At 69.5% G+C, this 100,861-nt stretch carries 87 protein-coding genes, 3 tRNA genes and 5 pseudogenes (1 of these 95 running past the window's edge); 58 read left to right on the forward strand and 37 right to left on the reverse strand.

Annotation, left to right across the window (positions count from 1 at the left end):
• The 3 genes from D3230_RS12375 to D3230_RS12385 form a co-directional block, all read left to right on the forward strand.
• Nucleotides 1–1,949, forward strand: partial view of a DEAD/DEAH box helicase gene (locus D3230_RS12375; protein WP_202345351.1) — the 3' portion only. Its footprint begins 658 nt before the window's first position; only the last 1,949 of its 2,607 coding nucleotides appear in the window; the start codon falls outside the window, past its left edge; its stop codon occupies nt 1,947–1,949.
• A 226-nt stretch (nt 1,950–2,175) separates the two neighbouring features.
• Nucleotides 2,176–2,907 (forward strand): deoxyribose-phosphate aldolase, encoded by a 732-nt coding sequence (gene deoC, locus D3230_RS12380; RefSeq protein WP_202345352.1) that lies wholly within the window; start codon nt 2,176–2,178, stop codon nt 2,905–2,907.
• An 18-nt stretch (nt 2,908–2,925) separates the two neighbouring features.
• Entirely contained in the window at nt 2,926–3,927 is a 1,002-nt protein-coding gene (locus D3230_RS12385) for a Ppx/GppA phosphatase family protein (protein WP_202345353.1), read from the forward strand.
• Here D3230_RS12385 and D3230_RS12390 read toward each other — a convergent pair.
• Nucleotides 3,924–4,844: a LysR substrate-binding domain-containing protein gene (locus D3230_RS12390; RefSeq protein WP_202345354.1), complete on the reverse strand. Its 921-nt coding sequence runs from the start codon at nt 4,842–4,844 to the stop codon at nt 3,924–3,926. The two genes, D3230_RS12385 and D3230_RS12390, sit on opposite strands and share 4 nt — an antisense overlap.
• Nucleotides 4,845–4,964: 120 nt before the next feature.
• Between D3230_RS12390 and D3230_RS12395 the strand changes: the two genes are divergently transcribed.
• From D3230_RS12395 to D3230_RS12415, 5 genes are all read left to right on the forward strand, one after another.
• Nucleotides 4,965–6,602, forward strand: coding sequence for an aminotransferase class I/II-fold pyridoxal phosphate-dependent enzyme (locus D3230_RS12395; protein ID WP_202345355.1), 1,638 nt, complete (start codon nt 4,965–4,967; stop codon nt 6,600–6,602).
• Nucleotides 6,603–6,777: 175 nt separating this feature from the next.
• Entirely contained in the window at nt 6,778–8,298 is a 1,521-nt protein-coding gene (locus D3230_RS12400; RefSeq protein ID WP_237467486.1) for an amino acid permease, read from the forward strand.
• Complete coding sequence (locus D3230_RS12405) at nt 8,295–9,245, forward strand: universal stress protein (RefSeq protein ID WP_202345356.1); 951 nt, start codon at nt 8,295–8,297, stop codon at nt 9,243–9,245. The genes D3230_RS12400 and D3230_RS12405 overlap by 4 nt, the downstream gene beginning before the upstream one ends.
• A gap of 129 nt (nt 9,246–9,374) precedes the next feature.
• Nucleotides 9,375–9,446, forward strand: a tRNA-Gln gene (locus D3230_RS12410).
• Between the two features lie 80 nt (nt 9,447–9,526).
• The gene (locus tag D3230_RS12415; protein WP_202345357.1) at nt 9,527–9,961 is read left to right on the forward strand and encodes a VOC family protein; all 435 of its coding nucleotides are present in this window, start codon (nt 9,527–9,529) and stop codon (nt 9,959–9,961) included.
• 155 nt (nt 9,962–10,116) lie between these two features.
• Here the strand turns inward: D3230_RS12415 and D3230_RS12420 are convergent, their stop codons facing one another.
• Nucleotides 10,117–10,662, reverse strand: a complete 546-nt coding sequence (locus D3230_RS12420; protein WP_202345358.1) for a ClbS/DfsB family four-helix bundle protein — start codon at nt 10,660–10,662, stop codon at nt 10,117–10,119.
• Between the two features lie 151 nt (nt 10,663–10,813).
• Here D3230_RS12420 and D3230_RS12425 point away from each other — a divergent pair, with 151 nt between their 5' ends.
• Both D3230_RS12425 and D3230_RS12430 read left to right on the forward strand, forming a co-directional pair.
• The gene (locus D3230_RS12425; RefSeq protein WP_202345359.1) at nt 10,814–11,908 is read left to right on the forward strand and encodes an Abi family protein; all 1,095 of its coding nucleotides are present in this window, start codon (nt 10,814–10,816) and stop codon (nt 11,906–11,908) included.
• A gap of 188 nt (nt 11,909–12,096) precedes the next feature.
• Entirely contained in the window at nt 12,097–13,050 is a 954-nt protein-coding gene (locus D3230_RS12430) for an alpha/beta fold hydrolase (RefSeq protein WP_202345360.1), read from the forward strand.
• Here D3230_RS12430 and chrA read toward each other — a convergent pair.
• Complete coding sequence (gene chrA, locus D3230_RS12435; RefSeq protein ID WP_202345361.1) at nt 13,047–14,282, reverse strand: chromate efflux transporter; 1,236 nt, start codon at nt 14,280–14,282, stop codon at nt 13,047–13,049. The two genes, D3230_RS12430 and chrA, sit on opposite strands and share 4 nt — an antisense overlap.
• A gap of 181 nt (nt 14,283–14,463) precedes the next feature.
• Here chrA and D3230_RS12440 point away from each other — a divergent pair, with 181 nt between their 5' ends.
• Nucleotides 14,464–15,621, forward strand: coding sequence for a GTPase (locus tag D3230_RS12440; protein WP_420029038.1), 1,158 nt, complete (start codon nt 14,464–14,466; stop codon nt 15,619–15,621).
• A 38-nt stretch (nt 15,622–15,659) separates the two neighbouring features.
• On the opposite strand, the gene D3230_RS12445 is transcribed toward D3230_RS12440, so the two are convergent.
• From D3230_RS12445 to D3230_RS16515, 3 genes and pseudogenes are all read right to left on the reverse strand, one after another.
• Nucleotides 15,660–16,661 (reverse strand): diacylglycerol/lipid kinase family protein, encoded by a 1,002-nt coding sequence (locus tag D3230_RS12445; protein WP_202345363.1) that lies wholly within the window; start codon nt 16,659–16,661, stop codon nt 15,660–15,662.
• Between the two features lie 98 nt (nt 16,662–16,759).
• Nucleotides 16,760–18,403, reverse strand: coding sequence for a glycerol-3-phosphate dehydrogenase/oxidase (locus tag D3230_RS12450; RefSeq protein WP_202345364.1), 1,644 nt, complete (start codon nt 18,401–18,403; stop codon nt 16,760–16,762).
• 1,011 nt (nt 18,404–19,414) lie between these two features.
• Nucleotides 19,415–19,933, reverse strand: a pseudogene (locus D3230_RS16515) (hypothetical protein); the annotation flags it as partial.
• On the opposite strand from D3230_RS16515, the gene D3230_RS12460 reads away from it, so the two are divergent.
• The 3 genes from D3230_RS12460 to D3230_RS12470 all read left to right on the forward strand — a co-directional run bounded on the left by D3230_RS12460 (nt 19,826) and on the right by D3230_RS12470 (nt 23,621).
• Nucleotides 19,826–21,556 carry an FAD-binding oxidoreductase gene (locus tag D3230_RS12460; RefSeq protein WP_420029039.1) on the forward strand — a complete coding sequence of 577 codons (1,731 nt, stop codon included), beginning with the start codon at nt 19,826–19,828 and terminating at the stop codon, nt 21,554–21,556. The pseudogene D3230_RS16515 and the gene D3230_RS12460 sit on opposite strands and share 108 nt — an antisense overlap.
• Before the next feature lie 115 nt (nt 21,557–21,671).
• A complete protein-coding gene (locus D3230_RS12465) occupies nt 21,672–22,511 on the forward strand; it encodes an SDR family NAD(P)-dependent oxidoreductase (protein WP_202345367.1) in 840 nt (279 codons plus the stop codon).
• A gap of 150 nt (nt 22,512–22,661) precedes the next feature.
• Nucleotides 22,662–23,621 carry a diacylglycerol/lipid kinase family protein gene (locus D3230_RS12470; protein ID WP_202345368.1) on the forward strand — a complete coding sequence of 320 codons (960 nt, stop codon included), beginning with the start codon at nt 22,662–22,664 and terminating at the stop codon, nt 23,619–23,621.
• A gap of 14 nt (nt 23,622–23,635) precedes the next feature.
• On the opposite strand, the gene D3230_RS16075 is transcribed toward D3230_RS12470, so the two are convergent.
• From D3230_RS16075 to D3230_RS16080, 5 genes and pseudogenes are all read right to left on the reverse strand, one after another.
• The gene (locus D3230_RS16075) at nt 23,636–23,932 is read right to left on the reverse strand and encodes a rhodanese-like domain-containing protein (RefSeq protein ID WP_237467532.1); all 297 of its coding nucleotides are present in this window, start codon (nt 23,930–23,932) and stop codon (nt 23,636–23,638) included.
• A gap of 144 nt (nt 23,933–24,076) precedes the next feature.
• Nucleotides 24,077–25,498 (reverse strand): annotated as a pseudogene (locus tag D3230_RS12475) (MBL fold metallo-hydrolase); the annotation flags it as partial.
• A 125-nt stretch (nt 25,499–25,623) separates the two neighbouring features.
• Nucleotides 25,624–25,746 carry a hypothetical protein gene (locus D3230_RS16240; RefSeq protein WP_272929046.1) on the reverse strand — a complete coding sequence of 41 codons (123 nt, stop codon included), beginning with the start codon at nt 25,744–25,746 and terminating at the stop codon, nt 25,624–25,626.
• Between the two features lie 80 nt (nt 25,747–25,826).
• The gene (gene trxA / locus D3230_RS12480) at nt 25,827–26,192 is read right to left on the reverse strand and encodes a thioredoxin (protein WP_202345370.1); all 366 of its coding nucleotides are present in this window, start codon (nt 26,190–26,192) and stop codon (nt 25,827–25,829) included.
• 85 nt (nt 26,193–26,277) lie between these two features.
• The gene (locus D3230_RS16080) at nt 26,278–26,466 is read right to left on the reverse strand and encodes a hypothetical protein (protein WP_237467491.1); all 189 of its coding nucleotides are present in this window, start codon (nt 26,464–26,466) and stop codon (nt 26,278–26,280) included.
• A 168-nt stretch (nt 26,467–26,634) separates the two neighbouring features.
• Between D3230_RS16080 and D3230_RS12485 the strand changes: the two genes are divergently transcribed.
• Nucleotides 26,635–26,964 (forward strand): metal-sensitive transcriptional regulator, encoded by a 330-nt coding sequence (locus tag D3230_RS12485; RefSeq protein WP_202345371.1) that lies wholly within the window; start codon nt 26,635–26,637, stop codon nt 26,962–26,964.
• 478 nt (nt 26,965–27,442) lie between these two features.
• Here the strand turns inward: D3230_RS12485 and D3230_RS12490 are convergent, their stop codons facing one another.
• Nucleotides 27,443–29,293 carry an HNH endonuclease signature motif containing protein gene (locus D3230_RS12490; RefSeq protein ID WP_337249178.1) on the reverse strand — a complete coding sequence of 617 codons (1,851 nt, stop codon included), beginning with the start codon at nt 29,291–29,293 and terminating at the stop codon, nt 27,443–27,445.
• 66 nt (nt 29,294–29,359) lie between these two features.
• Here D3230_RS12490 and D3230_RS12495 point away from each other — a divergent pair, with 66 nt between their 5' ends.
• Both D3230_RS12495 and D3230_RS12500 read left to right on the forward strand, forming a co-directional pair.
• The gene (locus tag D3230_RS12495; RefSeq protein ID WP_202345373.1) at nt 29,360–29,596 is read left to right on the forward strand and encodes a hypothetical protein; all 237 of its coding nucleotides are present in this window, start codon (nt 29,360–29,362) and stop codon (nt 29,594–29,596) included.
• A gap of 595 nt (nt 29,597–30,191) precedes the next feature.
• A complete protein-coding gene (locus tag D3230_RS12500; protein WP_202345374.1) occupies nt 30,192–31,082 on the forward strand; it encodes a hypothetical protein in 891 nt (296 codons plus the stop codon).
• Nucleotides 31,083–31,196: 114 nt separating this feature from the next.
• On the opposite strand, the gene msrB is transcribed toward D3230_RS12500, so the two are convergent.
• Nucleotides 31,197–31,598, reverse strand: coding sequence for a peptide-methionine (R)-S-oxide reductase MsrB (gene msrB / locus D3230_RS12505; RefSeq protein WP_202345375.1), 402 nt, complete (start codon nt 31,596–31,598; stop codon nt 31,197–31,199).
• A 120-nt stretch (nt 31,599–31,718) separates the two neighbouring features.
• Between msrB and D3230_RS12510 the strand changes: the two genes are divergently transcribed.
• A complete protein-coding gene (locus D3230_RS12510) occupies nt 31,719–32,243 on the forward strand; it encodes a 2-phosphosulfolactate phosphatase (RefSeq protein WP_202345376.1) in 525 nt (174 codons plus the stop codon).
• 364 nt (nt 32,244–32,607) lie between these two features.
• Here D3230_RS12510 and D3230_RS12515 read toward each other — a convergent pair.
• From D3230_RS12515 to acs, 3 genes and pseudogenes are all read right to left on the reverse strand, one after another.
• A pseudogene (locus D3230_RS12515) lies at nt 32,608–33,150 on the reverse strand (CoA-binding protein); the annotation flags it as partial.
• The gene (locus D3230_RS12520) at nt 33,147–34,481 is read right to left on the reverse strand and encodes an O-acetylhomoserine aminocarboxypropyltransferase/cysteine synthase family protein (protein WP_202345378.1); all 1,335 of its coding nucleotides are present in this window, start codon (nt 34,479–34,481) and stop codon (nt 33,147–33,149) included. The gene D3230_RS12520 and the pseudogene D3230_RS12515, both read right to left, overlap by 4 nt.
• Nucleotides 34,478–36,478 carry an acetate--CoA ligase gene (gene acs / locus D3230_RS12525; protein ID WP_202345442.1) on the reverse strand — a complete coding sequence of 667 codons (2,001 nt, stop codon included), beginning with the start codon at nt 36,476–36,478 and terminating at the stop codon, nt 34,478–34,480. Before acs ends, D3230_RS12520 begins: the two co-directional genes overlap by 4 nt.
• On the opposite strand from acs, the gene D3230_RS16520 reads away from it, so the two are divergent.
• A complete protein-coding gene (locus tag D3230_RS16520; protein ID WP_202345443.1) occupies nt 36,390–36,575 on the forward strand; it encodes a pentapeptide repeat-containing protein in 186 nt (61 codons plus the stop codon). The two genes, acs and D3230_RS16520, sit on opposite strands and share 89 nt — an antisense overlap.
• On the opposite strand, the gene D3230_RS12535 is transcribed toward D3230_RS16520, so the two are convergent.
• The 7 genes from D3230_RS12535 to D3230_RS12565 all read right to left on the reverse strand — a co-directional run bounded on the left by D3230_RS12535 (nt 36,520) and on the right by D3230_RS12565 (nt 42,329).
• Nucleotides 36,520–37,368 carry an ABC transporter permease gene (locus D3230_RS12535; protein ID WP_337249171.1) on the reverse strand — a complete coding sequence of 283 codons (849 nt, stop codon included), beginning with the start codon at nt 37,366–37,368 and terminating at the stop codon, nt 36,520–36,522. The genes D3230_RS16520 and D3230_RS12535 overlap by 56 nt on opposite strands.
• Nucleotides 37,365–38,399 carry an aliphatic sulfonate ABC transporter substrate-binding protein gene (locus D3230_RS12540; protein WP_202345379.1) on the reverse strand — a complete coding sequence of 345 codons (1,035 nt, stop codon included), beginning with the start codon at nt 38,397–38,399 and terminating at the stop codon, nt 37,365–37,367. The genes D3230_RS12535 and D3230_RS12540 overlap by 4 nt, the downstream gene beginning before the upstream one ends.
• Nucleotides 38,396–39,343 (reverse strand): ABC transporter ATP-binding protein, encoded by a 948-nt coding sequence (locus tag D3230_RS12545; RefSeq protein WP_202345380.1) that lies wholly within the window; start codon nt 39,341–39,343, stop codon nt 38,396–38,398. The genes D3230_RS12540 and D3230_RS12545 overlap by 4 nt, the downstream gene beginning before the upstream one ends.
• An 80-nt stretch (nt 39,344–39,423) precedes the next feature.
• A complete protein-coding gene (locus D3230_RS12550; RefSeq protein ID WP_202345381.1) occupies nt 39,424–39,804 on the reverse strand; it encodes a hypothetical protein in 381 nt (126 codons plus the stop codon).
• 98 nt (nt 39,805–39,902) lie between these two features.
• Nucleotides 39,903–40,601: an MFS transporter gene (locus D3230_RS12555; protein ID WP_202345382.1), complete on the reverse strand. Its 699-nt coding sequence runs from the start codon at nt 40,599–40,601 to the stop codon at nt 39,903–39,905.
• The gene (locus D3230_RS12560) at nt 40,529–41,269 is read right to left on the reverse strand and encodes an MFS transporter (RefSeq protein WP_202345383.1); all 741 of its coding nucleotides are present in this window, start codon (nt 41,267–41,269) and stop codon (nt 40,529–40,531) included. Before D3230_RS12560 ends, D3230_RS12555 begins: the two co-directional genes overlap by 73 nt.
• 46 nt (nt 41,270–41,315) lie before the next feature.
• Entirely contained in the window at nt 41,316–42,329 is a 1,014-nt protein-coding gene (locus D3230_RS12565; RefSeq protein WP_202345384.1) for an MDR family NADP-dependent oxidoreductase, read from the reverse strand.
• A gap of 94 nt (nt 42,330–42,423) precedes the next feature.
• Here D3230_RS12565 and D3230_RS12570 point away from each other — a divergent pair, with 94 nt between their 5' ends.
• On the forward strand, nt 42,424–43,437 hold the full coding sequence (locus D3230_RS12570) for a helix-turn-helix transcriptional regulator (RefSeq protein WP_202345385.1): 1,014 nt from the start codon (nt 42,424–42,426) through the stop codon (nt 43,435–43,437).
• An 82-nt stretch (nt 43,438–43,519) separates the two neighbouring features.
• Here the strand turns inward: D3230_RS12570 and D3230_RS12575 are convergent, their stop codons facing one another.
• Nucleotides 43,520–44,173 (reverse strand): MarR family transcriptional regulator, encoded by a 654-nt coding sequence (locus D3230_RS12575; protein ID WP_202345386.1) that lies wholly within the window; start codon nt 44,171–44,173, stop codon nt 43,520–43,522.
• Nucleotides 44,170–44,709: an IclR family transcriptional regulator domain-containing protein gene (locus D3230_RS12580; protein WP_202345387.1), complete on the reverse strand. Its 540-nt coding sequence runs from the start codon at nt 44,707–44,709 to the stop codon at nt 44,170–44,172. Before D3230_RS12580 ends, D3230_RS12575 begins: the two co-directional genes overlap by 4 nt.
• A 348-nt stretch (nt 44,710–45,057) precedes the next feature.
• Between D3230_RS12580 and D3230_RS12585 the strand changes: the two genes are divergently transcribed.
• The 8 genes and pseudogenes from D3230_RS12585 to D3230_RS12620 all read left to right on the forward strand — a co-directional run bounded on the left by D3230_RS12585 (nt 45,058) and on the right by D3230_RS12620 (nt 53,050).
• The gene (locus D3230_RS12585; RefSeq protein ID WP_202345388.1) at nt 45,058–45,669 is read left to right on the forward strand and encodes a VOC family protein; all 612 of its coding nucleotides are present in this window, start codon (nt 45,058–45,060) and stop codon (nt 45,667–45,669) included.
• Nucleotides 45,670–46,024: 355 nt separating this feature from the next.
• Nucleotides 46,025–46,618 (forward strand): annotated as a pseudogene (locus D3230_RS12590) (fumarylacetoacetate hydrolase family protein); the annotation flags it as partial.
• Nucleotides 46,611–47,087 (forward strand): carboxymuconolactone decarboxylase family protein, encoded by a 477-nt coding sequence (locus D3230_RS12595; RefSeq protein WP_202345389.1) that lies wholly within the window; start codon nt 46,611–46,613, stop codon nt 47,085–47,087. The pseudogene D3230_RS12590 and the gene D3230_RS12595, both read left to right, overlap by 8 nt.
• Nucleotides 47,084–48,322 (forward strand): acyl-CoA dehydrogenase family protein, encoded by a 1,239-nt coding sequence (locus D3230_RS12600; RefSeq protein ID WP_202345390.1) that lies wholly within the window; start codon nt 47,084–47,086, stop codon nt 48,320–48,322. Before D3230_RS12595 ends, D3230_RS12600 begins: the two co-directional genes overlap by 4 nt.
• Nucleotides 48,323–48,437: 115 nt before the next feature.
• A complete protein-coding gene (locus D3230_RS12605) occupies nt 48,438–49,214 on the forward strand; it encodes an alpha/beta fold hydrolase (RefSeq protein ID WP_202345391.1) in 777 nt (258 codons plus the stop codon).
• A gap of 68 nt (nt 49,215–49,282) precedes the next feature.
• Nucleotides 49,283–50,407, forward strand: coding sequence for a flavin reductase (locus tag D3230_RS12610; RefSeq protein ID WP_237467537.1), 1,125 nt, complete (start codon nt 49,283–49,285; stop codon nt 50,405–50,407).
• A 1,009-nt stretch (nt 50,408–51,416) separates the two neighbouring features.
• A pseudogene (locus D3230_RS12615) lies at nt 51,417–52,572 on the forward strand (IS3 family transposase).
• Nucleotides 52,573–52,645: 73 nt separating this feature from the next.
• Nucleotides 52,646–53,050: a CPBP family intramembrane glutamic endopeptidase gene (locus D3230_RS12620; protein ID WP_337249172.1), complete on the forward strand. Its 405-nt coding sequence runs from the start codon at nt 52,646–52,648 to the stop codon at nt 53,048–53,050.
• A gap of 97 nt (nt 53,051–53,147) precedes the next feature.
• Here the strand turns inward: D3230_RS12620 and D3230_RS12625 are convergent, their stop codons facing one another.
• Together D3230_RS12625 and D3230_RS12630 are read right to left on the reverse strand one after the other, a co-directional pair.
• Complete coding sequence (locus D3230_RS12625) at nt 53,148–53,417, reverse strand: GlsB/YeaQ/YmgE family stress response membrane protein (RefSeq protein ID WP_087014730.1); 270 nt, start codon at nt 53,415–53,417, stop codon at nt 53,148–53,150.
• Nucleotides 53,418–53,613: 196 nt separating this feature from the next.
• A complete protein-coding gene (locus D3230_RS12630) occupies nt 53,614–54,411 on the reverse strand; it encodes a YggS family pyridoxal phosphate-dependent enzyme (protein WP_202345393.1) in 798 nt (265 codons plus the stop codon).
• Between the two features lie 135 nt (nt 54,412–54,546).
• On the opposite strand from D3230_RS12630, the gene D3230_RS12635 reads away from it, so the two are divergent.
• Nucleotides 54,547–54,616 (forward strand) — tRNA-Cys (locus D3230_RS12635).
• Between the two features lie 135 nt (nt 54,617–54,751).
• On the forward strand, nt 54,752–55,108 hold the full coding sequence (locus D3230_RS12640) for an META domain-containing protein (RefSeq protein ID WP_202345394.1): 357 nt from the start codon (nt 54,752–54,754) through the stop codon (nt 55,106–55,108).
• 299 nt (nt 55,109–55,407) lie between these two features.
• On the opposite strand, the gene D3230_RS12645 is transcribed toward D3230_RS12640, so the two are convergent.
• Complete coding sequence (locus D3230_RS12645) at nt 55,408–57,228, reverse strand: 2-isopropylmalate synthase (protein ID WP_202345395.1); 1,821 nt, start codon at nt 57,226–57,228, stop codon at nt 55,408–55,410.
• Nucleotides 57,229–57,419: 191 nt separating this feature from the next.
• Between D3230_RS12645 and D3230_RS12650 the strand changes: the two genes are divergently transcribed.
• Together D3230_RS12650 and D3230_RS12655 are read left to right on the forward strand one after the other, a co-directional pair.
• Nucleotides 57,420–58,088: a FadR/GntR family transcriptional regulator gene (locus tag D3230_RS12650; RefSeq protein ID WP_202345396.1), complete on the forward strand. Its 669-nt coding sequence runs from the start codon at nt 57,420–57,422 to the stop codon at nt 58,086–58,088.
• Nucleotides 58,085–58,933: an ABC transporter ATP-binding protein gene (locus D3230_RS12655; protein ID WP_202345397.1), complete on the forward strand. Its 849-nt coding sequence runs from the start codon at nt 58,085–58,087 to the stop codon at nt 58,931–58,933. Before D3230_RS12650 ends, D3230_RS12655 begins: the two co-directional genes overlap by 4 nt.
• Nucleotides 58,934–58,995: 62 nt before the next feature.
• Here the strand turns inward: D3230_RS12655 and D3230_RS12660 are convergent, their stop codons facing one another.
• The 3 genes from D3230_RS12660 to D3230_RS12670 all read right to left on the reverse strand — a co-directional run bounded on the left by D3230_RS12660 (nt 58,996) and on the right by D3230_RS12670 (nt 62,021).
• Nucleotides 58,996–60,036 (reverse strand): hemolysin family protein, encoded by a 1,041-nt coding sequence (locus D3230_RS12660; RefSeq protein WP_202345398.1) that lies wholly within the window; start codon nt 60,034–60,036, stop codon nt 58,996–58,998.
• Nucleotides 60,033–61,400 (reverse strand): hemolysin family protein, encoded by a 1,368-nt coding sequence (locus tag D3230_RS12665; protein ID WP_202345399.1) that lies wholly within the window; start codon nt 61,398–61,400, stop codon nt 60,033–60,035. Before D3230_RS12665 ends, D3230_RS12660 begins: the two co-directional genes overlap by 4 nt.
• A 183-nt stretch (nt 61,401–61,583) precedes the next feature.
• The gene (locus D3230_RS12670) at nt 61,584–62,021 is read right to left on the reverse strand and encodes a YdeI/OmpD-associated family protein (RefSeq protein ID WP_202345400.1); all 438 of its coding nucleotides are present in this window, start codon (nt 62,019–62,021) and stop codon (nt 61,584–61,586) included.
• Between the two features lie 228 nt (nt 62,022–62,249).
• Here D3230_RS12670 and D3230_RS12675 point away from each other — a divergent pair, with 228 nt between their 5' ends.
• Both D3230_RS12675 and D3230_RS12680 read left to right on the forward strand, forming a co-directional pair.
• A complete protein-coding gene (locus D3230_RS12675) occupies nt 62,250–62,882 on the forward strand; it encodes an SOS response-associated peptidase family protein (protein WP_202345401.1) in 633 nt (210 codons plus the stop codon).
• A 222-nt stretch (nt 62,883–63,104) separates the two neighbouring features.
• Nucleotides 63,105–64,511, forward strand: a complete 1,407-nt coding sequence (locus D3230_RS12680; RefSeq protein WP_202345402.1) for a dipeptidase — start codon at nt 63,105–63,107, stop codon at nt 64,509–64,511.
• A 73-nt stretch (nt 64,512–64,584) separates the two neighbouring features.
• Here D3230_RS12680 and mscL read toward each other — a convergent pair whose 3' ends face one another.
• Entirely contained in the window at nt 64,585–65,049 is a 465-nt protein-coding gene (gene mscL, locus D3230_RS12685; RefSeq protein ID WP_202345403.1) for a large conductance mechanosensitive channel protein MscL, read from the reverse strand.
• A 79-nt stretch (nt 65,050–65,128) separates the two neighbouring features.
• Nucleotides 65,129–65,887 (reverse strand): GntR family transcriptional regulator, encoded by a 759-nt coding sequence (locus D3230_RS12690; protein WP_337249173.1) that lies wholly within the window; start codon nt 65,885–65,887, stop codon nt 65,129–65,131.
• A 154-nt stretch (nt 65,888–66,041) separates the two neighbouring features.
• Between D3230_RS12690 and D3230_RS12695 the strand changes: the two genes are divergently transcribed.
• The 4 genes from D3230_RS12695 to phnE all read left to right on the forward strand — a co-directional run bounded on the left by D3230_RS12695 (nt 66,042) and on the right by phnE (nt 70,526).
• Nucleotides 66,042–66,803, forward strand: a complete 762-nt coding sequence (locus D3230_RS12695; RefSeq protein ID WP_202345405.1) for an HAD-IA family hydrolase — start codon at nt 66,042–66,044, stop codon at nt 66,801–66,803.
• Nucleotides 66,804–66,855: 52 nt separating this feature from the next.
• Nucleotides 66,856–67,809 (forward strand): phosphate/phosphite/phosphonate ABC transporter substrate-binding protein, encoded by a 954-nt coding sequence (locus tag D3230_RS12700; protein ID WP_202345406.1) that lies wholly within the window; start codon nt 66,856–66,858, stop codon nt 67,807–67,809.
• 138 nt (nt 67,810–67,947) lie between these two features.
• A complete protein-coding gene (gene phnC, locus D3230_RS12705) occupies nt 67,948–68,814 on the forward strand; it encodes a phosphonate ABC transporter ATP-binding protein (protein ID WP_202345407.1) in 867 nt (288 codons plus the stop codon).
• Nucleotides 68,811–70,526, forward strand: a complete 1,716-nt coding sequence (gene phnE, locus D3230_RS16455) for a phosphonate ABC transporter, permease protein PhnE (protein ID WP_337249174.1) — start codon at nt 68,811–68,813, stop codon at nt 70,524–70,526. The genes phnC and phnE overlap by 4 nt, the downstream gene beginning before the upstream one ends.
• 347 nt (nt 70,527–70,873) lie before the next feature.
• On the opposite strand, the gene D3230_RS12715 is transcribed toward phnE, so the two are convergent.
• Both D3230_RS12715 and D3230_RS12720 read right to left on the reverse strand, forming a co-directional pair.
• Complete coding sequence (locus D3230_RS12715; protein WP_202345408.1) at nt 70,874–73,378, reverse strand: DUF4073 domain-containing protein; 2,505 nt, start codon at nt 73,376–73,378, stop codon at nt 70,874–70,876.
• A 245-nt stretch (nt 73,379–73,623) separates the two neighbouring features.
• Complete coding sequence (locus tag D3230_RS12720; protein WP_202345409.1) at nt 73,624–74,535, reverse strand: DUF4190 domain-containing protein; 912 nt, start codon at nt 74,533–74,535, stop codon at nt 73,624–73,626.
• A 159-nt stretch (nt 74,536–74,694) separates the two neighbouring features.
• Between D3230_RS12720 and guaB1 the strand changes: the two genes are divergently transcribed.
• The 15 genes from guaB1 (at nt 74,695) to rlmN (ending at nt 91,850) form a co-directional block, all read left to right on the forward strand.
• Entirely contained in the window at nt 74,695–76,209 is a 1,515-nt protein-coding gene (gene guaB1 / locus D3230_RS12725) for a GMP reductase (protein WP_202345410.1), read from the forward strand.
• A gap of 107 nt (nt 76,210–76,316) precedes the next feature.
• Complete coding sequence (gene thrC, locus D3230_RS12730; protein WP_202345411.1) at nt 76,317–77,747, forward strand: threonine synthase; 1,431 nt, start codon at nt 76,317–76,319, stop codon at nt 77,745–77,747.
• Nucleotides 77,748–77,895: 148 nt separating this feature from the next.
• Nucleotides 77,896–78,981, forward strand: a complete 1,086-nt coding sequence (locus D3230_RS12735) for an AI-2E family transporter (RefSeq protein ID WP_202345448.1) — start codon at nt 77,896–77,898, stop codon at nt 78,979–78,981.
• Between the two features lie 123 nt (nt 78,982–79,104).
• Complete coding sequence (locus D3230_RS12740; protein WP_202345412.1) at nt 79,105–79,512, forward strand: phage holin family protein; 408 nt, start codon at nt 79,105–79,107, stop codon at nt 79,510–79,512.
• Nucleotides 79,513–79,541: 29 nt separating this feature from the next.
• Nucleotides 79,542–80,207: an ABC transporter ATP-binding protein gene (locus D3230_RS12745; protein WP_202345413.1), complete on the forward strand. Its 666-nt coding sequence runs from the start codon at nt 79,542–79,544 to the stop codon at nt 80,205–80,207.
• Nucleotides 80,204–81,913 (forward strand): hypothetical protein, encoded by a 1,710-nt coding sequence (locus D3230_RS12750; RefSeq protein WP_202345414.1) that lies wholly within the window; start codon nt 80,204–80,206, stop codon nt 81,911–81,913. The genes D3230_RS12745 and D3230_RS12750 overlap by 4 nt, the downstream gene beginning before the upstream one ends.
• Before the next feature lie 473 nt (nt 81,914–82,386).
• Nucleotides 82,387–82,459 (forward strand) — tRNA-Glu (locus tag D3230_RS12755).
• Between the two features lie 137 nt (nt 82,460–82,596).
• Entirely contained in the window at nt 82,597–83,655 is a 1,059-nt protein-coding gene (locus tag D3230_RS12760) for a 3-isopropylmalate dehydrogenase (RefSeq protein WP_202345415.1), read from the forward strand.
• A gap of 55 nt (nt 83,656–83,710) precedes the next feature.
• Nucleotides 83,711–84,814, forward strand: a complete 1,104-nt coding sequence (locus D3230_RS12765; protein WP_202345416.1) for a branched-chain amino acid aminotransferase — start codon at nt 83,711–83,713, stop codon at nt 84,812–84,814.
• Nucleotides 84,811–85,611 (forward strand): fumarylacetoacetate hydrolase family protein, encoded by an 801-nt coding sequence (locus tag D3230_RS12770; protein ID WP_202345417.1) that lies wholly within the window; start codon nt 84,811–84,813, stop codon nt 85,609–85,611. The genes D3230_RS12765 and D3230_RS12770 overlap by 4 nt, the downstream gene beginning before the upstream one ends.
• A gap of 136 nt (nt 85,612–85,747) precedes the next feature.
• On the forward strand, nt 85,748–87,214 hold the full coding sequence (locus tag D3230_RS12775) for a GAF domain-containing protein (protein WP_202345418.1): 1,467 nt from the start codon (nt 85,748–85,750) through the stop codon (nt 87,212–87,214).
• Nucleotides 87,215–87,395: 181 nt separating this feature from the next.
• The gene (gene exaC / locus D3230_RS12780; protein WP_202345419.1) at nt 87,396–88,919 is read left to right on the forward strand and encodes an acetaldehyde dehydrogenase ExaC; all 1,524 of its coding nucleotides are present in this window, start codon (nt 87,396–87,398) and stop codon (nt 88,917–88,919) included.
• Nucleotides 88,920–89,000: 81 nt separating this feature from the next.
• On the forward strand, nt 89,001–90,020 hold the full coding sequence (adhP, locus tag D3230_RS12785; RefSeq protein WP_202345449.1) for an alcohol dehydrogenase AdhP: 1,020 nt from the start codon (nt 89,001–89,003) through the stop codon (nt 90,018–90,020).
• A gap of 74 nt (nt 90,021–90,094) precedes the next feature.
• Nucleotides 90,095–90,496 (forward strand): DUF779 domain-containing protein, encoded by a 402-nt coding sequence (locus D3230_RS12790; protein WP_202345420.1) that lies wholly within the window; start codon nt 90,095–90,097, stop codon nt 90,494–90,496.
• A 46-nt stretch (nt 90,497–90,542) separates the two neighbouring features.
• Nucleotides 90,543–91,850, forward strand: a complete 1,308-nt coding sequence (gene rlmN / locus D3230_RS12795) for a dual-specificity RNA methyltransferase RlmN (protein WP_202345421.1) — start codon at nt 90,543–90,545, stop codon at nt 91,848–91,850.
• A 15-nt stretch (nt 91,851–91,865) separates the two neighbouring features.
• On the opposite strand, the gene D3230_RS12800 is transcribed toward rlmN, so the two are convergent.
• A complete protein-coding gene (locus tag D3230_RS12800; RefSeq protein WP_202345422.1) occupies nt 91,866–92,948 on the reverse strand; it encodes an aminotransferase class V-fold PLP-dependent enzyme in 1,083 nt (360 codons plus the stop codon).
• A 91-nt stretch (nt 92,949–93,039) separates the two neighbouring features.
• On the opposite strand from D3230_RS12800, the gene D3230_RS12805 reads away from it, so the two are divergent.
• The 5 genes from D3230_RS12805 to D3230_RS12825 all read left to right on the forward strand — a co-directional run bounded on the left by D3230_RS12805 (nt 93,040) and on the right by D3230_RS12825 (nt 98,750).
• Nucleotides 93,040–93,999: a LysR family transcriptional regulator gene (locus D3230_RS12805; protein ID WP_202345423.1), complete on the forward strand. Its 960-nt coding sequence runs from the start codon at nt 93,040–93,042 to the stop codon at nt 93,997–93,999.
• Complete coding sequence (locus tag D3230_RS12810) at nt 93,996–95,372, forward strand: MFS transporter (RefSeq protein ID WP_202345424.1); 1,377 nt, start codon at nt 93,996–93,998, stop codon at nt 95,370–95,372. Before D3230_RS12805 ends, D3230_RS12810 begins: the two co-directional genes overlap by 4 nt.
• 10 nt (nt 95,373–95,382) lie before the next feature.
• Entirely contained in the window at nt 95,383–96,918 is a 1,536-nt protein-coding gene (gltX, locus tag D3230_RS12815) for a glutamate--tRNA ligase (RefSeq protein WP_202345425.1), read from the forward strand.
• Nucleotides 96,919–97,048: 130 nt separating this feature from the next.
• On the forward strand, nt 97,049–98,014 hold the full coding sequence (locus D3230_RS12820) for an NAD(P)/FAD-dependent oxidoreductase (protein ID WP_420029040.1): 966 nt from the start codon (nt 97,049–97,051) through the stop codon (nt 98,012–98,014).
• Nucleotides 98,007–98,750, forward strand: coding sequence for a queuosine precursor transporter (locus tag D3230_RS12825; RefSeq protein WP_202345427.1), 744 nt, complete (start codon nt 98,007–98,009; stop codon nt 98,748–98,750). The genes D3230_RS12820 and D3230_RS12825 overlap by 8 nt, the downstream gene beginning before the upstream one ends.
• Nucleotides 98,751–98,967: 217 nt before the next feature.
• Here the strand turns inward: D3230_RS12825 and tgt are convergent, their stop codons facing one another.
• On the reverse strand, nt 98,968–100,290 hold the full coding sequence (gene tgt / locus D3230_RS12830; RefSeq protein ID WP_202345428.1) for a tRNA guanosine(34) transglycosylase Tgt: 1,323 nt from the start codon (nt 100,288–100,290) through the stop codon (nt 98,968–98,970).
• Between the last annotated feature and the right edge of the window lie 571 nt (nt 100,291–100,861).

The following is a 100,861-nucleotide window of genomic DNA, read 5'->3' on the forward strand; positions in this document are numbered from 1 at the left end:
GCTACGAGGTGGCTCCCGCGCACGAGGTCGTCGAGCAACTCATCGCCGACCGGGAGACGCCCGCCTACCTAGTCCACTTCAACCAGTCCCACGCCGTTGAGCAGGCGCAGGCGCTCGCCTCGATCAAGATCGTGGACCGCGCTGGACGTGACGAGATCGCCGCGGCGATCGGGGACTTCCGCTTTGCGACCGGCTTCGGGGCGACGCTGTCCCGGCTCGTGCGGGCCGGGATCGGCGTGCACCACGCGGGCATGCTGCCGCGCTACCGCCGTCTCGTCGAACAGCTGGCCCAGCGGGGCCTGCTGCGCGTGATCTGCGGCACCGACACGCTCGGTGTCGGGATCAACGTGCCCATTCGCACCGTCGTGATCACCGCGCTCACCAAGTTCGACGGCGAAAAGATGCGGCGGCTTTCCGCGCGCGAGTTCCACCAGATCGCGGGTCGTGCGGGCCGGGCGGGCTACGACACCGAGGGCGATGTGGTGGCACTCGCCCCCGAGCACGAGATCGAGAACGCGAAGGCCGTGGCCAAGGCCGCCGCGAAGGCGGCCGACGGCAAGGGCGGCAAGAAGGCGAAGCCGGTCAAGAAGAAGTCCGCCCCGCAAGGCTTCGTCGCGTGGAGCGAGCAGACTCTCGAGAAGCTTGTCGCGTCGCAGCCGGAACCGCTCGTGAGCCGCATGCGGGTCACCCACTCGATGGTGCTCGGCGTGATCGGTCGGGGCGAGGAGTGGGAGGGCGAAGCGCTCAACACGATGCAGATGTTGATCTTTGACAGCCACGAGCCGCGCGCGCGGCAGTTCGACCACGCGCGCACCGCGCTCGCGATCTACCGCACGCTGCGCAACGGGGGCATCGTGGAGGTGCACGAGGACGAGCGCGGGCAGCGCCTGCTCCGGTTGACGGTCGAACTCCAGGCGAACTTCGCACTGAACCAGCCGCTGTCACCGTTCGCGCTCGCTGCGATCGAGCTCCTCGATCCCGAATCCGAGAGCTATGCGCTCGATGTGATTTCGATCATCGAGGCGACGCTCGAGGACCCGCGCGCGATCGTGCGCGCCCAGGAACACAAGGCCCGCGGCGAGGCCGTCGCCGCGATGAAAGCCGAGGGGATCGAATACGACGAGCGGATGGAGCTGCTCGAGGCCGTCACGCACCCCCAGCCGCTCAAGGAACTCCTCGACGAGGCATTCGCCGAGTACGTGAAGGACGTGCCCTGGGCCCGCGACTACGAACTGAAGCCCAAGTCGATCGTGCGCGACATGATCGAGCGGGCCTTCGGCTTCCGGGATCTCGTCTCGTTCTACCAGCTCGGGCGGGCCGAGGGGGGCGTGCTGCGCTACCTGAGCGACGCGTTCCGTGCCATCGAGCGCACCGTGCCCGAGCAGGCGAAGAGCCCCGAACTCGAGGATCTCATCGAGTGGCTCGGCGAGCTCGTGCGGCAGGTCGACTCCAGCCTGATCGACGAGTGGGAGGAACTCGCGAACCCGGAGGCCGTGGCCGCGCACGCGAGCCAGGCGGCCGCTGCGGCTGCGATCGACCTGGCACCGCCCGCGCGATCCGTGCTCGCGAACGAGCGCGCCTTCGGCGTCATGCTGCGGAACGCGCTGTTCCGCCGCGTGCAGGCCGCGGCATTCGAACGCTTCGGCGAACTTGCGGAACTCGATGGCCCGCACGGCTTCGGGGAGCAGCGGTGGCGCGACGCGCTGGCCGGGTACTTCACCGAGTACGACGAGATCCGTACCGACGCTGACGCCCGCGCCGCGGCGCTCCTGGAACTCGACCGCGGCCCCGAGGCGCGCGCCGAGGGCGTCTGGCGGTTCCGGCAGGTGCTGCTCGACCCCGCGGGCGACCGCGACTGGGCGATCGAGGGCGTCATCGACCTCGCCGCGTCGGAGGCGGACGGCGAGCCGGCGGTGCGGGTGCAGCGCGTCGGTCCACTCACTTCCTAGCGCCGCGGCAGACAGAGGCTCGGGATCTCCGTCGTGCCGGTGCTGATGCGACTCCTCCCGTCGCACCTGTATCTTGTGTACTGCTGGCTCATCTGCCCGGTTGCGTACCGGGTGCTCCTGCGGCAGCTCTTCGGGCGCACGAGCTGGGCCACGACGAAATGCGAGGCGATCGCGCCTGCGGCGGAAGGCCGGCGCGGACGCGTGACCCCAGGAACGGAGACTCCCCATGACGACCCCCGCACCCCACGCTCCGGTCGAGCTCACCCGCGACGCCTTCCTCGAGCGCGCCGATCACACCCTCCTCGCCCCGGGCACGACGCCCGCGGAACTCGAGCAGTTCTTGATCGCGGCCCGGGCGCTCGGCGTGGGGCAGGTGTGCATCAGCCCGACCCTGCTGGAGGACGCGATCGGACCGCTGCGGAGCAGCCCCGTGCGGATCGTCACCGTGGTGGGGTTCCCGAGTGGGGCGCACACGGCGGAGACGAAGGCCGCAGAGGCCGCGCAGGCGGTCGCCGACGGTGCCGCGGAGATCGACATGGTGGTGAACCGGGGCCTGGTGAACGCCGCGGACTGGCGCGGCGTCGAGGCCGAGATCCGGGCGGTCCGGGACGCGACGCCCGAGCGGGTGCTCAAGGTGATCCTCGAGACGGCGGCGCTCAGCGACGCGCAGATCGTGTCGTGCTGCCGCGCGGCGGAGGCCGCGGGAGCAGACTTCGTGAAGACGTCGACGGGCTTCGACCCGGCCGGGGGAGCGACCGCGCACGCGGTGCGGGTCATGGCCGAGACGGTTGGCGGGCGGCTCGGGGTGAAAGCCTCGGGCGGGATCCGGACGGCGGCAGCGGTCCGGGAACTGTGGGCCGCGGGTGCCACCCGATTCGGAGTTTCGGGGACCGCCGGGATCCTGGAGACCTGGGTCTCCGGCGCGGCGACGCGAGCCGGTTCAGACGCGGCGTACTGACCGCCCTAGAATGATCCCATGCGCCTCGGAGTGATCGACGTCGGATCCAACACCGTCCACCTGCTGGTGGTCGATGCCCACCCCGGCGCGAGCCCGAACCCGTATCACTCGCAGCGTTCGGTCCTGCGACTGATGCGCTACCTCGACGCCGACGGCGCGATCGTTGAGGAGGGGGTGCGCCTGATCACCGCCGCGATCGCGGAGTCGGTCCGGATCGCGCATGAGATCGGCGTCGACGATCTGATCTGCACGGCGACGAGCGCGATTCGCGAGGCGGCGAACGGTGAGGCGGTGCTCGCACGCATCGCCCGGGAGACCGGGGTGTCGCTGCACGTGCTGTCCGGGGAGGACGAGGCGCGCATCACGATGCTCGCGGTGCGACGGTGGCTGGGCTGGTCGGCGGGCGAGATCCTGCTCTTCGATATCGGCGGCGGGTCCTTCGAGATCGCCCAGGGCGCCGACGAGTACCCGGACGTGCAGGTCTCGCTGCCGCTCGGCGCCGGCCGCACCACCATCAACTACCTCGCCGAGGATCCGCCGCCGCGGGAGGCCGTGTCCGCGCTCCGCGCGCACGCCCGCGCGGAGTTCACCCGGGTCCGGGAGGACCTGTTTCTCGATCGGCCGCGGCCGAAGCGCGTGGTCGGAACCTCGAAGACGATCCGATCGCTCGCCCGGCTCATCGGCGGGCCGCCGGACCCCGAGAACGGCGATCTCGCGCCGCTGCACTATGCCGGCCTGCGCGAGTGGGAGCCCACGCTGCGCGATATGCCCTCGAACGTGCGCGAGTACCTGCCGGGAATCACCCCCGAGCGCGGCTACCAGATCATCGCCGGCGCGATCGTGCTCCGGACCGCGATGAAGGTGTTCGACGTGTCGACGCTCACGATCTCGCCCTGGGCGTTGCGCGAGGGGATCGTGCTCCGCTACATCGACGCGTTGGACGGCCGCGGGGCCGAGCCGGTGAGCGCCGACGACTTTCGCACGGCGTTGACGGCCACCGGGGGCGCGGCGCAGCGCTAGTCGAGGGCGGCGACGGCGTGCCGGATCGCGACGGCGAGTTGTCGGACCGCGGGTGAGGGCTGCCGGGCGCCACCCTCGCTCGGTGCCGCGAGGAGGACCGAACGGGCGAAGCTCGGATCGTCGATCGGGCGGAGGACCACGCCGGGGTGGCCCGAGCCGACCGCGAGCTTCGCGACGAGCCCGATCACCATGCGGGCGGCGATCATCCCGAGCATCGCCTGGAAGTCGTCGCTGCGGATCGCGACCTCGATCTGGTGCCCGGCCGCGGCGAACGCATCGACCACCACCGCGTCCATGGGGTCGTGGTGCGAGGTCCCGAGCAGCCAGCGCTCGGTGTGGAGCGAGAGGAACGTCTCGCGGCTGATCGACGCGTGCGCGGTCAGGGGGTGGCCTTCGGGGAGCGCGAGCAGGAGCGGATCTCGGAGCACTTCGGTGGTGACGATGTCCGGGCGGAAGGTGAGCTCGTGGCCCGGCACGGAGTAGAGGAGCGCGGCGTCGAGCTCACGCTGGTTGACGTGCGCGATGAGGGGGCCGACCTCTTCGAGTACCGCGTCGAGTTCGATGCTGAGGTCGCCGAGTTGCTGCGCGATCGCGGGGAGCAGCCGCGCGGCGGCCGTGGGGAAGGTGCCGAAGCGGAGGCGGGTCTGACCCATCTCGGTGAACTCGCGCGCGTCGCGGAGCGCCCGGTCCGTGAGCGTCAGAATCTCGTGCGCGCGGTCGAGGACGAGGTGCCCAACGGGGGTCAGGGTGCTGCCTCGCGAGCTGCGCTCGAGGAGCGGGCCGCCGACGAGCGCATCGAGGTTGCGCAGGTGGTAGTCCACCGTCGGCTGACTCCACCCGAGGCTACGTGCGGCCTGCGTGACGGAGCCCATGCTGTGCACCGCGCGGAGCGCTTGCAACTGTCGAAGGTCGATCACAGCTCACCTATCCCATATCTTGTGCGCGGCCGGTCAGGACCATCCTGCCACATACCCCATATGTGAGTGCCGAGGCAGAACGGGATTCTCCTCGCGCGTGCGCTGCGCCAGCATGGAGACATGTTCATCGCCGATTCCGCGCGCCGCGACGCTGCACCCGCGGCTGCAGATCCCCAGACCACCGCCGCCGGTGTCCCCGCGCCGGGTGAGACCGCGCCGGGTGAGACCACCGCGGGCGCCGCCGCGCAGCGCGCCGAGCGGCTGCGTCGCCACGCCGTCACCCCGTATGCGGACGCGCTCGACCGCTACATCGCCCGCAACCCGACCCAGCTGATGGTGCCGGGCCACGGCGGCAGCGACCTCGGATTGAGCGCCCGCCTGTCCGAGTACCTGGGCGAGCGCGCGCTGCAGCTCGACGTTCCGATGCTCCTCGAGGGCATCGATCTCGAGGCCCACTCCGCCCTCGACGACGCGCTGGAGCTTGCGGCCGACGCGTGGGGCGCCAAGCGCACCTGGTTCCTCACCAACGGCGCCTCGCAGGCCAACCGCACGGCGGCGATCGCCGCGCGCGGCCTCGGCGAGCACCTGCTCGCGCAGCGCAGCGCCCACTCCAGCTTCAGCGACGGCGTGCTGCTTGCCGGCATCACCCCCTCGTATGTGTTCCCGGCCGTCGACACGGCGAACGGCATGGCCCACGGCGTCTCGCCCGAGGCCCTCGACGCGGCCCTCACGCTCGCGGAGCAGGAGGGGCGCGCGGCCGCCGCGGTCTACATCATCTCCCCGAGCTACTTTGGATCCGTCTCCGACGTTCGCGGCCTCGCCGACGTGGCCCACGCGCACGGCGCGCCGCTGATCGTCGACGGCGCGTGGGGCCCGCACTTCGGCTTCCACCCTGAGCTGCCGGAGTCGCCCGCGCGTCTCGGCGTTGACCTCGTGATCTCGAGCACCCACAAGCTCGCGGGATCGCTCACGCAGACGGCCATGCTGCATCTCGGTCACGGCCCCTTCGCCGACCGGCTCGAGGCGCTCGTGGAGCGCGCTTTCGGGATGACCGCGTCGACCTCGACCAGCGCGATCATGCGCGCCTCGCTCGACATCGCCCGGTCCGCGCTCGTGACTGGCGAAGCCGCGATCGGCCGCTCCGTTGAAACCGCGCAGCGCCTGCGCGAGGTGCTTCGCGCCGACCCGCGCTTCGACATCGTGAGCGACCACTTCGATGCGTTCCCCGACATCGTCGACACGGATCTGCTGCGCGTGCCCATCGACGTCTCCGCGACGGGGCTCAGCGGGCACTGGGTGCGCAACCAGCTCATCACCGATCACGCCCTGTACTTCGAGATGTCCACGGCCACCTCGATCGTCGCCGTGATCGGCGCGGGGAAGACTCCCGACGCCGCCGAGATCCACCGCGCCCTCGGGGCCGTGGTCTCGTCGCCCGCGGCCGACGCGGAGCGCGCAGCGACCGCGGGGTCCGTGGAATTCCCGCCCATGCCGGCACCCGGTGCCCGGCGGCTCAGCCCGCGTGAGGGGTTCTTCGGCGAGACCGAGATCGTCCCCGCGGCCGAGGCGATCGGGCGCGTGTCCGCGGACACCCTCGCGGCGTACCCGCCCGGGATCCCGAACGTGATGCCGGGCGAGGAGATCACCGCGGCAGCCGTCGAGTTCTTGCAGGCGGTGGCGGCCTCCCCGACGGGCTACGTCCGCGGCGCGCTCGACCCGCGCGTGGCGAGCTTCCGCGTGATCCGCGTGGAGGAGTAGCCCCAGTATTCGCCCCGGCGCACCCGCGCCGGGGCGATTGGCGTGTGTGGTCGGGGGGACCGGGCGCGCCGCGGTCCGATTCGTTCGGATCACCTCCCTGCCGGGCCCCGGCCGGGAACCCCGAGAACCGGGCCCCCGCGGCCCATGTGACAAGGAAGTCTGGAGTAAGACTGACATGCCGAGTACCCTGCGTCAGCAGCTGTTCCGAGTAAAGCCCGTACCGCGAGACGGGGGTGAATCCGGCTCGCAGCTCAAGCGCAGCATCGGGCTCTTCCCGCTCACCATGATTGGTGTGGGCGGCACCATCGGCACGGGCATCTTCTTTATCCTGGCCGAGGCCGTGCCGATCGCGGGGCCCGCCGTACTGTGGTCCTTCGTGATCGCGGGCCTCGTCGCCGGCCTGTCGGTGCTCTGCTACGCGGAGCTCGCGAGTAGCGTGCCGGTATCCGGCTCCTCCTATTCGTATGCGTACAGCACCCTGGGCGAGCTGCCGGCGATGGGCGTTGCGGCGTGTCTGCTCCTGGAATACGGGGTGTCCACGGCGGCGGTCGCGGTGGGCTGGTCGCAGTACGTGAACCAGCTCGTCACGAACCTCTTCGGCTGGGAGCTGCCACACGCGCTGCTCTACGCGCCGGAGGAGGGCGGGATCATCAACCTGCCCGCCGTGATCCTGATCGGCCTCTGCTGCCTGCTGCTGATCCGCGGCACCTCCGAGTCGGTCGTCGCGAACACCATCATGGTGCTCATCAAGATCGCCGTGCTGCTGTTCTTCGTGGCCGTCGGCATCACCGGCTGGAACGCCGACCACTTCGCAAACTTCGCGCCCTTCGGCTTCGCCGGGGTGATGACCGGCGCCGGCATCATCTTCTTCTCGTTTGTGGGTCTCGACGCCGTCGCGACCGCCGGTGACGAGGCGAAGAACCCGCGCCGCAACCTCCCGATCGCGCTCATCAGCGCGCTCATCATCGTCACCGCCGTGTACGTGCTCGTCGCGGTCACCGCGCTCGGCGCGCAGGATCAGAGCGAATTCGCCGGCCAGAGCGCGGGCCTCTCCGCGATCCTGCAGAACATCGTCGGCGCGACGTGGCCCGGCACCGTGGTCGCCGCCGGGGCCGTGATCTCGATCTTCAGCGTGACGCTCGTGGTGCTCTACGGCCAGACCCGGATCCTGTTCGCGATGTCGCGCGACGGCATGGCCCCGAAGATCTTCCAGAAGGTCAACCCGCGCACGATGACCCCGGTCGCGAACACCATCATCGTGTCCGTGATCGTGGCGATCCTCGCCGGCGTCCTGCCGATCAACTTCCTCGCCGAGATGACCTCGATCGGCACGCTCGCCGCGTTCCTCGTCGTCTCGATCGCCGTCATGGTGCTGCGCCGCCGCGAGCCCGACCTCGAGCGCAAGTTCCGGGTCCCGCTGTACCCGGTCATCCCGATCCTCTCGATCATCGGCTGCCTCTGGATCATCAAGGACCTGCGCCCGATCACGATCATCGTGTTCGCGATCTGGACCGCCCTCGTGCTGGTCTGGTACTACTTCACCGGACGGAAGAACTCCGTGCTCGGCGAGCAGATCAAGACCGGAATGATCGTGCTGACCGGTCCCGGCCGCTACCGCTACGCGAGCGACGAGGACGATACGGACTCGGTCGACGTCGTGGCGGACCGCGCCAACGACCCCGGTCCCGGCCGATGAGTATCGTCGTCGGAGTGGCCCCGAGCCACTGCTCGCGCGCCGCGATCGAGCTCGGGGTTCTGCTCGCGCGGACGTACGCGCAGGATCTCGTGCTCGCCTCGGTCACCTCGGCCGGATGGCCGGGCGGTCCCGGTGGAGTCGACGGCGAGTACCAGCGCTTCCTGCTCGCGGGTGCGGAAGCCTCCCTCGCCGAGGCGCGGACGCGCGTGCCGGGAGACCTCGCGGTGCGCACGGTGGTGCGCACCGCGTCCAGCGCGCGGCGCGGACTCCTCGACGTATGCGCGGAGACGGCCGCGATCCGGCTGGTGGTGGGGTCCGCCGGCGACGAGGACGACGCCCGGGGGCAGGAGGCTGCCGCCGGGATCGAGCTCGGGTCCGTCAGCCTCGGGCTCCTGCAGAGCGCCGAGCTCCCCGTGGCGATCGCCCCGCACGGCTTCACGGCTGCGCCAGGTGCGCGGCTGGAACGCCTGACCGCAGCGTTTAGTGGCTCCGACACCTCGGCCGAGCTGGTCCTCGGGGCGGCGGCGGTCGCGGCCGACTCGGGGGCTGCCTTCCGGGTAGCGGCGTTCCACACGCGCCCCCGCGGCCTGCTGGGCGCGGCGATCGGTTTCCGGGCCGAGGACGCGGTGGTCGCCGAGTGGGAAGCCGTGATCCGCGATCGAGCGGAGATCCTGCGTGCGGAGATCGCGGCCTTCAGCCGCCCGCCGGAGCGCGTCGAGCTCGCCCTCGGTGCCGGGGCGGACTGGCCCGCGGCGCTCCGGGCGATCCCGTGGGGTGCCGCCGAGGTGCTGCTCGTGGGATCCAGCAGCCTCGGCGCGTTGGCGCGGATCTCGCTCGGCTCGCACGCCACGAAGATCCTCCGCCACGCGCCGGTTCCGGTCGTGATGGTGCCGCGTCGCGCCACCGAGCGCTACGCGGATCAGGCCGCCGAGCAGCTGGGGGAGTAGCAGCGATGGGATCCCGGGTGCAGGGCGCGCCCGGGATCCCATCGCCGCGGGCCCGGTTTTGTGTTCCGGGCCGGAACGGGTAAAGTTAATTCCTGGTGCGGGGCTCCGAAAAGGGCCAAGTTCCAGCCATGGGATATGGTGTAATTGGCAACACAACGGTTTCTGGTACCGTCATTCTAGGTTCGAGTCCTGGTATCCCAGCGAGTAACTCCCCCGGTTCTTCGGAACCGGGGGAGTTCGTGTTTTCGGGGTCGGGTGTGCGGCTCTGTCATGATGGGGCCATGCCTCTCGTTGATCACCTCGGAGTGACCGTCGCCGATCTTGATGTCGCCGTCGCGCAGTGGAATCCGGTCCTGACGGCGCTCGGGCTTGTCACGGACGGCCGCGAGTTCGAGGGCGGCGTTGCCTGGAACGCCCCGGGCGAGACGGAGATCATCCTGTATCGTGCGCCGGTTGCGCCGCGGCAGCCGTTCCGCACCGGCCAGTTGGGGTGGCAGCACCTGGCCTTCGCCGTGGAGTCTCGCGCCGAGGTCGAGCGACTGCACGCCGTCGCCGTACAGTCGGGGTGGACGTCGGTGCGCGCCCCGAAGGGGTTTCCCCGGTTCTCGGAACAGTATTACGCGTCGTTTGTGGAGGACGCGAGCGGTATTCGGCTGGAGTTCATGCACAATCCGCCGCGCGACACCACGAGCGCGGGTGGTAGCGGGTCAGTGTGAGCCGGTCTGCGTGAACGGGGCGGAGTGAGCGGGCCTGTGCGAGCGGGCCTGGGGGGAACGGCGTGGCGCGAGCGTGCCGCAGCGCAGTATCACGGCCGCGTTCGATCGGACGCTGCGTGACCTCACCGTCCGATCGAGCCCCGAATCCGCTCGCGTCAGGCGGCTGTCCGAGCGGCCCGAAGGTGTCGCCGGAGCTTCTGGATCGCCCAGTCGTAGTGGCTGGAGGTCGCGGAGACGGCGTACGAACCGAGGGAGGTTGTTCCCGTCCACGGGAAGTGCTGCTTCGTGAAAAGCTCCGTGTTGCTGAACTCGGAGATGAGTGCCACGACGCGGTGATGGCTCTTATCGAGCATGTCGAGCGCTGCGTCGAGACTCGTGTGTTGATGTTGTTCCCAGAACTCGACGTTCAGCGCCGCGGTGGTGCGCCAGGTGTACGGCGCGGGCAGAAAAGGCTGCTCCGTCCCGGAGCGGTTGGCCGTGGCCCACTCGGTGAAGAGCCGGTGCCACTCGACGAGGTGGACGAGCACATCGCGGAGGTTTCGATCTCGAGCCCAGTGCGCCTCAGGCCGCGCGAAGTCTGGGCCGTACCCGAGCGGCGCCTCCCGCTCGGTCGCACTCATGCCCGCAATCAGCGCACTCAACTTCGCATACTGCGCCGCCGCGGCATCGAGCAATGCTGCACGGGTGGTCGGTCTGGCCATGACGCTCACGCTACCAGGCGGCGAATCGGCTTGGAGTGACACGCTTCTCGCCGGTGCGCTGACGCGAGCGAACCAAAAACAACATAGCCCCGGTCCGCATGCTTGAGCAGAGGCGGGGCCGGGGCGTTGCTGCCCATAGTACCATCGCCGTATGGATGCAGACGGAGTTGACGCGATTTTCTCCACGCTATCTGAGCAACGGCTCGCCCCATATTTGGTGCACGCGGGGGAGGATCGTGAGCACGCTCTCGAACTCTACGCATGGAGCACGCAAATGTCCGCGGCGCTCTTTGAGCTGATCTCCCATCTGGAGGTCGCATTGCGAAACGCGGTTGACCGTACCCTCAGCGCACATTTTGCGGATGAGCGTGTGGGGATCCCGTGGTTCCTGCGCCGCCCCCCGATGACCGGCGGCGCGCTCGATCAGATCGAGTTGATCCGCGACCGTCTTCGGGGAAGCGGCAGAGACAACCGCCATCAAATCATCGCGAATCTGAGCTTCGGATTCTGGTCGGGGATGTTTGGGAAAGATTACGACGAGCTGTGGCGGGAATGCTTGCATCAGGCTTTCCCTCATGCAGATGGCAAACGGAAAACCGTTGGGCCCGCGTTGGAGGCAATGCGAAAGCTGCGAAACCGAGTGGCTCACCACGACTCGGTGCTCGGCGTGGACGTGCCGTTCGAGCAAGCGCGCATCATGGAATTGAGCGGGTACATTTCTCCTCATCTGCGGCGGTGGCTCGAGCGAATTGAGCGCTGCACGAGAACCTACGAAGCGCGGCCTCACTCGGCAATAGATTCCGTCGTCGTCCCTGCGACTCACGCATGGGAACTGTACCGAGATTGCGCCGCATACGTGTGCCAGCCCGGGCGGAGCTTCCGGGCGGTCAAACGAATGGCGTTCTACGTGGACCAGCAGATTCAGCCCGAGTTCCCCCTGATCGTAGGCCGCCGAGACAACGTTGAATGGTCGGAAACGAATGCAAGGCGGCTGGTGGCCTCCGAGGACCGGGAAGATCGAAAGATCGCCCACATTATTCGTCGTTCCAAAGAGCTCGGCTGGGCGGGAGGGCGTTATCAGGTCTTCTTGCTCACCGCCGAGGGGCACCCGGATCACCGTTCGCGGGCGGAGCCGATGCCCCATTCGCGGCGTGGGAGAGGGACGGCGTTCGTTCGAAGTCAGAGATACGTGTCCTTGCATAGCCTGCAGACTCACCCGACGACGGAGGATTATTACCGGGTATAGATCGGGGTCTTATGAGGCAGGATCGTGACCTGGCAGCCGTGTCCGCATGACGTGCCACGTTGGCTCACTCGGCCCGCCTGTCATCGGGTACGAGCTTGTATCCAGGTGAGTTCCCAGCCCTGCCATCCACTGGCCTGACACGATGGAGGCACCCACCGCTCCCACTCGACGAACAGGTCACACATCGCGTGAAGAAGCCCCTGAAGATCACCCTCGTTGCGTTCGGCACGGTCGCCGGCCTCCTGATCGCAACGCTTGCCACCACCACCATCGTGAACGCCGTGCAGACCCCGCGTGAGGTTGCGGCGCTGGAGCCCTACGGCGAACTGGTTCCGGTGGCGGGCAAGCACATGAACGTCGCGGAGTTCGGTGACGGCGAGAACACGATCGTGCTGACCCCCGGGGCGGGAACGGCGTCGCCCGTGGCGGATTTTGCGCCGGTGATCCGCGGGCTCGAGGAAGACTACCGGATTCTCGCGGTTGAGCCGTTCGGGACGGGGCTCAGCGACCAGGCGGACACCCCGCGTACCACCGAGAACATTGTGCGCGAGATTCACGAGGCCGTCGCAAGCTTTGGCGTGGACGAGTACGTCCTGATGGGGCACTCGATCACCGGGATCTACGGGCTCGCCTACGCGAACACGTACCCGGAAGAGGTCACCGCGTTTGTGGGGATCGACACCTCCGTCCCGGAACAGCCCGGCATGGACGACGTCCCGGGGATCATTTCCGTGGCTCCTGCGCTGCGGGGCCTGGGGCTGTTGCGCGCGGTGACCGCGATCTCGGGCAACCCGCTCGAGGGGAACCCCGCCTACACGGATGAGGATCGGGAACGCATGGACGTGCTGGCACTGCGGAACAGTATGGCCCCCACGTACCTCGATGAGGTGCACCATCTCGGGGAGAACTTCGCGAGCGCACAGGGTACGACCTTCCCGAAAGAGTTGCCGCTGTTGTTGATGTACCAGGCGGAGAACCCCGCATTCCCGACGTGGGTCGAGATGCATGAAGCGCAAGCGGCGACCGTCGACGTTGCCGTGACGCGCGAGATCGATGCCGACCACTATCTGCATCACACGCGGAGCGATGAGGTTGTGGCGGCAACGCGGGAGTTCCTGGCCAGCCTCCCCGCCCGCGGCTAAGCCAGTCCGGTGAGGGCCGCGGCGAGGCCGCCCGCCGCCCCCACGCACACGACGACCCACGCAGGGAGCTTCGCCCAGGTGAGCAGCGCGACGCAGCCGAGCGCGAGGACCAGCTGCCAGGGTCCGACGAGTGTCGTGGTGATCGCTGGCGTAATGAGGGCCGCGGTGAGGATGCCGACCACACCCGCGTTGGCCCCGTGCAGGAGTGCGGCGGCCCAGCCGCGAGCGCGCAGCCGCTCCCAGAACGGCAGCACCCCGAGGAGCAGCAGGAACCCGGGCAGGAAGATCCCGCACAGGGCGAGGGCCGCGCCCGCGAGGCCGCCCGGGCCGAGCCCGGAGAGCGCCCCGAGGTAGGCGGCGACCGTGAAGAGCGGACCGGGCACGGCTTGCGCCGCGCCGTATCCGGCGAAGAACGCGTCGGCGCTGAGATCGCCCGTCGCGACGAGGCCGGATTCCAAGAGCGGCAGCACAACGTGCCCGCCACCGAACACGAGCGATCCGGCGCGGAACATGACGTCGAAGAGTGCGACCCCCGATCCCGGCAGCGCCAGCGCGAGGATCGGACCACCCAGCAGGAGCGCGGCGAACATGACCAGGCACATGACCCCGATACTCCGGGAGACGGCGAACCGCAGCGGCGACCCCGGGGCGGCGGGGATGCGGCGACACCACAGCGCGCCGGCGGCAGCACCGAGCGCGATCCCCGCGACCGGTCCGAGCATGCCCCCGACGAGCAGCGCCGTGCCGCCCGCGGCGATCGCGATCAGCGCCCGGCGCACGTCGGGCGTGAGGGTGCGTGCCATTCCCCACACGGCGTGGGCGATCACGGCGACCGCGACCACCTGCAACCCTGCAAGCAGGCCCGCACCGAGCGGGCCGGTGAGCCGGTGAGCGCCGAGCGCAAACGCGAACATGAGCGCGGCGGAGGGGAGCGTAAACGCGACGAAGGCCGCGAGCGCCCCGCGAATTCCCGCGCGGTGCAGACCGATCCCAAACCCGACCTGACTTGACGCGGGCCCGGGAAGGAACTGGCAGAGCGCGATGAGGTCAGCGAGTTGCGCGTCAGTGAGCCAGCGCCGGCGCTCGGTAATCTCGGTGCGGAAGTACCCCAGGTGGGCGATCGGGCCGCCGAAGGAGGTGAGGCCGAGCTTGCCGAAGACCCTGAACACTTCCCACGCCGCGGCCCAGGTGGGGCGGGCGGGCGCGGAATCCGGAACATCCGAGGGCGGCATGGACCTACCGTAGCGGGGCTCAGGAAACAGTGGGTGAACGCGGAAGGCGCGGCGGGTTGGGGGTATCTCGGTGCGTTCGCGCGCCGGCCCCGCTGAGCTACGCTGACACCAGGCACGCACCGGACCGCGGTGCGGGACGACAGATGGGGTGCGCATGTCGCGGAGCGGTGATCGTAAGAATGTGCGTGGCGACGCTGGAGGTCCTGAGTCGGGGACACCCGGGTACGCCGAGGCATTCCTTCAGGGGAGCGCGTCCGCGCGGGACGCATACGGGCGATTCAATCTGGGAATCGTCGGAAATACGGGAGTGGGGAAGTCCTCACTCGTCAACGCGGTCTTCGGCCGCGATCACGCGAAAGTCGGCAAAGGCCTGCCGGTCACGCGCGGCGTCCACTATTACCACGATGCGTCGCTCGGGATCTGGGATTTCGAGGGCTTCGAGATTGGTTCCGCGCAGAGTCCCCGCGACATGCTGCGGGAGAATCTTGCGACCATCGCCCGGCGACCCGCGGAGGAACAGATCGCGGTGGTGTGGTACTGCGTGAGTGCCCAAGCAGACCGCCTCACGGAGCACGATCTCACGATGATCCGCGAGCTCGATGCGTCAGGGCTCCCCGTCATTCTGGTGCTCACCAAAGTTGCGTGGACCCGAAACCCCGTGACGGGAAAGCATCGCGCCCCGCGAGACGTTGAAGAGTTCCGGGACTGGTGCGAGAACCCCGTCGATGCGGATGGCGTCCCGGTTGATCTCCCGGTACAGCGGGTGCTGTTGACCGCGGCACAGGGCAAGGACGGAAAGGGCGTGGGCTTCGGGCTCAGTGAACTCGTGGCGGAGACGCTGAGCCTCGCGCCGGACAACGAGAAGGATGCCTTTCGGGTGGCGCAGCGACTGAGTCTTCCCATGAAGCGACAGATGGCCCGTCCCGTGATTCTGACCGCCTCAGCGGCGTCCGCGACGGCGGCCGCGGCGCCGATACCGTTTGCGGACGCGGCGGTGCTCGCCCCGATCCAGATGACGATGATGGGTCGCATCTCGGTGATCTACGACCTCGAACTCGCGACCATGTTGTCGGCGTCGACGCTCGCCCAGTTGGGGACACAGATCACCGGGCGGGCGCTGGCGCGCAGCTTTATTAAGCTCATTCCGGCGGCGGGGAATGTGATCAACGGGTCGATCGCCTTCGCACTGACCGCAGCCACGGGCGAAGCCTGGGTCAGGCTGTGCGAGGCGCTGCACACGGGGAAGATCGATCAGTCTGAACTGGGGCAGGTGTGGCGGGATTTCAGCCCGACCGTGGTGAACGTCGTCGCAAACCTGGTGAAGGAGCGCGGGCGCTAGCCCACCGACACCTCCCCCGCAATCCAGCCGAGTCGGCCTCAGCCGGGGGTCACCGCCGGAGCGTTCGGGCCGGTGAGCACGCGGAGCGCCGCGGGGCGTACGGAGACGGTGGCGGGGAGGGCACCCACACGCTCGCCGTCCACGTAGATCCCGAGCGGGTGATCCGCCGCGAGCCGGAATTCCCGGCCCGAGTCGACCGCGACCCCGCGGATGCTGAGGTGCGCCCCGCGGTAGGCGGCGAGGAGGACCGCGGCGACGCGGGCGACGGACCCGCCCCACAGGCCCACCACGTCGAGGCGTCCGTCGTCGATGCGGGAGTTCGGGCTGACGCGGATCCCGCCGCCGTACTGGCCGTGGTTCGCGATCGCGACGAACCAGCCGCGGCCGGATCGTTCACGGCCGTCGACGGAGAGCGTGTAATGCGCGCCACGGAACTGAAACAGCGCGCGCACGCCGCCCACGAGGTACGTGAACGGCCCAAGCTTCCACCGCACCGCGTTCCCCAGCTCGTTTGCGACACCGTCGAAACCGGTCGCGCAGACGCCCAGGTAGCCGAGCCCGCGTGCGGCGGGTCCGTCTTCCGTCGTGATCCATGCCAGATCGCTGTGTCCTTCCCGGAGTTCGGGGAGGCGGCGCACGGTAGCTGCGGGATCGAGGCCGAGCCCGAAACGGCGCACCGTGTCGTTGCCGCGCCCGCCCGCGAGGGGGAGCAGCAGTGCGCCGGTTTCGGCGGCGGCCCCTGCGGCGGCACCAATGAGTCCGTCGCCGCCGAGCGCGAGCACCAGCGCGTCGGGACCGGCCGCCCGGACTTGGGCCCTGGCGTCGGCGAGGCTCTCGCTGCGGTGCACGTGCGCGCGAATCCCGTGCGCCGCGAGCTCGGTGACCACCGCGCCAAGGGCGCGCTCTCCGCGGCCGCCGCCGGAGACGGGGCTGACGAGGAGGAGCACGCGGCGCGACGTCCACTCGGGGAGTGCGGCGCGCGTGGGGTCTGGCGCCGGCACCCCCGAGGGCGCGGCGTGTGCGGGAACTGACTCGGTCATGTGAGCGTCGGTGCTCCTTCGCGGGTCGGTGAGTGGGACGGTGGGGCGGACAGCGGCTGCTGCGCTTGGCTGTTCGCAGCGTAGCGTGTGCTGGGCGATCAGGGGAAACCCGCGCCGCCGGCGCGAGTCACGAGCGCGGTGACCGCCGGGAGCGCGGCGCGGGCCAGCGCGGGATCGAGCGCGAGGCGCGTGCGGCGTTCCAGTACGTCCGCGGGCGTACGCGCCCCCTCCGCCCGCACCGCGAAGACGACCTCTGCCCGGGTGATCCCGCTTCCCGGCGTGAGCTCCTCCGCAAGGGCAGGATCGGCCGTCGCGAGCGCGGCGATGCGGGCCCGTTCCGCCCCGTAGCGCGCGGTGAGTCGTGCCATGACCGCCCCGCCGGGATCCGGGACGGGCCACGGGACGTCCCCGAATTCCCCCGAACCGGGAGCGCCGAGCAGCGGGACCCGCGTCGTGACCGCTCGTGCGGCGCGCTGTCCGGCCCCGACGCCGAGTCGGCGCGCGGCCGCGTCCACCGCATCCTCCGCCATGCGCCGGTACACGGTGAGCTTGCCGCCGGTGATGGCAATCGGTTCGCCCGGTTCGTCGCGCACCAGGTGCCGGCGCGAGGCGGCAGCGGGATCGTCGCCCGCGCCGAGGAGGGGGCGGAGCCCCGCGAAACTGCTGAGGACGTCGGCGCGGGTGAGCGGGGCGTTGAGCGCGGCGCTCGCGGTGCGGAGCAGGAAATCGACGTCAGCGTCGGGAACCGCCGGCGCGTAACCATCGGCACCGGGCGCGGGATCGTCGGTGAGGCCCAGGTAGCAGAGCCCGTTCGGCTGGGGCAGCACAAAGACGTAGCGGCCGAAGTGACCGGGCACGGGGGCGGTGAGGACGGCGCGCGGATCCCCGAACACCGCCGACCGGAAGACGAGGTGGGTGCCGCGGCTCGGCGTGAGCGGGAGTCCCGGAGCGAAGCTGCCGGCCCACACCCCGGCCGCGTTGATCACCACGCGTGCGCGCAGCCGGAGCTCCCCGCCGGATCCCGGATCGAGCAGCGCTTCCCGGTCGGTGGCGTGGAGCACCCGGCAGCCGGTGACGATGTGTGCACCGTGCCGGGCCGCCGTCCGGGCGATGTCGATCACGAGCCGGGCGTCGTCGTCCACGGCCCCGTCCCAGTACACGAGCCCGCCGCGGAGCCCGTCCTCCCGGAGCGTGGGCGCGAGCAGCCGCGCGCCGCGCGCGTCGACGCGGCGCGGACGGGGCAGGACGTGCGCCGAGAGCCCGCTCGCCGCGCGCAGCGTGTCGGCCAGGCGCACGCCGATCTCGGTGAGGGTGTCCGCACTGCGTCCGGTGGCGCGTCCGGCAGCGCGTCCGGTAGCGCGTCCGGCGGCGCGTCCGGTAGCGCGTCCGGCGGCGGGGAAGCGGGGCACGAGAAAGGCGCGCGGGCGCACGAGATGGGGTGCGATCCACCGCATCAGGGCGGCCCGCTCCACCGCGGATTCCCAGGCCAGCGGCAGATCGCCGTGGGCGAGGTAACGGAGGCCGCCGTGCACGAGCTTGGAGCTGAAGCCGCTCGTGCCGCTCGCCAGATCCCGCGCCTCGCACAGCGCGACGCTGAGCCCCCGCGTCGCGGCGTCGAGGGCCACGCCGGCACCGGTCACGCCACCCCCAATGACGAGCACGTCGACCTCGTGCTCGGCAAGGTGGGCGAGCGCGGCAGCCCGCGTCCGCTCGTTCAGGTCGCCGGGACGTTCGGAGAACATCGTGCTCCCGTCTCGGGCCGCCGTCGGTGCCGGCCCGTCGTGGTGGGGTGGTTTAGGGGTGGGTCGTGCGGAACTGCTGTCGGGGCGCGTGTGGATGCCCCGGTGCAGAGCTCGGAACGGCGGGGTCCATTTCAGTCGAGTCGGTGCTGGTGCCGGCCGTGTTCGTGCCGGTCGTGTCAGTGTCGGCCGTGTCAGTCTCGGTCGTGTCGGTGCTGGTCATGCTGGTGCCGGCTGTGCGGAGCCCCGCCGTGCTGGTGCTCGTGCTCGTGCTCGTGCTCGTGCTCGTGCTCGTGTTGGTGCTGGTGCCGGCCGTGTTCGTGCCGGTCGTGTCAGTGCCGGTCGTGTCAGTGTCGGCCGTGTAAGTCTCGGTCGTGTCGGTGTCGGTGTCGGTGTCGGTGTCGGTCGTGCTGGTGTTCGTACTCGTACTCGTACTCGTACTCGTACTCGTGTTGGTGCTGGTGCCGGCCGTGTCAGTCTCGGTCGTCTCGGTGCCGGCTGTGCGGAGCCCGGCGGTGCCGAGCCCGGCTGTGCGGAGCCCGGCCGTGCCGGTTCCGGCGGTGCCGAGCCCGGCCGTGAGTAGTTCGCCGAACTCGGTGCTCGCGCGGTCGAAGGCGTCGCCGGCGCGGAGCAGCGGTGCGCCCAGGGCGATCCCGCGGAGCAGGAACAACAGCGTGAGCGCGCTCGCCGCCGTCGGTGCGATGGATCCGTCGGCGATTCCTTCGGCGCGCAGGTCCTCGATCGCGGCGAGTACCACCTCCTGGCTACGTCCCAGGCGGCCGCTGAGATAGGGCTCAAGCAGTTCAGGCTGGTGCGTGCGCACCGAGGTGACGAGTTCGGAGGCGGCAAACGCGCGGGCCCCCGCGTCCAGGAACTGGGCGAGCCGGGTCGCGCCGGGGACGCTCGGGCCCGGGGCCGGCAGCGCGGCTCGCACGCGCGCAACGGCCTGCGTGAACTCGCGGGTGAGGGCGAGGAGGATCGCGTTGTCCATGCTGCCCATGGCGCGGTAGACGGTCATGCGAGAGATCCCGGCGGCCTCGGCCACGTCCTGTGCGGTGAGCTTGCGCGGACCGTAGCGCCGGAGGCCATCGGCGACGGCGTCGAGGATCGCCGCATCGCGGGACGACAGGGCGGGGTGCGGCTCGGCGCTGGCACCGCCGTGCCCCGCGTGGGTGTCGCCGCGCGTCTCGGACGTCTCGGCACGCGCGGAGGTGTGACATTGTGCGTCCATGTGTCACACTGTAACGCATGGCCGCCGATGTGACCGAGACCGTTCCGGAAGCTCCCTGGTGGGGCTGGGCCCCCCAGCGCCCCGATGGTGGAGTGCCGGAGGGGATCCGGCGGGTGCTGCGCGAACGCTTCGGGGCCGAACTGCCCGCGGGTACCCCGCCGGTTGCGGCGGCCGATGCCGTCCTCCCGGAGCCCGTGCTGAGCGCCGCGGCTCGTGCGGCGCTCGCCGCCGCGGTCGGTGCCCCGGAGCCGAGCGTCCCGGAGCCGGGTGCCCCGGAGCCGGGTGCCCCGGAGCCGAGCGGCCTGGAGCCGAGCGGCCTGGAGCCGAGCGGCCTGGAGCCGAGCGGCCTGGAGCCGAGCGGACCGGGATCGAGCGTCCCGGAGTCGAGCAAGCCCGCGGGTGCGTCCGCGCCGCCTGCGGGGGCCGGCAACGCGCCCGCGCCGCGCGGCTCGGTGTCGCAACGGCACGAGGATCGGCTCCGGCACGCCGCGGGAAAGCACACCCCGGACCTGATCCGGCAGCGCGCGGGTCGGCCGATCGGGGCGCCGGACGCGGTGGTGCGGCCGGCCTCGACCGCGGCGATCCCCGCCGTGCTCGCGGCTTGTGTGCAACACCGCGTGGCGGTGGTCCCCTTCGGCGGGGGCACCAGTGTGGTGGGCGGGGTCGCCCCGCTCCGGGGCGCGCAGCACGCAGTCATCGCGCTCGATCTGACGGGCCTCACCGCGCTGCGATCGCTGGACGAGACCGACCGTACCGCGACGTTCGAGGCGGGGATCCGAGGCCCCGCGCTCGAGGCTGCGCTCGCGGCGCGCGGCTTCACCCTCGGGCACCTGCCGCAATCCCACCAGCAGGCGACGCTGGGTGGCTACGCCGCGACCCGCTCGGCCGGTCAGGCCTCCACCGGATACGGGGCCATCGCGGACCTCATCACCGGGATCCGGATCGAGACGCCCAGTGGACCGCTGGAACTCGGCGGTCGCGGCCCGGCCTCGGCCGCGGGGCCAGACCTCCGGCAGCTCGTGATCGGGAGCGAGGGCACGCTCGGCGTGATCACGGAGGTGACCGTCGCGATCCGGCCACGGCCCACGCAGAAAGCGTACGGTTCATGGGCCTTCCCGTCGTTCGCCGCCGGTGCCGAGGCGGTGCGCGCGCTTGCACAGCACGGCTCGCCCGGCGATCTCCCCGAGGTGTGTCGCCTGAGCGACGAGGAAGAAACCGCGCTCACTCTGGCGCAGTCCGCGGGCACCGGGACGGCGCTCCTGCGGCGCTGGCTCGGCGTGCGCGGGATCCACACCCCGGCCCTGTTGCTCGGCGTGTGGGAGGGCACCGATGCTCGGGTGCGCGGCAGACGCGGCCGTGCCGCGAAGATCCTGCGCCGTCACGGCGGAGTGCCGACCACGGGCATCCCCGCCGCCGCGTGGGACACCGGCCGGTTCGGCGCCCCGCGGCTGCGGGACGAACTCCTCACCCTCGGAGTCTTCGTCGACACGCTCGAAACCGCGGCCCCGTGGTCACGACTTGACGCCACGCATCGCGCGATCGCCGAAGCGATCCGGGGAGCCCTCCTGGCGGAAGACCCGGGTGCCGCGCCGCACCCGGCGACGAGCGCGCCCCGCGCCACGGCTGTCCAGGGCCATGTCTCGCACGTGTACCGCGACGGCGCATCGCTCTACTTCACGTTCATCGCTCCGGCCGAGGCCGACCCCATCGCCCAGTACGAGCGCGTGAAGCGCGCGGCCAACGCGGCGATCCTCGCGCAGGGGGCCACGATCACGCACCACCACGCCGTCGGCACGGAACACGCGGCGATGTTGGGCGACGAAATTGGACCGCTCGGAGTGCGCGTGCTCCGCGCGGTCCGCGCGGAGGTGGATCCCACCGGAATCATGAACCCGGGCAAGCTGCTCGGAGACGGGAACGCGTGACACGATGGCACGGAAACGGACACTGCAGCCGGACTCGGCACCCCGCTCGGCAACGCGCTCGGCACCCCGCCCGCCAACGCGCTCCGCACCGCACTCGACAGGCCCCGGTCACGTGATGCGCGGGGCCACCGTCCTGATCACCGGCGCCGCACGCGGCATGGGGGAACTGTATGCCCGGCGTGCCGCGCGGGAGGGTGCGGCCGCGATCGCGCTGTGGGACGTCGACACCGCGCGGGCCGACGCGCTTGCCGCGGAGCTTGCAAGCACGCCGGCGACGGTGCGCGGCGGATCCGCGCCTCGGGTGCGGGTGTTCACCGTCGACGTCTCGGATCGGGAGGCGATCCGGCGTGGCGTTGCCGACACCCGCGCCGAGCTCGGGGATCCCGATGTGCTCATCAATAATGCGGGGATCGTGCGCGGCGCGCTGTTCTGGGAGCACGATCCGGAGCAGGACATCGAGCGGACGATGCGGATTAACACCCTCGGCCCGATGTGGCTCACGCGCGAGGTGCTCCCCGCCATGATCGCGGACACGTCGCGGCCCAAGCGGATCCTGAATATCGCCTCGGCCGCGGGCACGCTCGCAAACCCACGGATGAGCGTCTACGCCTCCTCGAAATGGGCGATGATCGGGTGGGCGGAGTCCGTGCGGCTCGAACTCGCGGGGGAGGGGCATCGGCACGTCGCGGTCACCACCTTCTGTCCGAGCTTCATCTCGACCGGGATGTTTGCGGGGGCCCGCGGACCACTCCTCACCCCGATCATGACCCCGCAGCGGGCCGTGCGGGATGCATGGAACGGGATGCTCGCGGGCACGCCGATGGTGCTCCGGCCCTGGACGGTAAAGCTCGCGATGGCGTTCCGTGGCGTGCTGCCCACGCGAGCCTGGGACGTGGTGGCGGGGCGGGTGTTCCGCGTGTACTCCTCGATGGACCGGTTCACCGGCCGAGCGTGACGAGTGCCGCGGGGGTCGGAACGTGTACGGTGCGGAAACTCCCGGTGAACGCGCGGGCACCGCGCGGGGCTCCGCCGGCGCGGCGGGAATAGGATACCGGGCACGGAGCTTCGCGGCACCGCGGGTTCCGACGCAGAGGGAGGCATCGCAATGAGCGCAGCGCACGTGGGGATCGTGTGGAACCCATCGAAGACCGAGCGGCAGGTGCTGGAAACCGCATTCACGGAGGCGCTGTCCACGGTGGAGACCCCGCCCAGCGTCTCCTGGCACGAGACCAGCGTCGACGATCCCGGTCGGGCAGCCGCACAGTCAGCACTCGAGTCCGGAGCCGACCTTGTGTGCGCCGCCGGCGGCGACGGCACCGTGCGAGCGGTTGCCGAGTATTTCGCCGAGCTCAGTGACGATTCCCGCGCCGTCGAGCTCGGCGTCATCCCACTGGGGACGGGCAACCTGCTCGCCAGGAATCTCGACGTGCCGCTGGGAAATCCCGCGGCCGCCTTCGCGCGTGCGCTGAGCGGCACCGCGCGCCTGCTCGATATCGGCTGGGCCGATGTGGAACTTGCGGCCGGAGGCAGCGAGCGGCACGCGTTCGCGGTGATGGCGGGCTTCGGCATCGACGCGCACATGATCACCGAGACGAATGATGAACTCAAGGACCGCGCCGGATGGCTGGCCTACGTCGAGTCCCTCGGGCGCGCGGTGTCTGCAAGCGAGGTGATTGGCCTCCGTGTCGCACGCGACGGCGGCGAGGCCGTGTCGGAGGAGGCGCACACGCTCATCGTGGGGAACTGCGGGACCCTGCAGGGCGGGATCACGCTGCTCCCTGACGCGGATCCTTCCGATGGGGAGCTTGACCTCTTGCTGCTCCGAGCCGCGGGAGTCGCGGGGTGGGCAGATACGCTCCGTAACATGATGTGGGACAACGGCGTGAAGCGGTTCCTCACGCGGAGCGAGACTGCCGAGAGCAGTGCACACACCGCACACGCGCGGTTCACGGAACTCACGATCGAGCTGGATGAACCACGCGTGTGCGAGGTCGACGGCGACGAGTTGGGCGAGGTATCGCGCATCGCGATCACCGTGCAGCCCGGGGCCTTTCGGGTACGGTAGCTCCCCGCGTCGGATCAGGAGACGACGGGCAAGCCCGTCGCGGTTGCGGCGTCCGCGAGTGAGCCCAGGTTGGTCACGTTCGTGAATCCCGCCGCCCGCATCAGCTCCCGGGCCTGGCCCGAGCGGTTTCCGGAGCGGCAGTAGAGCAGAATCTCCGCGTGGGGATCGAGGTGCGGGATCGCGACCTCAATCTCCCCGGCGGTGACATCGATCAGGCGGGAGCCGGCGATGTGGCCACTCGCATACTCTTCTGGGGTACGCGCATCGATCAGGATTGTGGTGGGGGCAGCGTGCGTGGATGACGCGGACATCGACTCCAACACGGATCCCGGCACCGAGTCCGGCACTGACTCCGGCACGGATCCCGGCACTGACTCCGGCACCGAGTCCGACTCGGTTTCCTGTTCGGTTTCCGGCTCGGCCTCCGGCGCGCGGTGTCGGGTCGGACCGTGCTCGGGCGTGTGGCCAGGCACCGCGGACCACCCCTGGTAGCTTCCCTCGAGCTCGACAATGTCGTAGCCTGCCCGGCGTAGGGCGCTCGCCGCAACGCTGTTGCGCACGCCGCTCTGGCAGTACGTCACGATCGCGCCCGCGCTCGGATCCGGCAGCGCTGCGAGGTGCCAGAGAACGCGTCCACCGGACAGCTGGGTGGCACCCGGGATGTGGCCGTCGGCGTACTCGCTTGCGTTGCGCACGTCGAGCACGAGCGCCGGGGGGAGGCCGGCGAAGTGGGCCGAGTCGAGCTCGGCCGGCGCGATCGTGCGGGGCCGCACCAGGTTGATCCCGGCGAGGGACGTGACGAAGCCGTGGACCGAGTCGATCCCGACGCGCACGAGGTGGTCTCGATACTCCTCGGCCTCGGCGAGCGAAGCGGCGAGCAGGATGAGCGGGCGCGACTCCGTGTCGGGGTCGACGACCCACGCGCCGTAACTTGCGGCCTTGGCGACCCCCGGGATGTTGAGGGAGCGCGCCACCGTGCCCGCGTGGACCTCGGTGTGATGGCGGGTGTCGATCAGGATCGCCGAGTCCGCATCGAGTGCCTCGGAGAGCTCTGAGCCGGAGTACTCCCGAAGGGGCGAGAGGCTGCCGAGCAGCTCCGGCCCCTCCCGGTTCTGCGTTTTCATCCGGCCAAAGTACGCGTGTGCATCGGGCTGCCCACTGAGCAGCTCGGCAACGAAGCCCTGCGGATCGTCGGCGTGCAGATACTTCCCCCACCAGGAGAAGTGACGCTCGTAACCGACGGTCGTCGAGGGGACTGAGCCGAGCGCTTTGCCGCACGCGGATCCGGAGCCGTGCGCGGGGAGGACCTGCACGTAATCGGGGAGTGTGAGGAAGTGATCCCGGAGACTCGCGAAGAGATCCTCGGCCCCGGCGAATCGGGTATCGATGCCGCCCGCGGCTTCGTCGAGCAGATCGGGCCTGCCCACGTCCCCGACGAACACGAAGTCGCCGGTCAGGAGGTAGCCGGGTTCGCTCGACTGCGCGCCGTCCGTGACGAGGAACGAAAGGTGTTCCGGGGTGTGGCCCGGGGTGTGCACTGCCTCGATGGTGATGTTGCCGAGTTTGATCCGATGGCCGTGCCCCATGCGGATGGCCGTCTCGAAGCCATCGCCGTACTGCCACTCCGGCCCGCCCTCGCCGGACACGTACATTGTCGCCCCGGTGCGCGCCGCGAGCTCGCGAGTGCCCGAAAGATAGTCGGCGTGGATGTGGGTCTCCGTGACCGCCGCAATGCGCATGTGGTGCTTCGCCGCGAGTTCACGGTAGACGTCGATGTCGCGGCGCGGGTCCACGACGATCGCCTCGCCGCGGGCCTGGCACCCAATGAGGTAGCTCGCCTGTGCGAGGTCTTCGTCGTAAATGCGTTCGAGCAGCATCGGGGCTCCTAACGGTAGTGCGTGCAGCGCGGAAGTGGAGGTGGACGGCGGGGAGAGGGCGTGGAAGTGGGGGCGGAACTGGGGGTGTGAGGGCGTCGGATTCGGGACCGAGGGTCGCTCGGGTGTTAGCGCTCGCAGCTGCAGCGGTCGGCGACGGGGACGCCGGCGAGCGCCTCATCAATGTGCTGGCCGCAGCCAGCCCAGGTGGGCTTGCCGCAGGTATCGCAGGAGATTCGTGCACACATCATGTGCTCCTTTCGGGTGGTGAGCAGGTGCTCAGCTTTCGGGTGGCGAGCCGGTGCTCAGTTGGGAGAGTGGATGGGGTCGGCTACTGCGTCTGTTGCGCGGCGAGCTGCGCGCGGACCTCCTCCATGTCAAGATCGCGTGCCCCCTGCACCAGCTGTTCGAGCTGCGGAGCGCCGAGTGCGCCCGGCTGGGCATAGACGAGGATGCCGTCGCGGAACACCATGAGCGTGGGGATGGACGTGATCTGGAACTGCGCGGCGAGCTGCTGCTCGGCTTCCGTGTCGACCTTGCCGAAGGTGATGTCGGGATGCTGCTCCGAGGCCTGTTCAAAGACGGGTGCAAAGGAACGGCACGGTCCGCACCATGCGGCCCAGAAGTCGACGAGAGTGATGCCGTCGGAGCCGACGGCAGATGGGAACGTGTCGAGGGTGAGGTCGGTGGTGGCCATAGGGGGCCTCCTTTCGTGACGGGTGGGTGCGTGGTTGCGGGCGCTGTCAGGCATCCCGCGGGGGCAGTGGGCGCCTGGGGGACGACTAGCGTCCAAAGAGTCGTGCAAAGAATCCGGGGCCCCGGGATTCCTTCGCGGCAGCAATTTCGGCTTGGCTATGTGATCCGTTGCACCACTCGGAGGCGGGCACGGACATTTTCACCATTGCGACGTGCTGGCCGCAGCCCGCCCAGGTCGTCTTCGAGCAGGTGCGGCACGTAGTGGGACGGCACATGGAACGGGCTCCTCTGGTGGATCTCGGTGTAGGTGATCCGGTGTTGGTGGGGCGGATGGTAATCATTCGCGCACGGTGAATACCCCAGGGGGTATATTTGTGCGTTGTGCACGACTATACCCCAGGGGGTATTATGAAAGTCAAGCTTGTCCTGAAGAAAGGTTCGCTATGTCCCTCTCGCACCCCTCTCTCGCCACCGATTCCGGTGATCACGCTGCTGCTGCTGTGCCGGGGTTGGGGGCGACCCCGGAAGCCAAGCGGAAGATCGCGAACCGCCTGCGCCGGGCGCACGGGCAGTTGGCCGCGGTCATCGAAGCCGTCGAAGGTGAGGCGCACTGCCGCGACGTGGTGCAGCAGCTTTCGGCCGTCTCAAAAGCCATTGATCGTGCGGGCTTCCTCGTGATCTCGACCGCGCTCCAGGAGTGCATCTCGGATCCAGACGCGGACGGGGCGACCAAGCCCGAGGAGCTCGAGAAGCTGTTCCTCTCGCTGGCGTAGGAGCCCGGGTCGCAGTTCAGACGTCTGTGGGGATGCTGGTCCTGGAGTAGGCTCGACCGCTCGGCGCGGCCGAAGATCACCGACGGACACCGCAGCCGGGGGAGCTGGGAGACCTCAGGAATGCTGTCGGAGCTTCCGCTTGAAATGCGGACGGTGTTCCCGACCGGAGGGGCATTCCCGTGGTGAGCGATGTGACGGGGGTAACCCGAGCATCCGTCGGAGTCCCTGCCGGCATGCGCTGAGCGAGTTCCGAGAAAGGGTGGAAGTCGGGTTTTCTCCATGATCTGAGGCGGCATGCCCCGTTGGGTGAAGGCTTGCGAGTTACTGTGCTCGCCCCGGGGTGCGTTCCTGGTCGCCGCTGCGCTCCTGCGCTCCTGCGCTGCTGCGCTCCTGCGGCTCCCGAGAAGCTCGCGTGCCGGTCGGGTGTTCCAGCGCAAAGCTGCGCGGGGCGCTCGTTCGGGTGATTCTCGGCATGCGGTCAGAAGGGCTGATTGTCAGGGGCGTCGGCATTGGATCCGGGAGCAGGCTCGCGGCTGCTCGCGGGCGTCGGGTTGCTGGCTTCGGTGTTGCCTGGTTCGGATTTGCCTGGTGGGATCTTGCCTGGTTCGGCTTTGCCTGGTGGGATCTTGCCTGGTTCGGCTTTGCCTGATGCGGGCTTACCCGGCGTTGACTCGTTGGGTGGTTCGATGACGGGTACGAACCTGACCCGGCTTGGTGGCCGGTCCTGGTATGTGCGTCCGGTCGGGTCTTTCCAGGACATATCCCCGGCGTCGTGTTGGGTGAGGGTCCACCCGGTGTGGTGTTTCATGACGTGATGATTACGGCACAGGTGTGCGAGGTTATCGATCCGGGTAGGGCCGCCGTGTGCGGCGTCGATGGTGTGATCGATATCGCAGCGGTGTGCTGGGACGCGGCACCCAGGGGTGCGGCAGTGCTGATCCCGTGCGGCAAGATACCGGCGTTGTGCCTGTGTGGGACTGTACGTGTTCGTGGATATGACTTGCCCGTCGAGGGTGACGCGGATTTCTTCCCACCGGATCGCTTCTCCGGCGATCCGGGCGGCGGTATCGAGATCGATGGGTCCGTAGCCGATAAGTTCCGCGACCGGGGCCGCGGTGACGGTTCCCTTCATGGGGGTGGTGTCTGGGAGTGGGATGCCGGGGATTCCGAGGAGGGAGCCCGGGGTGATGGTTTGGATGCGGCCGTGGATGCCGGTGTAGTCGTCGTGGTGTTTTCCGGTGAGGAGGTCGGTGAGGATATCCGCGCGGAGTTCGTCACGCGACCGCGCATCCGAGGTGGCGTCTGAGGGGGTGCCTGGGGTGTGGGTGCCGGTGTCCTCGGTGTCGAGGTCCGCCGCGGTGGAATCTATGCCCTCAGCATCCGAGTTGGTGTTGGTGGCCGTGTCGCCCAGAGTGTTCTCGCCGTTCTCGGTGTTCTCGCTGTTCTCGCCGTTCTCGATCTTCTCGGTGGAGGTTCCGGGACGGGGCAGGACCTCAACGTGCTTAGCGTCGACATCCACGGCGGTAACATCCATAGCGTCAGAGTCCGCGCCTCCAGCGTCGGTGCCGGTGGTAGTGATGTTGCCCGTGGTGTTCTTCCCTATCTTGGTGCTCTCGGTGCCCTGGACGCTCTTGGTGCCCGCAGTAATCCCGGCGTCCACAGTGCTTGCGGGGACACCCGTGTTCACCGTGTCGTCCCCACCGGTTTCCCCAGTCCTTGTGCCGGGTCCGGTGTGGTTTGTGGAGCGCTCGGCGGCGTGTTCTGTGGGGCGGTCGTGGACATGCTTCGCGAGCCGCGTAAGCCGGTCATAGATCTCGTACGCTTCTTCCGCGGGTAACACCGCCCGAAGTTCCGCCATCCCATCATCAAGCTCCACCACCCGCACATGCCGGCGCTTGAGCGCCTCCCGATGCCGCTCGGCAAGGGTTTTCTGGGCGTACATCGCGGCGAGCCTGCGCGCGATCGGACGAAACCGGTTCGGGGTTTCCTTCTCCGCGTACCGGATCGCGTCCTGCTCGTACAGGGTGCGCCGCCTCACAATATCCACGAGCTGTTCCTCCACCGTGAGCGCATCAGGGGTATCGGGGTTTGGGGTGGTGAGGGTGTGAAAGATCGCGCCTTCATCGACCACGATGCGTGCATGTGGCAGCGCGATCGTCCCCGCACGTAACGCGTCATGCGTTGCGGGGAGCGTGTGTCGGGTTTCGTGGGCGAGGTTCAGGTCGCGGGCGGCGACGTGTTCGCTGGTGTGGCAGGCCATCGCGACCATCGCCCGGAGGGAACGGAACGCGAGCTCACTGTTCTTCCCCTGGAACGCGGGCGATACCACCAACGCGTGAGCAGGCCCCGTGCAAGGGATGGGGGCTCTGGGCTCGTCGGGTGTCGAGCCTGCTGGGTGAGTATCGGGGAGGTTCGCGTCGTCGGGAGTGCCCTCCGTAGTGGTTTTGGCACCGGCACCGGCACCGGCACTGGCCGCGGCTTCGGTATCGGCCGGGGCGTCAACGTCGAGACTGGCACCGGGATCAACGCTGGCGCCGGTATCAATGTCAGTACTGCCATCGGCATCGGCATCGGCATCGGCATCTGCGCCTGCACCTGCACCTACACCTGTGCCAATGCCAGCAGCACTTGAACCCGTGCCAACAGCACCAGAACCCGTGCCCTCGCCGGTATCCGACTCCGCGCCAGCGTCTGCACCCAGGGCTGCCTCGTGAAGATCCGCGAGAATACTCAACCGCTCCGCGTCACGACGCCGCTGCTCCCGCTCCCACGCCTCAAGCGACGTCAACAGTGCGTCAACGCGCACGATCCGGGGTAGGACCATCGACCCAAAACTCGCACCCGAACCACCCTCTGGAAGGGGTTCGGGATGCTGCGTGTCTCCGGTGAACGTCATGCGCCCATTCCAGCACACACCACCGACAACGAACCCCGAGAAACCGTTGAAAACACGCGGAAGTTGACCCACTCGGGGACGCGTGCAGGAGGAAGTCCTGATGGGTGTAGTACGTTTCCGGGACGGACACGGAGAGGTAACGATTCGAAACTCTGTTCGAATGACGTGCTCGTTTCCGACTCGAGATCTATGCACTCAAAATCTCGCCTGACGACACCGCGACCACGGAGAATCGCATAGGATCGGTCCCGCCCGTTTCTGCCCGCACTGCGTCCCAACCGTGACCATCACCTGGGAACGTTCGCGTACGACTTCCTGCAGAAGGGCCGCAATGACTTCAGGTCTCCCGTACTCCGGCGGTGTGCCCAACGGCCTACCTCGGCGCGCAGCGTGGTATCCGGATCCGGCATCCCTACGGACCACGGGGGCTCGAGACCGGGCCCGCCGCATCCACGACGCGATGTGGCGGCTGCACCCGGTACTCATCGACATTCTGAAGGGCTTGCGGCGAACGCGTCTCGCGCTTCAGCTGCACGACCGCGTGGAGCAGCTCGTGACCGCGATCCTGGAGGGAGGCCTGGTCGACCGTGCCGGGGCGCTCGCGCCACACCGCCGCTTGCTTTCTCTGGCGGAGGGAGAAGGGCTGCCGCTCACCGCCGCGGGCAATCTGAAACCCGTCACGGTGAAGGAACTTGCGCCGGTCCTCCCGACAATCGAGGAGTGGCCGTTCGGGGTGGGGACCGAGCTCAACACGGATCCGGTGCATCGGTTTCGGGTATACGTCGTGCAGCTCAAGCTCTTGCGGCAGTATCGGGGGCACCTGCAGCTCACGCGCGTTGGACGAATCGCCCACGCGCACCCGGTATTCCTCTGGCAGTACCTCGCGAAAACCCTGGCGCTCACCAGCACTCGCTATCACGCTGAGGCCTCGATCGTGACGCTCATCCACATGGGTACGAGCGAGGGCGAGGTGGACATCGACGCCGTGATCCGAACGCTCGCGGCACTCGGCTGGACCGTGCAAAACGGTGCACCCATCACAGAACAACATCTCTCCGGCGTGGTGAACGATCACTGGACCGCGCTCGGAAATATTCGCCCTGAAGCGCATGACCCCAACACACCGCTCCCGAGTCCGTTGCGGAATCGTCCCGCCAGTAAAGTCGCCAAGCTCCTCGTTGCTGATGCGCTGCTCCATAGGGTGGTGCCGCGCACAAGATAGCGGTCTACGGCGCGCTTGGCCGGGCTTTGCCGCGCCTACCCGTGCTTGGCCGGGCTTTGCCGCGCTGCGCTTGGCCGCGCCGGCAGATCGCACCAACCCGGCCCCGGTGCCGGATCAGCTTTCGGGCGTGAAGTTGAGCGAGAGGGAGTTCATGCAGTAGCGATTGCCCGTGGGGGTTCCGAATCCGTCGGGGAAGACGTGACCCAGGTGCCCGCCGCAACGCGCGCAGCGTACCTCGGTGCGCTCCATGCCCAAGGACGTGTCGGGCAAGAGCTCGACGGCGTCCGGGTTGATCGAGTCGTAAAAGCTGGGCCATCCGCAGTTTGAGTCGAACTTCGTGCCGCTCCGGAAGAGTTCATTGCCGCAGCCCGCGCAGGTGTACAGGCCCGCGCGCTCTTCGTCGAGCAGCTCGCCCGTCCAGGCGCGCTCGGTGCCCGCGTTGCGCAGCACCTCGTACTGTTCGGGGGTCAGCGCCTCGCGCCATTCATCGTCGGACTTGGAGACGTCATGTGCCATGCCGCAAGTCTAGGCGGGGACGCATCGCGCGGGACGCCAATCGCGTCAAAAGCGGGCCAGTGTGACACTGTATGACGACGGTGCCCGGCGGCTCCTGAGCGCAACCCTAGGCTGAGCGTCATGACGGAAACACGTGCACAATCGACCTACCAGGTGCGACTCGGCTGGGGCCAGACCGGCCTCACTCACCTGGCGGCCGCGGAGGTCGTGGTCGTCGTCGACGCACTCGGAACATCGACGGATCTCATCGACGGGGCACTCGCATTGCCACACGCGCCCACGGTGTTCGTGGCATCTCTACGGAATGCTGCGGCGACGGCGGCGGCGATCCACGCAGAGCAGCTCGCACGCGGCGGCCGGACCGCGATCAACCTCGTCCTGGCCGGTGACGGCGGGGCGTTCGCGGTGGAGGACTACCTGGTGGCGGGCGCGATCGGCGATGAACTTACGTCACGCGGGATCGATCACACCGCGCCGGATCTAGCCGTGGCTATTGAGGGGTTTCGCCCGCTGACACGAGCCGTCAAACACCTGATCTCAGCGAGCGCAGCGGGGCTGGCCGCTCGCGCCGAGGGCAACGCGGAGGCCGTTCGCGCGGCGGGGGAGCTGAACGCGGAGTCCGAGGCCCAGCGCATCGAGCGGTAGCGCCGGGCACTCCGGCAGCCACGCGGGCGACTTCGAGCACGCGCTGCGCCCCCATGCGCTGCCGCGGGCACGAGCTGCCGCGGGCACGAGCTGCAGCGACCACGGGCGTTGCGCTGCCACGCCCGCGTTCCGGTGCCCGCGTTCCGGTGCCCGCGTTCCGGTGCCCGCGCTCCGCGGCGCGCCCCGGCAGACGGCAACCCGGAACACGCCGGTGGGGGCGCGCCAACCATCGTCGGGCGCACCCCCACCTGCTCGCCGGAGTCTAGGCGGTGCCAGCGCCGGTACTGGCACCAGCGCCAGCAACTGCGTCAGCACCGGCACCAGCACCAGCACCAGCACCAGCACCGGCACCAGCACCAGGCCGAGCGACCACCTGACGCTTCGAGGAGATCACGCCGGTATCGAAGCCCGCGAGATGCAGCCCGCCGTGGAACCGAGCGTGCTCGATCTTCAGGCACCGATCCATCACCACGTTGAGCCCTGCGTCCTCGGCGATCTGCGCGGCTTCCTCGTTCCACGACCCGAGCTGCAACCACAGCGTCTTCGCGCCGACGGCGACCGCCTCACGGGCGACCCCGGGAAGGTCATCGTGGCGGCGGAACACGTCAACGATGTCGGGGACGACGGGCAGATCCGCGAGTGACGCGTACGAGGGGCGGCCGAGGATCGTGTCCGCGCGCGGGTTCACGAAGTACACGTCGTACGGGGCGCTCGAGAGCAGGTACGTCGCCACAAAGTAGCTGGCGCGCGACGGATTGTCGGAGGCGCCGACGATCGCGACCGAGGTCGCGCGGCGCAGGATCCCGAGGCGCGCGCTCGCGCTCGGTCCTTGCCAGCTGCGGGCCGGGGCGGATGCGGGATCCGCCCCGGGGGTCGCGTCGGGGACGGAAGAAGAGGTATCGGTCATCGCTGGACTCCTGTCACGCGGGTGAGGGCCTGGTCGAGATCCCAGATGATGTCTTCGGGATCCTCGATCCCGACGGAGATCCGGATCAGGTCGGCGGGCACGCCCGCGGTGACGAGCTGTTCCGGGGTGAGCTGCTGGTGCACGGTGGAGGCCGGGTGGATCACGAGCGTGCGCGCGTCGCCGATGTTCGCGAGGTGGCTCGCGAGCTGCAGCGATTCGATCAGCTGTTCACCGGTGGCGCGCGCCGCGGCCAACCGTTCGCTCTCGGAGCTGAAGCTGCCCGTGGGTCGTACCCCGAACGCGAAGACGGATCCGGGTCCCAGCGGGAAGTACTTCTGCGCGCGCTCGTAGTGCGGGTGGCCGTCGAGTCCGGACCAGGTCACGAATGAGATCCGCGGATCGCTGGCGAGCCACTCGGAGACGACGCGCGCGTTTGCGACGTGGGCGTCGATCCGCTGGGGCAACGTTTCGACGCCCTGCAGCAGGTTGAACGCCGACTGCGGGCTGAGCGACGGACCAATGTCGCGGAGCTGCTCGCTGCGGAGCTTCGTGAGGAAGCCGTACTCGCCGAAGTTGTCCCACCAGCTGACCCCACCGTAGGACTCGACGGGCTCGGTCATGGCGGGGAACTTCCCGTTACCCCAGTTGAAGGTCCCGGCCTCGACGACCACGCCGCCGAGCGTGGTGCCGTGCCCGCCGATGAACTTCGTCGCCGAGTGGATCACGATGTCGGCACCGTGTTCGATGGGGCGCAGCAGGTACGGCGTCGCCAGGGTGGCGTCCACGACGAGGGGGATCCCCGCCTCGTGGGCGATCTCGGACAGTCGCGCGAGATCCGCGATCTCGCCGCCGGGGTTGCTGATCGCCTCGACGTAGAGCACCTTTGTGTTCGCGCGGATCGCGGCGCGGTAGTCTTCCGGATCGGAGCTCGCGACGAACGTCGTGTCGACGCCGAAGCGACGCAGGGTCACGTCGAGCTGGGTGACCGTGCCGCCGTAGAGCTGGGCCGCGGCGACGATGTGGTCGCCGTGGCCGACGAGGGCCGCGAAGGTGATGAATTCGGCGGACATCCCGCTCGCCGTCGCCACGGCTCCGATGCCGCCCTCGAGCGACGCGATGCGCTCCTCGAACGCCGCGACCGTGGGGTTGCCGATCCGGGAGTAAATGTTGCCGTACTTCTGAAGCGCGAACAGGTTGGCGGCGTCCTTCGCGTTATCGAACACGAACGACGTGGTCTGGTAGATCGGCACGGCGCGGGCGCCGGTCGCCGCGTCGGGGGTGCCCCCGGCGTGGAGGGCTCGGGTTCGGAACCCGAATGTGTGCTCACTCATGTGGTCTCCTTCTCGCGGGCCCGGCGCACGGCTTCGCGCACGCCGTCGACGGCCCAGGGGTTCTGCAGGCTGGTGGTGTCGCCGAGCGGCTCGCCCTGCCAGAGCTGGGCGAGCAGGCGGCGCAGGATCTTGCCGGAGCGCGTCTTGGGCAGCTCGGGCACGCGCACGACGAATTTCGGCTTCGCGATCGGGCCGATGTCCGTGGCGACCTGCGCGCGCAGCGCCGCGTGGTCCGCGATGCCCGCGGCACCGTCCACGACAAAGGCGGCGACGGCCTGCCCGGTGACGGGGTCGAGCACGCCGGTGACGCCGGCCTCGCCCACGGTGGGGTGCGCCACGAGGGACGATTCGATCTCGATGGTGGAGAGGCGGTGCCCGGACACGTTCACGACGTCGTCCAGGCGTCCAAGGATCCAGAAGTTTCCGTCGGCGTCCACCGTCGCGCCGTCGCCGGCCACGTAGTAGCCGCCGTACGCGCCGTGCCCCGCGTACGGTGCCCAGTACGAGTCGCGGTAGCGTTCGGGGTTGCCCCACACGGTGCGGGCCATGCCCGGCCAGGGGCGGCGCGCCACGAGAGTGCCGGATCGGCCCGGCGGCACGGGTGCGCCGTGTTCGTCGACCACCGCCATGTCGATGCCGGGCAGGGCGACCGTGGCGGATCCGGGTTTCAGCGTGGTGACCCCGGGGAGCGGCGCGATCATCGCGGCCCCGGTCTCGGACTGCCACCAGGTGTCGACCACGGGCACCTCGTCGCGGCCGAAGTTGCGGCGGAACCACACCCAGGCCTCCGGATTGATCGCCTCGCCCACGGTGCCGAGCAGGCGGATGGAGGAGAGGTCGTGCGTCGCGGGCAGCGCATCGCCGAACCAGGTCATGAGCGTGCGGATAAGCGTCGGGGCAGTGTAGTAGACGGTGACCCCGTAGCGTTCGATGATCTCCAGGTGACGCTCGCGGTGCGGAGCGTCCGGCGTGCCCTCGTAGATCACCTGGGTGAGCCCGTTCGACAGCGGCCCGTAGATTTCGTAGCTGTGCGCGGTCACCCACGCGAGATCCGCCGTGCACCAGTGCACGTCGTCGGCCTTCGCGTCGAAGTGGGCCCAGTGCGCCCAGCTCGTGTGCGTGAGATAGCCGCCCGCGGTGTGCACGAGGCCCTTCGGCGTGCCGGTGGTGCCGGAGGTGTAGATGATGAAGAGCGGGTGTTCCGCGGGGAACGGCGCGGGATCGTGGGTGTCCGCCTGCGTCTCGACCTGCTCGTGCCACCACACGTCGCGGCCCGCGGTCCACGGCACCGTTTGGCCGGTGCGGCGCACCACGAGCACGTGTTCGAGTGTGGGGACGTCGGCGGCGGCGAGGTCCGCGGTGGACTTCACCTCGACGGCTGCGCCCCGCCGGTACTGGCCGTCGCTCGTCACGAGCAGCTTCGCCCCGGTGTCGGTGAGCCGGAACCGGACGGCCTCCGCGGAGAAGCCGCCGAACACGAGCGAGTGCACGGCTCCGATTCGGGCGCAGGCAAGCGCGATCACGACGGTCTCGATGAGCACCGGCAGGTACACGACCACCCGGTCGCCCGGGACGATGCCGAGGGCGAGCAGGCCGTTCGCCGCCTGGGCGACGCGGCGCTGTAGCTCCGCGTAGCTCACCGACTCGCGGTCGCCAGGCTCGCCCTCGAAGTGCAGGGCGATCTTGTCGCCGCGGCCCGCGCGCACGTGGCGGTCCACGCAGTTCGCGGCAACGTTCAACGTGCCACCGTCGAACCAGCGCGCCTCCGGGATGCTCAGCCCCTCGGGGCCGGGGACGGGCGGCGACCAGGCGAGCGCCGTGTGCCAGGGCTCGCTCCACTCGAGGCGGGCCGCGGCGCGCTCCCAGAACGCGATCGGATCGGCCTCGGCCTCCGCGTAGCTTGCGGCGGTGACGTTTGCCTGCGCGGCGAAGGCGGCGGGGGCGGGGAAGCTCCGCGCTTCGCTCAGACGCGCTTCGCTCAGACGCGCTTCGCTCAGACGCGCTTCGCTCGGTCGTGCCTCACTCAGTCGTGGCTCGCTCACATCCACCTCCGCAGCACGGCGCGTTCGAAGAGCACGAGGATCGCGTTGGTGATGGTGCCCAGCAGGGCGAGCAGCACGATGGCGAGCAGGATCCGGTCCACGCGGCCGGTCTGCTGGGAATCGTTGAGGAGCCAGCCGAGACCCATTGACGCGCCGAGCAGCTCGGCGGCGACGAGGAACAGCCACGCCTGCGCGAGGGCGAGGCGCAGCCCGGACACGACCGCGGGAACAACCGCGGGAAGCTGGACGGTGCGAAACAGCGGCCAGCCGCGCAGCCCGAAGGTGCGGCCCGCCTCGACGAGCTGCGGATCGACCTGGCGGAGGGCGTCGGCAACGGTGGTGTACACCGGGAAGAACGCGCCGATCGCGATGAGCGTGACCTTCGATTCCTCGCCGACCTGGAGCCACAGGATCAGTAGCGGCACCCACGCGAGCGACGGGACCGCGCGGATCGCGACGAGCAGCGGCGCGAACAGGATGTTGCCGACGCGGGACAGACCCACGATCGCCGCGAACGCGAGCGCGATGCCGGATCCCACGACGAAGCCGATGAAGACGCGCTGCACGGAGATCGCGATGTTCAGCCAGAGCTCGCCGCGCTGGATCAGCTCCGTGCCCGCCTCGACCACCGCCCAGGGCCCGGGCAACCGGTACGGCGGCACGATCCCGCTGGCCGTGACGAACTGCCAGGCCAGCACGATGATGACGGGGACGACGAAGCCGCCCGCGATGCTCACCCAGGCGCGATCCCGCAGCGGGGTGGATGGGGCCGCCGACCCGGCACGCGCCGGTGCCCCGGGTGCCGATGCGATCGGACCCGGGGCGGCAATCGTGCCTTCGGTCACTTCGTGGCCTGCTGCGCGAAGTCGGCGTGCACGATCGACGCGATCGCCTCGTCGAGCTTGGCCTGGCCGCCCGAGACGTCGCCCGACTCGGCGATGATGGGGGAAATCTGCTCCAGGACGCGAACCTGATCGTCGCCCGGCACGCCGGAAACGTCGAGGTTGGAGCGCTCCGCGATCACGGTCTGCGCGACGGCGAGATCGATCGAGGCGGCGTCCGCGAGGAGCTGCGCGGTCTCCTCGGGGTGCGCGAGCGCCCAGGCGCGTGCCTCCTCGTAGGCGTCCACGACGACCTGCGCGACGTCCGGGTGGTCACCGATGAACTCTTCCGTCGCGTTGAGGAAGCCGTAGGTGTTGAAATCGACGTTGCGGTAGATGAGCTTCGCACCCGACTCCACCTCGGCGGCGGCCATGATCGGATCGAGTCCGCTCCACGCGGCCACGGACCCGCCCTCGAGCAGGGCACGGCCGTCGGCGTGCTGCACGTTCTGAATCTCGACGTCCGCGCTCGAGAGCCCGGCCTCCTCGAGCGCCTGCAGCAGGAAGAAGTAGGGATCGGTCCCCTTGGTCGCCGCAACGGACTGGCCAGCGAGGTCCGCAACCTTCGTGACCGAGCTGTCCCCGGGGACCACGATCGCCGACCACTCCGGCTGGGAGAACACGTCGATGACCTTGATGGGGGAGCCGTTCGCCCGAGCGAACAGCGCGGCCGATCCGGCGGTTGATCCGACGTCGATGGATCCGGAGCGCAGCAGCTCATTCGCCTTGTTGCTGCCAGCCGACTGGAGCCACTCGACCTCGACCGAGTCGCCGAGGGCATCCTCGATGAGCCGCTGATCCTTCACGACGAGGCTCAGCGGATTGTAGGTGGCCCAGTCGATCGAGAGGGAATCGGTCGACCACTCGCCGGAGCTGGATTCGGTGCCCCCCGAGGCGTTGCTGCTGCCCTCGCCCTGCACGCAGCCCGTGAGGGCGAGCGCGAGGGCACCGGCAGCGGCGACGGCGGGGATGATGCGGCGTGCGATGGTGCTCATGCGTACTCCTGTGTGGTGTGTTTGTGGACGCCCAGTCCGTCGAGGAGGGCGCTCCGGAGATCAGTGAACGTGCGCGCGCCGCGGTCGCGGGGGCGCGTGCCCGGCACGGGAACGAGCCGGGCGATGGAACCTGGGGCGGTCGGCAGTGCGGTGCTGGGTGCCGCCGCCGGAACCGTGAGCTCCGCCACTCGCGCGGATCCGAGGGCCCCCAAGCCGGAGGTGGATCCCAGCGCCACGATCTGCGCGCGCGGCCGTTCCGGCTCGGCCTCGGCGTCCATCAGATTGCGCAGCATCAGCACGTTGTCGGCGAGGTACAGCGCCTCTTCCACGTCGTGGGTGACGAGCACGACCGTGGTCGGCTGCGCGCGGTGGATGTCGAGGAGCAGATCGTGCATCTTCAGCCGGGTCAGCGCATCGAGCGCTCCGAACGGCTCATCGAGGAGGAGCACGCGGGGGCTCCGGGCGAGGGCGCGCGCCAGTGAGGCCCGCTGGGCCATGCCGCCCGAGACCTCCCGGGGACGCTGATCCGCCGCGTGGCTGAGCCCCACGAGATCCAGCAGTTCCGCGACGCGTGCCTTCGCTGCGCGCCCGCGGGTGCCGCGCGGCAGCCCGATCGCAACGTTCTGCGCGATCGTCCGCCACGGGAACAGGCGAGGCTCCTGGAACGCGATCGCCGTGGAATCATCGTGCGCGCGGACCTCTTCGCCGTCGAGTGAGATCGCCCCCGCGGTGGGGGAGTCGAGGCCACCGATCAGGCGCAGCAGCGTGGACTTGCCGCACCCGGATGGCCCGACGATCGTGAGGATGTCCCCGGCCGGCACCTCCAGCGTGACGTCGCGCAGCACGGTGCGGGCACCGTCGCGCGTCGGAAAGGTGCGCTCGACGCGGTCGAGGCGCACTCGCCCCGCAGGGGACGCGCTCGGTGGAGCTGGGATCTCGGACATAGTTGATAAGCGTGCCGGATGGCCCCGAAATGTGAAAAGTCGCCCGTAACATGCTGACGCATTTCTCGGTCAGGCACCGACTACTCCTCATCGCAGGCGGCGAACGCTTGGCTCCGCAGCGGTCCCACGCTCCCGACCGCAATGACTTCGAGTCGGGGCAAGGTGCGCTCCGCGAGCTGATCGAGCGCGTAGCCCGTGCCGTCCGGGGTCGTGATGCCGAGGACGGGATCCCCGTCGTTGTTGAGTTCGCACGCGACGTCGCTGCTGTCGACCTCGAGCGGCCCGGCGTCGCCGAACTCTTCCCGGGTCACGTTCCCGGCGGTCGGGGAGGCTGTGCGCTCGGGCCCATCGGCGGGGAATGCCCCCGGGTCGAGGAGCCCGCAGCCGGTGAGAGATCCGGCGGTCGTGATCAGGCCGAGGCCGAGCCACAGTGTGCGGAAGGGACACCGGGAGTGAGTCATCGCTGTGTCTCCTGGGCGTTCTGCGCGTATTTGGGACCCATCCCCGCCTTCGTGCACGGCAGCACGGGCGGGTGAGGAGGATCACGGGATGGGGCCGCCTACTGGGAGGCCGCGGAGGGATCGGTGCTGTCCACACGGGGAACCAGAAAGGTGCCCGCGAACGCGGCCAGGCAGGCACCGGCGGCACCGATCAGCCCCACCACGTAGTGCGGCGGTCCGGGTCCAGCGGGTGCCGCGGTGGCTGACAGCCAGACGCAGCAGGCCAGCACAATCACGGCACCGAAGTGCTGGCTGGTCGCGATCATGCCCGAGGCAAATCCGGCGTCCTTCTCGGCAAGGTGTGCGGTGGCGAGGTGCGCGGATCCCGCGAGAATGAACGCGATTCCGCCACCGAAGAGCGCCGCGGCACCCGCCGCGACACCCGGGAGTCGCAGTGCGAACAATACCGCGGTCGCGGCGAGGCCGAGCGCTGACAGGGCGGTGCCGAGGCGCACTGCCCCGGCACCGCCAAGCCGCCGCTGCACGGTTGAGCTCAGCACCCCGGCAAGGAGCGTCGCCACCGAGAGCGGGAGGAACAGCACTCCCGTCTGCAGGGGAGAACGCTCCTCGACGCGCTGCAACTGCAACGTCATGAAATAGAACGCCGACGACATGGCCCCGCCGCTCGCGAACATGACCACCGATGCGGCGAGCACGGCGCGATGGGTGAAGAGCCGGAGCGGGATCAGCGGTCGCGTGGCACGGTGCTCAACACCAATGAACCAGCCGAGTGCGCCGAGGCAGGCGAGCGCGAACACGATGCCGGCAAGGGCGCCCCGGCGGTGAGGGCCACCGTGCCCTGCACGGCCAGAACGAGCGTGATCGCAAGAAGACAGCCGCCCGCGACATCGACCGCCCCCGCACCCCCGTGCCTGTCGGTGCCACTGCGACGCATCGGCCACAGCAGCAGCAGGATCACGACCGGCACATTGATGAGGAGCGCGAGCCGCCAGCTCGCTGCTTCGACCATGATGCCGCCGAGGAGTGCCCCCAGTGCGCCGCCTGATCCGCCGGCCGCGCCCCAGATCCCGAGCGCCCGGAGTCGATGGGACTGCTCAGGGAAACACTCGACGAGAAGAGCCAGATTTGCGCCCAGCACGGCCGCCGCGGCCAGTCCCTGGAGGAACCGTGCGCCTAGCAACACGAGAGCGGTGGGTGCGAGGGCCCCGATCAGGGAGGCCAGGCCTAACGCCGCGAGCCCCCACGCAAGGATCCGCCTCCGGCCCAGGCTGTCCGCGAGCCGTCCCGAGAGCAGGAGAGCTGCCGCGAGTGCCGTGGTGTAGCTGTGGGAGATGTACGGGAGCGAGAGCTCGGTCATGCCCAATTCGGTGCCGATGTGGGGCGTCGCCACGCTGAGCACGGTCGTATCGAGAATGATCAGCACCTGGGACACCGCGCAGACGGCGAGCACGTGCGGCGGCGACATCGTACGCCTCGCCCCAGCGGACTTGGCGCGCAGCTGCGGAGTCCGGCTACGCCGCATCATGGTTCAAACGCACGACCACGTTGCCCCGAAACCCGCCGGCCCCCAGCTGCGCGAGCGCTGCAGGTGCTGCCTTGAGCCCGCCGGGTACCAGGGAGTGGGGGAACACGATTTCGCCGGTGGCCAGCCCGTCAGTGTAGTGCTTCAGCCACTGGGCGATCTGCTCGGGAGTGTGGAACGTGCTGAACGGCAGGATCCTGAGTTGCTTGCGAATCGCGGTCGCCAGGTCGAGTCGGGGACCAGCCGGGATCCCCGGTCCCGCGAACTGCTGCGCTAGGGTGCCGCACAACGCGATTCGGGCACCCGGACCGGCAGCCTCGATCGCGTGCTCGAACTGACGACCGCCCACTGTGTCGAAGCACACCGAGTACCCGGTGGGCGCCGCATCACGCAGACGGTCGATGAAGTCGGGGTCCCGGTAGTTGCAGGCCGTGTCGAAGCCCAGTTCCTCGACGAGCCACCGGCATTTATCGTCGGTTCCGGCGCTCCCCACGACGCGCGCCGCGCCGAGCCGGCGAGCGATCTGCCCGGCCAGGGAGCCGACTCCGCCGGCCGCTCCGGAGACGAACACTGTGTCGCCCGCGTGGACCTGAGCTATGTCGGCAATGCCGTGGTAGGCGGTTGGCCCTTGGCAGAGCAGTACCTCCGGTCGTCCCCGCAGCTCGCTGGGGACCGGGGTGAGTTCCTCCGCAGGCGCGACGAAGGCACTGCGCCAGCCGCGCATCGATTGCACGGGGTCACCGGCGGCGAACTCAGCGGACCGGCTCTCGAGCACCACACCCACGGCTGGCCCCCAGAGCGGTTCCGCGAGTGGGTAGGGCGGCATCGGGAGATCCGCGCCCCGCATCAGTTCGACCATGACCGCGGTGAGCTGCATCGCGGTGTTGCGGACACTGACTTCCCCCTCGCGGAGCGGTGGCAGGGGAGCCACGTTGCGCGCAAAGTCGTCGCTCCGGGGCAGGGACACGGGGCGACGGGCCAGGACAAACTGCTCGGCGATCATTGTGGGGTCCTCTCGGCGTAGTGGCAGAAATCGCCAGTACAGTACCGAGAGACGACGACATTGACTGTCGGGATTCGTTTTTAGGGTGAACTGCATGGCTGCACATCTCGGGCGGGCGCTGGAAATCCTCGACGCGCTCCAACGCGCACGCGAGCATCTCCCAGCAGTGGTGCTTGCCGACCGGATCCGGAGCACCACCCGCACGGTGGAGCGCATCGTGAGGGAACTGCGTGACCTCGGATTCGGTATCGAATCCATGCCCGGGCCCCACGGGGGCTATCGGCTGGGCCCGGGAACACGCGTCTCACCGTTGCTCCCCAGTGAGAACGAGATCATCGCGCTGCTCGCGGCGCTGCGCTCGGCAGCCTTTCTCGGCCTCGAAGAAACGGACATCGATCACTCCGAGCTCGCAGAGAAACTCCTGCGAATGCTTCCGGAACGGCACCGCACAGCCGCCGGGGACCTGAGCCAGTACGTGGCGGCCTATCGTTCGCCGGCCCCGAAAACCTCCGCCCGGGTGCTGCGGGAACTCGGGAAATGCTGTCGGCTCAGAACCGTCGTCGCTATCGACCCCGACGGAGACCAGCTAGAATCCTCGCGAGCGACCCACACTCCGACACGAACGCTCGAACCCCACCGGATCGTGCAGAACGAGTACCTCTGGTATCTCATCGCGTGGGATCGGGACGCCCGGGCCTGGGTGAGACTGCGCGTTGACCGGATCCGAGGACTCCGCCCACTGTCGCACCGCTTCGTGCAGCGGGAGATCCCCGATGACGACGTTGCCGCGTTCACGGTCAACGCCATCGCGACGGTGCCCTACGCATGCCGCGTCGAAGCGGTGTTCGCCGCTTCCGCCGAGGAACTCGCGGGGCGTTTCCCGCCGGACGCGGTGCACATTGAGCCGATCAATGCGGAACGCTGTGTGGTCCACACGGGTGCGGAGACCGTTGAGGCGGTTGCGGTGTACCTGCTGGCTCCTGGGGTACCGTTCACCATTCGCTCCCCGGTCGCGCTCCGGCATTGGCTGCGCGAGGTCGCTCGGCGACTCGACGCGGCGGGCCGCGACTGCCCGCCAGGGGGAGACCCGGGAGTGGGGGGCGGGTGACCGGCGTCTGGCGTCTGGGGGCAAAAGTCTATTCGTAGCCGTGTATCGAATACCGGTGGTTGCATCTACGTTGCTTGGGATATCAGCGTGTGCCCAGCGCAAGTTCCACGCTGTGGGCTGCGTCGCCGAGCGACCTGAGGTGCTCGCGGAGCTCTGCCCTGCGGACGGCAGGGGCCAGCAAGGCGACGCAAGCTCCGCTGTCGGCTCCGGTGCGAATCGGTGCAGCTGCCTCGCATACGCCGCCGTTCAGGTCGGACACTACTCCCGGGGTATCGTCTCCAGTGAGCGCAAGTTCCTTCCCCAGCGCCATGAGTATTGCCGTCCCGGACGGACACACCGAAAGCTCTCGGCGAGTTCCGACTTCCAGGCGTGCGCGAAGCTCCAGCCCCGTGCCCGGGCTGCGTTCCTCGAGCACTACCACTGTGTCGCCATCGAGCACCTGCAGCAGCACGGTAGCCCCGGTCTCGGAAGCGAGTCGGTCGAGTGGACCCTGTGCCGCCTGGCGAAGTGCCGGGAAGACTGACTCTGACAGGCGTCGTACGCGCGCGGCCACCGCGTAGCTGTGCTCGGTGCGGGTGACGAAGCCCCGCGCCGCTAGTGCTCCGACAACTCGGTGCGTGACTGTACGGTTCAAGCGGGTACGCTCTGCCAAACGCTGCAGCGTTGCCGGGCCGCTCCGGGCGAGATCGGCGAGCACGAGCAATGCCTTGTCAGCGGTCTTCGAGATATCATTCACCGAGCGTACTCCTCTGCGGCGCGGCTCGTCTCGCGGAGTGCACGGTAGGCATTGCGAATGAGGTCAGCGGTGGACCGCAGGAGTTCGGTGTGCGCGGTCAAACGCAGGGCTCGCGACTCGGGCGCGATGACGGCGAGCGAGCCGGCGACTCGCGCGGTTTCTTGGTACAGCGGAGCCGCGATACCGAACATGCCGATTCGAATCTGGCCCTTGGATAGCGCGTAACCGCGAGCCCGGATCGCGAAGAGTTCCTCAGCAGTGATACCGGATCGCGCGACGCGTTCATCGTCTTCCGGGAGATGCGCGAGAATGGCGAGACTGCTCGCTCCGCGGGAAAGCGGCTGACGGAAACCTATCTCGTGCTCCACACGCAGTGGGCTCGTCGCCCCGAGACTTTGGGTGACGATCACTGAGTGGTCGCCCTCAAGAATGGCGAGCACGACGGTCTCTCCGAGGCGCTCCGCGAGGTCCGCAACGTGTGGATCCGCCGCGATGGCGAGCTCACTGGGGATGTCTGCGGCAAGAGCGATGAGCATTGGCCCCAACTGAAACCGGTGTGTCGAATCCCGAACTACGAAGCCTCGGCCGTGCAGGGTGTCAAGGATACGCCGAGATGCGTTCTGACTGAGCCTGAGGTCCGCCGCAACCTCCGCGGCAGTACATGGGCCACGTCGCTCAAGGAGGAGGAGTGTCAGGAGCGCGGAATCGGCTAGTTGCGAGGTTTCCACGCGGCTCCTTTCTGCTGCCTGCAGCGCGCTTATGTCTCGAACTGTACTGCAATTTTTGAGCGAGTACTTGACCGGTCACTCACAGGAACGTATGTTTTAGCGAACATATTAGTTCGATAATTGGGATGGGGCTGCTTCAATGGAGAGGACAGCAACATGGCAGTCACTGGTACTGTTGCCCGACTCGGGCACGTGGGTATCGCGGTGGCGGATCTCGACCGATCGGTGTGCTTTTACACCGAGGTGCTCGGGATGCGGCTCACCGAGATCTTTGACTATGGCGAGGGGCGGGCGGGACACGGCGTAGCCGTTCTCGCGGGCGCTTTCGTGCGCGGCGCGGAGGACACGATTCACCACCGCCTCTCGATTTTCACACTCCGAGACCCCGACGCCCCGGTGCCTGGGGCTCGCACACTGGGGCTGCACCACATCGCCTTTGAACTCGACACGCAGGAGGACCTCGTGTTGATGTACCGCCGCTTCCGCGCCGATGGAATTCCGATCGTGAACGCGCGTATCGGTGGTCCTGGCAACCATGCTCGCTTCTATGGGCTCGACCCTGACGGCAACGTATTGGAGTTCTATTGGCACATCGATCATGTGGGGTGGAACGGTGTCCCGCACGCCTATCCTCCGATCCAGGAGGTGGAGCTCGACGACTTTGATTTCGCGGAGTACGAGCGGCTCCGCACCTCGCTCGACGACGAGCGGTGGCGGAGCTTCGACGCATCGACGCTTCGAGCCTCGGCTTCTGGAGGCAAGGCATGACCCGCGTGGCTCGGTTTCGGTTCGGGGGAACCGATCGGCTCGGCGTCGTGCGCGGCCATTACTACGTCGATCCGACGCGTGCGATGGCCGCCCTGTTGCGGGACCATGGTGTCTGGAATGCCGGGGCGCGTGCTGCCGCGCAGCTGCCCAACGACCTGATCGGAATCCTCGCCGGAGGAGCTGCGGCGATCCAGGATATCGAGCAGGCCGTGGCGTATGCGGAGGGAATGTCCGTTGATCTGGCGAGACAGTCCGGTGTGGTCGTCCCGGTCGCGGCGACGACCACGCTCGTCCCGATCCCCAACCCTCCAAAGATAATCTGCGTTGCCCGGAACTACAGTAGCACGCGAAAGAAGCAGGCCTTCCCATCCCCGAAATCCCGATCCTGTTCCCGCGGTTCGCGAACACTCAGATCGCCGACGGGGAGTCGATCATCGTGCCCACAGTTTCGGAGCAAGTGGACTGGGAGGGGGAGCTCGCGCTCGTGATCGGCACGGGGGGTCGACACATCGCCGCCAGTGATGCGATGACCCACGTTGCTGGTCTCACGATCTTCAACGACGTCTCGGTACGCGATTTCCAGTTCCGCGTGACTCAGTACACAGCAGGAAAGAACTTCCAAGCGAGCGGGCCGGTCGGCCCTACGGTGTCTCTCGTCGACGAAGGGCTCGACCCCCACGCCCTGGAGATCACGACGACCGTGAACGGGGTCGTGAAACAGCGGGGAAACACAGGGGAAATGATCTTCGATATCCCCACGCTCATCGCCCACATCTCTGAGTTCGTGGAGCTCGAACCCGGGGACATCATTCCGACGGGGACCCCCGCAGGTGTTGGGTTCAAACGTACCCCAGCGGAGTTCCTGAGGCCTGGCGATCTTGTCGAGGTAGAAATCGACGGCCTTGGAGTACTGCAGAACCCTGTCGTCGCGGAGGTACCTCATGACTGAGCGCGTTCGGAGCGACGGTGCCTGTGGCGTCGAGGAGACGGCTGAAAGCCCCATGCAGCGAGGCCTCCGGATCCGGAAAGCGGTCGTGGGGGAGGAGTATGTGGCCCGGGCCTACGACCGCGCAGGAGATTTCGGACGTGAGTTTCAAGATCTCGTCAGCGAGTATTGCTGGGGCGCGTCCTGGGGGCGTACCGCACTCAGCCGACGCGATAAGAGCCTGCTGAACCTCGCCATCATCGGCACCCTAGGTCGCAGCGACGAGTTCCGGCTGCATGTCGCCGGGGCACTCCGCAACGGGGTCAGCGACGAGGAATTGCAGGACACCCTGATCCATCTCGCGGTCTACGCCGGGATCCCAGCCGGGGTTGAGGCGTTCCGCATTGCGGGGGAGGTTCGCGCCCTGCACCGGCAAGAGTCCGACACCGAATCACCAACATCATCCACTGAGAGCACAGGAGACCACTCATGAATGCAGCAACAGGATCCGACCCCGCATTGCCACCCGCACACGACAGGATCGACCAGTATGCCCTTCGGACCGAGCTTGTGGCGCGGGCTGCCGGGCTTGTCGAGCAATTGCGGGCTGCCGGTGCCGAATCCGACGCGCGCCGCACTGTGTCGGAGGAACTCATTGCCGAGGTGACCGAGGCTGGCCTTTTCCGAGTGTGCGCGCCAGCCGAGTTCGGGGGATATGAGGGAAACCTCCGAACCTACATGGACGTGGTTGCAGAACTCGGGCGCGGCGACGGTTCTATGGCCTGGATCGCGTTCCTTGGGAACAACAACGCGTCGATCATTGCGCAGTTCCCGCGCGAGGCGCAGCTCGAGGTGTTCAGCGGGAACCCCGATGCCCGGGCCATTGCGGTCCTTGCGCCTACAGCCACCACGACAAAAGTGGAGGGCGGATTCCGGGTGTCGGCGACGTGGGGCTTCGCCTCGGGAAGTCTGTATGCGGACTGGGCGCTCAACGCCGCACCCCTAGATGACGGTGCCGGAGGCACCGAGTCCGGTCTCGTCTTGATCCCGATGTCTGAGCTACGCGTTGAGGACACATGGTACGCCGCCGGGATGCGCGGCAGTGGGAGCAACACCGTAATTGCCGAAGACGTGTTCGTGCCGGATCATCGGGCGATGCCGCTGACCGAATTGCTCCGTTTTAACGGCTTGGGAAACCAAGACGCCAATCCGAGTTTCCGGCAGGCGTTTGCCGTGCAGGTGCTCATCGTCGTGGCCGCTCCGCTGCTCGGCTTGGCGCAAGCTGCGCTCGAGCTGACCTTGGAGCGCATCACGAAAGGGAACAAGCGAATTTCATATAGCAGTTACACGGATCTGCGCGACTCGCCAGCCATGCAGATGCGGGTCTCCCGCGCCTCGAGCCTGATCTCTACAGGGCGGATGACGGTGATTGGGTGGACCGATCGAATTGTTGCCGCCGCAGAAGCGCGGGAGGAGCTCAGCGTCGCCGAGCGCGCCCAGTTGCGCGTCGACCTCGGAACCGCGCTCGGCCTCCTGAACGAGGGGGTCAACCAGCTGATGTTCGTGCAGGGGGCGAGCGGATTCATGGAGAGCAATCCGTTCCAACGAGTCTGGCGGGACTTCGCGGTCGGTCTACGGCACGGGCTGGTGTCGCCGGAGGTGCCCGCAGACGTCCACGCTCAGCTTCTGCTTGACCGTGACCATGCGGGGTTGACCCCGTTTATCTAGAGATGGAGTGGGCGGTGACCGCCCGGCTATCTGAGGCACGAGGATCCGGACCGCCCGAGGTCCGGATCCTCCGATCCCGCGCGCAATGGAGCGTGCGGAGAACACGGAGAGAACGATGCAAGACATTTACGTGCGGCGGTACGGCCACGGACCGCGGAAGATCGTCGGCATCCACGGGTGGTTCGGGGACGAGCGCTCGTATGATCGATTGGAGGAGGCACTGGATCCTGGGCGGGTGGAGTGTGCCTGGCCAGCGCTTCGCGGGATTGGGCCCTCGCGTGGGGTCGTCGGAGACTACTCGATCGCGGAAATGGCGTCCGATGCGCTCGACGTAGGGTGGAACCTGGGTTGGAGCAGCTTCAGCCTCGTGGGGCATTCGATGGGAGGAAAGGCTGCGCTCCTCGCAGCCGCGACAGCTCCGGCCACGGTCGAGCGAGTCTTGGCACTGGCACCGGTGCCTCTCGGAGCAGAGGTGTTTCCGCCGGAGGTGTGGCGTACTTTTGACAGGGCCGCAAACGACTCAGCGAGCAGGCGCGCGGTGATCTCCGCTTCACTTGGTGAGCAGGGACCGGAGCACTGGGTTGAACGACTTGCGGCGGAGGCGGGGGAGCGTGCTAAGGCTGAGGTGATGCGCTCCTATCTGCGGTCCTGGGTGGGGGATGATCATCGAGAGGTCGTGGCAGGTTGCGGTGTCCCGACGCTTGCTGTGGTCGGGACACGCGACCCCTCTATCACGGAGCAATCGGTCACAGCAGAATTCGGTGATCTTCTGACCGACTGGCGTGTAGCCTCGATTGCCGGAGCCGGGCACTACGTGCTCGATGAAGCTCCGTTACAGGTGGGTGCCATTGCGCAGGAGTTCTTCCTTCGAGATAGCGCGGATCACTGGTGAGGTTGGCAGCGGGTGTCCCTGCAGCCACAGCTCTCGGCACCGCAATGAACGCTTCTCTGCGCCAAGTGATGGCGCAGTTCCCCACGGGTGTTACCGTCATCGCGAGCCGGGATCCTGCGGGTGTGCCGCGTGGGCATGTGGTGGGTACCTTTCTCCGTGTGTCAGATGAGCCGGAACTGGTGGGATTCCTCGCCATGCACTCGTCCCGCACTTGGCAAACGACGAAACCCACCTTGACGCGGTTCTGCGTCAACATCGTGAGCGACCATCAGGAAGCGCTGTGTCGCGCGCTGACGTCGGGCGGCGCACCAGGACTCCACGGCATTCCTCACTCAGAGAGCCACAATGGGAGCCCCGCGATCCATGGCGCGATCGCGCACATTGACTGTACTGTTGAGCAGATCCTTCCGATCGGCGACCATGACTTTGTGGTAGGGCGGGTCACGCACGCGCAACAGGTGAGCGCCGCCCACCCGCTCGTGTTCTTCCGCGGCAGTTTCGGCCGATTCGCGTCTGCATCCCGCACCGCGAGGGATCACGACTTCCGTGCGCGTCTGGCCGAGGTCGACCTACTCCGACCAGAAATGGACGCGCTCGCCGCAGCGACGGGCTGCGAGGTCACGATCAACGCGCTCGACGGGGATGAGACCGTGGTCGTGGCCTCGGCAGTTCAGGCCGGCCCCAACGCGCTGCGCGTCCGGGTGGGACAGCGGCTCCCGTTTGCCGCGCCGTTTGGCTCGCTCGAGGCAGCCTTTGGTTCGGATGCGTTGCGCCACCGCTGGCTCGATGCGGACATCACCACTGGAAACACCCGGGAGCAAAATGCCGCTGTGCTCGACGCGGTGCGCGCCCGCGGCTACGTAATCTCCTACGGGCATGACGCGCACGCGCAGATCGTGACCGCGGCGCAGCAACTCGCAAAGCGTGACCCCGTTCGTCGAGCCGAGCACCTGCTTGAGCTGCGCGACTTCGACGACGCCTACAACCCGGTGGGAAGCGCGGAAGGTCGCCTTGGGGCCGACGCCATCGAACTGCGCTCTATAGCTGTGCCGGTCTACGGTCTTGATGGTGGCCTTGCCTATGGGCTCACACTTTGGGGGCCCGCCCGCCCGGTCACACGAGCTGAGCGGAGTGCGTTTGTCGCAGCCGTGCTCAGGTGCGCCGGTGCTTGTTCGGCGATGTTGGGCGGGTGAGGGACCTCAAACGAGGGCGTGAGGTCAGCGACACGTCGGGGTTGTCGTCGTCATCCGCGGCAGTGACCTAGTGTGAGACCTGTGAAAAACCAATGGCAACAGATTTGGGAATGGCTGAATGACTACAGCGGAGCGCTCACTCTTGTTTTGGCGAGTGTTGCTGCACTATGGGCCATCAAACAACTGAGAACCACCCAGAAAATTCGGAAGCATGAGTTTGAAGACATCTACGTCCAGAGATACTGGGCCGTTTTCGACGGGCTTACTTCAGGGCAGAAACTCGCTCTCTGGAATCCGGAAGCGAATCAAGAGGTTCTTCGCGCTCCAGAAGTGCAGACTGTCCTGTGGAAATACATGGAGCTCTGTGAGGACCAAGCGGACCTGCGTGCGGTGGGACTGATCACGAAGCAGACCTGGAAGCAATGGGAGTCAGGTGTACGAAGTGCTGCTTGCGCACCGCCGTACGTCGACATGCTCGATGCCCTTCTTAGCGACCTACAGAACTCCCGGCCCGGCTGCCCGCCGCCCTTCATAAGGCTCCGTGAAGCGAGGACGGCTCAGAAGAGATACGATCCGCGGTCCCGTTATTTGCGACAGACCCCGCTCCGGCTCCTGCGAGGGTGGAAGAGGTGAACAGCTGAGCCTGCAGCGCACCCGAGGGGAAGCGGCGAAGATCAGTCCTCTTATGCGGCTCTGCCTCACTCAAGAGTCAGAGGAACAGTGAGTCCTCTCACGGAAAGAACACAGCGGCTCGGCCATCATTCGGAAAAAGGTCCCGAACCTCCCGTTGCGCTGCCTGTGCTGAGCTCGACGGGTATGTGTGTCGCTTGGATCGTGTCAGAAACCTCGATAGTTTGGCAGGTGATGGCCTGTGGAAAGGACCCCCTGCACTATGACGTAGAACTCATTGGCGGGTCTGATGCACGTTTAGGTGACATTCTGACCTGACCTACAGTTTGGTTTCCACTCGGGGGAGCTAGTCGATGGCCTTCATGAAAGGCTCACCAGCATGCCACGCCCGTATCCACCAGAGTTCCGTGCACGCGCAAACGCGCTCGTCCGCGAGGGCCGACAGGTCACGCAAACCGCTGCAGACCTTGGCATCCACGAGGTCACGCTGCATTCCTGGCTCCGTCAAGACGATATAGATTGTGGCCGCAGACCTGGTAGATCTAGCAGCGGAGACGCTGAGTTGCGAGCAGCACGACGCCGAATCAGACAGCTCGAGCAGGAGCTTGAGATCGTGAAACTGGCATCGAAATGGCTCTCCGAGGAGGAACGCGTTGACCCAAAGGGCGCACCCGGTGATCGATCGTCTCGTCGACACCGGGGCACCCGTGGAGACCTGCTGCCGACTCTTGGGTGTCTCCAGGCAGGGCTATTACAGATACCGGAAACGTCCCACGAGCGCCACGCAATTGCGGAGGCAGTAGCTCACGGGTCTGATTCGTGAAATTCACACGGCCTCCCGCGGAACGTACGGCTACCGGCGCATTCATGCTGAGCTCACCATTGGGATGGAGATCCCGTGTTCGAGTCGACTGATCTCAGTACTGATGACTCGGGGCGCGATGTACGGGCTTCCGGGCCCGACTCGGGTGAAGCGACTGAAAGTGGTGGCTACTGCTGATGATCTCGTGCATCGCAAGTTCCACCGGCTGTCGCCGGACGAGCTCTGGGTGACGGATATCACGGAGCATCCCACACGGGAAGGAAAAGTGTTTTGCGCGGCCGTACTTGACGCGTGTAGCCGGAAGATGGTGGGATGGGCGATCGATTCCAAGCAAGATTCAACGCTCGTGGTGAATGCCCTCGACATGGCGCTTCGCGCGCGAGAACCTGCCCCTGGTGGCATCGTCCACGCTGACCATGGAGTCCAGTTCACCTCGTGGGCGTTCACCCAGAAGGTCCGCTCTGCAGGGCTTCTGCCGTCGTTCGGAACCGTCGGTGATGCCCTTGATAACGCGATGATGGAATCGTTCTGGTCATCGATGCAGATTGAGTTGCTGAACCGGAAGAAATGGAGAACGCGGATTGAGCTCGCGAATGCGATATTCGAGTACATCGAGGTGTTCACCAATCGCAGACGAAGGCATTCGTCGTTGGGTTATCGAACGCCCACGGACTTCGATCTCGCTCTCTCAAAGCAGTTGACATCCGCCTGAAGCTAGCGACCGGGACTGGAAACCAAACTGTAGGTCAGGTCAAACTGTCACCTAAACGTGCATCAGACCCGAAGTGTTGACGCGTGGATTCGTGGTTCAGCTGCTCCGTCGTGCCGGCTACCGCGAAATCGCGGTAGCCACGGTGTCCGCCGCGATCTTCTCAGCGTTGCACGCGGGCAACCTGCTGAACGGCCAGGGAGTGCTCACTACCGTCATCCAACTGGTCTACACCTTCGCGTTCGGGATCCTGATGTACCTGACGCTGCGCGTCACTGGAAACCTGGTGTGGCCGATCCTGCTGCACGCTGCGACCGATCCGTCGACGGCGCTGATGGCCAGCTTCCCGCGGGACGGCGGGCTTGAGATCGTCGCCGGTCTGGGAAACTTCTTCGTGATCGGCACAGGGTTGATCCTGCTCTGCTTCATTCGGGGTCATGTGGAACCGGAGCTCCCGATCGGCGAGCGCCGCGCTGCCTAAGATCGGGCCCCGTCCGTGCGGTCTCCAGGACGCAGACAGCAGAGCGGGGGCCACCCCCATGGGCTGGCCCCCGCTCTGGACTGCGCTGTGCTGTGCGCTAGTTCGCCCGCTTCTTACCGCCCGTGATCAGGCCGTAGAGCAGGAGGACGATGATCGAACCGCCGATGGCCAGCAGCCACGACGACAGCGACCAGAACGAGCCGAGGTCGGCGTTGAAGAGCATGCCGCCGAGCCAGCCGCCGAGCATCGCGCCGACGACGCCGAGCAGCATCGTGACGAACCAGCCGCCGCCGTGCTCGCCGGGGAGGATCGCTTTCGCGATTGCACCCGCGATCAGTCCGAGAATCAGAAATGCGAAGAAACCCATGGTCCAGCCCCTTTCTTCCGTCCGAGCGAAATCCACCCGGTGTGGTGACGAGATTAGTCCTGATCACGACACCTCGCTAGGGCTTGCGCCGAGTGGTGCCGATTCGATATGGAGCGGCGACCTGAAAGATACCCGTCGGATCGTGGGATCGTGGGATCGTCGGATTGTCGGCGCATCGCTCGGATCCGGTGCCGCGCTACGCGTGATCCTCGGTTGCCATCTCCGGCCAGTACTCGGAGTCGGGCGTCTGCCGTTTCCCGAAGATCGCCTGGCCCACGCGCACGCAGGTCGCGCCCTCCTCGATGGCGACCTCGTAGTCGCCGGACATGCCCATGGAGAGCCCCGCGTCGCCGAGGAGATCAGGATCGGTCTCGCGGAGGCGATCGCGGAGGGTGCGTAGCCGCACGAAGCACTCGCGGACGCGAGGCACATCGCTGCTGAAGATTGCGAGCGTCATCAGGCCGCGGACGCGCAGGGAGGAGAATTGGGGCAGCTCGCGCAAGAACGCCTCGGTGTCTTCGGGCGCGAGGCCGTACTTCTGGGGTTCAGCCGAGGTATTGACCTGCACAAACACGTCCAGGGATCGGCCGGCGGCCTGCAGTCTCCGGTCGAGGGCGGCAGCGGCGCGCAGGTTATCGAGTGCCTGGAACTCGGAAGCGAACGCGGCCACGTCGCGGGCCTTATTGGTCTGAAGGTGGCCGATCACGGACCAGGCCACGCCGAGATCCGCGAGGTTCGTGGACTTCCGCTTCGCCTCCTGGACCTTGTTTTCGCCGAGCTCGCGGCAGCCTGCCTGCACGGCGAGGCGCACGCGATCCTCGGGCACGGTCTTACTCACGGGCAGCAAGCGAACCTCATGGGGGTTGCGCCCCACCCGCTCGGCGGCCGCGGCGATGCGGCCGCGCACCTCGGCGATGTTCTGCACGAACTCGGTCACGGAGGTCGCGGTCGGGAAGTCGTGCACCGGAAGCTCGGCGTCAAGCTCGTTTGTCATAGGTCAAACACTATCAGTGTCTGGCCAGGGGCGCCAGATCCCGCCACGGACGGCCGCGGTCGGGTTTGACCCGGGCCCTCGGACTGGCCTAGCCTGGCGACGAAGCCTTCGCGCTTCGGGCTGCTCGGCAGCCACGGTGGGGTGACCGAATGGCAGGTTGCGGCCCGCAAGGCCGTGTATGCAGGTTCGACTCCTGCACCCACCTCTGGATACTGCAATTTCGGTGCGGTGACGCGCAGCTCGCGAGCGATCCGGTGGTGTGCGTTCGCGCGCATGCCCGCGCTCGCTACACTGCAAGAACTGCCGGATCGGCAGGATCATGCAGAGAGATGGGGCTCCCATGCGTCGTACGAAGATCATCACCGCCACCCTTGCCGCGGCCGCGCTGTTCGCCCTCACGGGGTGCGCCTCGAGCGCCAGTTTTGTCGGCACCTGGACCGGCTCCGGCAGCGAGGCACCCCAGCTGGAGATCGCCGAGGACGGCGAGTTCTCGGGAACCGACGGCTGCAATCGCCTCATGGGCAAGGCCGAGATCGCCGATGACACCCTCGAGTTCGGGCAGTTCGCGAGCACGCGCAAGTTCTGCGAGGACGTGGACACCTGGCTGTCCACCGCGGGGAGCGCAACCGTGTCGGGCGACACCCTGACCGTCCTCGACGCCGACGGGAAAGAAGTCGGGACGCTCACCCGGCAATAGCTCGAATCGGCGCGTACCCCGCTGCCGCGCCGCCGTGCTGCCGCGCTGCCGCGCAGGGCGGCAGTGCGGCAGGGCGGCAGGGCACCGCGGCGTCGCGCCCGGCTGCCGCGGTCACGAACCCACAGGAGATCCTGCGCGCTTGCGCCGGATCGGGCGAAAATCTCCGAGGTTTTCGTGAATCTCCGAGGCTTTCGTGGATCTCCGAGGCGTTGGTGGGTGCGAAACGCGCCGCGGGCGGCGGGCATGGGCGCGGCCGGGCGGGGTGCGTGGACAACACGTTCGCACACCCCACCGGGGGTCTACGCCGCGTGTGCTGCGCGGATCACCGCCGCGAGGCTCGCCCCGAGCACCGAGGGGGACGTTCCCGCGGCCCAACCGGTCCCGCCCGCGGTGCGGTACTCGATCAGCGTCAGTGCCGCACTCTCCGCGCCCGCGCCCACGCTGGTCTGGTGGAGGCCGAGCACCTCGAGCGCGATCCCGCGGTCCCCGAGCGCCGCCACGAGGGCCGCGACCGGGCCGTCCGCGTGCGTCTCGTGCGTGCTCGCCACCCCGTCGACGGAGAGCGTGACGCGCGTGTGGGCGCCCGTGGCGGAGTCGCCGGACTCGTGGGCGTCGAGCATGACCCGCGACCCGGTGGTGCCGGTCGCCAGGAACTCCCGCTCAAAGATTTCCCACAGCGCGGCCGCGTCCACCTCGGTGCCGTGCGCGTCGGTGTGCGCCTGCACGCGCCGGGCCAGCTCGATCTGGAAGCGGCGCGGCAGCTCGATCCCGTACGCGGTTTCGAGCAGGTACGCGATGCCACCCTTCCCGGACTGCGAGTTCACGCGGATCACGGCGTCGTAGTTGCGGCCCAGGTCTGCCGGGTCGATCGGCAGGTAGGGGACCCGCCACTCGAGCGCGTCCTCGGCAACCCCGGTGGCCGCCGCGCGTTCGCGATGTTCGGCGAAGCCCTTCTTGATCGCGTCCTGGTGCGTCCCGCTGAACGCCGTGTGCACGAGGTCCCCGACGTAGGGGTGGCGGGGGTGGATCTCGATCCGGTTCGCGTGTTCCACGGTGCGCCGGATCTCGTCGATATCCGAGAAGTCGATCATCGGGTCGATGCCCTGCGCGTGCAGGTTCAAGGCGAGCGTCGCGATGTCGACGTTGCCCGTGCGCTCCCCGTTGCCGAAGATGCACCCTTCCACGCGCTGCGCTCCCGCGAGGACGGCGAGTTCCGCGCACGCGATTCCCGTGCCGCGGTCATTGTGCGGGTGCACGGACAGGATCACGCTGTCCCGCCGCGCGAGATTGCGGTGCATGTACTCGATTTGGTCGGCGTACACGTTGGGGGTGGCGATCTCGACGGTGGCGGGAAGGTTCAGGATCACGGGGCGATCCGGCGTCGCGTCCCAGAGCGAGGTCATCGCGTCGCACACCTCGAGTGCGTAGTCGGGCTCGGTGAGGTTGAACACCTCGGGGGAGAACTCGAAGCGAACGTTCGGCAGATCGCCGGCGTAGTGGAGCACGTCGCGCCCGCCGGAGAGGATGAGCTCGGTGAGCGCGGCGCGATCCTTCCCGAGCACCGTGTCGCGCCACGTGGGCGCGGTCGCGGTGTACATGTGGATCACCACGGGGTTCCGGATCCCGCGGATCGACTCCACGGTGCGCTCGATGAGGTCGCGGCGCGCGGGCGTGAACACGACGATGGTGACGTGCTCGGGTGCGATGTCGGTGTCGGCGATGAGTCGCACAAAGTCGTAGTCGGTCTGCGACGCGGAGGGGTAGCCGACCTCGATCTCGGTGTAGCCCATGGCGACCATCAGTTCGAAGAAGCGGCGCTTGCGCGCGGGATCCATCGGTTCGGCGAGGGCCTGATTGCCGTCGCGGAGATCCACGGGAACCCAGAGCGGCGCCTCGCTCAGCCTGGCGCTCGGCCAGGCGCGCTCGGTGAGTGGGATCTCGACGCGGGAGTACGCGTCGCGGTAGCGGTGTGACGGCATGGCCGAGTGGCGCTGCCGGTTCCAGTGCGGCGCGTGCGGCGGGACGGGGCCGGCCGGCGTGCGGATGCTGGGGAACGGGGTGCTGGCGGCGCTGGCTCCTGTGGTGCCGGATCGGGTGGCGAGAGGTGTGGGGTGCGTCATGCGGGTGCTCCTTCGTGCGGGTGGGGACCGGCACGTCAGACTCCACGACGGGGAGCCGGTCGGTCAGGCCCCGTCGTGGCGGAGAAGGAGGAGGGTGCGCAGTGGCATGTGAGCTACGGTAGCACAACTCCTCAGACAAGTTGAGGAGTGGTAGAGTGTGGTCTGAATATCTGCCCACCGAAGGAGTCGCCATGACGCAGCTGCGCCGAGCCCCCCTTGCGGATCAAGCCGCCGAACTGCTGCTCGAACGCGTGCGCGCGGGGGAGTGGCAGCTCGGCGAAAAGCTCCCGGGGGAGACCACGCTCGCCCCGCAACTCGGCGTGGGGCGCTCCACGGTTCGCGAGGCGATACGGCAACTTGCCGGGCGCGGGGTGCTCGCCTCGCGCCAGGGAGCCGGCGTGTTCGTGACCGCGCTCGACGCGCGCGAGGACTGGGACGCCGTGCTGCTCCGCGCGGACATCGTGTCGGTGATCGAGGCGCGTGCCGCCATCGAAACGGAGGCCGCCGCGCTCGCCGCGGAACGTCGCACGCCCGCCGATCTGCGCACGATCCGGCGCGCCCTCGCACACCGCGCCGTGCACCGCAGCGACCTGGGCGACCACGTCGACGCCGACACCGCGTTCCACCGCAGCATCGTCGCGGCCGCGCACAACCCGATCCTGCTCGAACTCTTCGACGGGTTCACGCCGCGCGTGCGCCAGGCCATGATCGAGATGCTTCGCATCCGTGTGACCTTCGGGAGCGACGCCGACCACGATGCCCACGTCGATCTGGCCGACGCCGTCGCCGCGCGCGACACCGGGCGCGCGGCCGCCCTGAGCCGCGACCACCTCCGATCCCTGAAAGAGAACCTCGCATGACCCAGCTCGCCCCCGTCCCGACGGACGCCCGCACCCTCCCCGCCCCGGTGATCGAGCTCGAGGACGTGGTGTTCCGCCGCAACGGGACCGACATTCTGAGCGGCGTGAGCCTCACGGTGCGCGCGGGGGAGCGCTGGGCCCTGCTGGGCCCCAACGGCGCGGGCAAGAGCACGATTCTGGGGTTCTGCGGGGCGCAGACCCACCCGAGCTCGGGCACCGTGCGCGTGCTGGGCCAGCGGCTCGGCCGGGTTGATCTGCAGGCCCTGCGACACGAGATCGGGCACGTGAATCCGCGCCACCCGCTGTCCTCCCCACTGACGGTCCTGGAGGTCGTGCTGACGGGTCTCACCGCGACGATCGAGCTCCCCATGCGCTGGGCCCCGACCCCCGACGACATCGCGCGGGCGGACGCCGTGATCGAGACCGTCGGCCTCGCGCACCGCCGAGACGCGCGCTGGCCGACCATGTCGCAGGGGGAGCGCGGCCGGGCGTTGATCGCACGCGCCCTCGTCTCCGAGCCGCGTCTGCTGCTCCTTGACGAACCCACGACGGGCCTCGACGTTGCCTCACGCGAGCAGTTCCTCGAGACCGTCGACGCACTCGCGGTGCGTCAGCCCGAGCTCACCACGATCCTCGTGACGCACCACCTCGAAGAACTCCCCGAAACCACGACCCACGCGATCGCGATCTCGCACGGGGCGGTCGTCGCGGCCGGGGCCGTGGACGACGTGGTGACCACCGAGGTCATCACCCGCGCCTTCGAGCACCCGATCCGGGTCACGAAGGCGGACGGACGCTGGGCCGCCCGCGCCGAGCGCACCCCCAGCCCGGCCCTCGCCGGGTAGGGGGCCCGCGCCGGGCGCGGCCCTGCTCTGTCCCCGCTCCGCGCTACCGGCCCCGCTCCGCGTTACCGGCGCGTCGCGTCCTCGACCTCGCCGATGAGTTCCTCGACGATGTCTTCCAGGAAGAGCACGCCGCTCGTGTCCCCCTGCGCGTCGGTCACGCGCGCGAGGTGGCTGCCGTGCGCGCGGAGCTCGGCGAGCGCGTCCTCGAGTTCCGCGTGCTGGGCGACGACACCGAGCGGCCGCAGCAGCTCAGCCGGGATCGGGCGGTCCCGGTCCGCGGCCGTGTTCAGCCCCAGCACATCCTTGAGATGCACATAGCGGGTGGGCGTGCCCGCCGCGTCCGCGACCACGAAGCGGGAAAAGCCGTGCCCCGCGACCGCGCGCTGCACGTCCCGCGGCGTGGCACCGTGGGGGAGCAGCACGAGGGAGGCGAGCGGCAGCTCGACATCCGCGACGGTCTTCTCGGTGAACTCGAACGCGGCGGACACCGTGCCCGAGTCGTCCACGAGCGTGCCCTCGCTCGTGGACTGCGCCACAATGTTCGCGACCTCGTCCAGGGTGAACGCGCTCGTGGCCTCGTTCTTCGGCTGCACCCGGAAGAGGCGCAGGATCCCATTCGCCGCCCAGTTCAGGGAGCGGATCAGGGGGCTCACGATGCGCGACACGAACACGAGGGGCGGGGCCAGGAGCAGGGCGGCCCGATCCGGCACCGAGAACGCCATGTTCTTCGGGATCATCTCGCCGAACACGACGTGCAGGAACGTCACGAGGATCAGAGCGATCGTGAACGCCACGCCCGTGACCATGCCGGGGGTGAGCCCCGTCCAGGCAAGCGGCACCTCAAGGAGGTGTTTGATCGAGGGCTCCGACACGTTCAGGATGAGCAGCGAGCACACCGTGATGCCGAGCTGGCTGGTCGCGAGCATGAGGGTCGCGTGCTCCATCGCCCAGAGGGTGGTTTTCGCGGCGCGACTCCCCGCCGCGGCGCGCGGCTCAATCTGAGAGCGGCGCGCGGAGATCACCGCGAACTCGGCCCCCACGAAAAAGGCGTTCACCGCGAGCAGCACGAACAGCCAGACCAGGCCGGGAATGTACTCGCTCATCGGGTGTGCTCCTGGGCATCGGTGGTGCTGGTCGTCGTGGTGTCGAGTGCGGCGGGGTCCGGGGGATCCGGCAGGTAGCGGAGCTGCTCGATCCGGGCACCGTCCAGGCGCTCGATCCGGAGCCGACCGTGATCTACGGGGACCTCTTCGCCGAGTTCGGGGACGCGTCCGAGGGAGTGCAGCACGAAGCCGGCCACGGTCTCGTACTCGGGACTCTCGGGGACCCGAACCTCGGCGCGGGCCAGGAGTTCGTCGGGTCGGAGCGCGGCGCTGAACAACACGGAATCCGCGGCCACGACGACGTCAGTGGCGTACTCCGCGGGATCGTCGTGCTCGTCGAGGAGCTCGCCGAGAAGCTCCTCCACAAGGTCCTCCAGGGTGACGATGCCGGCGGTGCCCCCGTGCTCATCGACGACGACTGCGATCTGGTAGCCGCGCCCGCGGAGCGTGCCGAGCAGGCCGCCCACGCCCGCCGTCTCCGGGACGCGGAGCGGGGCCGTGGTGAGCGAGGTGACCGGGGTGTCGGCGCGCCGCTCGGCGTCGATCCCGTAGGCGGTCTTCAGGTGCGCGATGCCGATGACATCGTCGATTCCGCTCCCGAGTACGGGGAAGCGTGAGTGCCCCGTGCGCTGGGCGGCCGCGATCACGTCGTCCGCGGTGGCGGTTCCGGGAAGGGTGACGACGTCGACGCGTGGCGTCATCACGGCGTCCGCGGTGTGGGTCGAGAACCGCAGCGTGCGCTCGAGCATGCTCGCGTCGTCGAGGTCGAGCGAGCCCTCGGTCGCGGAGCGCCGGATCAGGTAGCCGAGCTCCTCCGCGCTGCGGGCAGCGGACAGCTCCTCCTTCGGCTCGATGCCGAAGGAGCGGATCACGCGGTTCGCGGTGCCGTTGAAGAAGAGGATCACCGGCTTGAACACGAAGGTGAAGGCCAGCTGGAAGGGCACCACGAACTTCGCGGTCGCGAGCGGCACGGCGAGCGCGAAGTTCTTGGGCATGAGCTCGCCGATGATCATGGAGAACAGGGTGGCGAGCACGATGGCGACGATCGTTCCGACCCCGGGCACGAGCGCCGCGGGAAGTCCGAGGTTCTCGAGCGGTGCGCGCAACAGTGCGCTGATCGCGGGCTCGAAGGTGAATCCCGCGAGCAGCGTGGTCAGCGTGATGCCGAGCTGCGCGCTCGACAGGTGGGTGGACGTGACCCGCAGCGCGGAGATCGTGGGGCCGAGGCCCTTTTCGCCGCGGGAGCGTCGCCGCTCCAGCTCGGATCGGTCAAGGTTGACGAGGGCGAACTCCGACGCGACGAAGAAGCCGGTTCCCACCGTCAGGATGATGCCCGCGAGGATGCCCCACAGTTCGGAACTCAATGCTCACCCCGCAGTCGAACCGAAGCCGTCGGTCGTGTCGAGGTGAGCCGGGGTCTATGACCAGAAGAATCGTCCATGCTTCGATTCTAGAAAAACGCGCGGCCCGCAGAACTGTGATTTCGCCGGGAGTGCGGCGCTGTGACCGCGGGATCCGCGTGGAGCGGCGGCATCCCACCGCCCGCGTCAGGCGAGTTCGGCCACGGCCGCCGCGATCCGGCGCTCCCGGGTCTCCGGGCGCTTCGCGTCCGCGACGCCGCGCGCAAGCTCCTTGCGTCGGGTGACCGAGAGCGCATCGAACGCGGCTCGCGCGCCCGGCGCGGCGTCGAGCGCCGCGGCGAGTTCTGGCGGCACCTCCACGGCGCGTTCGGCGGTGTCGAGCACAACCTCCGCGTCGACCGTGTCGCCGATCTCGACGCCCAGCTCAGCGCGGGCCGCTTTCGAGATGCCGATCAGATTGCGTCCGCCCATGCGCGCGAGTCGGAGTCGGGCCGTGCGCCCCGCGACCGTCACGCGCACCGCCGCGCGAGCCCCGCCGCCGAGCTCGGACACCTGGGCGTCGCTGAGTTCCAGGGCGGTGGCGGGACCGACCGGCGCAAGCGTGGCGTGAATGTGCAGGGTCATGTGGGGAGCGTAGCAGCCACACCGCGGCGCGTGCGCGCGCCTGGCCTCCCCGGTGCCGCGGCGCCGGCAGGCCTCACGAACGCCGAGGAGATTCACGAACTCGCAGGAGATTTTTCGGGGATCGCCTCATGTTCCCGTGAATCTCCTGCGGTTTCGTGAGCCCGGGTCCTCGCCGCGGGCGCGAGTGCCGCGCCCGCGCACGCGCCGCCCGAGGGGTACAGTGTGGTCATGTGCGCAAGTTATGGGCTGGGCGGCGGCCCGCATGACCTCGAACTCACCTTCGACCTGCCGCCGATGCACGAGCCCGAGAGCCGTGCCCTGCTTGCCGAGTGGGCGCGCCAGCACCGCAGCACCGCGCGGATCACGGGCCGCAACGCTCGGAACATGAACCCCCTGATCCATTCGGGATTCGGGGTGCCGAGGGTGGACCTCGCGTGGTGGTGGCTGCACGTCGGCGGGGCACCCGCGAAGTTCTCCGCGTTCAACGCGCGGGAGGACACCCTGGCGACGAAGTGGCGGGACCCACTGCAGCGCCGGGCGATCATCCCCGCGAACTGGTACATCGAAAAGGGGCACACCTTCGCCCTGCCCGGCGACGAGCTGTTCGGGATCGCCGCGATTGTCACCCCGTTCACCCAGGCCGACGGGAGCACGCTGCTGAGCTACGCGATGGTCACGCGTGCCGCGGAGGCGGAAGCCGCGACCGTGCACCCGCGCATGCCGCTGATCCTGGCCCGCGAATCGCACGCCGCGTGGCTCGACCCGCAGCGCCCCGGAGATCGGGCCCTCGTGGCGGAGATGGTCGCCGCGTCGGAGCCCCTCGCCGAGGCCGCGCTGGTGATCGCCGAGCCGGCCGCCTGAGCCTGAGCCTGAGCTGGCCGCCTGAGCCGGAGCCGGCCGCCTGAGCCTGATCCGCCCGGCCGTTCCCGGAGCCGCCCGGCTGTTCCCGGAGCCGCCCGGCTGTTCCCGGAGCCGCCCGGTCGTTCCCGGAGCTCCCCGCCTGCCCGCACCGCACCTCACGGCGATAGTCTGAATCGACAGGTTTTGTGGGGCGCCGCCCGCGCCCGGGGAAGGACAGTACACATGGAGCAGGATCAGACAGCGCTCGAGGCGGGCATCCGCGCGACCGTCGCGGAGCAGTTCCCGCGCACGATGGCAGATCTCGCCGATCTCGTGCGGATTCCGTCGGTGTCGTGGCCCGCGTTCGACGCCGCACACGTGGCGCAGAGCGCCGAGGCGATCGCCGCGCTGGTGCGCGAATCCGGCGTGTTCGACGTGGTGGATGTGCGCCGCGCGCCGATCGGCGACACCGATGAGCTGGGGCAGCCCGCCGTGGTGGCCCGCCGCGAAGCGAAGAATGGCCGGCCGACGGTGCTGCTCTACGCGCACCACGACGTGCAGCCGCCCGGGAAGGACGAGGACTGGGACTCGCCCGCGTTCGAGCCGACGGAGCGTCACGGCCGGCTGTACGGCCGCGGCGCGGCGGATGACAAGGCCGGCGTGATGTCCCACCTGGGCGCGATCCGCGCGTTTGCGGCGGCGGCCGAGTCGGCGAACACCGACCTGGACCTCGGGATCGCGCTCTTCATTGAGGGCGAGGAGGAGTGGGCCTCGCAGTCCTTCGGAAACTTCCTGCGCGAGAACCGTGAGCTGCTCGCCGCGGACGCGATCATTGTCGCGGACTCGAGCAACTGGGACACCGAGACTCCCGCGCTGACGGTCGCCCTGCGCGGGGCGGTCGCGTTCAACCTGCGGGTGGCCACACTGGATCACGCCTCGCACTCCGGCATGTTCGGCGGGGCGGTGCCGGACGGCATGCTGGCCGCGGTCCGGACGCTGAACTCCCTGTGGGATGCCGATGGCGCGGTCGCAGTGCCGGGCCTCGTCACGGCGGATCTCGATCTGCCCGAGTACGGGGAAGACCGGCTGCGTGAGGAGGCGGGCCTCCTGGACGGCGTGACCTCGATCGGGCGCGGCGAGATCCTCTCGCGGCAGTGGGCGCAGCCCGCGATCACGATCACCGGGATCGACGCGCCGGACGTCGCGAACGCCTCGAACACCCTGATCCCCGGGGTGCGCGTGCGGGTGAGCGCGCGGATCGCGCCGGGGCAGGATCCCGCGACGGCCTACGCCGCGATCCAGGAACACCTGCGCGCGAACGCGCCGTTCGGGGCGCAGCTGAGCTTCGAGGACCCCGACTTTGGTCAGGCGTTCCTCGTGGACACGAGCGGCTGGGCCGTGTCGGAGGTGCGCGGCGCGATGGCGGACGCGTGGGAGAAGGATCCCGTGGACATCGGCGTGGGCGGCTCGATCCCGTTCATCGCTGAGCTCGTCGAGGAGTTCCCGGGTGCCCAGATCCTGGTGACCGGCGTGGAGGATCCGGACGGCCGCGCGCACAGCCCGAACGAGTCGTTGCACATCGAGTCGTTCCGCAAGTCGGTGCTCACCGAGGCCCTGTTCCTGGCACGGCTGAACACGCGGCAGCTCTAGGACCCGCGATCGCCGCAACGCACACGGCCCCCGAACCGGTGAGGTTCGGGGGCCGTGTGCGTGGGGCGGCGGGCTACTCGCGGTGCGCGCCGGGTCCCTCGGAGGAGGCCGGTGCGGCGGGGGCAGCGGGCGCGTGCGGCGCGCGTGCGGCGGCCTGCTCCCGGAGCAGATCGCGGATCTCGACGAGCAGTTCCTGCTCGGTTTCCACCGCGGGTGCTTCGGGATCTGCAGACTTGGTGGTGGCGTCGCGGAGTTTGTTCATGGGCATCACGAACACGAAGTAGACGACGGCGGCGACGATCAGGAAGTTCAGGATCGCGCCGATCAGCGCGCCGAAGGCGAGCGAGCCGCCACCGGGCAGGCCGACGACGAGCGCGCCGTCCAGCGAGTCCGCCTTGAACACCATGCCGATGATCGGGTTGATCAGTGCGTCAACCACCTTCTGGACCACGGCGTTGAACGCCGCGCCAATGACGACCGCGACGGCCAGATCGACAACGTTGCCGCGGAGCAAAAACTCCTTGAATCCCTTGAACATACGTACTCCCTCCCTGAAGTGTCTGTGCACTACGTTAGTGGCCGCCGCTGCCGGAGCGCGAGCACGGCGCGCGCGCCGGCTATCCCGCGCTGAACTCGCCGCGGGTGAGGGTGTTGCCCACGCTGGAGGCCTGCACCTGGAACGTGACCGTATCCGGGAGATACCGATCCTCGCCGAATTCGATCGGACGCCCGCCGCTCGTGAAACTCGTGCGCCGCACGCGCAGGAGCGGGCTGGATCGGCGGACGCCGAGCAGCGCGGCATCGGCGCTCGAGGCGGGCACCGCGTCGATCGCGTGGTCAGCGTGCGCGGTCGTGATCCCGAACTCGCGCTGCATGACGTCCACGACGGAGGACTCGTCGGCCGGGATCGCGCTGATGTGGGGCATCATCCACTCCGGGTACGCGGTGCGCTCCAGCATCACAATGCGCCCGTCCAGGGTGCGGGTCCGGGTCACGCGGAGCACCGGACTGCGCGCGGCCACCCGGAGCTTGCGGGCCTCCAGCGCGCTCGCCGGCCCCGGCTCCGAGGTGTGGACGAGGCCGCCCGGCGTCATCCCCTTGCTCCGCGCCCACTGCGCGAAGGAGCGCAGCTCGACGAAGCTCTGCGTGTGCAGCGTGGACTGCACGATCCAGCCTGCACCCTGCACCGGCGTCACCATGCCCCGATCCTCGAGGCCGGAAAGCGCGTTACGGACGGTTCCGCGGGCGACGCCGTAGCGTTCGGCGAGTTTGGTTTCGGAGGGCAACGCGGTGCCGGCGGCGAACTCGCCGTCCACGATCCGGGCGAGGAGGTCGCGCAGCACCTGCCGGTGCGAGGTTGCGGGTGAAGTCGTCACCCCGCCAGCGTACGGGGCCGGACGGCCGCGCGCGGGCGGGCGGTGGACAGCCGTTCGCAGTTGTCCGCCGCCTGCGGGCAGCCGCCCCACAGGGTTCACCCGGTGTTCACCGATTCGTTCGGTGCTGCTCACCCGGGACCGCCGTAATGAACGGGTGAACATCGCTCCCGCCCCGCTCATCGCGGTTCCCCCCGCCCACCCTGAACCCCCGCTCGATCCCTCGCGCCTCGCCGTGCTGTGCGACATGGACGGCACGCTGCTCGACACTGAGGCGACCTGGCTCGACACGGTCCGCGCGGTCTTCGCCGACTTTGGGATCGCCGCCACCGAGGAGACGATCGCGCGCCTCGAGGGGGCCACCACCGAACAGGCGAGCGCCCGGATCGTGGCGGCGGTAGCTGAGGCCGCCGCAGACACCCCCGCGTCGGCCCCGGCGGATCCCGCCGCGGTCGCGGCACAGCTCGAGGCCCACTCGCTCACGGCAATGGAGGGCAATATCCGGTGGTGCCCGGGCGCGGAGGAACTGCTGCGATCCCTGCATGCCGCGGGCGTGCCGCTCGTGCTGGTCACAAGCTCCACGCGCCGCTGGGTCGAGGCCGCCGCCCGCCACGTCGACTTCTCCCTGTTCGCGCACACCATCAGCGCCGACGACGTGGGCCACACGAAGCCCCACCCCGAGCCGTACCTCCGCGCGGCCGGACTGCTCGGCCGTGCGCCGTCGGAGTGTGTCGTGTTCGAAGACTCCGAGGTGGGCCTGCGTGCCGCCCTCGCGGCGGGCTGCACGAGCGTTCTCGTCCGTGCCGACGGCGCGAGCTGGGCCACTCACGCCCACGAGCTGGTGCCGGATCTGCGCGGCGCCGACGCCGCGTGGGTGCGCACGCTCGCCGAGCGCCACGCACACCCCGCCACCCGCTAACCATCACCTGCATCGCCGTATTGTTCCGCACCACCCACTGAAAGGTACCCCCGTGAATTCATCACTCCGCCGCGGCCTCGCGCTCGTCGCAGGTCTGTCCCTCGTCGGCACGCTCGCAGCCTGCTCCCCGGCCGCGGAGTCCGCCGATGCTGGCGCGGACAGCACCAGCTCCGCCGCGGGCTTCGCGAAGGACGAGAACACGCTGGTCATGGGCATGGTCCCGGACCAGCAGTCGGTCGAGAGCAACTTTCAGCCGCTCGTCGACTACATCGCCGCGAAGACGGGCAAGGAGGTCGAGCTCGTGCAGTCGACCGACTACGCCGCGCTCGTCGAGGCCTCGATCGCGGGCCGGATCGATATCGGCAACTTCTCCGGCTTCACCTACGTCGCCGCGACGAACGGTGGCGCCCCGCTCACCCCGATCGGCGTGACCGTGACGAGCGAGGGCGCGGAGCCCGGCTACGAGTCGCTCACCGTGGTGCCCGCCGGATCCGACATCACGAAGATTGAGGATCTCAAGGGCAAGAAGGTCTGCTTCGTGGATCCCGGCTCGACCTCCGGCTACCTGTACCCGAGCGCGGAATTGCTGAGCGCCGGACTCGACCCGGAGACCGACGTCACGCCGGTCTTCGCGGGCGGCCACGACGCCTCCGCGCAGAAGACCGCGCAGGGCGTGGAGTGCGACGCGGGCTTCGCGGAGGACGCGGTCGTCGAGACGACCGGGATCGCCGACGGGCTGTTCGCCGAGGGCGACCTCGAAGTCATCAACCGGGTGACCGTGCCGGGTGCGCCGCTCGTGATGTCCACGAACCTGCCGGAGGACGTCCAGCAGTCCCTCAAGGACTCGCTCCAGAACATCACGATCGATCAGATCGCCGCCGAGGGGATCGAGGTGACGGACGCCTTCACGGCCTTCTTCACGGAGCTCGTCCCCGTCGAAGACTCCTACTACGACAGCGTGCGCAAGGTCTGCGAAGAGACCGGCGCCGCGCAGTGCCAGCCGTAACCCGCGCCTGAGCACCCCGGGGGCCCGACACCGCGCGACGGTGCGGGCCCCCGGACCCGCCCACGGGACGGCCCCGAGCTCAGCCCCCACCCGACCAGCCCCACCCGACCAGCCCCCGATCTGAGGAGCCGCGATCCCATGTCTGACACCCCCGCCATTCAGCTCACCGACGTCTCGAAGCAGTACGGACCCACCACGGCCCTTGACGGCGTCTCGCTCAGCGTGGCCGCCGGGGAGATCGTGGTGCTTCTGGGGCTCTCCGGATCCGGCAAATCCACGCTGCTGCGGCACCTGAACGGCTTGGAGACCGCGAGCGCCGGCGAGGTGCGGGTCTTCGGTTCGCCCCTCGCGGGCGCACGCGGCCGGCAGCTGCGGGGGATCCGCCGCCGGATCGGCTTCATCTTCCAGCAGTTCGAACTCGTGGGCCCGAGCTCCGTGCTCGAGAACGTGCTGACGGGCGCGCTCGCCACGCTCCGCGGCCCGCGTCTCGGGCTGCTCAGTTACCCGCGCCGGCTCCGGATCCGCGCGCTCGAGCTGCTGGCTGAGGTGGGGCTCGAGCACGTCGCGTTCCAGCGCGCGGACACGCTGTCGGGCGGTCAGCAACAGCGGGTCGCGATCGCGCGGGCTCTGATGCAGGATCCGGAGATTCTGCTCGCCGACGAACCGGTCGCCTCACTCGATCCCGAGTCCGCACAGCAGGTGATGGCCCTGATCCGCGAGATCGCGGAGCGACGCGGCCTCACCGTCGTGTGCAGTCTGCACCAGGTGGAGCTCGCCCTCGCCTGGGCCGACCGCATCGTCGGGCTGCGGCACGGCGAGGTCGTGCTCGATCTCCCCGCGGTCGCGCTCGACGCGGACACCGTGATGCAGGTGTACCGGCAGGTCGCGGTCGACGCGGAGACGATGTCACCCGCGTCGCTGGATCCGCGCGACGTGCTCACCCGCGAGCGCGCCCGAAACGGCGTGGACCACGCCGCGCGCGAGCTGAGCGGCGCGCACGCGTGACCGGCGCGACGGCCGCGCGGCCCGCACCGCACGCCACGCTCCCCAGGCCGAGCCGCAACGCCGTGGTCGCAACCACGCTGCTGCTCGCCCTGCTCGCCGCCGGGCTGTGGTCGTTCCGCGGGGTTGGGCTCTCCGGTGAGCAGCTCGTGCGGGGCACCGAGTACGCCGGGCAGTTTCTCGCCCGCACCGTGCCGTTCGTGTGGCCCACCGTCGGGGAGACCCTGTGGTTGAGCGCGCTGACGCTCGCCATCGTATTCTGCGGCACCGCCCTCGCGGCGGCGATCTCGATTCCGGTCGCGTATCTCGCTGCACGCACCACGACCCCGGGCCGCGGCAGCGGAGCCCTCGGACGGTTCCTCGGCGTCACCACGCGGGCCGCGCCCGACGCGATCATGGCCATGATCTTCGCCCTCGTGATCGGTCAGGGCGCGCTCGCCGGGGTGCTCGCGCTCGGCATCCACTCGATCGGCATGATCAGCAAGCTCACGGCAGACGCGATTGAGCAGATCGACGAGGGACCCGTCCGGGCGCTGCGTGCCGCCGGGGCGAGCCGCGCGCAGCAATTCTGGGGCGGGGTCTGGCCGCAGGTGCTGCCCGCCTACATCGCGATCGTGCTGCACCGCGCCGACATCAACCTCCGCGTCTCCGTGATCCTCGGCTTCGTCGGCGTGGCCGGGCTCGGCCAGCAGCTCAGCCACGCGATGCAGACGCTGAACTACCGCGAGGCGATGCCCTACGCGATCATCATCTTCGTGCTCTGCGTCGCCTTCGAGGTCGTCTCCGCGTTGATCCGCCGCTCCCTGCTCGGGGCGCAGCCGGCGGGCCGCAGCATCGCGCATCGCCTCGTGCGGCGGGTCACCTCGGATCCGGCGGACGCATCGAACGTCGCCCGCGCCGCAGCGAGCCGCGAGGCCCGCGTGCGCCAGGGCCGCGCGGGCCGCATCCCCTGGACGCCGGATCGGCGGCGCCAGGCGGGCCTGATCTGGGGCACCACGCTCGTGCTCGCTGTCTCCGTGGTGATCGCCGCGACGCAGGGCAGCAGTTTCGCCTACTTCTGGAAGAATCTCGGGATCGCGGCCGCGCGGCTGTGGCCCCCGTCGCTCGCGCAGGAGAAGTGGGGCGAGGTGGCCCTCGCGCTCCTGGAGACGGTTCAGATCGCGTTCGCGGCGACCCTGTTTGCGGTGGTGTTCTCCGTGTTGATCGGTGCCTGTGCGGCGCGCAACGTGGCCCCGAACCCGGGTGTGCGAGCCGGGGCGCGGCTCACGCTGATCGTGATCCGCGGGCTGCCCGAGCTGCTCCTCGCCCTGTTCTTCATCATCCTGACCGGGCTCGGCCCCGGTGCCGCGGTGCTCGCGCTCGGGATCGGGGGAATCGGGCTGCTCGGCAAGCTCGTCGCCGATTCGCTCGAGGAGGTCAGCCCAGGCCCCGAGCGCGCGCTCACCGCCGTGGGGGCGAGCCGCACGCAGGTGTTCGCGGGGGCGACGTTCCCGCAGGCGGTGCCGGCGTTCGTGGGCCACACGCTGTACCTGCTCGACACCAACATACGTTCGGCCACGGTGCTCGGCATCGTCGGCGGTGGCGGAATCGGCTACATGCTCTCGAGCGCGGCACGCATCAACCAGCACGAGCTGCTCTTCCTGCTGCTGTGCGTCCTGGTCATCGTGTTCCTCGTCGAGGGGCTCTCCTCCTGGCTGCGCCGCCTCCTCGCGTAGGGCGGGTCCCGTCCCGCGCACGGCGCGAGCTTCGACGACGGTTGTTCCTCTGCGGAGGGGCAACCGTCGTCGCGTTCTGCTGGAGGGCGGCTCGCACGGGCGCGGGGACGGGTCGCGCCGCGCGTGGGGGAGAAGCGGCCGAGCGATCTGGCTCCGAGCTGCGCATCCGAGTCCTCGAGGTGTCGAGCGCAGCATCGTCGGGGCCGGGGAACGGAAGCCCGGAGGCCGAGGCGGTCGGCGGTGCGGTGCCTGGCGCACGCCAAAACTCCCCGTGCTGGGGCCGGAGCCCGAGCGCGGGGAGTCTGCGGGGTGGGGTCCTGGGCGGCGGGCCCGGGACGTCCCGCGGGTTAGTCGGTGGTGTGTCGCCGTGCCCCGCGCCCGCGGCGCGTGAGCACGAGCGCCGCGCCCGCGGAGAGCAGTGCGAGCGCCCCGGCCCAGAGCCCCGCAGCGCCGGCCGATCCGGTCGCTGCGAGTGCGGCCGCGCCGGCGCCGGAGCTCGTCCCCGCCGGGGTCACGGCGCCAGGAGCGGGCTTCGCGGTGCCGGTGCCCGGCTCGGTCGTCCCGGGTCCGTCAGTCCCCGGCTCCGTGGTCCCCGGATCGGTGCCCGGCTCCGTGGTGCCCGGCTCGGTGCCCGGCTCCGTCGTGAGCGGCACGAGTCCGGCGACGGCGGCGACGATGGCGTCGGCCATCGCGGTGACCTCGGCTTGCCGGTCGGCGGTGAGGTCGCGCACCACCGCGTCCACGGCCGTGGTGACGGCGGCGGCCGACTCGGGAGTGTACGCCGTGAGCGAGGCGGGCACCGTGGCGAGGGCGGCATCCACGGCCGCGTAGTCGGCGTCACGCTCGGCCTCCGGGGCGAGCTCCGCGGCGAACGGGACGAGCGGATTCGGGATCGTGACCTGGCGCAGCTGGGTGTCCGCGGCGAAGTCGTGCGCCGTGATCACGATGCGGTCGCCGTAGGAGTCGAGCGTCAGCCCGCGGTTGACATCGCGCGTCGTGACCTCGGTGGCACCCCGCGTATTCTCGCCGCGCGCGTCCCATTCGATGTGCATGGCGAGCGTATTCACGGCCCAGAAGCCGTCGGCGTGGCCGTCCGCCGTGCGGCGCTGCATCGCCCAGTCGCCGAGCTCCGCGGGGTAGTGCGTGTGCCCGCTCAACACGACCGCGTTCGGGTAGTTCCCGAGGATGCTGGTGAGCCGCTGGTTGTGCTGGTGGTGGCCGCTGTACCACGGCAACCACGAGGCGGAGACGGTGTTGCCGAGGGGGAAGTGGCTCATCACCACGACCTGCCGGTCCTGCGCGGTCCAGTGCGCCAGGCGCTCCTCGAGGAACTCGACCTGCGCATCCGTCATGGGAACATCCGAGGGGCCCGCCATTTCCTGACCGAGCACGATCACGGGGAGGTCCCCGGCGGGGCCCTCCAACACGTACTCGCCCCAAGCCTGATCCCGCTCCGCGAACGTGAGGAAGCGCTGGAAGTTCGCGTCGAACCCGCCGTTCGCGTAGCGCTCATGATTGCCCATGCCCGCCACCGTCTTCGGCGGGCGCACGTCCGCGGAGGCGTCCATCACGTCCGTGACCTCGCGCCACTCGCCGACGGTGCCCGAGGCGACGATGTCGCCCACCATCAGCAGGCCGTCCGCCTTGGGGGCGAGCTTCGCGAAGTCTTCGATGCCGTGCGCGAGGTCCGCGGGGTGCCCCTGAATATCGGAGACGACCCAGGCCTGGGTGGGCTCGGCCGCCGTGGCCGCCTGAGCCTGGTGCACCGTAACGGAATCGATGCCCCAGTAGTGCGCGGTGTCGTCGCCCGTGAACTCCCAGGAGAACACCACGGACTGCGCGCGGGCCGGTGTGTCGACGGTGAGATCCTGCGCCGCGTTCATCTGCATGCCGTCGTAGCCATCCGTGACGGTCGTGGAATCGAGCCGCAGCACCTCCACGGGCGCTGCTCCGTCGAAGCTGGCCCGAACCACGCCGCTCTGCCCGGCGGCGCCGCGGTAGTGGCTGTCGAAGGTGAGTCGCACGGAGTCGAGCGCGGCCACGTCGATGGGCGCGCTCGTGAGGGTCGTGCGGATCGGGCCCGCCCCGAACTGCGCGGCGTCGGCCACCAGGAAGCCGCGGTCGGTGCGGCCGAAGCGGTCGCGCATCTGGTCGACCGAGGCGGACCAGTCCGCACGGGTCGTCGGCTTCCAGCCGGCGTAGCGGTCGTCGCCCGCGCCGGAGGTTTCGACGGTCATCTCCCAGCCCTCGGGGAGCGCGCCATCCGGAAAGCCGGCGCGCAGCAGGACTCCGTCGGTCGAGACGTCCGTGCGCACCGGGTCGATCTCGACCGGCGCATCGGGGTTTCCGGGTTCGAGCGGGGCGGGGGCCGCCGGATCCGCGGTGACGGTGAGCGGGTGCATGTCTGCGAGCGGGGTGTATCCGCCCTGCGCGAGGAACCACACGTGGTAGCTGCCGGGCGCGAGGTCGAGGGTGAACACGGCGTCGCCGCTCGTCTCAGGGGTGTACTGCCAGATCACCGAGGGAGCATCGCCGGGCGTCACCGACTCCCGGTAGATGCCGATCCAGTTCTGGGAGTCGGGCTGATCCGTCTCGTAGGCGACGGTGAGGGTGGAGCCGGTGATCGCGCTGCCGCTCGACAGCGCGATGGTGGAGCCGCTCGCGGGTGCCGTGTCTGCCGCTTCGGCGGCCGCGCCGCCGGGGGTTTCGGCCGCCGGAATAGCCTGGGCGGGGCTCGCTTCCGGGGCGGTCGCCGATGCCGCCGTGGCTGGGGGCAGCACGAGTGCGGCGGAGAGCAGCGCGCCGGCGACGGCGCAGTGCCGGCGCGAGAACGCGGACGAGGACGAGGTCATGGAGATCCTTTCTGAGGGGCCCGTAAGAATCGGGCCGCTCAGCAGCCTCCTGGGCGCAGGCAAACGGACGCTGGAACGCCGGTGAACGCTCGGTGACGTCCCCGTCCCAACCCGGCCGCACCCGCGAACAGCTGTGCAAACCTGTCCAGCACTCGTCGTGCGGTGCCGCCCACGCACGCGAACGCCCGAGGCCCGCACGGTGGTGTTCCGTGCGGGCCTCGGGCGTTCAGGCGTCGGACTGCGGCTTAGGCGCAGGCGAAGCTGTCCTCGAAGAGGACCGAGGAGAAGTCTCCGAGCACCGCGGTGAAGTCGGCGTCGCTCGTGAGGATCGCGGGATCCTTCGTGAACTCGGCGAACTTCTGGTACACGTCCTGGTGCGGGCTATCGACCTTGGCGAGCGCCTCGTAGGCGGCGATCTCCTCGGGGGAGAACTCGATCTCGTTCGGGTTGCTCTCGGTCTCAAGCGCCGCGGTGAGCGCCGCGCAGAACTCGGGGGAGCGCTCGATATCGGCGGTGGCCGAGTCGGGCTCGACCGAGAGATCGCTCGTGTCAGGCAACGAGGACTCGAGCTCGGCGGTGGCGTCCTCAAGCTGGCTGAGGGAGCTCGACACCGTGGTACTGGCGGTCTGGGCGGCGACGCCGATAAACACGAACATGACGATCATGCTGATGATCGAGATCGCGAGGCTGACGTAGCCGATGATCGTGCCCGCGAGCGCGAGGCCGCGGCCGCGTTCACCGGTGCGCTTGATCTGGCCGAGCGCGATGTGGCCGCAGATGATGCCGACGATGTTGAACAGGATGCCGCCGACGAGGGCGATGATCGCGAGCGTGTTCATGGGAGGCTGCTGCGGCTGGCCGCTCGGGTACGGGGTGCCCGCGTAGGGGGCGCCGGCGGGCGGACCGTCCAGCGGCGGGGCCGGGGGAGCCGCCGCATACGCCGGCGGAGCCGCCGGGTAGGCCGGGGGCGCTGCGGTGTACGCCGGGGGCGCGACGGGGGCCTCGGGCGCGGCGGGCGGCGCCGCCGGCACGTCGGGGGTGGTCGGCGTCGCGTCGGCGACGGGGAGATCGGCTCCGGGCAGATCGGTGGCGGGCGGAAGCGGCGACGGAGGAGTCGGCTGCGACGACTCGGGACCGGGGAGGTTCGGGTCGGACATGAAGAATAGGCTCCTTGGCAAGGATTGAGACGGGCAGGATCCGGCCGAAGGACGACGTTGCAGGTGGATCCGGGCGCGCACCGATCGCGGGTGGCACCCGCCCATTGTAGTAACGGCAGCCAGATGACCTAAAGCCCGGAATGGCCTAGCGTGGCAGCTATGGAGTTTCTTGGCAGCCAACCCACGGTCGATCTCACCTACGCAGACGTGTTCCTCGTGCCGCGGCGTTCGGCGGTGACGAGCCGGCTCGATGTGCAGCTGCGGCCCGAGGACGGGACCCCGGCGACGCTGCCGCTCGTCGCGGCCAACATGAACTCGGTGACGGGCCCGCGCCTCGCCGCGGTGCTCGCGCGTCGCGGTGGGCTCGCGGTGCTGCCGCAGGACCTCGCGCTCGCCGACACCGAGGCGGCGATCCGCTGGGTGAAAGCCCAGCCGGTCGCGGTGGATTCCCCGATGGTGCTGCCGCCCGAGGCGACGGCCGCGGATGCGCTGCGACTGATCCCGCGCGCACCGGGCCAGACGGTGGTGGTGGCGGACCGCGGGGCCGATGCGAGCGCGTCGGATCGGGTGCCCGTGGCTGCGCTGCGCGGGATCCTGTCGGCGGAACGCCTGGCGTCGGTCCCGGCGGACGCGCGGCTCGGCGACCTGCTGCACGGTGCCCCCGCGCTGCTCGAGCTTGCCGAGCTGGAGGACGCTCGGCTCGCGTTCGACCGGGTCGTGGCGGCGACCGCGGCGGGGGACGGCGCGAGCGGCAGCGACGGCCCGACCGCGGCGGACGCCGTGGGCGTGATCTCGGGCGAGATGCTCGTGGGGACCCTGTCCCGCCGCTCGGCGCTCCGCCGCACGATCTACGCGCCCGCGCTCGACCGCGACGGCCGATTGGCGGTCGCCGTCGCGGTCGGCATCAACGGGGACGTCGCGGGGAAGGCCCGCGCCCTGGCCGCCGCGGGCGCCGACGTGCTCGTGGTCGACACCGCGCACGGGCATCAGGAGAGCATGTTGCGCGCGCTCCGCACCATCGGCGGTCTGGACCTCGGGCTTCCCATCGTTGCGGGCAACATTGTGACCGCGGACGGCGTGCACGATCTCGTGGACGCGGGTGCCACAATCTTGAAGGTGGGGGTCGGCCCCGGCGCGATGTGCACCACCCGCATGATGACGGCCGTGGGCCGGCCGCAGTTCTCCGCGGTCCTCGAAACGGCATCGGCGGCGCGGGATCTGGGTGCGCACGTGTGGGCCGACGGGGGTGTGCGCTACCCGCGCGACGTGGCCCTCGCGTTGGCGGCTGGCGCGGCCTCGGTGATGATCGGTTCCTGGTTTGCGGGGACCGCCGAGTCGCCGGGAGAGCTCCTCACGGACGCGGACGGGCGGCAGTACAAGGAGTCTTGGGGGATGGCCTCCACGAAGGCCGTGCAGGGGCGGTTCGGGGGCCTCGACGCGTACGAGCTCGCGCGCAAGGAGCTGTTTGCGGAGGGCATCTCCTCGTCGAAGATCCTGCTCGATCCGGCGCGGCCCGGCGTCGAGGACCTGCTCGACATGATCACCTCCGGCGTGCGCTCCTCCTTCACCTATGCGGGGGCGAGCTCGCTCGCCGAGTTCCACGCCCGGGCGCGTGTCGGGCTGCAGTCCGCGGCGGGCTACGAAGAGGGCAAAGCGTTGCCGGTCAGCTGGTAGCCCAGGGGGCCACGCCGCCCGCGAGATCCGGCACGGCCACGCCCCCGCGCGGATTCCGCATACGCGCCCGAATAGACTGGGTGCGGCACCAACGACGAGGAGCAAAGTTGAAGTTTATCTCGACCCGCGGCGGCATGGCCCCGGCACCGTACAGCGCGATCCTGCTGGAAGGGCTCGCCACCGACGGCGGCCTGGTCGTCCCAGAGACCGTTCCGCAGCTGAGCGCCGCGGACATTGAGGCGCTGCGCGGCCTCAGCTATCCCGAGCTGGCGACGGAGATCCTGAGCCACTACGCCACCGACATCCCGCGCGAAGACCTCGCGGCCATGTGCGCCGCCGCGTACAGCGCCGAGAAGTTTGTTGCCGAGGAGGTCGTCCCGCTCACCGCGATCGACGATCAGATCACGCTTGTCGGCCTGTCCGAGGGGCCGACGCTGGCCTTCAAGGACATGGCCATGCAGTTCCTGGGCCAGGCCCTCGAGTACGTGCTCGCCCGCACCGACCGCAGCCTGAACATCATCGGCGCGACCTCGGGCGACACCGGCTCCGCCGCCGAGTACGCGCTGCGCGGCAAGGACGGCATCGCGGTGTTCATGCTCTCGCCGCAGGGGCGCATGAGCGACTTCCAGCGCGCGCAGATGTACTCCCTCACCGACGACAACATCCACAACATCGCCGTCGAGGGCGTATTCGACGACTGCCAGAACCTCGTGAAGGAGCTCTCTGGCGACCTGGACTTCAAGCGGGCGAACTCGCTCGGCACGGTGAACTCGATCAACCTGGGCCGGATCAGCGCCCAGATGGTGTACTACTTCTGGGCGTGGCTGCGGGCCACCGACGGGGTCGCCGAGGCGGATCGCGCGGGCTTCGAGGTCTCGGTCACGGTGCCGTCGGGCAACTTCGGCAACATCCTCTCGGGACACCTTGCGAAGGTCATGGGGCTGCCGATCCGGCACCTGGTGCTCGCCGCGAACGAGAACAACGTGCTCGATGAGTTCTTCCGCACGGGGATCTACGCGCCTCGCGGCTCGGCCGAGACCTACCTGACGTCGAGCCCCTCGATGGACATTTCGAAGGCGTCCAACATTGAGCGTTTCATCTTCGACCTGCTGGGGCGCGACCCCGAGCGGCTGTCCGCCGCGTGGGCGGAACTCGACGCGACGGGGCGGATCGACCTCACCGCCGAGCTGCCCCGCCTCCAGAGCGAGTTCGGGTTCCAGAGCGGCACGAGCACGCACGCCGACCGCGTCGCCACGATCCGCGACGTGCACGCGGCACGCGGCATCATCATCGACCCGCACACCTCCGACGGCGTCAAGGTGGCGCGCGAACACGTCGAGCCGGGTGTGCCCATGCTGGTCCTCGAGACCGCGAAGCCCGAGAAATTCCCGGAGATCGTGCTCGAGGCCACCGGTCAGCAGCTCGGCATTCCGGAGCACCTCGCGGGCCTCCTGGAGCTGCCGCAGCACGTCACCGAGATGGCCGACGATGCGGCGCAGCTGCGCGAGTTCATCGCCGCGCGGGCCGTGCGGGCGTAGACTCCAACGCATCACCACGCACTCGACCACCGGGGGAGGCCACGTGTTCGGACGACGCAGCTCGCGCGAATTGGAATACCGGATCGCCATACTTGAGCGGCACACGGGTGCCGCTGAGCCGGGGCGGCCGGACACCCCGCCGGCCGCGATGCGGGGAGGCCGCCGGGGCCTGTGGGCGGACGGTTTCGGCAAGATGGCGACCCGTTCGCTGCAGGTCATCATCGTGCTCGCGCTCACCGCCGTCGTGGTGCTGGGGCTGCGCAGCCTCAGCACCGTGGTCATCCCCATCCTGCTCGCGCTGATCCTCGCCTCGACGTTCTCGCCGGTGATGCGGTGGCTGCGGGGTCGGGGCGTGCCGTCGGTCCTCGCGACGGTGATGGTGTTGCTCGCGGTCGTGCTGCTGTTCACCGGCGTCGGCTGGCTGATCGTGTGGGCGGTGCGTGACGAGTGGGACGAACTCGCCACGCAGGCCCACGACGGCTTCACGCAGGTGCTCGACTGGGTGCAAACCCTGCCGTTCGCGCCGAGTGCGGATCAGATCTCCGAGTGGCAGGACACCGTCGTCGACTTCCTCACGAGCTCGCAGTTCGGCTCCGGTGCGCTCGCCGGCGTGGGAGCGGTGACGGGCTTCGTGACGGGGCTCGTGCTCATGGTCGTGGTGCTGTTCTTCTTCTTGAAGGACGGCCCCCAGATCTGGCGATTCCTGCTCCGCCCCTTCTCGGGCGAGGGGCTCGCCCGCGCCGAGCGCGCCGGCGACAAGACGGTGGCGACACTTGGGTCCTATGTGCGCGGGACCGCCGCGGTGGCCGCGGTCGACGCGATCGGCATCTGGATCGGACTCATGATCCTGCAGGTGCCGCTCGCGCTCCCGCTGTCCGTGCTGGTGTTCGTGCTGGCGTTCATCCCGATCGTCGGCGCGACGCTCGCGGGGATCCTCGCCGCCCTGGTCGCGCTCGTGGCAAACGGGCCGCTCAGTGCGATCCTTGTCGTCGGCGTGGTGGTGCTCGTCAACCAGCTCGAGGGGAACTTCCTGCAGCCCGTGCTGATGGGCCGCGCGCTGAAACTGCACTCGCTCGTGATCCTGCTTGCGTTGACCATTGGCACCGTGCTCAGCGGCGTCCTGGGCGCCGTGCTCGCGGTGCCGATCGCGGCGGTCGCCTGGGGCATCATCCAGGTGTGGGACGGCCCGGACCTTCCCGCCAAGTGGTTCCGCCCGCGCGAGGAGCGCGCATAGCCGCGCCGCACCGGTGACCGCCGCCGCGGTGCCCGCCGCTGTGGTGCCCGCGCCGAGAACCCCGAGGTGCGCTACTCTGGCAGCGAGCGCGGCGGCGGGTGCCGTGACCGACGAAGGAGTGTCATGCGGTTCCTGTTCCAGATCCTCACGCAGATCGTGCTGGGGGCGATCGCGCTCATCGTGATCCATTTCGCGCTCCCCGGAGTCACCCTGCACCTGGCCGGCTTTTTCGTGGCGCTCGGCGTGTTCACGCTCGCGCACGCGCTGTTCGGCCCGTTCGTGCTGAACATTGCGCAGCGTTATGCCGCGCCGCTCGCGGGCGGTGTGGGGCTCGTCGCCACCGTGCTCGCGTTGTGGGTCGCGACGCTGTTCCCGAACGGCATCCAGATTCAGGGGCTCGATTCCTGGGTGCTCGCGCCCATCATCGTGTGGGTGATCACCGCGCTCGGCGGCTGGATCATCATGGCCTTCGTGGTGGACAAACGGCTCAAGCGCCGGGCGGCCGCGAAACTCGTGGGGGCACAGCGCTGACTTCTCGCCCCGATCACACATCCGCCCCGATGCTCACCGCTGACGCGGTGGGGGTGGAGCTCAGCGGTGCCGTGCTCCTGCCGGACACGAGCCTCGCCCTGCGCCCCGGGAGCTGCGCCGCGGTGCGCGGCCCGAACGGTGCGGGGAAGACGACGCTGCTGCGGGTGCTGGCCGGTCGGCTCCGCCCCACGCGCGGCCGCGCCACCCTGTTCGACCGGCCACTTGACGAGCGCGCCCGCGCCGTGCGTCAGCACATCGCGGCGCTCATCGAGCCGCCCGTGCTCTACCCGGATCTCACGCTCCGCGATCAGATCGCCTTGATCGTGGGGGCGTGGGCGGGTGCGGCTGCGCGGCCCCGCGCCCGGGCCGACGCACCGGCCGTAGCCTGGCCGGGGTGGGGCGTGGACGCGATCGACCGCTTCGAGATTCGGCACCTGGAGACCCGCTTCCCGCACGAACTGTCGAGCGGGCAGCGCCAGCTCGTCTCGCTCGCCGCGACCTTTGCGCGGCCGGGCAGCGTGCTGCTCCTCGACGAGCCCGAGCAGCGGCTGGACCCCCACCGGCGGGGGCTCCTCGGCGACGCGATCCTCGCGGCCCGCGGTGCGGGTGTCGCGGTCGCCTTCGCCTCGCACGACGCGGACCTTGTGGCGCGTGTGGCCGACACCTCCCTCCACGTCGGGGGTGCGACGGCGTGACACGCGGGGTGCCTGCCGCGCCGCCCGGCCCGGTGCCCGGCGCGTCGCCCCGTGCGCCCCTCACGGGCCTCCGGGCCGTCCGCGCCATCCGGCGCGCCCGCGGCGAGCAGCTCTCCGCGGGGGACGTGAGTTACCGGGTGTACCTCGCCGTGATGCTCGGGATCACGGTCGTGGCGCCATTCGTGCGGACCCTCGTCCTGGGGCTGGCCCCCGGGTTGCCGGGCACGGCCACGACGCACACGTCGACGCTCGCCGTGGCGCTGACGCTCCTCACCGCAGGGGCCGTGCTCCTGGGCGGTCATCTGGGCCCCGCCCGCGCCGGTCTGCCGCAGCTGGACCTCCTGTTCACGTCACCGATTCCACGCACCCGGCTGCTCGCGGGGTCGCTCCTGCGCTGGGGCACTGGCGGCGTCCTCCTCGGCGCGCTCGCCGGGGGCATCGTCGCCGTGGCGCTGCTCCTGTCCGGCCCGCTGGGGTGGGGGATGGGGCTGGCCGTCGTGGCGGGCGGCGCGTGCCTCGGCGCGATCCTCGTGGGCGCACAACTGCTCGGCCAGCGCGGACCGTCTCCCCGTGCGGGCCTCGCGGGCGGCCTGCTGCTTCTCGCGGGAGCGCAGGCGCTGCTCGGGGGCGGTGGGGCCGATGCGCAGCGGGGGGTCGCCCCGCTCCCGGATCCCTGGTCGGCGGCCGCCCGCGTCCTCGCAGCCGCGGCCCGAGCGGTGCACGCGGACGCGCTCCCGCAGGACGCGGCCGCGTGGTCCGGGAGCGGGGTGCCCGGCGATCTGATCCTGCTCGGGGCCGTGGCCCTGGCGCTCGGTGCCGCGGCGCTTCCCCTGGCGAGCCGGCTCCCGCGCGAACTGCTGCGCGCGCAGGCGGCGACCTGGGACAGCGCGAGCACGCTGGCGCTGAGCGGCGATCCGAGCGCCGCCGTCGCCCGGTTCGGGGTTCCGGTCCGGTGGGGACGCCGCCTGCGACTCACTCCGCGGGCTCGCGCGGGGCGCGCCCCGCACCCGCTCTCGCTTGTGGTGCGCCGCGATCTCCTCGGGCTGCTCCGTGCGCCGGGGCGGAGCCTCGCCGCGCTGTGCGGCGTTGCCGCAGCGGGGGCGCTGTGGGCGGCCGCGGTGTGCGTGCCGCGCGGGATCGGGGGCGCCGCACTGCTCGGCGCGCTCGCCCTCGTCTGCGCGCTCTGGTCGCTGGGTCCGTGGTGCCGCGGGATCGCGGCGGCCGCGGGCGGGGCCGGGGCACCGCCGCTGCTGCCGTTCTCGCCGGCCGGGTTGATCCTGCGCCACGCGGTCGTGGCACTCGGGCTCGCGCTCCTCGTCACGCTGATCGCCGGGGTGGCGTTCGTGCTCGTGGGCACCGCGTCGGCCGCCCCCGACGTCCTGGCGGTCCTCGGGACCGCGCCCGTGTTCGCGCTCGCCACCGTGCTCCTCCGGGTGGCCGGGGCCCTGAAGGGCACGATCCCGCTCCGGCTCTTGGCCCCGGTGCCCACCGCGGCGGGCGATCTCGCCGCGGTGAACGTGTTCCTCTGGTCGATCGACGGTCCCGTGGTCGCCGCGCTCGTCGGGGCGGCGCTGGGCGCGATGTGGGCGGCCGCGTCCGGGGCCGGCCTGCTGCTCGCCCTGCTCGGCTCGCTCGTGCTGCTCGCCGGGCTCGGCGCCTGGGCCCGGTCCCGCCTCACCTCGGGCACCGAGGCCGCGGCGCACTAGCCTGGCGCGCCCCGCACGCGCGTCCCGCACGCGCGTCCCGCACGCGCGTCCCGCACGCGCGCCCCGCACGCGCGCCCCGCACGCGTGCCCGCGTGCCCGCGTGCGCCCCGCCTGCCCGCGTGCCCGCGTGCGCCCCGCCTGCCTGCGTGCGCGCCCCGCGCGCCCGCGTCATCCATGGGTGAGTTTCCGGGCCTTCACGAACGCCAAGTCCCCGAAACTCACCCATGGATCCGCTCCGCGCGCTCCGGATGGGCGCAGTGGATGCCGGCTCGGCCCTCGAGATCGCGCCGAGTCGCCTCGGTGCCACGTGTCCGGGGCACCGAGGAGGCCGGGAGCGGTCGGCGCAACATTGGCGGATTTCCGCGGGACACACCCGGGATGAGTGGCCAAATTGGCCGTGATCCCCGAATCGTGTCAGAATATACAAGTCGTCAGGGCAGCGGGAAAAAATCCCGAAGCTCACGACAGCGTCCGGCCCCATCGTATAGCGGCCTAGTACGCCGCCCTCTCACGGCGGTAACGCGGGTTCGAATCCCGCTGGGGTCACCGGATCGAAAGCCTCACCTTCGGGTGGGGCTTTCGTGGTTTTTCGGGCCGTGTGTCCCGCCGCGAATGCGAGCTCCCGCCCGCGGGCCCCCGAGTATGCTGGGAACATTCCGTTTCGGCATACAGAGGAGCGCTCAGTGACCCGCACCATCAAGCTCGCAGTCATCCCCGGCGACGGCATTGGCCCGGAGGTGATCGCGCAGGCAAATCGCGTGCTCGACGCCGCACTCGTGGGAAGCGACGTGACGCTTGAGCGTACGGAGTTCGCGCTCGGTGCCGACCGTTTCCTCGCGACGGGGGAGACCCTGCCCGAGGCCGAGCAGCAGGCGATCGCGGCACACGACGCGATCCTCTTCGGTGCGGTCGGCGGGGTTCCCGGCGATGCCCGCCTGAAGCACGCGAACATCGAGCGTGGCCTGCTCCTGAAGCTCCGCTTCGACTTCGAGCACTACGCGAACGTGCGCCCGTGCACGCTGTTCCCGGGCGTCGAGTCGACGCTGCGGGATCCCGGTGCCGTTGACTTCCTCGTGGTGCGCGAGGGCACCGAAGGCCCGTACGCGGGCAACGGCGGCGCGCTCCGCCCCGGCACGCCCAACGAGGTCGCGACGGAGGTCTCGGTGAACACGGCGATGGGCGTGGAGCGCGTGGTTCGGTACGCGTTCGAGGCCGCGCAGGCCCGCCCGCGGAAGAAGCTCACGTGGGTGCACAAGACCAATGTGCTCGTGTTTGCTGGCGCGATGTGGCAGCGCATCGTCGAGGCCGTCGCGGCGGAGTACCCCGAGATCGCGGTCGACTACATGCACGTCGACGCGGCCACCATTCACATGGTGCAGGATCCGGCGCGTTTCGACGTGATCGTCACTGATAACCTGTTCGGAGACATCCTCACTGACGTGGCCGGCGCAATCGGCGGCGGCATCGGGCTGGCGGCCTCCGGAAACATCAATCCCGACGGCACGTTCCCGAGCATGTTCGAGCCCGTGCACGGCTCTGCTCCCGACATCGCAGGGCAGCAGAAGGCGGACCCGACCGCGGCGATCCTGTCCGCGGCACTCCTCCTGGACCACCTGGGCCTGCAGGCCGAGGGCGAGCGCGTCCGCACAGCGGTGCGCGCAGACCTCGCCTCCCGGGGATCCGACGCCCGTTCGACGGCGGCGGTCGGCGACGCGGTGATCGCCGCGATCCCGGCCCGCTAGTTCCCCGCCATCCCGGCGCACCCTGACGTTTCAGTACTCGCGAGAAAGACCCTTCATGACTGACCTGGCATTCACCCACACCGAAGCGACGCGCCGCACCGCGGCCGAGCGTGAGGCACTGCTCGCCGATCCCGGCTTCGGCAACGTCTTCACCGATCACATGATCTCGGTGGTCTGGACGAAGGACGCCGGGTGGCACGACGCGGAGGTGATTCCGTACGGACCGATTCCGATGGATCCCGCGTCCTCGGTGTTGCACTACGGCCAGGAGATCTTCGAGGGCCTCAAGGCCTACCGCCGGGCCGACGGCTCGATCGTGACGTTCCGGCCCGAGGCGAACGCGAAGCGTCTCAACGAGTCGGCCGTGCGCCTCGCGCTGCCGGAGATCCCGGAGGAGCTGTTTGTCGCGGCCGTGCGTGAGCTCGTGCGGATCGACGCCGACTGGGTCCCGAGCGGCGCCGATCAGAGCCTCTACCTGCGCCCGTTCATGATCGCGGACGAGAGTTTCCTCGGGGTGCGGGCCGCCGAGCGCGCGCGCTTCCTGATCATCGCGAGCCCCGCGGGTCCCTACTTCTCGGGCGGCGTGAAGCCGGTGTCGATCTGGCTGTCGCAGGATCTGGCCCGCGCCGGGCGCGGCGGCACCGGCGCGGCGAAGTGCGGCGGCAACTACGCGGCCTCCCTGCTCCCGCAGCAGGTTGCGGCGGAGAACGACTGCCAGCAGGTGCTGTTCACCGACGCGGCCACGGTCGACACGATCGACGAGCTCGGCGGCATGAACCTGTTCCTGGTTCGCGCGGACGGCACCCTGCTCACCCCGCAGCTGAACGGCAACATCCTGGACGGGATCACCCGCCGTAGCTTGATCCAGCTCGCGAAGGATCGCGGCCACGCGGTGGAGGAACGGGAGATCACCGTGAGCGAGTGGCGCGCGGGCGTCGCCGATGGCACGATCACCGAGGCGTTCGCGTGCGGTACCGCCGCCGTGATCACCCCGATCCAGCGGCTGAAGTCCGCGGACTTCGTGATCGACTTCGGCGCGAACGCGCCCGGCGCGCTCACGATGTCGCTGCGCGAGGAGCTGACCGGCATCCAGTTCGGCACCCGCGAGGACCGCCACGGCTGGCTTTCCGAGATCACCACCGCGGAGGTCGCACGATGAAGGTCGCGCGGTTCCAGATTGACGGGGAAATCTCCTACGGCATCCTGGACGCCGCCGAGCAGGGCGACGGGATCGAGATCGTGGAACTGGTGGCGGATCCGATCGTCGCCGGCTACGACACGACCGGCCGCCGACTCCGGCTCGAGGAGGTGCGCCTGCTCGCTCCCGTGATCCCGCGTTCGAAGGTGGTGTGCGTCGGCAAGAACTACGCCGATCACATCGAGGAAATGCGCGACGTGACGGGCGGGGAGACCCCCGAGGAGCCGCTGCTGTTTCTGAAGCCGAACACCTCCGTGATCGGTCCGGGCGACGCGATCGTGCGCCCGGCGATCTCGGATCGGGTCGAGCACGAGGGCGAACTGGCCCTGGTCATCGGCGCGATCGCGAAGGACGTGCCCGAGGACGAGGCCCTGAAATACGTGTTCGGTTTCACCTGCGCGAACGACGTCAGCGCCCGCGACCTGCAGCTGAAGGACGGGCAGTGGACCCGGGGCAAGAGCTTCGACACGTTCTGCCCGCTCGGGCCCGTGATCGAGACCGACCTGGACCTGAGCGATGCGCGGATCCAGACCCGCGTCAACGGCGAGATCCGGCAGGACGGCCGCACCTCTCAATTGATTCACTCGCTCGCGAAGATCGTGGCGCACGCCTCGCAGGCCTTCACGCTGCTGCCCGGTGATGTGATCCTCACCGGCACGCCGGCGGGGGTCGGCACGATGGTGTCGGGCGACGTCGTCGAGGTCGAGATCGAGGGCATCGGTATCCTCCGGAACCCGGTGCGGGACGCGGGGGAGTAACTCCGGGGACGGGAGTCCCGAACCGCAGAGCCGGGGTTCGTGCGCGAACCCCGGCGTTTCTCTGCCCGCTCTCTGCCGCGGACGGCCGGACTCGGGTACGCTCGGGGGCAGACGACACCGCGACGAGGAGGTGGGCATGCCGAGTGCATGGCAGGCGCTGCGCCGGGGCGAGTCCGTGGGTGAGCGCCGACGACAGCTCGAGCGGGCGCACGAGCGCTTTGTCGGGCTCCTCCCCGCCGCGGGTCTGCCGAACGAGGCGCACGAGGCCGAGCTGCGTGCCCGCTTCGGCGGCGCGCAGGATCTGCGCCCGGTCGTGCTCGAGTCCTGGCTGCGGTCGCGGCGCGGCACCATCGACCCGGATCGGGTGTTGGATCGCCCCGCCCTCGACGACGCGGCCCTCGAGGAACTGCGGGCCACGCACCCGATTGCTCGGGTCCTCCCGGTGATGCGGCGACTGCTGTTCGATGAGGCGCGCGACGCCGGCATGGTGGTCGCGGTCGGCGATGCCGCGGGCCGGCTGCTGTGGGTGGAGGGTGACGCGCAGCTGCGGGACCGGGCCGGCGAGATGGGGTTCCGCGCCGGGATGGACTGGTCGGAGCGCTCCGTGGGGACCAGCGCTCCGGGAAGCGCGCTGGCGCTGGACCACGCGATCCAGGTGCTCGGTGCTGAACACTTCAGTCGCGCGGTGCACGAGTGGAGTTGCACGGCCGCGCCGGTGCATGACCCCCAGACCGGCGCGATCATCGGGGTGGTCGACGTGACGGGTGGCGATGCGGCGGCCTCGCCGCACATGCTGCCGCTGCTCCAGGCGACGCTCGCGGCGATCGAAGCGGAACTGCAACTGGAGTCGCTGCGTCTGCTGCTGGGGCAGGGGGCGGGCACCGCCGCCGCGCCAGCGGCACCGACGCCACCGGCGGTACCGTCGGTACCGTCGGGACCGGCGACACTGAAGGTGGCCCCCGGTGCGACCCCCGAGCCGCTCGCGATGCCGCGCGCGCCGCGCCCGCCCGAGCTCGCCCCGCGCTTGCTGGTGCTCGGGCAGGATCCAGCCCGCCTGGAGTGGGCGGAGGGCGCGGCGGCGGTGACGAGTCGCCACGCCGAGATTCTGCTCGCGCTCAGCGCCGCCCCGCGCGGCTGTTCCGCGACGGCGCTGGCGGAGCAGGTGTACGGAAGTCGCGATGCCGAGCAGACGCTGCGCGCGGAGCTCGTGCGCCTGCGTCGCTGGCTCAGGGATGAGGCGGTGCCGCTCACGCTGATGTCCCGACCCTACCGGCTCGCCGAAGCGCTCCGCGTCGACGCGACCGACACCCTCGACGCGCTGGACCGCGGTGCGGGTCATGTCGGGTTCGCGGCGTACTCGGGGCCCGTGCTGCCGAGCTCCACCGCCCCCGTTGCCGAGCGGTTGCGGGCCGAGGTCGACGCGACGCTGCGCGAGGCGATGCTCGAGTTCGCGAGCCCGGACGCGCTCTACGACTACGCGCAGCACTGGGCGGACGCGGATCTGCACGTGTGGGAGACGCTCCTCCTGGTCCTCCCGCGAAACTCGCCCAAACGGGCACGCGTGGTCGCGCGGATCGAGACGCTCAGCACGCAGCGCGGCTAGACGGCCCCGACGTCGTGGGGGCGGCGCGCAGCCGTGCGCCGGAACGCGCCGCGACGTGCTCCCGCGCGCCAGTGCAACGTGAATGCAACGGTGCGGCGACGCGCGTGCAACGTTGCCGAGCGTAGCGTCGGGGCAACCGGGATCACACCCGGCACCGCGCCGATGTCAAAGGAGACACGTCATGACCGTCTACGCCGCTCCGGGCCAGCCCGGCTCCCTGGTGAATTTCAAGAGCCGATACGAGCACTACATCGGGGGCGAATGGGTGCCCCCGGTCTCCGGCCAGTACTTCGAGAATGTGACGCCGATTACGGGGAAGACGTTTTGCGAGGTGGGCCGCGGCACCGCAGCCGACATCGATGCGGCACTGGACGCCGCCGAGGCCGCCGCGCCCGCGTGGGGGCGCACCAGCCCCGCGGAGCGCGCCGTGATCCTGAACCGGATCGCGGATCGCATGGAGCAGAACCTCGAGATGATCGCGGTGGCCGAGAGCTGGGACAACGGCAAAGCGGTGCGGGAAACGCTGAACGCCGACATTCCCCTCGCGATCGATCACTTCCGCTATTTCGCCGGCGCGATCCGGGCGCAGGAGGGCGGGCTGTCGCAGATCACCGAGGACATGGTCGCCTATCATTTCCACGAGCCGCTCGGCGTCGTCGGTCAGATCATCCCCTGGAACTTCCCGATCCTGATGGCCACCTGGAAGCTCGCTCCCGCGCTCGCGGCGGGCAACGCCATCGTGCTGAAGCCTGCCGAGCAGACGCCCGCTTCGATCCTGTTCCTGTTCGAACTCATTGGCGACCTCCTGCCGCCGGGCGTCGTGAACATCGTCAACGGCTTCGGCGCGGAGGCCGGCAAACCGCTCGCCACGAGCCCGCGGATTCGCAAGATCGCGTTCACCGGCGAGACCACCACGGGCCGCCTGATCATGCAGTACGCCTCCGAGAACATCATCCCCGTGACCCTGGAACTCGGCGGGAAGAGCCCGAACCTGTTCTTCGCAGACGTCATGGCGCAGGACGATGCGTACTTCGACAAGGCGCAGGAGGGCTTCACCATGTTCGCCCTCAACCAGGGTGAGGTCTGCACCTGCCCGTCGCGCGCGCTCATTCAGGCGTCGATCGCCGATGACTTCCTCGACGCGGTCGTGGCACGCACCGAACGGATCACGCGCGGCAACCCGCTCGACACGGACACGATGGTGGGCGCGCAGGCCTCGAACGATCAGTTCGAAAAGATCAAGTCGTATCTGGAGATCGGTCGCCAAGAGGGTGCCCAGGTGCTCACGGGTGGCGGCGTGGCGGATCTCGGCGGCGAGTTTGCCGACGGCTTCTACATTCAGCCCACGATCTTCCGCGGCGACAACTCGATGCGGATCTTCCAGGAGGAGATTTTCGGCCCGGTGGTGTCGGCGACCACGTTCACCGACTTCGACGACGCCGTCCGGATCGCGAACGACACCCTGTACGGCCTGGGCGCCGGGGTGTGGAGCCGCAACGGCACCACCGCGTATCGCGCGGGCCGGGCGATCCAGGCGGGCCGCGTCTGGGTGAACAACTACCACGCCTACCCCGCGCACGCGGCGTTCGGCGGGTACAAGTCGAGCGGCATCGGGCGCGAGAACCACCTGATGATGCTCGATCACTACCAGCAGACCAAGAACCTGCTCGTCAGCTACAAGGAGAGCGCGGACGGCTTCTTCTAGGCCGACGCGTTCGTGCCCCTCCCCACTCACGCAGTACCTCCATTCACCGTCGAAAGGAACCCACCCATGACCACTGCAACGATGCGCGCCGCATCCGTACCGAGCTTCGGTGCACGCTTGGACGTCGCCGAGCAGCCCGTTCCGACCCCGGGCCCCGGCCAGGCGCTCGTCCGCGTCCTCACCACGGGGGTCTGTCACACCGACCTGCACGCCGTCGAGGGGGACTGGCCCGTGAAGCCGAGCCCCCCGTTCATCCCCGGTCACGAGGGCGTTGGCCTCGTCGAAGCCGTCGGCGAGGGGGTCACGAACGTCGCCGTGGGAGACCTCGTCGGCAATGCGTGGCTGTGGTCCGCGTGTGGCCACTGCGAGCACTGCCGCACCGGCTGGGAGACCCTGTGCGAACAGCAGCAGAACGGCGGCTACTCGGTCGACGGCTCGTTCGCGGAGTACATGCTCGTGGACGCCGAGTACGCGGCCGTCGTGCCCGCGGGCTCGGACCCCCTCGAGGTGGCGCCGGTGCTCTGCGCGGGCGTGACGGTGTACAAGGGCCTGAAGGTCACGGGCGTGCGCCCCGGCCAGTGGGTGGTGATCTCGGGCATCGGCGGCCTCGGCCACATTGCGGTGCAGTACGCGGTGGCGATGGGGATGCGCGTCGCGGCGGTGGACATTGCCGACGACAAGCTCGCCCTTGCGAAGAAGCACGGCGCGGAGGTGACCGTCAACGCGCTAAACGAGGATCCGGTTGAGGCGATCCAGCGCCAGACCGGGGGCAGCCACGGGGTGCTCGTGACGGCGGTGCACCCGTCCGCATTCGGGCAGGCAATCGGCATGACCCGGCGCGGCGGCACCATCGTCTTCAATGGGCTGCCGCCCGGGGACTTCCCCGCACCCATCTTCGACATTGTCCTCAAGGGCCTGACGATCCGCGGTTCGATCGTGGGGACCCGCCAGGACATGATCGAGGCGCTCGATTTTTACGCGCGCGGCCTGATCCACCCCACCGTCGCCGAGCGGCAGCTCGATGACGTGAACGAGGTACTCGACGAGATGCGCGCCGGCAAGATCGACGGCCGCATCGTGCTGCGGCTCGCCACGGCGTAGCCTCTCCGCTGGGGCCGGGCGGGACTCGCACCCGTCCGGCCGCAGCGCCCCACTCACGAACGGAGCGATGCACCATGACCGAATCACGAGATCTCGCGGCCCGGCCCGAGGTCGCCGGCGAGACGGTGAGCCGGCTCGCGTTCACCCCCGCGGCGCTGGAGCTGATCGAACGGCTGTGGGCGCTGCACGGCCCGCTCATGTTTCACCAGTCCGGCGGCTGCTGCGACGGCAGCGCCCCGATGTGTTATCCGGCGGGGGAGTTCATCACCGGCGGGCAGGACGTGCTGCTCGGCACCCTTGAACTGCCGCCCGTGGCGGGCGGCGCGCGGGAGATCCCATTCTGGATGTCGCGCGAGCAGTTCGGGGTCTGGGCGCACACCCACCTCACCGTCGATGTCGTGCCGGGACGGGGGAGCGGCTTCTCGCTCGAGGCACCCGAGGGGCTGCGCTTCCTGATCCGCTCCCGGCTCCTGTGATCAGGCACCGCACCGACCATGCAGTTTCACCTGCGAGAATAGTCGGGTGGATCCCAACAAGCTCAACCATGATCGCGGTGCCGAAGAACCCCGGCTGATCAAGACCCGCCCGAATCGCGGCGGGCTCGCGGCGCGCCCACAGGTGCGCCCGAAGGCCGAGGGCTGGAAGCAGCTCACCACCCCGGATGGTCGGCCGACGCTGCAGTTCGCCTCGCCGCGTGTGAAGCAGCCGGCGACGCACCTCGCCGACCTCACGCTCGCCGAGCGCGAGGCCAAGATCGTGGAGCTCGGGCTGCCGAAGTTCCGCGCCAAGCAGATCTCGAAGCAGTACCTCGAGAACTACGTCACGGACGCGGCGGAGATGACGGACATCCCGAAGGACCGGCGCGAGGAAATCGCGGAGACCTTTTTCCCGCCGCTGCTGACCGAGGTGAAGCGCCTCGTGACGGACGACGGGGCTACCGTGAAGTTCCTGTGGCGGCTCTTCGACGGCGCGCTCGTCGAGTCGGTCCTGATGCGGTACCCGGGCCGGATCACGCTGTGCGTGTCGAGCCAGTGCGGCTGCGGCATGAACTGCCCGTTCTGCGCGACCGGCCAGGCGGGCCTGACCCGCAACATGTCGACGGCCGAGATCCTCGACCAGATCGTCCAGGCAAACCGCGTGATCGCCGAGGGCGGCCTGGGTCGCAAGCGTCAGGTCGGCAACGGGGCGGAGCCCGAGCGGGTCAACAACATCGTGTTCATGGGCATGGGCGAGCCGCTCGCGAACTACAAGCGCGTGATGAACGCGGTGCGCCGCATGGTCGCGCCGTCGCCGGAGGGTCTGGGCATGTCGGCGCGCGGCATCACCGTCTCGACGGTGGGCCTTGCCCCCGCGATCCGCAAGCTCGCCGACGAGGAGATCCCCGTCACGTTTGCGCTGTCGCTGCACGCCCCGGACGATCAGCTGCGCGACGAGCTGATTCCGGTCAATAGCCGGTGGAAGGTTGACGAGGTCCTCGACGCCGCCTACAACTACTACGAGAAGACCGGTCGCCGGGTCTCGATCGAGTACGCGCTCATCAAGGACATGAACGATCACGCCTGGCGGGCGGACCTGCTCGCCGATCGCCTCAACGAACGCGGGCGCGGCTGGGTGCACGTCAACCCGATTCCGCTGAACCCGACGCCCGGCTCGATCTGGACCTCGTCGACGAAGGAGGTCACCCGGGAGTTCGTGGATCGCCTGAACGCCGCCGGGATCCCGACCACGCTGCGTGATACCCGCGGCAAGGAGATCGACGGTGCCTGCGGCCAGCTTGTCGCGACCGAGGAAGACCGCCGCGCGGCCGAGGCGGTCGCCGCGACGGTCTAGCCGCGCGCCCGTGCCCTAGCGGCCGAGCGCGGCGGCGAGCTGCGCGACGTCCTCGGCCGTGTTCCAGAGGTGGAACGCGACGCGGGCGTTTCCGGCGCGGCCGGACGCGGTGATCCCGCTGGCGGTGAGCGCCGCGAGATCCGCACCGTCGGGGTCGGCCCAGGTGACGATCGCCGAGTCGCCCGCGGGCAGCCCCAGCACCGCGCGTGCGGCGTGTGCGAGGCCGAGCGCGTGGCGGTGCACGGCCGCCGGATCGCGCTCCGCGCACTCGCGCAGCGCGGCGAGCGTGCCGCCGACGGCGGGCCACACGGGGGAGAGGTCGAAGCGCCCGGCACCTGCGGCCAGCGGGGTGTGGCCCGCGTAGCAGGAGGACCACACGTCGTCGGCTGAGCACCAGCCCGCGGCGAGCGGGCGCAGCGTGTCCTCGAGGCCGGACCGCACCGTCAGAAACGCGGTGCCGCGCGGGGCGCAGAGCCACTTGTAGGCGTGGCACACGGTGTAGTCGAAGTGCTCAGCCCCGACGGGTAGCCAGCCGAGCGACTGCGTCAGGTCCGCGAAGGTGCGGGCCCCCGCACGCGCGGCGGCCTGGGTGATCGCGACGTGGTCGGCGACGGTGCCGCATGCGGACTGCACGAGCGAGAACGCCACGAGCGCCGTGTCGGGCGTGATCGCCGCGGCGAGCTCGGCCACCGGGGCGTAGCGCACGCGCACCCCGCGGTGCGCGAGTTGCTCGAACGGGTGCGTGAGCGAGGCAAAGTCGCCGACCGCGCAGAGCACTTCTGCGCCGTCCGGCACGCCGCTCGCAACGATCGAGGCGAGCTGTGACACCTGGGAGCCGATGGCGACCTCGTCCGGGCTCACGCCGGCGATCTGCGCGAACAGCGCGCGGCACTCGGCGAGCTCGGCCCCGATCGCCCCGGCGTTCAGGCCGCCGCCGGCCCAGCGGGCGACGAAGGCCTGCATCGCGTCGACCGTGGCGTCGCTCGGGAGCCCCGCCGTACACGCCGCGAGGTAGCCGGGCCCGGCCGCGAAGTTCGCGGCCCAGCCTGCCGCGTCGGCCACGGCGGAAGCGGGGAGGTGGCTGCCTGAGGTCTGCATGGCCTCAGGCTAGGGGAGGCCCACACATAATCATAGAGAATCATTCTTATGGTTTGCTTCACTTCCTCTTATGTGCGGCTACACTAGTGGCATGTCGAACGCCACCACTCGCACCCCGGACCCGCTCGGGTCCATCGACTCCACGGAGCTCCGGATCCTGCACGCGCTCGCGACCACCGGGTCCCTGACCGCGGCCGCAGCCAGCCTGGGCTTGAGCCAGCCCGCCGTGAGCCAGCGGATCAAGCGGGTCGAGACCCGCCTCGCGGTGCCGCTGATCGAGCGCAGCGGGCGCGGGATCCGGCTGACTCCCGCGGGCCGGATCCTCGCGGATCACGGCCGGACCGTGGTCGCCGAGATCGACGCGGCCCTGAGCGCGATCGACGATCTGCGTGGTGAGCGCGCCGGGACCCTGCGCCTGGTCGGCTTCCCCTCCGCCTCGGCGACCGTCGTGCCCGCGCTGATGCGGGCGCTGGCCACGGAGGCCCCCGATGTGGCGCTGCAGTACCGTGAGGCCGAGCCGCCGGCCGCCACCGAGATGCTTCGCGACGGCGAGGTCGACTGCGCCCTGATCTTTGACTATGAAGGTGCCGCCGAGCTCCCCGCGGGCAGCGCATTCCTCCCGCTCTGGCGCGAGGAGGTGCGACTCGTGCTCTCGGACGATCGGGTGATCGGGGAGAGCGCCCGGCTCGAAGACTTCTCCGAGGAGCACTGGATCGCGGGCTGCGAGAAGTGCCGCGGGCACCTGCTCTCCGCGGCGAGCGACGCCGGCTTCGAACCCGACATCATCCAGGAAACCGATAACGTCCCCGCGATGCTCGCGATGGCCGCCGCGGGCGGCGCGGTGGCGCTCGTTCCGGGCCTCGCCCTCGCCGCGGCACGCACCCTCCCCGATGACGCGCGGGCGCTCCCCGTCGACCCGCCGCGGCACCGCGTGATCGGCCTCGTCTCGATGGCGACCGCGAACGAGAGCCCGCAGGTTCGGCTCGCCAAACGTCTGCTCGCGACCGTCGACGGCGGCTGCTGGGGCCTCGAGCCGGTGGTGCAGGCATGAGCGCCCACACCGGTTCCGTTCGCCTCGCCGCGCCCGCGGGTACGCAGCGCAGGATCGTTATCGTCCTCGCGCTCGCGACGATCCTCGGCGGGCTCGGCGTGGGGGCCTCCCTTTCGGCCGGCGCGCTCCTGATCGCCGACATCGCGGGCAACCCCGCGCTGTCGGGCTTCGGCTCCACGATGAACGCGGTTGGCGCGGCCGTCGCGGGCATGCCGCTCGCCCGGCTCGCCGCGCGCCGCGGCCGGCGGATCGCGCTCGCAACCGGCAACATGATCGCGGTCGTCGGCGCTGTGCTCGTGGTCCTCGCGGCCGCGCAGCGCTGGTCCATTCTGCTGTTTGTCGGGCTGGCGGTGCTGGGCATCGCGGTCGCGGTGCAGCTGCAGTCCCGCTTCGCCGCGGCCGACCTCGCGCTGCCCGAGCGCCGCGCGCGGGATCTCTCCCTCGTCGTGTGGTCGATCACGATCGGCGCCGTCACCGGCCCGAACCTCATCGGCCCGGGCGAGCGGTTGGGGGAGGCGCTGGGCCTGCCCGGGCTCGCCGGGATCTTCTTCTTCACCATCGCGGCGCAGCTCGCCGCCGGCCTCGTCGTCTGGATCGGGCTGCGCCCGGACCCGCTGCTCGAGGCGCGCCGCCTGGAACTGGCCGCGCAGGCCGCGACCGCACCGGAGCGCGCTGACGCCACGGGCCGGGAACTGGCGTTCGCGGATCCGGCGCCGACTGCCGATCCGGCGCCGACTGCCGATCCGGCACCGACTGCCGATCCCGCACCGACTGCCGATCCGGCACCGGCCGCGGCGAGCCGCGCCGCCGCACGCCGCGCGGCACGCCCGCAGTACCTCGCGATCCTGCTCATCGCGCTGGCCCACGCCGTCATGGTCGGGCTGATGGCCATGACCCCGCTCCACCTCACGGACCACGGCGGGAGCGTCACGCTCGTCGGCTTCACGATCAGCATCCACATCGCGGGAATGTACGCACTGTCGCCCGTGTTCGGCATGCTGACGAGCCGGGTCGGGGCGATCCCGGTCATCCTGGGGGGATTCCTGGTGCTCGGCATCGCCGCGCTCGGCACGGGCCTCGGCGGGGAATCCGTCGGGATCATCCAGACCGCGCTCGTACTGCTCGGCCTGGGCTGGGGCATGGTGACGGTCGCGGGCGCGGCGCTCGTCACGGAACTCACCCCCAGCGCGGACCGTCCGGCGCGCCAGGGCCAGTCCGACACGTCGATGAACGCGGCGGGCGCACTCTTCGGTGCGGCATCGGGAGCGCTCTTTGCGGCGGGCGGCTTCCCGCTGGTCTCGGTGGTTGCCGGCGCACTGATCGCGCTGGGCATCGTCGTGGCCATTCGCCTGTCCACCACTCGGCGTGGGTAAGATGGCATCGATGTCACACACCGAGACCCCCCAGTTTTCCACCGCGACCGGCTCCGACGTTCGCGTTCGTTTCTGCCCCTCGCCGACGGGAACCCCCCACGTCGGCATGGTGCGCACCGCCCTGTTCAACTGGGCCTACGCGCGCCACACCGGCGGCACCTTCGTGTTCCGGATCGAGGACACCGACGCGGCACGCGATAGCGAGGAGAGCTACGCGCAGATCCTCGATTCGCTGCGGTGGCTCGGCCTCGACTGGGACGAGGGCATCGACGCCGGCGGCGAGCACGGACCCTACCGCCAGTCGCAGCGCGGGGAGATCTATCAGGGCATCATCGCCCGGCTGACCGAGGCGGGGCATCTCTACGAGAGCTATTCCACCGCCGAGGAGATCGACGCGCGCAATGAGGCGGCCGGCCGGCCGAAGCAGCTGGGCTACGACAACTTCGACCGCAACCTGACGGATGAGCAGCGGGCCGCGTTCCGCGCGGAAGGGCGCGAGCCGGCGCTTCGTTTCCGGGTGCCGGACATCGATCTCTCCTTCACGGACCTCGTCCGCGGGGACATCACCTTCCCGGCCGGATCCACGATCGACTTCGTCGTGGTGCGCCCGAACGGTGCCCCGCTGTACACGCTCGTGAACCCCGTGGACGACGCCCTGATGGGAATCACGCACGTGCTCCGCGGTGAGGATCTGCTCTCCTCGACGCCACGTCAGATCGCGCTGCACAGCGCGCTCGTCGAGCTCGGTATCGAGCCCGCGATCCCGCAGTTCGGTCACCTGCCGTACGTACTCGGGGAGGGCAACAAGAAGCTCTCGAAGCGCGATCCCGAATCGAACCTGCTCCACCACCGTGAGCGCGGCTTCATTCCCGAGGGCCTGCTGAACTACCTCTCGCTGCTGGGCTGGTCGCTGTCCGCGGATCGGGACGTGTTCACGAGCGACGAGATGATCGCGGCGTTCGACGTGCGGGACGTGAACCCGAACCCGGCACGCTTCGACCAGAAGAAGGCCGACTCGATCAACGCGGACCACATTCGGTTGCTCTCCGAAGCCGACTTTGGCGCACGGATCCTGCCGTACCTGATCGGCGGGGGTGCCCTGCCCATCGAGCCGAGCGAGGCGCAGCGCGAGACCGTCCGGAAGGCCGTCCCGCTGGTGCAGAGCCGGGTCACCGTGCTGAGCGAGGTCGTGCCGATGCTCGGCTTCCTCTTCACGACGGCGGCCGCGCTGAACTACGAGGACGACGCGCTGAAGTCGCTGAAGGCCGACGCCCCGCAGGTACTGCAGGCGGGCACGGCCGCGCTGACCCCGCTCTCCGAGGCTGACTGGACCACGGAGCGGATTCAGGAGGCGCTGCAGTCCGCGCTGATCGAGGGACTCGGCCTGAAGCCCCGCGTGGCGTTCGGCGCGCTCCGGGTCGCCGCGTCCGGCCGCCGGATCTCGCCGCCCCTGTTCGAATCCTTCGAGCTGCTCGGCCGCGACGAGACGCTGGCCCGCCTGGCCAAGCTTGAGGCGCACCTGGCCGCGCAGCCCGCCGCAGAGTAGACCAGCCCGAAGCCGCGCGCTTCACCCCACCGAGTGAGAGGACCGGTTCGTGTCTGAGTTGTCGCAGGCATCGCCTTCGGAGCCGTCGCAGGATCCCGCATCCCCGGGTGAGTCCAGCGAGGACGCGCCGATCGGCGTCGCGATCATCGGGGGAGGCCCGGCGGGCCTGTCCGCCGGGCTGCAACTGGTGCGCGCGAACCGGCGCATCGCGATCCTCGACAGCAATCGACCCCGGCACTCGGCCACGCTGCGGTCGCACGGGTTCCTGACCCGAGACGGCGCATCCCCGCTGGAGCTGCGCCGGCTCGGTCGGGAAGAGTTCGAGGCGTATCCGACGGCGCAGTTCGCACAGGCGATGACCCGGGAGGTCACACCGCTGAGCCACGAGGCGGCGGTCGCGGCGGGCTTCCCCGATGGGATTGGCTTCCGCGTCCGCGGTTCGGGGATCCGCGGGGCTGCCGACGTCGAGTTTGTTGCGCGCCGGGTGCTGATCGCGGCCGGCCTCACCGAGGAACTCCCGGCCCTGCCCATGATCCGTGCCTACTACGGCACCGCACTGCACAGCTGCGTCGAGTGCGACGGCTTCGAGAAAACGTCCAAGCCGCTCGCGCTGATCGGCGAGACGTCGGACCTGTTCGCGCGTGCGCTGCTGATCAGCCGGTTCAGCTCCGACCTCATCGTGTTTACGAACGGCGCGGAGACCATTCGGCCCGAGCAGGAGGCGCAGCTGGCGGCGATCGGCATTCGCGTGGAGCGGCGGCCGATCGACGACATCGTGGGCGAGAAGGCCGAGATGCTCGGCGTCCGGCTCGCGGACGGCGAGGTGATCCCGCGCGTCGGGGGATTTGTACGCCCGCGCTGGCACGCGCCCGTCGAGTTCATGGGGGAGCTTCCCCTCGAACGCGATGACTGGGGTCTTGTCGTGACCGATGATCGGGGTGAGACGACGGTGCGCGGCGTCTACGCCGTCGGCGACATTGTTCCCCCGGGACCGCAGCAGCTCATCATCGCCGCGGGGAACGGGGCGCGGGTCGCCGCGAAGCTCAACATGGACATGATCCGCGGCGCGCTCGGCGTCGGCCTCGTCGATGAGTAAGGCAGACGTATCCGTGGTGCGTGATTCGGGTCTGCCCGAGACCCCTGCGCAGATTCCCGCGGGCCAGTCCGCCGCGGCGACAGGCACCCGCTATGCGATCGTGATGTCGGTGTTCGTGGGGCTCCTCCTCATTTCGAACATCGTCGCGGTGAAGCTCATCGCCTTCGGCCCAGTGCAGGCCGGCGGGCTGACGCTCGGCCCGTTCATCGTGGACGGGGGCGTGTTCCTGTTCCCGCTCGTGTACATCGTCGGGGACGTCCTCGCGGAGGTGTACGGGCTGCGCGCGTCCCGCCGCGCAATCTTCACGGCGTTTGGGCTGTCGCTGCTGACCTCGGTCACGATCTGGATCACGCAGGTGTCGCCTGCCGCGCCCGGCTGGGAGAACCAGGCCGCGTTCGAGTCCGTGCTGGGCTTCGTCCCGCGCATTGTCGCGGCGAGCCTGGGTGCGTTCCTCGCGGGGCAGCTCATCAACGCGTGGGTCCTCGTGTGGCTGCGCCGCCGCACGTCGGGGCGGTTCCTCCGCACTCGGCTGATTGCCTCGACGGTGGTCGGCCAGGTCGTGGACACCGTCGTGTTCTGCACCATCGCGTTCTGGGGCGTGCTCGAGGGCTGGGACTTCCTCGGGTACACCGCGCTCGGCTACGGCATCAAGGTGCTCGCCGAAGTGGTGCTGCTCCCCGTCACCACCCGGGTCATCGCGCGGGTGCGCGCGGCAGAGGTGCGCGCCCGCGCCTGACCGGCCCTGAGCCCGGGCCGCCTGACCGGCCCCGAGCCCGGGCCGCCTGACCGGATCCGAGCCCGCGCCTCCGCTGGCAACCCCGATCAAGCTCCGCCCTCGCCCGGCGTCCGCCGCGGTGCTCGCCCTCTCTGGGGGTCCGCCCCACCCGAGGCATTTTCGCTAAACCGAGGCAAATTTGCCTCGGTTTAGCGAAAATGCCTCGGGTGGGGGAGGCTCAGTTCGCCTTCGCGGCCGCCTCTCGCGCGAATTCGGGGCCGTAGATCCGGCCGAGCACCTCGTCGCGCAGTTCCGTGAACGTCCCATCGATGATGCTCGCGCGGATCCGATCGACCAGCCGCACGATGAAGCGCTCGTTGTGGATCGTCGCGAGGGTCGAACCGAGCATCTCCTTCGCCTTGAAGAGATGGTGCAGGTAGGCGGCGGTGTAGTTCTCGCAGGTGTAGCAGTCGCACTCGGCGTCGATCGGCTCGAAGCGGCGTCGCTGCCCGGCGGACTTCGCGTTGATCCGCCCGTCCGCCGAGTACATCGATCCGCCGCGTGCCTGACGCGAGGGGGCGACACAGTCGAAGGTGTCGGCACCCGCGGCGATCGCGGCGAAGAGATCGTCGGGCTCCGAGATGCCGAGCAGGTGGCGCGGCTTCGAATCGGGCAGCTCGTCGCACACCCAGGACACGATCGTGCCGAGCTCCCGCTTCTCCAGCGCGCCACCGATCCCGAAGCCGTCGAACGCCTGTTCGGTTGCCGTGGCGCCGCGCATCTCAGCGAGACCGCGGGCGGCGGAGCGGCGCAGGTCTTCATACTGCGCACCCTGCACGACGCCGAACAGCGCCTGATACGGGCGATGCGCGCGGTCGATCGTGAGCTGTGCGTGCTCGTCGAGACACCGGACCGCCCAGCGTGCGGTCCGCGCAACCGAGTCTTCCTGGTAGGCGCGAGTATTGAGCAGGGTCGTGCACTCGTCGAAGGCGAAGATGATGTCCGCGCCCAGCTGATGCTGGATCCCCATCGATACCTCGGGCGTGAAGCGGTGCCGGTCGCCGTTGATGAACGACTTAAAGGTCACGCCGTCCTCGTCAACGTGCGCGAGCCGCTCCTTGGTCTTCGCGATCACCTCGGCGTCCGAATAGGCAGACTCCGTCATGGAGATGACCTTCTTGAACCCCACGCCCAGGGACATCACCTGGAAACCGCCGGAGTCGGTGAAGGTGGGCCCGTCCCAGTTCATGAAGCGACCCAGCCCCCCGGCCTCGTCGACGAGGTCCGATCCCGGCTGCAAGAAGAGGTGGTACGCGTTTGCGAGGACCGCCTGGCCACCCAACTGCGTCACCGACTCCGGGAGGACTGCCTTGACGGTCGCCTTCGTCCCAACGGGAATGAAGGCGGGGGTCTGAATCTCGCCGTGGGGCGTGGAGATGGTGCCGGCCCGCCCGAGCGGGGAACCGTCCGAGCCGAGCACCCCCTCCGCGAGCGCATGCTCGACAGTAAAGGAGAAGTCGGTGGGGGAGGGCGGGGGACTGAGCGGGTTCTGTACGGTCACGCGTCCATCTAAGCACCCCGAGCGTGTGCGACTGACGGGGCGGCGGCCCGCGGGCGCGAGGAGCTGGCCACCGAACGCCGGGGGAGCGGGACGCGCCCGGGAATCGGCACGGAACACCGAGATTGCGCCCGTTTCGAGGCCGTGAGGGTGGGCGGGGGCGTCGAGACGCTTCGGGCGGAAATCGCAAGATCCGCGGAATCATGCGGAGACACGCGCGGGATCGGGGCGCGGTTTGCCCGGAGCGCCAAAGCTGCGTAATGTATTCCCTTGTCAGCGAGACGGGCCGGAAGCGAAAGCGAGGCGGGCCGGATCGCAAGAGGATCTCCTGAAGATCGCTTGACCGGGAATTTGAAAGTTCACGCCAAAGCGAGTACAGTGGGATTCTCGTCGGGCCGCACGGAGAACATGCTTCTCCATCAGAGTCAGCCAGAGTTTTCTGCGCGTGATCTGCGGCGTGAGACAGGTTGCTGTTCGGAGACCTCGTGAAGGGGTTGACGGGTGGTGTCTGGTCTTTGAGAACTCAATAGTGTGCACTTTAATTGTCAAATGCCAATTATTTAATCCCGTCGCC

The sequence above is a fragment of the Leucobacter chromiireducens subsp. solipictus genome (assembly GCF_016758195.1).
Taxonomy (GTDB): Bacteria; Actinomycetota; Actinomycetes; order Actinomycetales; family Microbacteriaceae; genus Leucobacter; species Leucobacter solipictus.

Bases quoted from the DNA above. Each gene is read 5' to 3' on its own strand.
- D3230_RS16240 (WP_272929046.1), bottom strand. From the start codon at position 25,746: ATGATGTGTGCACGAATCTCCTGCGATACCTGCGGCAAGCCCACCTGG.
- D3230_RS12610 (WP_237467537.1), top strand. From the start codon at position 49,283: ATGGCGCAGTTCCCCACGGGTGTTACCGTCATCGCGAGCCGGGATCCT.
- D3230_RS12485 (WP_202345371.1), top strand. From the start codon at position 26,635: ATGTCCCTCTCGCACCCCTCTCTCGCCACCGATTCCGGTGATCACGCT.
- D3230_RS12655 (WP_202345397.1), top strand. From the start codon at position 58,085: ATGACCCAGCTCGCCCCCGTCCCGACGGACGCCCGCACCCTCCCCGCC.
- D3230_RS12545 (WP_202345380.1), bottom strand. From the start codon at position 39,343: ATGTCCGAGATCCCAGCTCCACCGAGCGCGTCCCCTGCGGGGCGAGTG.
- D3230_RS16075 (WP_237467532.1), bottom strand. From the start codon at position 23,932: ATGTCCGCGTCATCCACGCACGCTGCCCCCACCACAATCCTGATCGAT.
- D3230_RS12680 (WP_202345402.1), top strand. From the start codon at position 63,105: ATGGAGCAGGATCAGACAGCGCTCGAGGCGGGCATCCGCGCGACCGTC.
- deoC (WP_202345352.1), top strand. From the start codon at position 2,176: ATGACGACCCCCGCACCCCACGCTCCGGTCGAGCTCACCCGCGACGCC.
- D3230_RS12745 (WP_202345413.1), top strand. From the start codon at position 79,542: ATGCTCACCGCTGACGCGGTGGGGGTGGAGCTCAGCGGTGCCGTGCTC.
- mscL (WP_202345403.1), bottom strand. From the start codon at position 65,049: ATGTTCAAGGGATTCAAGGAGTTTTTGCTCCGCGGCAACGTTGTCGAT.
- D3230_RS12510 (WP_202345376.1), top strand. From the start codon at position 31,719: ATGACGGAAACACGTGCACAATCGACCTACCAGGTGCGACTCGGCTGG.
- D3230_RS12770 (WP_202345417.1), top strand. From the start codon at position 84,811: ATGAAGGTCGCGCGGTTCCAGATTGACGGGGAAATCTCCTACGGCATC.
- D3230_RS12740 (WP_202345412.1), top strand. From the start codon at position 79,105: ATGCGGTTCCTGTTCCAGATCCTCACGCAGATCGTGCTGGGGGCGATC.
- D3230_RS12585 (WP_202345388.1), top strand. From the start codon at position 45,058: ATGGCAGTCACTGGTACTGTTGCCCGACTCGGGCACGTGGGTATCGCG.
- D3230_RS12385 (WP_202345353.1), top strand. From the start codon at position 2,926: ATGCGCCTCGGAGTGATCGACGTCGGATCCAACACCGTCCACCTGCTG.
- gltX (WP_202345425.1), top strand. From the start codon at position 95,383: ATGTCACACACCGAGACCCCCCAGTTTTCCACCGCGACCGGCTCCGAC.
- guaB1 (WP_202345410.1), top strand. From the start codon at position 74,695: ATGGAGTTTCTTGGCAGCCAACCCACGGTCGATCTCACCTACGCAGAC.
- D3230_RS12715 (WP_202345408.1), bottom strand. From the start codon at position 73,378: ATGACCTCGTCCTCGTCCGCGTTCTCGCGCCGGCACTGCGCCGTCGCC.
- D3230_RS12395 (WP_202345355.1), top strand. From the start codon at position 4,965: ATGTTCATCGCCGATTCCGCGCGCCGCGACGCTGCACCCGCGGCTGCA.
- D3230_RS12550 (WP_202345381.1), bottom strand. From the start codon at position 39,804: ATGACTCACTCCCGGTGTCCCTTCCGCACACTGTGGCTCGGCCTCGGC.
- D3230_RS12415 (WP_202345357.1), top strand. From the start codon at position 9,527: ATGCCTCTCGTTGATCACCTCGGAGTGACCGTCGCCGATCTTGATGTC.
- D3230_RS12400 (WP_237467486.1), top strand. From the start codon at position 6,778: ATGCCGAGTACCCTGCGTCAGCAGCTGTTCCGAGTAAAGCCCGTACCG.
- D3230_RS12520 (WP_202345378.1), bottom strand. From the start codon at position 34,481: ATGAGTGAGCACACATTCGGGTTCCGAACCCGAGCCCTCCACGCCGGG.
- chrA (WP_202345361.1), bottom strand. From the start codon at position 14,282: ATGCCGCCCTCGGATGTTCCGGATTCCGCGCCCGCCCGCCCCACCTGG.
- D3230_RS12450 (WP_202345364.1), bottom strand. From the start codon at position 18,403: ATGTTCTCCGAACGTCCCGGCGACCTGAACGAGCGGACGCGGGCTGCC.
- D3230_RS12790 (WP_202345420.1), top strand. From the start codon at position 90,095: ATGACCGAATCACGAGATCTCGCGGCCCGGCCCGAGGTCGCCGGCGAG.
- exaC (WP_202345419.1), top strand. From the start codon at position 87,396: ATGACCGTCTACGCCGCTCCGGGCCAGCCCGGCTCCCTGGTGAATTTC.
- adhP (WP_202345449.1), top strand. From the start codon at position 89,001: ATGCGCGCCGCATCCGTACCGAGCTTCGGTGCACGCTTGGACGTCGCC.
- D3230_RS12650 (WP_202345396.1), top strand. From the start codon at position 57,420: ATGACGCAGCTGCGCCGAGCCCCCCTTGCGGATCAAGCCGCCGAACTG.
- D3230_RS12775 (WP_202345418.1), top strand. From the start codon at position 85,748: ATGCCGAGTGCATGGCAGGCGCTGCGCCGGGGCGAGTCCGTGGGTGAG.
- D3230_RS16080 (WP_237467491.1), bottom strand. From the start codon at position 26,466: ATGTGCCGTCCCACTACGTGCCGCACCTGCTCGAAGACGACCTGGGCG.
- D3230_RS12500 (WP_202345374.1), top strand. From the start codon at position 30,192: ATGACTTCAGGTCTCCCGTACTCCGGCGGTGTGCCCAACGGCCTACCT.
- D3230_RS12405 (WP_202345356.1), top strand. From the start codon at position 8,295: ATGAGTATCGTCGTCGGAGTGGCCCCGAGCCACTGCTCGCGCGCCGCG.
- D3230_RS12595 (WP_202345389.1), top strand. From the start codon at position 46,611: ATGACTGAGCGCGTTCGGAGCGACGGTGCCTGTGGCGTCGAGGAGACG.
- D3230_RS12580 (WP_202345387.1), bottom strand. From the start codon at position 44,709: ATGCTCATCGCTCTTGCCGCAGACATCCCCAGTGAGCTCGCCATCGCG.
- D3230_RS12825 (WP_202345427.1), top strand. From the start codon at position 98,007: ATGAGTAAGGCAGACGTATCCGTGGTGCGTGATTCGGGTCTGCCCGAG.
- D3230_RS12675 (WP_202345401.1), top strand. From the start codon at position 62,250: ATGTGCGCAAGTTATGGGCTGGGCGGCGGCCCGCATGACCTCGAACTC.
- D3230_RS12640 (WP_202345394.1), top strand. From the start codon at position 54,752: ATGCGTCGTACGAAGATCATCACCGCCACCCTTGCCGCGGCCGCGCTG.
- D3230_RS12420 (WP_202345358.1), bottom strand. From the start codon at position 10,662: ATGGCCAGACCGACCACCCGTGCAGCATTGCTCGATGCCGCGGCGGCG.
- D3230_RS12605 (WP_202345391.1), top strand. From the start codon at position 48,438: ATGCAAGACATTTACGTGCGGCGGTACGGCCACGGACCGCGGAAGATC.
- D3230_RS12600 (WP_202345390.1), top strand. From the start codon at position 47,084: ATGAATGCAGCAACAGGATCCGACCCCGCATTGCCACCCGCACACGAC.
- D3230_RS12765 (WP_202345416.1), top strand. From the start codon at position 83,711: ATGACTGACCTGGCATTCACCCACACCGAAGCGACGCGCCGCACCGCG.
- D3230_RS12810 (WP_202345424.1), top strand. From the start codon at position 93,996: ATGAGCGCCCACACCGGTTCCGTTCGCCTCGCCGCGCCCGCGGGTACG.
- phnC (WP_202345407.1), top strand. From the start codon at position 67,948: ATGTCTGACACCCCCGCCATTCAGCTCACCGACGTCTCGAAGCAGTAC.
- D3230_RS12560 (WP_202345383.1), bottom strand. From the start codon at position 41,269: ATGTCGCCGCCGCACGTGCTCGCCGTCTGCGCGGTGTCCCAGGTGCTG.
- D3230_RS12800 (WP_202345422.1), bottom strand. From the start codon at position 92,948: ATGCAGACCTCAGGCAGCCACCTCCCCGCTTCCGCCGTGGCCGACGCG.
- D3230_RS12805 (WP_202345423.1), top strand. From the start codon at position 93,040: ATGTCGAACGCCACCACTCGCACCCCGGACCCGCTCGGGTCCATCGAC.
- D3230_RS12625 (WP_087014730.1), bottom strand. From the start codon at position 53,417: ATGGGTTTCTTCGCATTTCTGATTCTCGGACTGATCGCGGGTGCAATC.
- D3230_RS12720 (WP_202345409.1), bottom strand. From the start codon at position 74,535: ATGTCCGACCCGAACCTCCCCGGTCCCGAGTCGTCGCAGCCGACTCCT.
- D3230_RS12425 (WP_202345359.1), top strand. From the start codon at position 10,814: ATGGATGCAGACGGAGTTGACGCGATTTTCTCCACGCTATCTGAGCAA.
- D3230_RS12735 (WP_202345448.1), top strand. From the start codon at position 77,896: ATGCGGGGAGGCCGCCGGGGCCTGTGGGCGGACGGTTTCGGCAAGATG.
- D3230_RS12465 (WP_202345367.1), top strand. From the start codon at position 21,672: ATGCGCGGGGCCACCGTCCTGATCACCGGCGCCGCACGCGGCATGGGG.
- D3230_RS12540 (WP_202345379.1), bottom strand. From the start codon at position 38,399: ATGAGCACCATCGCACGCCGCATCATCCCCGCCGTCGCCGCTGCCGGT.
- trxA (WP_202345370.1), bottom strand. From the start codon at position 26,192: ATGGCCACCACCGACCTCACCCTCGACACGTTCCCATCTGCCGTCGGC.
- D3230_RS12565 (WP_202345384.1), bottom strand. From the start codon at position 42,329: ATGATCGCCGAGCAGTTTGTCCTGGCCCGTCGCCCCGTGTCCCTGCCC.
- D3230_RS12470 (WP_202345368.1), top strand. From the start codon at position 22,662: ATGAGCGCAGCGCACGTGGGGATCGTGTGGAACCCATCGAAGACCGAG.
- D3230_RS12645 (WP_202345395.1), bottom strand. From the start codon at position 57,228: ATGACGCACCCCACACCTCTCGCCACCCGATCCGGCACCACAGGAGCC.
- D3230_RS12445 (WP_202345363.1), bottom strand. From the start codon at position 16,661: ATGACCGAGTCAGTTCCCGCACACGCCGCGCCCTCGGGGGTGCCGGCG.
- D3230_RS12630 (WP_202345393.1), bottom strand. From the start codon at position 54,411: ATGACAAACGAGCTTGACGCCGAGCTTCCGGTGCACGACTTCCCGACC.
- D3230_RS12660 (WP_202345398.1), bottom strand. From the start codon at position 60,036: ATGAGCGAGTACATTCCCGGCCTGGTCTGGCTGTTCGTGCTGCTCGCG.
- D3230_RS12670 (WP_202345400.1), bottom strand. From the start codon at position 62,021: ATGACCCTGCACATTCACGCCACGCTTGCGCCGGTCGGTCCCGCCACC.
- D3230_RS12570 (WP_202345385.1), top strand. From the start codon at position 42,424: ATGGCTGCACATCTCGGGCGGGCGCTGGAAATCCTCGACGCGCTCCAA.
- msrB (WP_202345375.1), bottom strand. From the start codon at position 31,598: ATGGCACATGACGTCTCCAAGTCCGACGATGAATGGCGCGAGGCGCTG.